Annotated in this window: 104 protein-coding genes, 1 tRNA gene and 1 pseudogene; 59 read left to right on the forward strand and 47 right to left on the reverse strand. The window is 67.9% G+C overall.

Annotation, left to right across the window (positions count from 1 at the left end; all coding sequences use genetic code 11):
- On the reverse strand, nucleotides 1-498 hold a 498-nt coding region (locus tag EVU97_RS12500; RefSeq protein ID WP_129666278.1), incomplete at its 3' end, for a LysE family translocator.
- A 305-nt stretch (nucleotides 499-803) separates the two neighbouring features.
- Complete coding sequence (locus tag EVU97_RS12505) at nucleotides 804-1931, reverse strand: hypothetical protein (protein ID WP_129666279.1); 1128 nt, start codon at nucleotides 1929-1931, stop codon at nucleotides 804-806.
- A gap of 219 nt (nucleotides 1932-2150) precedes the next feature.
- Between EVU97_RS12505 and EVU97_RS12510 the strand changes: the two genes are divergently transcribed.
- Complete coding sequence (locus EVU97_RS12510; RefSeq protein ID WP_118913920.1) at nucleotides 2151-2669, forward strand: peptidylprolyl isomerase; 519 nt, start codon at nucleotides 2151-2153, stop codon at nucleotides 2667-2669.
- 112 nt (nucleotides 2670-2781) lie between these two features.
- Entirely contained in the window at nucleotides 2782-3690 is a 909-nt protein-coding gene (locus EVU97_RS12515) for a rhomboid family intramembrane serine protease (protein WP_047310847.1), read from the forward strand.
- 65 nt (nucleotides 3691-3755) lie between these two features.
- Here the strand turns inward: EVU97_RS12515 and EVU97_RS12520 are convergent, their stop codons facing one another.
- Both EVU97_RS12520 and EVU97_RS12525 read right to left on the reverse strand, forming a co-directional pair.
- On the reverse strand, nucleotides 3756-4124 hold the full coding sequence (locus EVU97_RS12520; RefSeq protein ID WP_129666281.1) for a hypothetical protein: 369 nt from the start codon (nucleotides 4122-4124) through the stop codon (nucleotides 3756-3758).
- 534 nt (nucleotides 4125-4658) lie between these two features.
- Nucleotides 4659-4889: a cell division protein CrgA gene (locus tag EVU97_RS12525; protein ID WP_047310846.1), complete on the reverse strand. Its 231-nt coding sequence runs from the start codon at nucleotides 4887-4889 to the stop codon at nucleotides 4659-4661.
- 99 nt (nucleotides 4890-4988) lie between these two features.
- On the opposite strand from EVU97_RS12525, the gene EVU97_RS12530 reads away from it, so the two are divergent.
- Nucleotides 4989-5822: a DUF881 domain-containing protein gene (locus EVU97_RS12530; protein WP_240730230.1), complete on the forward strand. Its 834-nt coding sequence runs from the start codon at nucleotides 4989-4991 to the stop codon at nucleotides 5820-5822.
- Between the two features lie 46 nt (nucleotides 5823-5868).
- Complete coding sequence (locus tag EVU97_RS12535; protein ID WP_047310845.1) at nucleotides 5869-6504, forward strand: aminodeoxychorismate/anthranilate synthase component II; 636 nt, start codon at nucleotides 5869-5871, stop codon at nucleotides 6502-6504.
- Between the two features lie 81 nt (nucleotides 6505-6585).
- Here EVU97_RS12535 and pknB read toward each other — a convergent pair whose 3' ends face one another.
- From pknB to EVU97_RS15295, 6 genes are all read right to left on the reverse strand, one after another.
- On the reverse strand, nucleotides 6586-8457 hold the full coding sequence (pknB, locus tag EVU97_RS12540; RefSeq protein ID WP_129666283.1) for a Stk1 family PASTA domain-containing Ser/Thr kinase: 1872 nt from the start codon (nucleotides 8455-8457) through the stop codon (nucleotides 6586-6588).
- Between the two features lie 103 nt (nucleotides 8458-8560).
- On the reverse strand, nucleotides 8561-10015 hold the full coding sequence (locus tag EVU97_RS12545) for a penicillin-binding protein 2 (RefSeq protein ID WP_118913907.1): 1455 nt from the start codon (nucleotides 10013-10015) through the stop codon (nucleotides 8561-8563).
- A complete protein-coding gene (locus EVU97_RS12550) occupies nucleotides 10012-11397 on the reverse strand; it encodes an FtsW/RodA/SpoVE family cell cycle protein (protein WP_240730231.1) in 1386 nt (461 codons plus the stop codon). Before EVU97_RS12550 ends, EVU97_RS12545 begins: the two co-directional genes overlap by 4 nt.
- Entirely contained in the window at nucleotides 11385-12656 is a 1272-nt protein-coding gene (locus tag EVU97_RS12555; protein WP_129666285.1) for a PP2C family serine/threonine-protein phosphatase, read from the reverse strand. Before EVU97_RS12555 ends, EVU97_RS12550 begins: the two co-directional genes overlap by 13 nt.
- Nucleotides 12657-12660: 4 nt before the next feature.
- Complete coding sequence (locus EVU97_RS12560; protein ID WP_118913903.1) at nucleotides 12661-13131, reverse strand: FHA domain-containing protein; 471 nt, start codon at nucleotides 13129-13131, stop codon at nucleotides 12661-12663.
- The gene (locus EVU97_RS15295) at nucleotides 13128-14477 is read right to left on the reverse strand and encodes a DUF3662 and FHA domain-containing protein (RefSeq protein ID WP_240730232.1); all 1350 of its coding nucleotides are present in this window, start codon (nucleotides 14475-14477) and stop codon (nucleotides 13128-13130) included. The genes EVU97_RS12560 and EVU97_RS15295 overlap by 4 nt, the downstream gene beginning before the upstream one ends.
- A gap of 316 nt (nucleotides 14478-14793) precedes the next feature.
- Between EVU97_RS15295 and EVU97_RS12575 the strand changes: the two genes are divergently transcribed.
- Nucleotides 14794-14876 (forward strand) — tRNA-Leu (locus EVU97_RS12575).
- 185 nt (nucleotides 14877-15061) lie between these two features.
- On the opposite strand, the gene EVU97_RS12580 is transcribed toward EVU97_RS12575, so the two are convergent.
- The gene (locus tag EVU97_RS12580) at nucleotides 15062-16018 is read right to left on the reverse strand and encodes a helix-turn-helix domain-containing protein (RefSeq protein WP_129666287.1); all 957 of its coding nucleotides are present in this window, start codon (nucleotides 16016-16018) and stop codon (nucleotides 15062-15064) included.
- A gap of 118 nt (nucleotides 16019-16136) precedes the next feature.
- Between EVU97_RS12580 and EVU97_RS12585 the strand changes: the two genes are divergently transcribed.
- Complete coding sequence (locus EVU97_RS12585) at nucleotides 16137-17000, forward strand: DMT family transporter (RefSeq protein WP_165357964.1); 864 nt, start codon at nucleotides 16137-16139, stop codon at nucleotides 16998-17000.
- A 220-nt stretch (nucleotides 17001-17220) separates the two neighbouring features.
- Here the strand turns inward: EVU97_RS12585 and EVU97_RS12590 are convergent.
- A pseudogene (locus tag EVU97_RS12590) lies at nucleotides 17221-18201 on the reverse strand (IS481 family transposase); the annotation flags it as partial.
- A 57-nt stretch (nucleotides 18202-18258) separates the two neighbouring features.
- Between EVU97_RS12590 and EVU97_RS12595 the strand changes: the two are divergent.
- The 5 genes from EVU97_RS12595 (at nucleotide 18259) to EVU97_RS12615 (ending at nucleotide 23754) form a co-directional block, all read left to right on the forward strand.
- Complete coding sequence (locus EVU97_RS12595) at nucleotides 18259-18981, forward strand: alpha/beta fold hydrolase (protein WP_129666291.1); 723 nt, start codon at nucleotides 18259-18261, stop codon at nucleotides 18979-18981.
- A gap of 13 nt (nucleotides 18982-18994) precedes the next feature.
- Complete coding sequence (locus EVU97_RS12600; protein ID WP_129666293.1) at nucleotides 18995-19471, forward strand: MarR family winged helix-turn-helix transcriptional regulator; 477 nt, start codon at nucleotides 18995-18997, stop codon at nucleotides 19469-19471.
- A 237-nt stretch (nucleotides 19472-19708) separates the two neighbouring features.
- Nucleotides 19709-20092: a hypothetical protein gene (locus EVU97_RS12605; protein WP_165357965.1), complete on the forward strand. Its 384-nt coding sequence runs from the start codon at nucleotides 19709-19711 to the stop codon at nucleotides 20090-20092.
- A 1-nt stretch (nucleotide 20093) separates the two neighbouring features.
- Nucleotides 20094-20330, forward strand: coding sequence for a hypothetical protein (locus EVU97_RS12610; protein ID WP_205744912.1), 237 nt, complete (start codon nucleotides 20094-20096; stop codon nucleotides 20328-20330).
- Between the two features lie 1351 nt (nucleotides 20331-21681).
- On the forward strand, nucleotides 21682-23754 hold the full coding sequence (locus tag EVU97_RS12615) for a multicopper oxidase family protein (protein ID WP_129666297.1): 2073 nt from the start codon (nucleotides 21682-21684) through the stop codon (nucleotides 23752-23754).
- A 190-nt stretch (nucleotides 23755-23944) separates the two neighbouring features.
- On the opposite strand, the gene EVU97_RS12620 is transcribed toward EVU97_RS12615, so the two are convergent.
- On the reverse strand, nucleotides 23945-25300 hold the full coding sequence (locus EVU97_RS12620) for an FAD-dependent oxidoreductase (protein WP_129666299.1): 1356 nt from the start codon (nucleotides 25298-25300) through the stop codon (nucleotides 23945-23947).
- Nucleotides 25301-25484: 184 nt separating this feature from the next.
- Here EVU97_RS12620 and EVU97_RS12625 point away from each other — a divergent pair, with 184 nt between their 5' ends.
- The 3 genes from EVU97_RS12625 to EVU97_RS12635 are packed head-to-tail and all read left to right on the forward strand — an operon-like array spanning nucleotide 25485 to nucleotide 28581.
- Nucleotides 25485-26990, forward strand: coding sequence for an NAD(P)/FAD-dependent oxidoreductase (locus tag EVU97_RS12625; protein WP_129666301.1), 1506 nt, complete (start codon nucleotides 25485-25487; stop codon nucleotides 26988-26990).
- Complete coding sequence (locus tag EVU97_RS12630; RefSeq protein ID WP_205744914.1) at nucleotides 26987-27787, forward strand: SDR family oxidoreductase; 801 nt, start codon at nucleotides 26987-26989, stop codon at nucleotides 27785-27787. Before EVU97_RS12625 ends, EVU97_RS12630 begins: the two co-directional genes overlap by 4 nt.
- Before the next feature lie 47 nt (nucleotides 27788-27834).
- Nucleotides 27835-28581 (forward strand): DNA alkylation repair protein, encoded by a 747-nt coding sequence (locus EVU97_RS12635; RefSeq protein WP_129666303.1) that lies wholly within the window; start codon nucleotides 27835-27837, stop codon nucleotides 28579-28581.
- 9 nt (nucleotides 28582-28590) lie between these two features.
- Here the strand turns inward: EVU97_RS12635 and EVU97_RS12640 are convergent, their stop codons facing one another.
- Together EVU97_RS12640 and EVU97_RS12645 are read right to left on the reverse strand one after the other, a co-directional pair.
- Nucleotides 28591-29724: an N-acetyltransferase gene (locus tag EVU97_RS12640; protein WP_129666305.1), complete on the reverse strand. Its 1134-nt coding sequence runs from the start codon at nucleotides 29722-29724 to the stop codon at nucleotides 28591-28593.
- A gap of 8 nt (nucleotides 29725-29732) precedes the next feature.
- On the reverse strand, nucleotides 29733-31049 hold the full coding sequence (locus tag EVU97_RS12645; RefSeq protein WP_129666307.1) for a glutaminase: 1317 nt from the start codon (nucleotides 31047-31049) through the stop codon (nucleotides 29733-29735).
- Nucleotides 31050-31276: 227 nt separating this feature from the next.
- Here EVU97_RS12645 and EVU97_RS12650 point away from each other — a divergent pair, with 227 nt between their 5' ends.
- On the forward strand, nucleotides 31277-31948 hold the full coding sequence (locus EVU97_RS12650) for a bifunctional 2-polyprenyl-6-hydroxyphenol methylase/3-demethylubiquinol 3-O-methyltransferase UbiG (protein ID WP_129666309.1): 672 nt from the start codon (nucleotides 31277-31279) through the stop codon (nucleotides 31946-31948).
- 21 nt (nucleotides 31949-31969) lie between these two features.
- Here EVU97_RS12650 and EVU97_RS12655 read toward each other — a convergent pair whose 3' ends face one another.
- Nucleotides 31970-32674 (reverse strand): NUDIX domain-containing protein, encoded by a 705-nt coding sequence (locus EVU97_RS12655; protein WP_129666310.1) that lies wholly within the window; start codon nucleotides 32672-32674, stop codon nucleotides 31970-31972.
- Between the two features lie 65 nt (nucleotides 32675-32739).
- Nucleotides 32740-33411, reverse strand: coding sequence for an exonuclease domain-containing protein (locus EVU97_RS12660; RefSeq protein ID WP_129666312.1), 672 nt, complete (start codon nucleotides 33409-33411; stop codon nucleotides 32740-32742).
- Between the two features lie 189 nt (nucleotides 33412-33600).
- Between EVU97_RS12660 and EVU97_RS12665 the strand changes: the two genes are divergently transcribed.
- Entirely contained in the window at nucleotides 33601-33849 is a 249-nt protein-coding gene (locus EVU97_RS12665) for a hypothetical protein (RefSeq protein WP_129666314.1), read from the forward strand.
- Between the two features lie 100 nt (nucleotides 33850-33949).
- On the opposite strand, the gene EVU97_RS12670 is transcribed toward EVU97_RS12665, so the two are convergent.
- Both EVU97_RS12670 and EVU97_RS12675 read right to left on the reverse strand, forming a co-directional pair.
- Nucleotides 33950-34843 (reverse strand): glucose 1-dehydrogenase, encoded by an 894-nt coding sequence (locus EVU97_RS12670; RefSeq protein ID WP_047310826.1) that lies wholly within the window; start codon nucleotides 34841-34843, stop codon nucleotides 33950-33952.
- Nucleotides 34844-34975: 132 nt separating this feature from the next.
- Nucleotides 34976-35887, reverse strand: a complete 912-nt coding sequence (locus EVU97_RS12675; protein WP_129666316.1) for a DNA-formamidopyrimidine glycosylase family protein — start codon at nucleotides 35885-35887, stop codon at nucleotides 34976-34978.
- Nucleotides 35888-36006: 119 nt separating this feature from the next.
- Here EVU97_RS12675 and EVU97_RS12680 point away from each other — a divergent pair, with 119 nt between their 5' ends.
- Nucleotides 36007-36525 (forward strand): hypothetical protein, encoded by a 519-nt coding sequence (locus EVU97_RS12680; protein WP_047310824.1) that lies wholly within the window; start codon nucleotides 36007-36009, stop codon nucleotides 36523-36525.
- Nucleotides 36526-36528: 3 nt separating this feature from the next.
- Here EVU97_RS12680 and EVU97_RS12685 read toward each other — a convergent pair whose 3' ends face one another.
- From EVU97_RS12685 to EVU97_RS12710, 6 genes are all read right to left on the reverse strand, one after another.
- Nucleotides 36529-37227: a hypothetical protein gene (locus EVU97_RS12685; protein ID WP_129666318.1), complete on the reverse strand. Its 699-nt coding sequence runs from the start codon at nucleotides 37225-37227 to the stop codon at nucleotides 36529-36531.
- A 105-nt stretch (nucleotides 37228-37332) separates the two neighbouring features.
- Nucleotides 37333-37608 carry a Rho termination factor N-terminal domain-containing protein gene (locus EVU97_RS12690; RefSeq protein WP_047310821.1) on the reverse strand — a complete coding sequence of 92 codons (276 nt, stop codon included), beginning with the start codon at nucleotides 37606-37608 and terminating at the stop codon, nucleotides 37333-37335.
- Between the two features lie 50 nt (nucleotides 37609-37658).
- Nucleotides 37659-38324 (reverse strand): TrkA family potassium uptake protein, encoded by a 666-nt coding sequence (locus EVU97_RS12695; protein ID WP_047310820.1) that lies wholly within the window; start codon nucleotides 38322-38324, stop codon nucleotides 37659-37661.
- Nucleotides 38317-39666, reverse strand: coding sequence for a TrkH family potassium uptake protein (locus EVU97_RS12700; RefSeq protein WP_129666320.1), 1350 nt, complete (start codon nucleotides 39664-39666; stop codon nucleotides 38317-38319). Before EVU97_RS12700 ends, EVU97_RS12695 begins: the two co-directional genes overlap by 8 nt.
- 128 nt (nucleotides 39667-39794) lie before the next feature.
- On the reverse strand, nucleotides 39795-40484 hold the full coding sequence (locus EVU97_RS15145) for an LppP/LprE family lipoprotein (protein ID WP_205744915.1): 690 nt from the start codon (nucleotides 40482-40484) through the stop codon (nucleotides 39795-39797).
- Between the two features lie 175 nt (nucleotides 40485-40659).
- Nucleotides 40660-41268 (reverse strand): hypothetical protein, encoded by a 609-nt coding sequence (locus tag EVU97_RS12710; RefSeq protein ID WP_129666322.1) that lies wholly within the window; start codon nucleotides 41266-41268, stop codon nucleotides 40660-40662.
- 196 nt (nucleotides 41269-41464) lie between these two features.
- Between EVU97_RS12710 and EVU97_RS12715 the strand changes: the two genes are divergently transcribed.
- Both EVU97_RS12715 and EVU97_RS12720 read left to right on the forward strand, forming a co-directional pair.
- A complete protein-coding gene (locus EVU97_RS12715) occupies nucleotides 41465-44416 on the forward strand; it encodes a hypothetical protein (protein ID WP_129666324.1) in 2952 nt (983 codons plus the stop codon).
- A 3-nt stretch (nucleotides 44417-44419) separates the two neighbouring features.
- Nucleotides 44420-46063, forward strand: coding sequence for a hypothetical protein (locus EVU97_RS12720; RefSeq protein WP_129666326.1), 1644 nt, complete (start codon nucleotides 44420-44422; stop codon nucleotides 46061-46063).
- 5 nt (nucleotides 46064-46068) lie between these two features.
- Here EVU97_RS12720 and EVU97_RS12725 read toward each other — a convergent pair whose 3' ends face one another.
- Nucleotides 46069-46512 carry a hypothetical protein gene (locus tag EVU97_RS12725; RefSeq protein WP_129666328.1) on the reverse strand — a complete coding sequence of 148 codons (444 nt, stop codon included), beginning with the start codon at nucleotides 46510-46512 and terminating at the stop codon, nucleotides 46069-46071.
- Between the two features lie 233 nt (nucleotides 46513-46745).
- Between EVU97_RS12725 and EVU97_RS15150 the strand changes: the two genes are divergently transcribed.
- Together EVU97_RS15150 and EVU97_RS12735 are read left to right on the forward strand one after the other, a co-directional pair.
- On the forward strand, nucleotides 46746-47756 hold the full coding sequence (locus EVU97_RS15150; RefSeq protein ID WP_205744916.1) for a hypothetical protein: 1011 nt from the start codon (nucleotides 46746-46748) through the stop codon (nucleotides 47754-47756).
- Between the two features lie 117 nt (nucleotides 47757-47873).
- A complete protein-coding gene (locus tag EVU97_RS12735) occupies nucleotides 47874-48419 on the forward strand; it encodes a TM2 domain-containing protein (RefSeq protein ID WP_129666329.1) in 546 nt (181 codons plus the stop codon).
- A 4-nt stretch (nucleotides 48420-48423) separates the two neighbouring features.
- On the opposite strand, the gene EVU97_RS12740 is transcribed toward EVU97_RS12735, so the two are convergent.
- Nucleotides 48424-49107 (reverse strand): hypothetical protein, encoded by a 684-nt coding sequence (locus EVU97_RS12740; RefSeq protein ID WP_129666331.1) that lies wholly within the window; start codon nucleotides 49105-49107, stop codon nucleotides 48424-48426.
- A gap of 316 nt (nucleotides 49108-49423) precedes the next feature.
- Between EVU97_RS12740 and EVU97_RS15025 the strand changes: the two genes are divergently transcribed.
- From EVU97_RS15025 to EVU97_RS12780, 9 genes are all read left to right on the forward strand, one after another.
- Nucleotides 49424-49570: a hypothetical protein gene (locus tag EVU97_RS15025; RefSeq protein ID WP_156170157.1), complete on the forward strand. Its 147-nt coding sequence runs from the start codon at nucleotides 49424-49426 to the stop codon at nucleotides 49568-49570.
- A gap of 106 nt (nucleotides 49571-49676) precedes the next feature.
- Nucleotides 49677-50441, forward strand: coding sequence for an ABC transporter ATP-binding protein (locus EVU97_RS12745; RefSeq protein WP_052946839.1), 765 nt, complete (start codon nucleotides 49677-49679; stop codon nucleotides 50439-50441).
- Complete coding sequence (locus EVU97_RS12750; protein ID WP_082128670.1) at nucleotides 50438-51238, forward strand: ABC transporter permease; 801 nt, start codon at nucleotides 50438-50440, stop codon at nucleotides 51236-51238. Before EVU97_RS12745 ends, EVU97_RS12750 begins: the two co-directional genes overlap by 4 nt.
- 6 nt (nucleotides 51239-51244) lie before the next feature.
- Nucleotides 51245-51937, forward strand: coding sequence for a hypothetical protein (locus EVU97_RS12755; protein ID WP_129666333.1), 693 nt, complete (start codon nucleotides 51245-51247; stop codon nucleotides 51935-51937).
- 11 nt (nucleotides 51938-51948) lie between these two features.
- Nucleotides 51949-52128: a hypothetical protein gene (locus EVU97_RS12760; protein WP_129666335.1), complete on the forward strand. Its 180-nt coding sequence runs from the start codon at nucleotides 51949-51951 to the stop codon at nucleotides 52126-52128.
- The gene (locus EVU97_RS12765; protein ID WP_052946838.1) at nucleotides 52125-53084 is read left to right on the forward strand and encodes a TOMM precursor leader peptide-binding protein; all 960 of its coding nucleotides are present in this window, start codon (nucleotides 52125-52127) and stop codon (nucleotides 53082-53084) included. The genes EVU97_RS12760 and EVU97_RS12765 overlap by 4 nt, the downstream gene beginning before the upstream one ends.
- Nucleotides 53085-53287: 203 nt before the next feature.
- Complete coding sequence (locus EVU97_RS12770; RefSeq protein ID WP_225911181.1) at nucleotides 53288-54502, forward strand: YcaO-like family protein; 1215 nt, start codon at nucleotides 53288-53290, stop codon at nucleotides 54500-54502.
- A 10-nt stretch (nucleotides 54503-54512) separates the two neighbouring features.
- Nucleotides 54513-55346 (forward strand): SagB/ThcOx family dehydrogenase, encoded by an 834-nt coding sequence (locus EVU97_RS12775; RefSeq protein ID WP_129666339.1) that lies wholly within the window; start codon nucleotides 54513-54515, stop codon nucleotides 55344-55346.
- Nucleotides 55343-55864 (forward strand): hypothetical protein, encoded by a 522-nt coding sequence (locus tag EVU97_RS12780; RefSeq protein WP_129666341.1) that lies wholly within the window; start codon nucleotides 55343-55345, stop codon nucleotides 55862-55864. Before EVU97_RS12775 ends, EVU97_RS12780 begins: the two co-directional genes overlap by 4 nt.
- Here the strand turns inward: EVU97_RS12780 and EVU97_RS12785 are convergent.
- From EVU97_RS12785 to EVU97_RS12795, 3 genes are read right to left on the reverse strand one after another with little or no spacing between them, the layout of a single operon-like run.
- Nucleotides 55861-56496 carry a response regulator transcription factor gene (locus tag EVU97_RS12785; RefSeq protein WP_129666343.1) on the reverse strand — a complete coding sequence of 212 codons (636 nt, stop codon included), beginning with the start codon at nucleotides 56494-56496 and terminating at the stop codon, nucleotides 55861-55863. The genes EVU97_RS12780 and EVU97_RS12785 overlap by 4 nt on opposite strands.
- Complete coding sequence (locus EVU97_RS12790; protein WP_129666345.1) at nucleotides 56493-57665, reverse strand: sensor histidine kinase; 1173 nt, start codon at nucleotides 57663-57665, stop codon at nucleotides 56493-56495. The genes EVU97_RS12785 and EVU97_RS12790 overlap by 4 nt, the downstream gene beginning before the upstream one ends.
- The gene (locus EVU97_RS12795; protein WP_129666347.1) at nucleotides 57662-58435 is read right to left on the reverse strand and encodes a trans-aconitate 2-methyltransferase; all 774 of its coding nucleotides are present in this window, start codon (nucleotides 58433-58435) and stop codon (nucleotides 57662-57664) included. Before EVU97_RS12795 ends, EVU97_RS12790 begins: the two co-directional genes overlap by 4 nt.
- Before the next feature lie 334 nt (nucleotides 58436-58769).
- Here EVU97_RS12795 and EVU97_RS12800 point away from each other — a divergent pair, with 334 nt between their 5' ends.
- The 4 genes from EVU97_RS12800 (at nucleotide 58770) to EVU97_RS12815 (ending at nucleotide 63038) form a co-directional block, all read left to right on the forward strand.
- On the forward strand, nucleotides 58770-59114 hold the full coding sequence (locus EVU97_RS12800) for a DUF485 domain-containing protein (protein WP_129666410.1): 345 nt from the start codon (nucleotides 58770-58772) through the stop codon (nucleotides 59112-59114).
- Nucleotides 59114-60754: a cation acetate symporter gene (locus EVU97_RS12805; protein ID WP_129666350.1), complete on the forward strand. Its 1641-nt coding sequence runs from the start codon at nucleotides 59114-59116 to the stop codon at nucleotides 60752-60754. The genes EVU97_RS12800 and EVU97_RS12805 overlap by 1 nt, the downstream gene beginning before the upstream one ends.
- A gap of 296 nt (nucleotides 60755-61050) precedes the next feature.
- Nucleotides 61051-62493 (forward strand): hypothetical protein, encoded by a 1443-nt coding sequence (locus EVU97_RS12810; RefSeq protein WP_225911172.1) that lies wholly within the window; start codon nucleotides 61051-61053, stop codon nucleotides 62491-62493.
- Nucleotides 62494-62609: 116 nt separating this feature from the next.
- The gene (locus EVU97_RS12815) at nucleotides 62610-63038 is read left to right on the forward strand and encodes a hypothetical protein (RefSeq protein ID WP_129666352.1); all 429 of its coding nucleotides are present in this window, start codon (nucleotides 62610-62612) and stop codon (nucleotides 63036-63038) included.
- A 63-nt stretch (nucleotides 63039-63101) separates the two neighbouring features.
- Here the strand turns inward: EVU97_RS12815 and EVU97_RS15030 are convergent, their stop codons facing one another.
- From EVU97_RS15030 to EVU97_RS12820, 3 genes are all read right to left on the reverse strand, one after another.
- The gene (locus EVU97_RS15030) at nucleotides 63102-63269 is read right to left on the reverse strand and encodes a hypothetical protein (RefSeq protein ID WP_165357966.1); all 168 of its coding nucleotides are present in this window, start codon (nucleotides 63267-63269) and stop codon (nucleotides 63102-63104) included.
- Between the two features lie 290 nt (nucleotides 63270-63559).
- The gene (locus EVU97_RS15300) at nucleotides 63560-63727 is read right to left on the reverse strand and encodes a GNAT family N-acetyltransferase (RefSeq protein ID WP_225911316.1); all 168 of its coding nucleotides are present in this window, start codon (nucleotides 63725-63727) and stop codon (nucleotides 63560-63562) included.
- A gap of 11 nt (nucleotides 63728-63738) precedes the next feature.
- Nucleotides 63739-64098: a GNAT family N-acetyltransferase gene (locus EVU97_RS12820; RefSeq protein WP_225911315.1), complete on the reverse strand. Its 360-nt coding sequence runs from the start codon at nucleotides 64096-64098 to the stop codon at nucleotides 63739-63741.
- Between the two features lie 310 nt (nucleotides 64099-64408).
- Between EVU97_RS12820 and EVU97_RS12825 the strand changes: the two genes are divergently transcribed.
- Nucleotides 64409-65524: a DUF2332 domain-containing protein gene (locus tag EVU97_RS12825; protein ID WP_205744917.1), complete on the forward strand. Its 1116-nt coding sequence runs from the start codon at nucleotides 64409-64411 to the stop codon at nucleotides 65522-65524.
- Between the two features lie 80 nt (nucleotides 65525-65604).
- Here EVU97_RS12825 and EVU97_RS12830 read toward each other — a convergent pair whose 3' ends face one another.
- Nucleotides 65605-66747 (reverse strand): hypothetical protein, encoded by a 1143-nt coding sequence (locus tag EVU97_RS12830; RefSeq protein WP_205744918.1) that lies wholly within the window; start codon nucleotides 66745-66747, stop codon nucleotides 65605-65607.
- Between the two features lie 316 nt (nucleotides 66748-67063).
- The gene (locus EVU97_RS12835; protein ID WP_118914739.1) at nucleotides 67064-68254 is read right to left on the reverse strand and encodes an alpha/beta hydrolase; all 1191 of its coding nucleotides are present in this window, start codon (nucleotides 68252-68254) and stop codon (nucleotides 67064-67066) included.
- A 30-nt stretch (nucleotides 68255-68284) separates the two neighbouring features.
- On the opposite strand from EVU97_RS12835, the gene EVU97_RS12840 reads away from it, so the two are divergent.
- Nucleotides 68285-68707, forward strand: coding sequence for an NUDIX domain-containing protein (locus EVU97_RS12840; protein WP_129666356.1), 423 nt, complete (start codon nucleotides 68285-68287; stop codon nucleotides 68705-68707).
- Nucleotides 68708-68895: 188 nt separating this feature from the next.
- On the opposite strand, the gene EVU97_RS12845 is transcribed toward EVU97_RS12840, so the two are convergent.
- Entirely contained in the window at nucleotides 68896-69420 is a 525-nt protein-coding gene (locus EVU97_RS12845; protein ID WP_129666359.1) for a type 1 glutamine amidotransferase domain-containing protein, read from the reverse strand.
- Nucleotides 69421-69540: 120 nt separating this feature from the next.
- Between EVU97_RS12845 and EVU97_RS12850 the strand changes: the two genes are divergently transcribed.
- Nucleotides 69541-70038, forward strand: a complete 498-nt coding sequence (locus EVU97_RS12850; RefSeq protein WP_129666361.1) for a hypothetical protein — start codon at nucleotides 69541-69543, stop codon at nucleotides 70036-70038.
- Between the two features lie 6 nt (nucleotides 70039-70044).
- Here EVU97_RS12850 and recQ read toward each other — a convergent pair whose 3' ends face one another.
- Nucleotides 70045-71922, reverse strand: a complete 1878-nt coding sequence (gene recQ, locus EVU97_RS12855; protein WP_370448537.1) for a DNA helicase RecQ — start codon at nucleotides 71920-71922, stop codon at nucleotides 70045-70047.
- Between the two features lie 129 nt (nucleotides 71923-72051).
- On the opposite strand from recQ, the gene EVU97_RS12860 reads away from it, so the two are divergent.
- Complete coding sequence (locus EVU97_RS12860; RefSeq protein WP_129666363.1) at nucleotides 72052-73545, forward strand: CoA-acylating methylmalonate-semialdehyde dehydrogenase; 1494 nt, start codon at nucleotides 72052-72054, stop codon at nucleotides 73543-73545.
- A 67-nt stretch (nucleotides 73546-73612) separates the two neighbouring features.
- On the opposite strand, the gene EVU97_RS12865 is transcribed toward EVU97_RS12860, so the two are convergent.
- Nucleotides 73613-74215: a pentapeptide repeat-containing protein gene (locus EVU97_RS12865; RefSeq protein ID WP_165357967.1), complete on the reverse strand. Its 603-nt coding sequence runs from the start codon at nucleotides 74213-74215 to the stop codon at nucleotides 73613-73615.
- A 237-nt stretch (nucleotides 74216-74452) separates the two neighbouring features.
- Between EVU97_RS12865 and EVU97_RS12870 the strand changes: the two genes are divergently transcribed.
- From EVU97_RS12870 to EVU97_RS12880, 3 genes are all read left to right on the forward strand, one after another.
- A complete protein-coding gene (locus EVU97_RS12870) occupies nucleotides 74453-75346 on the forward strand; it encodes an ABC transporter ATP-binding protein (protein ID WP_047310794.1) in 894 nt (297 codons plus the stop codon).
- Complete coding sequence (locus EVU97_RS12875) at nucleotides 75343-76284, forward strand: ABC transporter permease (RefSeq protein ID WP_129666367.1); 942 nt, start codon at nucleotides 75343-75345, stop codon at nucleotides 76282-76284. The genes EVU97_RS12870 and EVU97_RS12875 overlap by 4 nt, the downstream gene beginning before the upstream one ends.
- Nucleotides 76285-76487: 203 nt before the next feature.
- Nucleotides 76488-77510 carry a metallophosphoesterase gene (locus EVU97_RS12880; protein WP_129666369.1) on the forward strand — a complete coding sequence of 341 codons (1023 nt, stop codon included), beginning with the start codon at nucleotides 76488-76490 and terminating at the stop codon, nucleotides 77508-77510.
- Nucleotides 77511-77623: 113 nt separating this feature from the next.
- Here EVU97_RS12880 and EVU97_RS12885 read toward each other — a convergent pair whose 3' ends face one another.
- The gene (locus EVU97_RS12885) at nucleotides 77624-77920 is read right to left on the reverse strand and encodes a hypothetical protein (protein ID WP_205744919.1); all 297 of its coding nucleotides are present in this window, start codon (nucleotides 77918-77920) and stop codon (nucleotides 77624-77626) included.
- A 77-nt stretch (nucleotides 77921-77997) separates the two neighbouring features.
- On the opposite strand from EVU97_RS12885, the gene EVU97_RS12890 reads away from it, so the two are divergent.
- Nucleotides 77998-78522, forward strand: a complete 525-nt coding sequence (locus EVU97_RS12890) for a LysR substrate-binding domain-containing protein (protein WP_165357968.1) — start codon at nucleotides 77998-78000, stop codon at nucleotides 78520-78522.
- A 130-nt stretch (nucleotides 78523-78652) separates the two neighbouring features.
- On the opposite strand, the gene EVU97_RS12895 is transcribed toward EVU97_RS12890, so the two are convergent.
- A complete protein-coding gene (locus tag EVU97_RS12895) occupies nucleotides 78653-79027 on the reverse strand; it encodes a VOC family protein (protein WP_129666373.1) in 375 nt (124 codons plus the stop codon).
- Between the two features lie 269 nt (nucleotides 79028-79296).
- On the opposite strand from EVU97_RS12895, the gene ahpC reads away from it, so the two are divergent.
- The 9 genes from ahpC (at nucleotide 79297) to EVU97_RS12935 (ending at nucleotide 89040) form a co-directional block, all read left to right on the forward strand.
- Nucleotides 79297-79860: an alkyl hydroperoxide reductase subunit C gene (gene ahpC, locus EVU97_RS12900; protein WP_047311193.1), complete on the forward strand. Its 564-nt coding sequence runs from the start codon at nucleotides 79297-79299 to the stop codon at nucleotides 79858-79860.
- A 267-nt stretch (nucleotides 79861-80127) separates the two neighbouring features.
- On the forward strand, nucleotides 80128-81678 hold the full coding sequence (ahpF, locus tag EVU97_RS12905) for an alkyl hydroperoxide reductase subunit F (RefSeq protein WP_129666375.1): 1551 nt from the start codon (nucleotides 80128-80130) through the stop codon (nucleotides 81676-81678).
- Between the two features lie 212 nt (nucleotides 81679-81890).
- Nucleotides 81891-82772, forward strand: a complete 882-nt coding sequence (locus EVU97_RS12910) for a hypothetical protein (protein ID WP_129666377.1) — start codon at nucleotides 81891-81893, stop codon at nucleotides 82770-82772.
- A 29-nt stretch (nucleotides 82773-82801) separates the two neighbouring features.
- The gene (locus EVU97_RS12915; protein WP_129666378.1) at nucleotides 82802-84262 is read left to right on the forward strand and encodes an NAD(P)/FAD-dependent oxidoreductase; all 1461 of its coding nucleotides are present in this window, start codon (nucleotides 82802-82804) and stop codon (nucleotides 84260-84262) included.
- A gap of 113 nt (nucleotides 84263-84375) precedes the next feature.
- Nucleotides 84376-85854 carry an amidase gene (locus EVU97_RS12920; protein WP_129666380.1) on the forward strand — a complete coding sequence of 493 codons (1479 nt, stop codon included), beginning with the start codon at nucleotides 84376-84378 and terminating at the stop codon, nucleotides 85852-85854.
- A gap of 46 nt (nucleotides 85855-85900) precedes the next feature.
- A complete protein-coding gene (locus tag EVU97_RS15035) occupies nucleotides 85901-86065 on the forward strand; it encodes a hypothetical protein (RefSeq protein ID WP_156170145.1) in 165 nt (54 codons plus the stop codon).
- 49 nt (nucleotides 86066-86114) lie between these two features.
- The gene (locus EVU97_RS12925; protein ID WP_370448538.1) at nucleotides 86115-86966 is read left to right on the forward strand and encodes a CPBP family intramembrane glutamic endopeptidase; all 852 of its coding nucleotides are present in this window, start codon (nucleotides 86115-86117) and stop codon (nucleotides 86964-86966) included.
- An 81-nt stretch (nucleotides 86967-87047) separates the two neighbouring features.
- Complete coding sequence (locus EVU97_RS12930; RefSeq protein WP_129666384.1) at nucleotides 87048-88526, forward strand: long-chain fatty acid--CoA ligase; 1479 nt, start codon at nucleotides 87048-87050, stop codon at nucleotides 88524-88526.
- Between the two features lie 76 nt (nucleotides 88527-88602).
- Nucleotides 88603-89040: a MarR family winged helix-turn-helix transcriptional regulator gene (locus EVU97_RS12935; protein WP_052946913.1), complete on the forward strand. Its 438-nt coding sequence runs from the start codon at nucleotides 88603-88605 to the stop codon at nucleotides 89038-89040.
- A gap of 85 nt (nucleotides 89041-89125) precedes the next feature.
- Here EVU97_RS12935 and ppk2 read toward each other — a convergent pair whose 3' ends face one another.
- Nucleotides 89126-90151, reverse strand: a complete 1026-nt coding sequence (gene ppk2, locus EVU97_RS12940) for a polyphosphate kinase 2 (protein WP_047310786.1) — start codon at nucleotides 90149-90151, stop codon at nucleotides 89126-89128.
- Nucleotides 90152-90296: 145 nt separating this feature from the next.
- Here ppk2 and EVU97_RS12945 point away from each other — a divergent pair, with 145 nt between their 5' ends.
- The 3 genes from EVU97_RS12945 (at nucleotide 90297) to EVU97_RS12955 (ending at nucleotide 93272) form a co-directional block, all read left to right on the forward strand.
- Entirely contained in the window at nucleotides 90297-91424 is a 1128-nt protein-coding gene (locus EVU97_RS12945) for an App1 family protein (protein WP_047310785.1), read from the forward strand.
- Nucleotides 91417-92277 (forward strand): Fpg/Nei family DNA glycosylase, encoded by an 861-nt coding sequence (locus tag EVU97_RS12950; RefSeq protein WP_047310784.1) that lies wholly within the window; start codon nucleotides 91417-91419, stop codon nucleotides 92275-92277. The genes EVU97_RS12945 and EVU97_RS12950 overlap by 8 nt, the downstream gene beginning before the upstream one ends.
- Nucleotides 92278-92375: 98 nt before the next feature.
- Nucleotides 92376-93272 (forward strand): M15 family metallopeptidase, encoded by an 897-nt coding sequence (locus EVU97_RS12955; RefSeq protein ID WP_129666386.1) that lies wholly within the window; start codon nucleotides 92376-92378, stop codon nucleotides 93270-93272.
- A gap of 130 nt (nucleotides 93273-93402) precedes the next feature.
- On the opposite strand, the gene lepB is transcribed toward EVU97_RS12955, so the two are convergent.
- Together lepB and EVU97_RS12965 are read right to left on the reverse strand one after the other, a co-directional pair.
- A complete protein-coding gene (gene lepB, locus EVU97_RS12960) occupies nucleotides 93403-94068 on the reverse strand; it encodes a signal peptidase I (RefSeq protein WP_129666388.1) in 666 nt (221 codons plus the stop codon).
- 123 nt (nucleotides 94069-94191) lie between these two features.
- Nucleotides 94192-94509: a rhodanese-like domain-containing protein gene (locus EVU97_RS12965; RefSeq protein WP_129666390.1), complete on the reverse strand. Its 318-nt coding sequence runs from the start codon at nucleotides 94507-94509 to the stop codon at nucleotides 94192-94194.
- 1014 nt (nucleotides 94510-95523) lie between these two features.
- On the opposite strand from EVU97_RS12965, the gene pdxY reads away from it, so the two are divergent.
- Nucleotides 95524-96372: a pyridoxal kinase PdxY gene (gene pdxY, locus EVU97_RS12970; RefSeq protein WP_129666392.1), complete on the forward strand. Its 849-nt coding sequence runs from the start codon at nucleotides 95524-95526 to the stop codon at nucleotides 96370-96372.
- A 50-nt stretch (nucleotides 96373-96422) separates the two neighbouring features.
- Here pdxY and EVU97_RS12975 read toward each other — a convergent pair whose 3' ends face one another.
- From EVU97_RS12975 to EVU97_RS12990, 4 genes are read right to left on the reverse strand one after another with little or no spacing between them, the layout of a single operon-like run.
- Nucleotides 96423-97061, reverse strand: a complete 639-nt coding sequence (locus tag EVU97_RS12975) for an LUD domain-containing protein (protein ID WP_047310780.1) — start codon at nucleotides 97059-97061, stop codon at nucleotides 96423-96425.
- On the reverse strand, nucleotides 97058-98560 hold the full coding sequence (locus EVU97_RS12980; RefSeq protein WP_129666394.1) for a LutB/LldF family L-lactate oxidation iron-sulfur protein: 1503 nt from the start codon (nucleotides 98558-98560) through the stop codon (nucleotides 97058-97060). Before EVU97_RS12980 ends, EVU97_RS12975 begins: the two co-directional genes overlap by 4 nt.
- The gene (locus EVU97_RS12985; protein WP_118913845.1) at nucleotides 98557-99360 is read right to left on the reverse strand and encodes a (Fe-S)-binding protein; all 804 of its coding nucleotides are present in this window, start codon (nucleotides 99358-99360) and stop codon (nucleotides 98557-98559) included. The genes EVU97_RS12980 and EVU97_RS12985 overlap by 4 nt, the downstream gene beginning before the upstream one ends.
- A gap of 20 nt (nucleotides 99361-99380) precedes the next feature.
- On the reverse strand, nucleotides 99381-101057 hold the full coding sequence (locus tag EVU97_RS12990) for an L-lactate permease (RefSeq protein WP_129666396.1): 1677 nt from the start codon (nucleotides 101055-101057) through the stop codon (nucleotides 99381-99383).
- Between the two features lie 221 nt (nucleotides 101058-101278).
- Here EVU97_RS12990 and EVU97_RS12995 point away from each other — a divergent pair, with 221 nt between their 5' ends.
- The 4 genes from EVU97_RS12995 (at nucleotide 101279) to EVU97_RS13010 (ending at nucleotide 104560) form a co-directional block, all read left to right on the forward strand.
- Nucleotides 101279-102001, forward strand: a complete 723-nt coding sequence (locus EVU97_RS12995; RefSeq protein ID WP_129666398.1) for a FadR/GntR family transcriptional regulator — start codon at nucleotides 101279-101281, stop codon at nucleotides 101999-102001.
- Between the two features lie 111 nt (nucleotides 102002-102112).
- Complete coding sequence (locus EVU97_RS13000) at nucleotides 102113-103354, forward strand: ATP-binding protein (RefSeq protein ID WP_129666400.1); 1242 nt, start codon at nucleotides 102113-102115, stop codon at nucleotides 103352-103354.
- A gap of 289 nt (nucleotides 103355-103643) precedes the next feature.
- Nucleotides 103644-103853, forward strand: coding sequence for a hypothetical protein (locus EVU97_RS13005; protein ID WP_129666402.1), 210 nt, complete (start codon nucleotides 103644-103646; stop codon nucleotides 103851-103853).
- A gap of 392 nt (nucleotides 103854-104245) precedes the next feature.
- Entirely contained in the window at nucleotides 104246-104560 is a 315-nt protein-coding gene (locus EVU97_RS13010; RefSeq protein WP_231579510.1) for a VOC family protein, read from the forward strand.
- Nucleotides 104561-104689: the final 129 nt, after the last annotated feature.

A 104689-nucleotide genomic window follows, 5' to 3' on the forward strand; every position in this document is an offset into this window, starting at 1 on the left:
GGCGAGCAGCACGATCGTGCCGACGATCGTCAGGGTGAGGGCGTAGGCGAGGAGCGTGAGCATCCCTGTGCCAGGGCCGGCGAACTGCGGCAGCACCGCGAGGTTGAACGCGAGCACCTTCGGGTTCGTGATGTTGCACAGGAATCCCTGACGGAACGAGCGGCGCGGGCTCCGCGGCGTCGCTTCCGGCGTCATGGCCCAGCCCTCGCCGCGCGCCTTGATGGCCGTACGCAGCGCCATGACGCCGAGATAAATGAGGTAGGCGACACCGAGCCAGCGGATCGTCTGGAACACAGGCTCCGAACGGGCGATGATCGCGCCCAGCCCCGCCGCGGCGAGGACGCCCTGGGTGGCACCGGCGACCCCGATGCCGAGCGTCGTCCACAGCCCTCGCGCGCGGCCACCGATGACGGTGTTGCGCAGCGTGAGGAACGTGTCCGGGCCCGGTGCCACCGCAATGGCCGTCGCGAACGCGACGAAGCTGAGGAAGTGCGCCATGAACGGACTGTACGGCCGGCGTCACCGAATCCGCGCGTGCCTGCCACGCTGTGGGCGCGAGGCGGCGTTCCGCTGACGACGACGTCGAACAGGGTTACCCCGATGGGACGCGCCGATTCCCTCGGCTAGCAGAATCTAGTTATTGGTCTATCAACCTAAAGAAGCAGCGATCGACCTTTGGTGCAACGCAGCGCCGAAGCCGGGCCCGGGCGTCGGGGAAGGCGCTCACACGACGCGTCAGGAGCAGGCACATGACGAGGGGCCGCCTCCAGCAGGAAGCGACCCCTCAAGCGGAGCGACTGATGTCAGATGTCGCCGCGGGCGGCGCGACGCGAGCTGCGCGTCTCACCTTCGAGTGCCTCGGTGGACATGTGGCCCGACTCCTCGGCCTCGGTCCACGTGGCAGCGGTGCCCGGGCCACCTGCCGGCTCGGCCGTGCCGTCGCCCGCAGGGCGCACCATCGTGGTGTCATCGGCCTTGTTGAAGTCGGTGACGGGGTTGTTGATCGTCATCTCGTCCGAACGGTCAGCCTTGCTGTCCGCGATGGCAGCCTCGGAGAGCTGGGCGTTCTTGGCCTTCTTCTTCTGCTGGTCGGCGTACACGAGGTAGCCGGCACCGGCGAGGGCGGCCGCACCGACAACGATGAGGAAGCCACCCTTCTTCTTCTTGGGTGCGAGAGCCGGGGCGTAGCGCGCGACCTGCTCCTGCGCACCGTCGGGAAGCTGACCCACGACGTTGTGCGAGGCGGCGGTGCCGGCGGCAGCGGCCGTCGCGAGGATCTCCTTGAGGTGCGGGAGCAGCTCGTCCTTGTAGAAGTCGCGAGCGTTGTCGGCCGTGAGGCCCTTGTCCTCGGCGACCTGCTGGGCCTGGCCCTTCAGGGCAGCAGCCTTGTAGGCGACGTCCTGGCGCGTGTCGACGCCGAACTTCTTCGTCGCCTTCTTTTCCGCGCGCGATGCCTTGGCACCGAGGAAGCCCGCCAGAGCGGCAGCCTTCTTGTCGGCCTTCTTCTTTGTCTTCTCGGCGCGCTTGTCGGCCTGCTTCGCGAACTTGGACGACTTCTTGTCTGCCTTCTTCGCAGTCTTGCGGCCCTTCTTCTCGGCCTCGTCACGCGCGTCGGCAGCGGACTCGGCGACGTCGGCGATCTTCGCGGCGGCGACGGCCTTGGCCACGCTCACCTTGTCGGCGGCAGCCTCACGCTGGTCGGCAGTGGCGTCGGCAACCTTCTCGAGGTGCGGCGCAGCGGCTTCGCGGGCTTCCTCTGCCTTCTCCATGATGAAGTCGCGGGCCTCCTCGGCCTTCTCTGCGAGGGTGGGGACGATGTCCTTCTCGGTCTTCGCCTTGGCCTCAGCGGCCTTCGTCGAAGCCAGGTCGACCGCGGTGAGCGCAGCCTCCTTGGCCTTCTCGGTCTTGGTGGGTTCGTATTTCCACAGCACGGCTGTTCCTCTCCTGCGGGTGGATACTCTTCTGCCTCTCATCCTGCCTTGTTCGCTGCCCGCTTACCAACCGGTTCGGCAGGTCGGACGGTGGGGATGTCGGCCGGGCCCACCTCAAGGGACGGAGACGCCTGCCTCGTGACGCCCGGGCTTCCGCCGAGTGTGAACACCCGCGAGGCCGCCGTGCCCGTGTGCGTTTCACGTGGAACACTGGGTGTCATGATCGCGACACTGCACACCAACCACGGTGACATCAACATCAACCTCTTCCCGACCCAGGCGCCGAAGACCGTCGAGAACTTCGTCGGCCTCGCCAAGGGCACGAAGGAGTACAAGGACGACGCCGGCCGCACCAACCCGCAGCCGTTCTACGACGGCCTCACGTTCCACCGCATCATCCCGGGCTTCATGATCCAGGGCGGCTGCCCGCAGGGCATCGGCATCGGTGGCCCCGGCTACACGTTCGACGACGAGATCTCGCCCGAGCTGAACTTCAACTCGCCCTACATGCTCGCCATGGCCAACGCCGGTAAGCGCATGGGCAAGGGCACGAACGGCTCGCAGTTCTTCATCACGGTTGCCGACACGAGCTGGCTGCAGGGCAAGCACACGATCTTCGGCGAGGTGGCCGACGACGAGTCCAAGAAGGTCGTCGACGAGATCGCCGCCGTCCGCACGGGCGGCCAGGACAAGCCGGTCGAGCCGGTCGTCATCGAGAGCGTCACCATCTCCGAGTGATCGCATCCGTGCCCTCGCTCCGAACGGTGTGAGGGTGCGGGAGACAATCGTGTGGCCCCGTCGTTGTCATGACGACGGGGCCACACGCATGAGAAGGGCAGAGACGAGAACGATGAGCGTTCCGCTGGACAACGGTTCGTACGACGAGCAAGGGATCCCGGTGTGTCCGAGGCACCCGGAGGTCGCGGCCTACACGCGCTGCCAGCGCTGCGGACGTCCGGCGTGCACGCAGTGCCAGGTGCCGGCCTCGGTCGGGTTCCAGTGCGTCGACTGCGTCGCTGCCGAGCGCAAGGCGAACCCGATGCCGACGCAGCGGTCGGAGCTAGGCATGCCCGCCGCGCCCGGACGCCCGCTCGTGACCTTCGGCATCATCGGCATCTGCGTGGCCGTCTGGGTGGGCGAGCTAATGAGCTGGAGCTTCTTCGGCAACGTAGCTTTCATCGCCCTGGCAGCCCAGGACGAGCCGTGGCGCTACATCACGAGCGGCTTCGCGCACGACCGCAGCAACGTCATCCATCTGCTCTTCAACATGATGGCGCTGTACTTCATGGGGCAGTACCTCGAGCCGATGTTGGGCCGTCTCCGCTTCGCGGCCCTCTACCTCGTGGCGGTGCTCGGTGGGTCGGTCGGCTATCAACTGCTGACTTCGGCGCCCGTTCGGGGTGGCGACCTCTACGCGTCGGGATGGGCGACTCCGCTCGTCGGTGCGTCCGGTGGTGTGTTTGGCCTGTTCGTCGCCGTCATCGTGCTCAACCGGCACCTGGGGCGCGAGATCGGCCCGATGCTCACCCTCATCGCCATCAACGTCGTGCTGGGCTTCACGATGAGCAACGTGGCGTGGCAGGCACACCTCGGTGGCGCGATCGTCGGAGGCATCGCGGCCGGCCTGTTGTACGCCGTTCGCCGCCGCTCGACGGCGATCCAGCTCGGTCTGCTCGGTGGTCTTGCCGCGCTACTGTTCGCAGCTGCCTACGTCAGTTTCGCGATGGCCGACCTCAGCTGGATCCAGATCGTGCGCTGACACCAGGACGTCACGCCAAGAGGGCTTCGTCGAGTGTTCGATGAAGCCCTCTTGTGCTGTCTAAGTCAGGTGCAAGATGTGGGCAGAGTGATGCATCGTGCCGAACTCGGACAAGAACAGACGGCGAGGGGTTTCGTGGCTCCTGGACGCTCGACGAAGGTCTCCTTGCGGCCCGAGCTGTCCCGGAACGTGGCACGGTTGCCGTCGATGACGACCCAGCCGCGCTGATAGGGGTCGTCCCACCCCTTCGGCGTCCCGGCCTCGCTCGCGAGGGGGCCGCCCTCGCGGACGTACCAGGTGCCGTTGCTGTTGAGTTCGCGCACACCGCAGTGCGTGTAGAGCTTGAACGGCCCGGGCGACTCGCCGGGCGTCGCGTAGGTCCAGCCCGTCACCACGGCAGCCAGGCCCAGCGTGGCCACCGACGTCCGCTTCACATACCTCTGACCTGAGTGTGCGCCGCGATGCCGCCGCCGTCCAGAGGGCAGTTCGTCATCAGGACGGTTCCATGGCGTGGTGAACGCTCGCAGTTCGCCGCAACGTCGATGAGAACCTATCCACATCTCTCGCCTCAGCTCTAGATGGGGCAAGACAAACCGAGCAAGCGTCGTCCCCAGCTGTGGAAGACCCCGTCAACGTCGTCCGAAACCAGGGTTTTCCACAGTTTCCACAGGCATGGGTGTGGAGAAACCCGCGGAATGAGCGGCGTGTCGTGGGGCCGAGCCCGGTGAGTCACATGAGTTGTCCCCAGCTGACCTGCCCTTTTCCACCGGTGGACCACCGGTTTTCCACTGATCTTGACGCTTGTCCCCGGGCCATCCACGCGTTGTCCCCATGTTTGTCCACAGCTGTGGAAAACGACAGCCGTGTAATTACACACAGGCTGTGGATAACTCTGGGGAAAACATCCCACAACGTCGGATGCCCTCGACCCAACAGGGCCGAGGGCATCCGACGAAGTCGAAGGAGCGCTACTTCCAGCGCGTCATCATGATGAATCCCACCATGATGAAGGCGAAGCCGACGACGATGTTGATCGCATCGACGTTGGGGATCGGGTACGCGCCCGAACTGATGTAGTACGTCATGACCCACACGAGGCCGAGGAGCATGAGGCCGAGAGCGGTCGGCACCCACCACCTGGGGTTGAGGCCGCCTCCGGAGGCGGCGCGCGCAGCGGCGTCGGAGTTCTTACGGGCCACGGGGTACCCCTTCCGTGTCAGGCGTTCTGGAGGTGAGTCAACTAGGGTGAGAGCCTAGTTGACTCACTCGCCGGTACGCAGCATGAAGGAGGCGTCAGCGTGGCCGATTCGCCCAGCACTCCCGCGACCGACGCGCCGAATGACGCACCGAACGAAGCGCCCGGGGTCGAGCAGAACGAGGGTGTCCGGATGCCCTCGCGCCGCCGCGTGAAGCCCTGGCAGGTCGCCGTCCCGATCGTGACGCTCGTGGCCGGCCTCATGTTCGCCGTCAGTTCGCGTGCGGCCCACGGCACCGATCTGCGCTCGGGCAACACACAGCTCAGCGACGTCGTCGCCGGAGCCGACCGACGCGTCAAGGAGAAGCAGCAGTCCGTCGCAAGCCTGCGCCGTCAGGTCGAACAGGCGCAGAGCGCCGCCGCGAAGAAGGACGGACCAGCCGCCCAGGCGTCCAAGATCAACGCTCAGGCGTCGAAGGAGGAGGACCCGGCCGGTCTCGCGCCGCTGACGGGGCAGGCGATCACCGTCACCCTCGACGACAGCAAGAAGAGCGTCGACCAGCTGCCCGAAGACGGCACACCCGACTGGCTCGTCGTCCACCAGCAGGACGTGCAGGCCGTCGTCAACGCCCTGTGGCGCGCGGGCGCTCGCGGCATGATGCTCATGGATCAGCGCGTCGTCTCGACCAGCGCGGTGCGCTGCGTCGGCAACACCCTCATCCTTCAGGGTCGTGTCTACAGCCCACCGTTCACGATCAAGGCCATCGGCGACCCGGTGAAGCTCAAGGCAGCCCTCGACGACGACGAAGCGGTGAAGATCTACAAGCAGTACGTCGACCTCGTCGGGCTGGGCTACGACGTCAAGACGGAGCAGAACGCGTCCTTCCCCGCGTTCACCGGCTCGCTCTCCCTGAAGTACGCCCGGGCCCAGCGCTGACGGCGGCGCTGGGCCGTGCGAGATGGGCGCACCTAGACTGGTGGGCATGACCGACTCGCCGCGCATTCTCGTCGTCGACAACTACGACAGCTTCGTCTTCACGATCGTCGGCTACCTCCAGCAGTTGGGCGCCGAGACGACCGTCGTGCGCAACGACGCGATCAGCGCGGCCGACGGCGCCGATTTCGACGGCGTGCTCGTCTCGCCCGGTCCCGGCACCCCGGAGGACGCCGGCGTCAGTATGAAGATGATCGAGGCGTGCGGCGAGCGCAACCAGCCGATGCTCGGGGTGTGCCTCGGCCACCAGGCCCTCGGCGTCGTCACGGGCGCGACGGTGGGGCGTGCGCCGGAGTTGCTGCACGGCAAGACGTCCGAGGTCTTCCACGACGGCACGGGCGTGCTCGAGGGTCTCTCCGACCCGTTCACCGCCACGCGCTACCACTCGCTGACGATCGACCCGGCCACCGTCACCGACGAACTCGTCGTCAACGGTCGCACTGACACCGGAATCATCATGGCGGCCCATCACCGGGACCTGCCGTTGCACGGCGTGCAGTTCCACCCCGAGAGCGTCATGACGGTCGGTGGTCACCGCATGCTCGCCAACTGGCTGCGGATGTGCGGCTCCACGACGGCCGTCGAGGCGAGTCACGACATGGTGCCGCTCGTGCGCGCGAGCTGACCCGCCGTCGCCCGGCAACGCGACACCGACGTCGAAGGACCACCCCGGCCGAATCGGGGTGGCCCTTCGAGGTCTTCGTGACTAGTCGTCCTCGTTCGGCGGGCTCGCCGTGTTCGACGGCGTGAGCTCGGTCGTGTCACTCGGCGAACTCGGCGAACTCGGCTTGGTGCTCGAGGAGGTGGAACTGCTCGAGGAGCTGGAGCTCGACGACGAGGAGGACGGTGTCGACGTCGGTGAGGGCGTCGCCGTAACGGTGGCCTCGGGCTTCTGGCCGACCACGACGACCACGGCCGTGCCGTTGTCCACCTTCTTGCCCTGATCGGGCACGGAGATGACCTTGCCCTGCTTGGTCTCGTCGCCCGTGCGCTCGTAGGTCACGCTGATCGACAGGTGCGCCTTGTAGAGCGCCTGCGTCGCCTCGTCCTGGGTCTTGCCGACGAGGTCGGGCACGGTGACCTTGCCGCTGCTCGGGTAGAGCGTGATCTCGTTGCTCGCACCGAGCGTCGAACCGGCCTTGGGGTTGGTCTCGGCAACCTTGCCCGAGTCGACGCCGCTGTCGTCCTTCTTCTCCGAGGAGACCTTGATGCGGTCGGCGTCGATACCTGCGGAGATGAGGGTCTGGCGCGCTGTCGCGACCGAGTCGCCCACGACGTCGGGCACCTTCACGGAGTCCGGGCCCGTCGAGACGGTGAGCGTGACGGTGGAATTGCGGTCGGCCTTGGTGCCGCCCGGCGGGTCCTGCCCGACGACGGTGCCTTCGCTCTGGTCGGAGGACGTCTCCTTGCGCTCGACCGTGAAGTCCTGCGACAGAGTCGAGAAGGCCTGGTCGTAGGTCATGCCTTCGACCTTCGTCACCGTGACCTGGTCGGTGGTGCCGCTCGGGTTCATGAAGAGGTAGCCGATGCCGAGGATGGCGGCGAGGGCCGCGATGACGGCGAGAGCCCACAGACCGCCGCGCGAACGCTTCGGCTCGTGACGCTCGTCGAGTTCCGCCGTGTGGTCGGCGGCCGCGAGAGCTGCGCCGCGGCGCGTGTAGTTGACGACCTCCGTGCTGTCGCCTGCGGCCTGGGTACTCGCGAGGGCGGCCGCGGAGATCTCCTGGCCGGAGCGAGCCGCGAGCACGTCCGAACGGAACTCGCCGGCGCTCTGGTAGCGAGCGTCCCGCTTCTTCTCGAGCGAGTGCAGGACGACGGCGTCGAGCTCGGGTGACACCGAGTGCTCGTACAGCGACGGCGGCTGCGGCTGCTCACCGATGTGCTGGTAGACGAGGCTGACCGGCTCACCGACGAAGGGCGCACGCCCGGTGAGCAGCTCGAAGAGCACGCAACCGGCGGAGTACAGGTCGGTGCGCGGGTCGACGCTCTCGCCTTGGGCCTGCTCGGGGGAGAGGTAGCGGGCGGTACCGACGACGGCCTGGGCCGACGTCATCGTCGCGCCGACGTCGGCGAGGGCTCGCGCGATACCGAAGTCCATGACCTTAACGTTGCCGCCGCGCGTCACCATGACGTTTCCGGGCTTGATGTCGCGGTGGACGATGCCCTTGGAGTGGCTGTACTCGAGGGCCGACAGGATGCCCATCGTCACACGGCAGGCCTCGTCCGAGCTGAGCTTCTTCTCGTCGTTGAGGATCTCGCGCAGCGTCTGGCCGTCGACGTACTCCATGACGATGTAGGGGATGTCGACGGTGCCGCCGCCGGCCTCGACGAAGGTGTCTTCACCCGAGTCGTACACGGCCACGATGTTGGCGTGGTTGAGCCCGGCCGACGACTGCGCCTCGCGGCGGAAGCGCTGGAGGAAGGAGGGGTCGCGCGCGAGGTCGGAGCGCAGGATCTTGATGGCGACGGAGCGTCCGAGACGGGTGTCGTGGCCGGCGTGAACCTCGGCCATGCCACCGCGACCGATGAGCTCACCGACCTCGTAGCGCCCGCCGAGAATGCGTGGTGCCGTGCTCATGCGGTCTCCTCCTGAGATCTCGTCGGGGTGGTCGGTCGTCGGGTCGTTCGTGCGTGGTTCGCCGGTGGGTGGTTCGTCGCGGCGCTCGCGGCTGCGGTCTCCGTCATCGCACGGCCGCCTCGAAGATCTGGCGTGCAGCGGGTGCGGCGACGGAGCCGGCCAGGGCTTCGACGCCCTGGTCTCCGCCGTTCTCGAGGACGATGGCGAGGGCGATCTTCGGGTCGTTGGCGGGCGCGAAACCGGTGAACCACAGGTCGGCGGCGTTCTTCGTGTCGCCCTGCGCGGTACCCGTCTTGCCGGCGACCTGGACGCCGGGGACGGCGGCCTGCTTACCGGTGCCGTTGTTGACGACGGCTTCCATCATCTCGGTGAGGGAGTCGGCGGTCTGCCCGGAGATCGGCTTGGCGCGCACCTTCGGGTCGGTCGACTTGATGACGTCGAGGTCGGAGTCGACGACGTTCTTCACGAGGTACGGCTGCATCTGGTTGCCCCCGTTGGCGATGGTGGCGGAGATCATCGCGATCTGCAGCGGCGTGACACGCACGTCGTACTGGCCGATGGCCGACATCGCCGTCTGGGGCTCGTTGAGCTGGGTCGGGAACGTGCTGGGCGTGACCCGCATCGGCACGCGCATGACGTCACCGAAACCGAACTTCTTGGCCTGGGAGGCGAGCTTGTCCTGGCCCAGGTCCATGCCGAGCTGGGCGTAGGCGGTGTTGCAGCTGACCTCGAGGGCGTGCAGGAGCGACGTCTCGTCGTTGGGGCCGCACGCGCGCCCGTCGTCGTTCGGCAGGGAGTGCGTCGTCTGGGGCAGACGCAGGGTGGCCGGGCCGGGCAACGTCGAGGAGTTCGAGTAGTTGCCGGATTCGAGCGCGGCGGCCGAGGTGACGAGCTTGAAGGTCGAACCCGGCGGGTAGAGAGTGCCGCCGATGGTGCGGTTGACCATGGGCTGGTTCGCGGCCGCGTTCATCTGCGTCCACGTCTTCGTCACGGCCTCGGTGTCATGCGAGGCGAGGTTGTTCGGGTCGTAGGAGGGCGAGGTCACCATGGCGAGCACGGCGCCCGTCTTCGGGTCGAGCGCCACGACGGCGCCGCGGCGGTTGCCGAGGGCCTGCGCGGCGGCCTGCTGGATCTTGGGGTTGATCGTCAGCTCGAGGTTGGCGCCCTGCTTGGGCTTCCCGGTGACGACGTCGACGAGGCGGCGGTAGAACAGCGAGTCGCTCGTGCCCGTGAGCACTTCGTTCTCGGCACCTTCGAGGCCGCCGCCGTTGCCGTAGACGAGCGAGCTGTAGCCGGTGACGGGGGCGTAGAGGCTGCCGTTTGTGTACTGACGCTCGTAGACGTACTTGTCGTTCGACTTGCGGCTCGTGGCGATGGCCTTGCCGTCGACGAGGATCGAGCCGCGCTCGATCTTGTACCCGGCGTTGATGATGCGCGTGTTGCCCGGGCGGTTGTTGAGCGACTTGGCCTGCAGCACCTGGATGTAGCTCGCGGCGAGCAGGACGGAGCAGAACAGGGCTGCGACGACGAAGCCGAGACGTCGGATGGGCGTGTTCATCGAACCTTCACCACCTGGGTGTCGTCGCTTCCACGGGTCGGGTCGGTCTCGGCGACGCTCGGGCGCCGGGCCTGGTCGGAGATGCGCAGCAGCAGGGCGATGATGGCCCAGTTCGCGAGGAGCGAGCTACCACCGGCGGAGAGGAACGGTGTCGTCAGACCGGTGAGGGGGATGACGCGGGTGATGCCGCCGAGAACGACGAAGCACTGGAGGCACACGGAGAACGCGAGGCCGGTGGCGAGCAGCTTGCCGAAGCCGTCGCGGCAGGCGATGCCGATGCGCAGGCCGCGCTCGACGATGATGGCGAACAGCACGATCATCGCCATGATGCCGGCGAGACCGATCTCCTCACCGAAGCTCGACATGATGAAGTCGGAGTTCGCTTCGGAGTAGTTGAAGGTCGGGTAACCGCGGCCCAGGCCGGTGCCGGTGATGCCGCCGAACGCGAGGCCCATGAGGGAGCGCGCGACCTGGTCCGACTGGCCGGGCGTGAAGGGGTCGAGCCACAGCGCGACGCGGTTCTGGAAGTTCGCGAAGAGCAGGTAGGCCACGTAGCAGCCGGTGAAGAACAGGATGAGGCCGATGGCCACCCAGCTGCGCCGCTCGGTGGCGACGTAGAGCATCGCGACGAAGAGGCCGAAGAACAGCAGCGAGGTGCCGAGGTCCTTCTCGAAGACGAGGACGGCCAGGGACATGAGCCAGGCGAACATGATGGGGCCCATGTCGCGGGCACGCGGCAGGGGGAAGCCGAGGAAGCGCTTGCCGACGAGGGAGAGCGCGTCACGCGTCTGCACGAGGTAGCTGGCGAAGAAGATCGTCAGGAGGATCTTGGCGACCTCGCTCGGCTGGAAGCTGAGCGGGCCGATGTGGATCCAGATGCGGTTGCCGTTGATGTTCATACCGATGAACGGGAGCATCGGCATCATGAGCAGCGCGAGACCGGCTGCGGCGAACGTGAACGTGTAGCGACGCAGCTTGCGGTGATCGCGGATGAGGAACAGCAGCGTGATGGCGGCGCCAACGGCGATCGTCGACCACATGAGCTGACGCAGCGCGGCGCCCTCCATGATGTCGCGGCCGCGGGCGACGTCGATGCGGTGGATCATGACGAGGCCGAGGCCGTTGAGCAGCGTCGCCGTCGGCAGGAGGACGGGGTCGGCGTAGCTCGCGACGATGCGCACGACGAGGTGGAACACGAGCGCGAGAACTCCGAGACCGATGCCGAGGGTCATGATGTCCGCCGGCAGCGTGCCGTCGATGGCGAGGCCGACGCTGGCGTAGGCGAACAGCACGACGACGACCGCGAAGCCGAGGAGGAAGAGCTCGGTGCCGCGTTTCGTGCCGGAGGTGGTGCGGGTGAGGCCGAGACTCACTGCTTGCACTCGCTTCCGTTCGGTGAGGCGGCGAGGCACTTCACCATCTCCGCCCGGAGACGTTCGACGGTGGCCGCGGCTTCCGAGTCGCTGGAGGCCTCGAGGCCGGCCTTGACCTTGGTGCGCCAGAACTCGGGCAGGTCGGCCGTCGGGATGTCCGTCTTCTCCTCCACATGGCTGAGCTCGAGCGGGCCGAAGCCACCGTCGACGCCCTGGTGGATGGTGACTCGTCCGCCGGAATCCTTGACGAAGTACTGGCTCTGCGACCACGTCCAGCCCCAGATCGCGGCGACGGCGAGGGCCGCGAGGACGACCAGTGCGGCGATGGCGGCGTAGAACCGGGCGCGACGGCGGGGGCCGTCCTCGGCGAGCTGGGCGCCGCTGTGCTCCTCGATCTCCTCGTCCTCGTCGTCGGAAACTTCGCGCGAGAGAGCGCGGGCCTTCTCGGCGGGCGTCTGGTCGCGCACCGGCACGGCCTCGGTGACGCCGTGTGCAACGGCGGCGCCGACGACGGCGGGCTTGCTCGAGAGGTCGAGCTCGTCGCTGTCGGCGACCTCGCCGACGACGACGGTGACGTTGTCGAGCGTCGAGGCCTTGAGGGCGATTTCGATGAGTTCGTCGGCGACGCGGTCGATCGGCTTGCCGGAGGTGAAGATCTCCTCGATCGTGCGACCGCCGACGTAGTCCGACAGGCCGTCGGAGCACAGGAGGAAACGGTCGCCGATGCGGGCCTCGCGCAGCGAAAGGTCAGGAACGTCGTTCTCGCGGCCGGTGAGGACGCGGGTGACGAGGCTGCGCTGCGGGTGGTGGACGGCCTCGTCGGGGGTGATGCGGCCGGAGTCGAGCAGGCTCTGGACGAAGGAGTGGTCCTTCGTGATCTGCGTGAACTTGCCGTCACGCAGTTGGTAGGCGCGGCTGTCGCCGATGTTGGCCATGGCGAGCTGACGGCCGGCCTTCATGAGGACGATGAGCGTCGTGCCCATGCCTTCGCGGGTCGGGTCGGCGTCCATCTCGCTGCGCAGCTTCTCGTTGGCGAGGTGGATGCGGTCCGCGAGCTGGTCGAGGACGTCGTCCGCGCCGACGTCGTCACCGTCGAGGGGCACGATCTGGCCGACGACGGTGGAGCTGGCGATGTCACCGGCGGCGTGGCCGCCCATGCCGTCGGCGAGCACGAGCATTGTGTTGCTCGCGTAGCCGGAGTCCTCGTTGCGCTTCTTCGAGCCGAGGCCGACGTCGGAACGAGCGGCGAATCTCAGGGCGATGGGCATGGGGTCACTTCCTCAGCTCGAGGACGGTGCGGCCGATACGGATGCGGGTTCCCGCGTCGACGTGGACGTGCTCGCCGATGCGTTCGGCGCCGATGTACGTGCCGTTGGTGGAACCGAGGTCGTCGAGGTACCAGCCGTCGGCCTCGGGGTAGATGCGTGCGTGACGCCCGGAGGCGAAATCGTCGGACAGGACGAGAGAGCACTCGGGGTTGCGCCCGAGCAGGACGCCGGATTCGGTGAGCGGCAGTGTCGTGCCGCGCATGGCGCCCTCGATGACGGCCACGTGCGTCGGGCCCTTTTTCACGGCGCGCGGCGTCTTGGCGCCGCGCTCACGCGAGGAGGCGCGCGAGGCGCGTCCGCCACCGGTCTTCGCTCCGTAGAGGTCTCCGCGCAGGACGCCGACGACCGCGAACACGAAGAACCACAGGAGGGCGAGGAGGCCGATGCGGATGGCCGTCAGCGTCAGTTCGTTCACGTGCGGTCTCCCAGGTGGATCGTCATCGACGTGCGGCCCAGGGTGAGCCGGTCGCCGTCGTGGACGTGGGTGGAGTCGATGCGTTCACCGTTGACGTAGGTGCCGTTGGTGGAGGCGAGGTCGCGCGCGCTCATCACGAGGTGGGGGCCGTCGTGGGTAATGCGGATTTCGCTGTGGCTTCGGCTGACGCCCGGGTCGTCGATGATGATGTCGGCCTCGTCGTCGCGGCCCAGGACGGTGATGGCGCCCAGCAGCGGGTAACGCTGGCCGTCGATCTTGAGCCAGGGGCGCTCACGCGGCGAGACCGGGCGCGGCGGGCGTGCGCCGCCGCCGGCGGGGACGTGACGTGCCGTGGAGTCCTGCGGCTCCTCGGCCGGGGAGAAACCGGTGGGGTCGCCGTAGTCGTCATCGTCGTCCCACGCGAGGCCGCGGCCGGTGGCGCGGTTGTCGGGGTGGGCGTCGTCGAAGCCGTGGTGGTTGTCGTACCCGTTGTCGTCGTAGCGGTCGCCCGCGAAGCCGGCGTACGCGTTTTCATCGGAGTCGTGAGGAGCGCGCCCCTGACGGTCGTGCGCGTCGGCCGAATCCCACGAGTAGGCGCCGCCCAGGCTCGAGGGTGCGCGGTTCGTGTCAGCGTCGAAGGCGTCAGCACGCTCGTCGTGCGTGTCATAGTCACGGTCGCCTCGGATGTCCTCGTGCGGATCGTGCGGCCGACGCTCGCCCGAAGCGGGCTGGGCAGCGTCGTCGGGGGCATAACCGGTGAGGTAGTCCTTGATGCGCGAGCCGAAGCTGCGGCCGGCCGGCGCGGCGGCACCGGTGCCGGCGGTCGCTCCCGCAGCGGACGAACGTCCGGCCTCGCGAGGGGCGCGGGGCTCATGGTCATCGTGCGCGGGGGCCGCGGCGTGGACGTCGTGCGCGTCGTCTCGATGAGGACGCGGGCGAGCGTGCGCGCGCTGGTGAGCGAGCGCTTCGGCGGCCTTGGCGGTGGCGGGGCGTAGGCGGAAGACGCCGGTCTCGAGGTTGTCGGATTCCTGCAGGACGATGGTGAAGGGGCCGCCGGGCGAGTAGCGCTGTTCGTCGGCGTGCTCCTGGGCGCTCGCGATGAGTTCGTCGTCGAGCTCGTGACCCCAGGCCGAGAGGCGGTCGTAGTCGGTGGGGGAGAGCTCGATCGTGAAGAGGTTGGGCACGATGGGGCGCTTGCCGCGGCCGACGGAGGCTGCGCGGTCGTCCATGGCGCGGCGGATGCCGGAGGCGATCTCGACCGGCTGCACCTCGCTCTTGAAGGCGCGGGCGAAGGCGCCGTTGACACCTTGTTCGAGTTTGCTCTCGAGCTTGTCGAACAACCCCATGGGTGCCTCCTCGTTGTGTCGTGGCCGGCGTGGATGCCGGTGGGCCTCACGGCCTTCGACTCCCCTCGCGGCGCGGTGGTTCCGTCAGTGGGCGGCCTGTGCGTCGGTGGTGTGCGGGCAGCACGCCGGTCTGGTCGGGTGAACCAGGGATTCGATCGTAGCCGTCGGCCATGGGGAACCGCTGAATTCCTGCACTCCGCGCGTGCCTGTGCGCCTGCTGAGGAGCCGGTCTGACGCCCGGCTCGGCGGCCGGGGCGACGCGCGCCCCGCCGATTTGGCGAACCGTGTGGCGGTAGGGAATGATAGGTGAGCACTCGCGCGAGTGGCGGAACGGCAGACGCGCTGGCTTCAGGTGCCAGTGTCCGAAAGGGCGTGGGGGTTCAAATCCCCCCTCGCGCACGCGATTGTCAAACGGCATGCAAGCCCCCGAACCAGTAGGTTCGGGGGCTTTGTCGTGACTTGAGGTGTTTCGTGAGTCGTCGGAGGGATCTGAGGCACGACAAGGCGCGTCACCTTGAGCCGATGGGCGTGCTCGGGGAAGCTGTGGCGCGCGGGCGCCGGGACGACGTCTACGTCGCCGCCGCTTACGCCTGCGTCGCGGAGTACAAGCTCCGGTAGGTAGCTGGACTCACCCCGACATCCCGTTGAAAATGCCGACGTAGGGTGCTCGCGTCGCCGAATCCGCTGTGCCGGGCGACGGCGTCCATGGGCAGATCCGTTGTTTCCAGGAGGTGACGTGACGCAAGGACGCGCTGGCCCGAGAGCCACGCGTGGGGCGTGGCTCCCACCTCGTCGACGAACCAGCGCGCCAAGGTCCTCTCGGAAACCCCTGCCTGACGTGCCATCGACGCCACCGTGTGAGGCTCCTCGAGGGTTCGCCCGACCGCGTCGAGCAGCGCTCCCAGGCCGCCGCCGACTCGCGCCGGTATCGCCTTGTCGATGAACTGTTTCTGGCCGCCGTCACGGTGAGGTGCGACGACCATGCGACGGGCGATCTTGGTCGCGACAGAGCTGCCGTGTTCGAGGCGGACGAGGTGGAGACAGGCGTCGATTCCTGCCGCGGTCCCAGCGCCGGTGATGACGTTCCCGGCTTGGGCGTAGAGCAGCGAATCATCCACGTGGACGCGCGGAAATCGGTGTTGAAGATGGGCGGCGTATCGCCAGTGGGTCGCCGCTCGGTGCCCGTCGAGCAACCCGGCCCACGCCAACGCGTACGTTCCCGAGCACATGGACAGGACGTAGGCCCCACGCTCCGAAGCGGAACGCAAGGCATCCAGGACGTCATCTCCGGGTGGCTCGTCCATCGGGGAACTGGGAACGGCCACAAGGTCAGCGGTCGCCGCCCCGTCCAACGTGGATGCTCCGGAGAGCGAGATTCCCGGGACGGTGGCAGCAACCGCAGCGCCCTGCGACGTGCAGATCGTGAAGTCGAACGCCGGGACACCTTCTTCAGTGCGGTCCACCCCGAAGACCTCGACGAGCACGCCCAGCTCGAAGGCCGCTACGGGAGATTGGGCGATGACAGCCACCGAGCGAAGCACGTGGCCAGTGTGGCAGGTTTTGCGCGGACTGTGTCATTTATGCCACTCGTACCGGTGCTGGCCAGAGCGCGACGGTTGAATCATGGCTACCGAACGGACTACTCCTCAGACTTCCGAAATGACCTCTGCCGAACGTCGCACGGGAACGATTCAGCTCGTCATCGCGATGGTGCTCTCCGGGACGATCGGCCTGTTTGTCCTCAAATCCGGTGCAGCACCGGTGACGGCCGCGTGGGCGCCTTGCGTCATCGGCGCGCTGGCGATGGGCCTCGTGTGCGCTCTGTGTGGCTACTTCCGCACCTCGGGGTACACCCCGCGCCTCGCCGGCATCGCGGTTCTCGGCGGACTCGCTCTCGTCGTGAACTGGGCGCTGTTGTTCGCGGCTTACTCGAACACATCGATCGGCATCGCGACCGTGACGTATCACCTGCAACCCTTCATGCTCATCCTCGCGGCGCCACTGGTTCTGAAGGAATCCATCACTCGTCGACAGGGTGCCTGGGTGACGCTCGGTTTCGTCGGTCTCGTCCTCATCGCGCAGCCGTGGCACAGCGCGCCGTCATCGAACTACTTCCTCGGTCTACTCCAGGCGCTCGCAGCGGCAGCGTTCTACGCCGCAGCCACGCTGATCGCGAAGAAGCTGCCCGGCGTGCGTCCACACGTCACCGTTTTCGTGCAGATGATCGTCGGTGTCGTGATCCTCGCGCCGCTCCTCGAGTGGAGCCGGCTGGGTGACGAACTCACCGGAGGCTGGTCGTGGCTGGTGGGCCTCGGGCTGATCCATACGTGCGTCATGTACGTCCTCATGTATTCGGCGTTCCCGCGTCTCGAGGCAGTGACGATCGCCGTCCTGGGTTTCGTCTACCCCGTCGTCGCGCTCGTGGTGGACGTGACGGTCTTCGGCACGCGTCTGGGCGTCGCTGAAATCGCCGGCGTCGCAGCAATCTTGGCCGCCGGTGTGGGTAATGCCCGCCGCGCGTGAGGCACTGCTCATCGAGCCGAGCGGCAGCACCCTGAAACCGTGGCTTCGGTTGAAGAGTTCGTGACGTCCAACCCATCATCGCTGCGTTCCTGGCTGTAGCTGTTCCACTTCATGAGGTTGTTTACAGGAGGTCGAACAGGGTGGGCTCGTGCCCGAGGCCCTCGATCTGAGGAACGTCGAGCATCTTCGGCTGAGGCTGGACCCGGTACGACGTGATCGGAACCCGGCTGGCCGGTGGCTTGTTGCCCAGGCTGCTGTGCGGACGGTCATGGTTGTAGGTGTTCAGGAATGCCGCCAGCGCGGCGGTGCGCTCACCGTCGCTGGCGTAGGCGCGTACGTAGAGCCACTCTTCCTTCATGGTGCGGTTGAAGCGCTCCACCTTCCCGTTCGTCCGGGGCGTGTGCGGGCGCGTGTACTTGTGAGCCGCTCCGGTTCCTGCGAGGGCGTCGTTGAAGACCTTGGAGCGGTACGCCGGGCCGTTGTCCGTGAGGCACCGACTGAATGTCGTGATGCCGTGCTCGCGGTAGAACAGCACCGCCCGAAGCCAGAACGCGGCAGCGGTACCCGCCCGCTCGTCAGGGTGGACTTCGGCGTAGGCCAGGCGGCTGTGGTCGTCCACCGCCGCGTGAATGTAGACGTAGCCGGGACGCCTGCTGGCGACGCGGCGGGAGGCTAGCGCTTCTTCGGTGCCACGCCCGTGGACGGCCCAACCGCCACCCTCCGGGATACGGCCGACCTTCTTCACGTCGACATGGATCATGTCGCCGGGAGCGGCGTGCTCATACCGGCGAGGCTCGCGTTTGGACTCGCCCGTCGGCATGTCCAGGTCCCGCAGGCGACTGATGCCGTTGCGATTGAGGATGCGCCACACCGTGGCGGGGCTGATGTTGATCGATCCATCGCCGACCGTGGAGAGGTGCCCGGCGATGCGTGCTGGCCCCCACTTCTCGACCGTCCGCAACTGGACCACCATCTCCTCGATGTCATTCGGTGTGCGGGTGGGCTGATGGTCGGGCCGAGAGGTCCGGTCGTACAGGCCGGGCTCCCCGTGCAGCAGCCAACGGCGGTACCACTTCGTCAGCGCGGCGCGACTGATGCCCCCTTCGTCAGCGACATGAGCGAGCGGACGACCAGCGTCGACGCGTTCGCACAGACGCTTCCGGCCCTCAGGTGTGAGCGGAGCATTCGCGTGGGTAGGCACTCGCACTCACCGACGGAGACACTAGATGTTTCAACATGTATGTCGTAACATCTAATCATGAGCAACTCTACATTGGTCTTCGTCCCGTGCTTCTCTGGTGCCCCTTGGGAGGTGGAGCAACTCACCGCCCTCGCCGATCACCCTCGCCGGACCATGCGGCTTCCCGAGAGTCTCGATGACATCGAGGCCTACGCTGATGCGCTCTCGTCCGAGGTCGCCGACCTGGGCGACTACGTGCTGGTCGGCGACTCCTTCGGCGCGAACATCGCCCTGGCGCTGGGAGCCCGTCAGCCGGAGGGGCTTTCGGGCCTGGTGCTCTCGGGTGGCTTCGCTGCAAACCCGATCACCTCACCCGCCTGGAAGGCAGCGATGCGCCTCATGGGCAGGCTGCGGGGTCCGGCATACCGCCAGATGGTGCTTCGCGCCCACGCCCACCGACTGGCCTCGCCGTACGACACCGAAGGGCAGGTGCCCTGGTCGGAGCCGCAGAGTCGCCAGTTGTTTCTCGATCACACGCCAGCGACGTCATTCGGCGCTCGCGTCACGGCCGTACTGAACGCCGACTACACCGACGAGCTGGACCGGATTCAGGTCCCGACGCTGATCTTGACGCCGTCCCACGACACGCTCATCGGGGACGATGCGGCCCGCGTGTTGCGTGATGGCATCCCGCATGCCCGAGAGCGCGTGCTGGAGCGGACCGGGCACATGTTCCGGTTCACCCACCCAGAAACCTACGGCCAGGCTGTCGCCGAGTTCCTCGCTGACGAGTCGCTGTAAGGAGAGAGCATCAATGCGCGCCGTCGAAGAACTCCGCTACCTCATCCTCGCGGCCCAGCGGGAAGGCAACCGCCTCCTTGCTCAGGGGCTGCGCGCACTTGGCTTGACCCCATCCCAGGCAGAGGTGCTCCGAATCCTGAGTGACCACCAGCCCCTCACGCTGAGCGCCCTCGGCGGGCTGCTGGTCTGCGACAGCGGGCAGAGCCCCAGTCGCCTCGTCGACCGACTGGTTGGCAAGGGCTACATCGAACGCACCCCGTCGAAGCAGGACCGCCGCAGCGTCGAACTCGCCCTGACAGCGGAGGGTTCCGCCGCCTCAGCGAAGGTCGCCGAGATCGAGGAGGACGTCTACGCCCTGATCGGCGAGGCACTCGGCGGAACCGATCCGCAGCCCCTGACGGAGTTCCTCTGGAAGGTCGTTGGCGGCACCGTCGCCGGCGAAGCGTTGGCCCAGCGGCGCGCGAGCCAGCAGGAGCAGACCAATGTCTGATGTTCGCCGGACGGTGTGGATCGTGGTCACCTACGCCGCGATCGGACTGCCGCTCTACCTGCCGATGTCGGCAAGGCTCAACAAGAAGGTCATGGGCTCGCCGCGGCCCATGTTCTGGGGAGCAAGCCCAATTGGTTGGCTCACGTCAGCGGGCCTCTGGCGGTACTTCCTCGGGTATGTGACCCGCCGAGACCTCGCTCGTCGGCGAGTTGAGGAGCGAGAGGAAAGGGCATGGGGATGAAGACTTCAGGAGTCGCGCCGCGCGACCACCCGCCGTTCGCCAACAGTGACGACGGCTACGCCTGGCAGTCCAGCTGGTGCGACCGGTGTATCCACGACCAGCCTGCCCGCGAAGGTCGCTACGAGGACGCCTGCGGCATCTGGTACATCGCCGAGTGCGGGCAGACGCCAGGCGAGTGGCTACGCCAGCCCGGCCAGCGGTACGGCGACCAGTACCACTGCATCGAGTTCCGTAGCGAAGACGACGGCCCGGAGCCGCCGACCGACCCGGAGCCCACTCCGCCCGGTCAGGGCGAACTCCTACCGATGGAGCCCTACCTCGGAGTGAAGATGTTCGCGGACGTGGCTGCCGAAGTAGCCACGGTGTCAACAACCTCATGAAGTGGAACATGTAGCTGTCCTCCACGAGCGACTTTCCGGCTGGCGCCTGGCCTGGGGTGTGGTGGGTGTCGTCGGTGTGGCCCTGGTCGTCCTCGGTCCCCGCGCAGCCATGGACTCCCTCGGCGTCGCCGCTGGGATCGGCGGCGCCCTGGCCATGGCCACGGGAGTCGTCCTGACGAAGAAGTGGAGCCTGCCCGCGGGCATCTCGGCGATCGCGTTGGCAGGTTGGGACTGTTGAACTGCCAGGTGACAGGTGTCAGACAGCCAAAGCTGCTGTTGCTGTCATGACGGTTTCGAACTCGATCCGGGCCAATTGCCCGAGCCGGTCACGTCTGCCGCGATGGTGTTAGGTACGTTCGGTACAGGGCGTTCTTCTGCACAAGCGCGAAGAAGATCCCATGGCCGGGTTGTCGTTTACGAGTCTCTGGCGGCTGATAACTCGACCACTTCAGACTGGACATCCTTCACTTTCGGTGGGGTGAAGCTCACGCCGCTGTAATGGTCGGAGATCCCGCCGCAATGTCGTTAATATACCCGCTGCATGCGGTGGTGGTTCCCGCTAGCTGAAGGTATCTCGCTATATACCCCAGATAGAAAGTTCCTGTCGACGACGGTCTGAAGGTTAGCTCCGCGGTTCCTGACGCGTTGGATCAAGCGGTACTTCTTACTGCGATATTGCTCGTTCCGGTTCCAGCATTTGCCCAAGGCGGGGAAAGGTCGACAGCCTGCCACTGTGGGAGGGCTGACATGAATCCCACGGTGAGTGAGATGTCTCCTCCATAGCTTCCTGTGGCAGCCCAAGGGACCGAAAGAGTGTAGGTACACCCCTTCGACAGCGTGAACCCCTGCCGCGTATAGGCACTGCGCCACGATCCAGCGGTGGTTGCGTCACCCTTAAAGAGAATCGAGTTTCCCGAAACCTGCGTCGATACCCCCCGCGTTGTAGTTGCACGAGGTTGAGTTGAGTGTCGTGTAACTGGTTCGCGGTTCAATCAGGTAACGAGTCACATCGCTGTCATCAGACTGGCGAAAATTTTTCCCTGGAGATCCATCCCAACTCCACGTGCTGCCGGTGATCGTGTGATCCCCGGTTGCGCTTTTGTTGGTGAATGCTGATCCCAGTGGTGCACTAACCGGAGCGCAGGACGGCTAAGCCGCGATCGCCGGGGCAGGAGCTCCAATGACGACACTCGGTGAAGCCCAGGCTACCCCCTAGGCGACCTGGCGCCGGCTTGGAAGATTTGCAGAAGCCGCGCGGCTCACGTTTTCCATGAGATTCATGGTAACCGCCCGTGATCGTAGAAAGGGTTGTGAGGGGGCGCGTCTGACCGTGCGGACAGGGTGAGTGTGGATGGATGGCCTCTGGGCGACGCTCGCACGCGTTGGTCCGAGGCATGCACGTCCGGTATCGGTGAGCTCCCAGCCAGTGACTTGGAGTTGGCGATGGCACCACTGCCCCAGACAGGGGTCCGAAAAACGCCAGGTCGATGAGGTTCGGTCGCGACCGGAAGTCGGGAACCCGCCACGCGTGTCGTGCGTCACAGAGTGGTCGAGCTGCGAACGTCGGCTCGCATCAGGGAGGGACGACCATGAGCACCACGGAGAACGACACGCCACCTGTCGGATCGCAACAGTACGAGAACCTTGCGCACACCGGCAGTGCGCCGCCGATCGATGTCATCGATGTCCCCGGGCGCGGTGAGGAGCGTCGGTCCAGCGAGCGAGACCGGGGCGAGCCGCACGGCGCCGCACTGCCCGGTGTCGATTCCGGCCTCGGGCTGCGAAAATTCGTCGACCGACTGACCCAGCCGCCGATCATCCGCGCCTGGCGGCGCTTCGGCGAGCAGCCGATCCGCATCCGCGCAGAGGAGGCCGTCGTCCGGTTGCACGCCGGACTGCCACGCACCCGCATGTGGACATACGAGGGCTGCATGCCCGCACCGACGATCGAGGTGCGCTCCGGACGCGAGGTTCGCATCGACTGGGAGAACGGCCTCGCCGACCGCCGCGGCCCGCTCCACCTGCCGTTCGACGTCGTCCGGGTGCCGCCGAACGCGGGAGTGACGGACTTCGTCCGGGCCCTGCAGCCGGGCGGCCGCTCGAACGCACGCGGTGGCGGTGACGACGCGTACCCGCCGTTGGCGAACACCCAGGACATTACGGCCGCGACCGTCGTGCACATGCACGGTGCGCTGACCGACGGCCACAACGACGGGTGGGCGCACAACGTCGCGCTGCCCGGAAACGTCACACGGTGCGCCTATCCGAACGCTCAATCCGCACGCACGCTCTGGTACCACGACCACGCGATGGCCGTCACCCGGTTCAACGTCCACGCCGGACTGGCGGGCTTCTACCTCATTCGCGACGAGGTCGAGGACGCGCTCGACCTGCCGCGCGGCGATGAGGAACTCGTTCTCGCCGTCGCCGACCGCAATCTCGAAACGGACGAGAAGGGCCGCTTCACCGGTCGCATCCTCTACAAGCAGGCCGGCACCGTACAGAACGGCATCGAGGGCGAAATCCCGGTGACCGGCCCCTTCACCATGGTCAACGGCACCATTTGGCCGACGAAGAACGTCGACGCGCGCTGGCACCGATTGAGGCTGCTCAACGCCTCGAACTCACGCGTCATGCGCTTTGCGCTTCACGACACGACGGACGGCCACGGCCAAGCTCCGCTGCCCTCGAACGACCCCGCGTTCACTGCCACCCGCATCGCTGACGCACTCGTCGTCATCGGGACCGACGGCGGGTTCCTCGGTAAGCCCTCCCCTCCGGCCGACGGCGTGCTGGAGATGGGCCCCGGTGAACGTGCCGACGTCCTCGTCGACTTCGGGGCGCTACGAGGGCGCACGGTTGAACTACGGAACGAGAACAACACCGTCCTCAACGCTCGGCCCGGCCAGAGCGAAGCGTCCGCGATGCAGTTCGTCGTCGACGGCCGCCAGGTACGTGACCCGTTCCGACTACCGCGTGTGCTTGATGCACGCTACGCACGCTGGACGCACCGATCGGACGGTGTGCTCGAGGTCGACGGGGGCCGCCTCGTCGACCACCACGAGCATGCCTGGATAGGAGTCGTTCCCCCGCGGGTGCGTGGAGCTGCTCACCCGGAGATGTGGGAGTTGAAGGAAGTCGAGGGCGACGTGCCCGCAGACACGCCCGACGTCATCCGCATTGCCACGCAGGACGGCGGTGTCACGACGCTACGCCCCGTGGCCAAGCTGTTCGACGACACGGTGACGCTACGTTTCGGCGAAGGTGACTGGGCGGTGTGGAACATCGTGCACCTGGGTGGCCCCGAACACCCCATGCACATCCACATGACCGACTTCCAGATGCTGACGCGTCGGCAGTGGCCCCTGACGAACGGCAACGTCCCCGGTTTCGACATGACGCTGGGCGCGACTCCGACACCCCTGCCCGTGCCGTCAGCCGGCCGTCCGATCGATGCCATCACGGCCGGCCGCAAGGACACGTGGGTCGTCAAGCCCGGAGAGTGGGTGAGCATTCTCGGCGAGTTGGCCGGTGCAACGGGCAGTTTCATGTATCACTGCCACATCCTCGATCACGAGGACCACACCATGATGCGGCCGTTCGTCGTGCTGCCGAAGCCGTTGCTGGCCTTCCACGCCGGCCACGGGGGCGGTCACCACTGACGTCTGCGACACAAGGGTGTGCGCCGACGTGATCGCGAGATTGCGCCCGGCGCACACCGTCGCGGCCCGGCCCGGTGGCGCACGCACACCTCGCCTGCCTGACCGCCGAGTCTTCAAGGGCGAGCACTGAACCCCCGTCGTGCGGCGCATCGCGGACGTGACGGCGCGGGCCGGCGCTTGCGAGAGGACGTCAGTCGAGCGGCTTCAGCTCGCCGAGCACCTCGTTGAAGCCCTCGGTGCTCGAGGGGTGCGTCCAGATGCCGTCGCGCAGGTCCGAAACCTTCGCGCCCAGGCGCATCGCGAGCGCCACGAAGTTGATGAGCTCCTGCGAGTCGATGCTGAACACCGTCGCACCGAGGATCTCCTCGGTCTCGGCGTCGACGAAGACCTTGAACAGGCCACGCGTGTCGCCGACGATCTTCGGGCGCGGCATCGCCGCGATCCTCTCCACCGGCTTCGACGCCACGAGTACCTTGCGGCCGCTCTCGCGCACCTGCTTCTCGTTCATGCCCACCATCGACAGCGGCGGCGTGATGAACGTCGAAGTCGGCACCGCGGCGCGGTCGCTGCGGCGACGCGTGCCGTCACCGACGATGGCGTCCCACACGATGCGGTTGTCGTCGAGCGAGATGTACGTGAACTGCGGGCCGCCGTTCACGTCACCCACCGCGTAGACACCCTCGACGGACGTCTGCAGCTGGTCGTCGACCTCGATGAAGCCGCGCTCGTTGGTGTTGATGCTGGCGGCGTCGAGGCCGAGTTCCTTCGTCGCAGGCGTGCGGCCCGCCGCGACGAGCACGGCGTCCGCCTCGAACTCACCGGCGCTGGAACGCGCGACGACGGCGTCCGCGGTTTCGGAAAACTCCTCCACCTTCACGCCCGACTCGACGCGGATGCCCTCGGCCTTGAGCGCGTCGAGGACGGCCTCGGCGACGTCACGGTCGACGGCGGGCAGGGACGTGTCGCCGCCGTCGAGCACCGTCACCTCCGAGCCGAAGTGGGCGAACATGTTCGCGAACTCCAGACCCACGAAGCCTCCGCCGATGACGACGAGACGCTTCGGGAAGGGCTCGACGTGCTGGATGGTCGTCGAGTCATAGATGCGGTCGCCGTCAGCCCCTGGGATGGGCAGGCGGGCCGGCGTGGCACCCGTGCCGACGATGATCTTCGACGCTGTTACGTTGACCTCGCCGTCGGCGGTGTCGATGCTCACCTCGTGCGGCCTGACGAAGCGCGCCGTGCCGTCGATGAGCGTCACGTTCGGCTTCTCGACCATCTTGTGATTGGCCGCGTTGAGCTTGCTGATCAGCGCGTCACGCCCCGCGACGGACTGCGCGAAGTACTCGGCCGGGTCGTCGCTCTCGCGGCGCTGCTCGGCCGAGACGACGAGGTCCTTCGTCGGAACACACGCGATGTTGATGCAGGTGCCGCCGTACATCTTGGGGGAGCGCTCCACGAGCGCCACCGAGTGCCCGGCCGCCGCGTACCGCCCTGCGAGCGTCTTGCCCGCCTTGCCCCAACCGATGACCAGAAGGTCGACGTCCACTGAGTGCTCCTTCACCTGGCGCGCTGATGTTCTGCCGTCATTGGCCGGAACGAGCCATCGACGTCGGATATTTCGCGTCGTGCACCGGTTCAGGACGAACGTCCGTGAGTTCGCTCAAACTCCACCGACGAGTCCGAACCGGTCGGTAGCGTGGCGTGGGTCACGTCGGACGGAAGGAAACGCCATGACCAACGAAACCACCCCCGAGGTGCTCGACGTCGTCGTCATCGGCGCCGGCCTCTCCGGAATCGGCGCGGGTTACCGCCTCACCGAGCGCATGCCCGACCTCAAGTACGCGATCCTCGAACGCCGCCCCTCGCTCGGCGGCACCTGGGATCTGTTCCGCTACCCCGGCATCCGTTCCGACTCCGACATGTACACGCTCGCCTACCCCTTCGAGCCGTGGCGGCACGAGCGCGCCATCGCTGCGGGCAGCGACATCCTCGACTACATCAAGCACACCGCGACGAAGTACGGCATCGACGAGCACATCCGCTACGAGCACGAGGTCGTGCGCGCCGACTGGTCGAGCGAGGACGCCCTGTGGACGCTCACCGTCCGCACCGCCGACGGCGAGCAGGAGGTGCGTACCCGCTTCGTCTACGCCTGCAGCGGCTACTACTCCTACGACGAGCCGTACAAGGCCGACATCCCGGGTATCGACGACTTCGGTGGCACGGTCATCCACCCCCAGTTCTGGCCGGCCGATCTCGACGTCACGGGCAAGCGCATCACCGTCATCGGCTCGGGTGCCACCGCCATCACCCTTGTGCCGGCGCTCGCGGACGCCGGCGCCGACGTGACGATGCTGCAACGCACCCCGAGCTTCGTGCTCGGCCAGCCCGGCCGCGACCCTCTCAACCGCCTCCTGCGCGGACGAGTGAGCGACGAGCGTCGTCACGCGATCCTGCGCAACAAGAACGTCTTCCTCCAGTGGGGCTCCTACCAGTTCGCCCGTCGCGCCCCGAAACTCGCCACCAGAGCACTGCGTGCCGGTGTGCGTATGAGCGCCGGCACGAGTCACGTGGACAACTTCACCGCGCCGTACAACCCGTGGGATCAGCGCCTGTGCCTCGTGCCCGACGCCGACCTGTTCAAGGTGATCAAGAAGGACGGCGCCCACGTCGTCACCGACACGATCGAACGTGTCGAAGCCGGTGGCATCCGCACCACGTCGGGCACGTTCATCGACGCCGACATCATCGTGACGGCCACCGGCCTCTCCCTCGAGATGCTCGGCGGCGCCGAGGTGTTCGTCGACGGCGACAAGGTCGACCTCTCCGAGCGCCTCGCCTACCGCGGCTGCATGCTCGAAGGTGTGCCGAACGTCGGCATGTGCGTGGGCTACATCAACGCGTCGTGGGGGCTGCGCAGCGATCTGTCCAACCGGTTCATCGCGCGCGTCGTCGAGCACATGCGCACCACCGGATCAGACATCGCGACGCCTGTTGCGCCCCCCGGTCTCGAACGGGCGCCCCTGCTCGAGATGGAATCCGGCTACCTTCAGCGCGGCGCGGCGCTCATGCCGCGCAAGGCGAAGACTCCGCCGTGGACGATGCGCCAGGACTACCTCGCCGAAGCCCGCGAGATGAAGAACCCGCCCGTCACGACGGATATGCGGTACTCGCGCCGTGGTGAGCCGGTGGCAGCGACGCCGACCTCCGACGGCGTCGAGGCCAGTGCGCGATGAAGCTGGGACGCTCGTCGTCTGGGCCGAAGACGATGCTCGTCACCGGTGCGGGCGCCGGCATCGGCCGGTCGATCACCCGCCGGTTCGCCACGGCCGGATGGCGAGTGGCCGCCTGTGACATCGACCTCGCCGCCGTCGAGGCGCTCGCGAGCGAACTCGGTGCGAACGTCGTCGTCTACGAACTCGACGTCGTCGACCCCGCAGGCTGGCAGCGCGTGCTCGGTGAGTTCTGCGGCGACGGCGGGCTCGACCTGCTCGTCAACAACGCCGGCATCGTATCGCCGGGTTACTTCGTCGATGTGCCGCTCGGTGCGCACATGGCTGCGGTCGACGTCAACCTAAAGGGCGTGATGACGGGCTGCCACACGGCGTATCCGTATCTGCGCCGCGGCAATTCGCCCCAGGTCGTCAACCTCGCGTCGGCGTCGGCGCTCTACGGTCAGGCCGAGCTCGCCGGGTACTCCGCGACGAAGTTCGGTGTGCGCGGGTTGAGTGAAGCGCTCGACCTCGAGTGGTCACGTGACGGCATCCGCGTCCAGGCCATCTGGCCGCTGTTCGTCGCGACCGCGATGACCGAGAACATGGACATCGGCACCGTGAACCGCATGGGCGTGCGGCTCGGACCGGACGACGTCGCGGCGGCTGTGTGGAAGGCCGTCAATCGCCCGCGGATGTTCGACGCCGTCCGCTCGATCCACCGGCCGGTCGGTGCGAACACGACGGTGTCGATGCTCGCGACGGCCGTCAGCCCGTCGTGGATCCAGCGTCACATCAACGGGTACCTGGCGCGGCGCTGACGTCTTGGTGCGCGAGGGCGCGGGGTGTACCTGAGTAGCCTGCGTCCATGAGCGCCCCCATGACCGCTCTGGCGGACGAACTCGTCGAGCGGCTTCGCAGTCTCGGCGATGCCGATGACGCGGTGGCAAAAGCTCGCTATTTGCTGGCGTTTCCGGGCGGGTACGCCGAGGGTGACGAGTTCGTCGGTGTGCGGGTGCCGCAGGTCCGGGCGCTCGCCAGGGACGTGCGACGCAGCGTCGAATTGGACGACCTCGACGCGCTGCTCCAGCACTCGATCCACGAGGCTCGACTGCTCGGCGCTGTCCTTGTCGTGGAGCTCTACAAACCGGCCAAGACTCCGCCAGAAAAACGTGACAAGGTCATTGAGCTGGTGCTCGCGCGGATCGAGAACCTCGACAACTGGGACCTTGTCGACACCGTCGCCCCGCACACGCTCGGGCGGTGGCTGCTCGACAAGGCGGAGGCCGAGCAGGATCGGGTGCTCGACGATCTCGCCGCGTCACCGTCGCTGTGGCGCAGGCGATTCGCGATGGTGACGACGCTCGGCATGATCCGTGCGGGGGAGTTGCGCCAGACCTTCAGGCTCGCCGAGCTTCTCGTCGACGACGAGCACGACCTCATGCACAAGGCGGTGGGGTGGATGCTGCGCGAGGCGGGCTTGCGCGACCGGGAGATGCTCGACGCGTTCCTCGAGCGTCACTCCACGGCGATGCCCCGCACGGCCCTGCGCTCCGCGCTCGAGAAGCACGACGCCGCGTCACGCCAAGACTTCATGGCGCGACGCAGCACGTGACGCTGGCGGTCAGAGGGCCGACGAGGGTTCATCGCGCGGCAGCAGGCTCTGGGGGTCGTAGCCGAGACGCTCGAGGTAGCGCTGGGCGCCCCGTGAGCTGAGCATGCTCCACGTTCCTGCGACAACGGCGAACACCGCCAAGGCCGCGAGCACGAACACCGTGGCGTTGCTTCCGTCCGCGAAGTGCACGGCCGCAAGGATGAGCAGGACGACGAGGGAGACGCCGAGCGCCCACACGCTCGTCTTGTACTGCAGGGCAAGGCGTCGCGCCTCGGTAAGTTCGACGTACTGGAGCACTGGGTCGACGCTCGGGTTGGCGGTGCGCACGGCCCGGCGGACGGTGCGACGGCGACGGAAGTCGAGCCCGAGCACGAGCGGGACGAGGCCGTCACGATGCCCACCGAGGATCGGTCGACGTTGGCTCATCGCCATGAAGAAATTGAGGGCACCGATGAGGCAGGCGACGACGAAGAACGTCAGGTCGAAGGTCTGCGTGAGCACAAGGACGGCGGCGAAACCGGGCAGCACCGCGGCATTGAGCACCTGACGAAGCCAATAGCGACGTCGGGCGGCAGGACGCAGGTCGTCGATCTGCGCGGCGATCGACCCCTCGGGCGCGATGTGTTCCACGTGAAACCTTCCCTTGATCGCGTCCACAGCAGTGGCGGTGGCCACGGTGCGCCAACCGCGCCGCGCGTACATCGCGGAAGCAGCGGCGTGAACGGGGAGGACATCGAGCACCGGGACGAGGCCACGATCGACGATGTCGGCCTCCGCGTGGGCCAGCAACGCACGTCCGACACCGAGGCTACGGGCCTCAATGCTGGTGAACAAGGTTGTGACAGAGCGCAATCGATCTACCTCGATCCCCAGCCCGTCCCGGAAGATCTCACCGAAGTCGTCCTCGCTCACGATGCCGACCGCGACGTGGCCGAGGAGGCGCGGGCCCTCGTGAGCGACCCACGCGTTCTCATCGCTGCTGCGTGCGACGAAGTCGACATCTGGCATGGGAAGCGGCCACCGGAACGGGTACCGGCTCGACGCTTGTTGCCTGGCGAGGGTGTCGGCCAGCACCGGAAGGTCCGACGCTTCGCGGGCCCGCAGACCGAAGGTCAGCTCGCGGTCGCCGAGGTATTCGCCCATGCGCCGGTCTACCGAGCGCGAATCTGAGCGGCGACGTCGTCGAGGTCGTCCGCCATGCCGACGTGGACACCGCGTCCGACGTCGTAGCCGTCGGTGTCGAGGCGCCCGCGCGTCAGCTCGGCGTCGTCGAAACCGGCGAACCACACGTCGTGGCCCTCGGAATCCAGACGACGCACCGACTCCCAGAGCATACGGATCGCCGGGTCGTCGAGCGCGTGAACGTCGACGAGGTCGAACACGACGATCTCCGGCTCCGGCGGCTCGTCGACGACGAGCCGGACGACGCGCTCGGCACCCGCGAAGCGGATGTCGCCCTGCAGGTCGTAGACGTGGGCTTCGACGCCGTCGAGGAGTTCGACGACCTCCGAGCGGCGCACGACCGAGCGTGCCGGCGGCGGGACGTCCATGAGGTGCATGTCCATGTCCTCGCTCAGGTGCTCGAACACGTCGACGCCGCGCGCCGAGGTGCCGTGCGGGTCGAGCGGCGGCGAGAACGTCGCGAGCCCGACCTGCCCCGGCAGCGCGCCGAGGATGCCGCCGCCGACACCGCTCTTCGCCGGGATGCCGACGGCGGTGAGCCAGTCGCCTGCGGCGTCGTACATGCCGCACGAGAGCATCACCGACATGACGTGGCGGGCTGTGCGCTGGCTGACGACCTGCTCGCCCGTCACCGGGTGAAGGCCGCCGCCTGCGAGCGTCGTCGCCATGATGGCCAGGTCGCGCGTCGTCACGACGACGGCGCACTGCTCGACGTAACCGCGCACGATGATGTCCGGGTCCTCGGGCAGGATGTCGTAGCTGCGCAGCATGTGGCCGATGGCCATGTTGCGGTGTGCGGCGCTCCACTCGGATTCCGCCACCTCGGTGTCGATGCGCAGGTCGTGCCCGGCAAACGCCGAAAGTCCCTCCAGGACGCGCGCGACCCGGGTTTCCTTCGAGTCGTCTGGCTCGCAGATGAGGGAGTGCGCCGTGATGGCGCCTGCGTTGATCATCGGGTTCAACGGGCGCTTGCTGCCGGCCTCGAGCGAGAGCTCGTTGAACGCTTCACCGGAGGGCTCCACGCCGATGCGTTCCATGACCTCGTCGAGGCCGCGCTGCTCGATCGCCATGGCGTAGATGAACGGCTTGCTGATGGACTGGATCGTGAACTCGAACCTGTCGTCGCCGACGGCGTAGATCTTGCCGTCGATCGTCGCGAACGCGATGGCGAAGGTGTCCGGGCTGACGCGCGCGAGCTCCGGGATGTAGTCGGCATTCTTGGCCGACGCATCCGGGGCGCAGGTGTCGAGCAGCTCGTTGAGGTAGTCGAGAATCGGCGATTTCATTGGTTTCAGCCTATGGGGTGGGCTGTTGCCTGCCGAATCGTTCAGGCCGCCCGGACTGTTGACGGTTGGCGCAGTTCGGCGTGGCTGACGCAGTTTGAGTCAGCTCGAACTGCGCCAGGCGCAGCGAACTGCGTCAGCTGTGCTCGGTCACACGCTCGCCTCCGCTAGGGGTTTCTAGGGGTGACTGCAGATGTGGTCAGAGACGGCGATTGAGTGAGGATGGAGCTATGAACACCACGCACACTCACGGCGCCGACGACCAGAACTGGGACGAGATCTACGGCGAGGAGCAGGTCTGGAGCGGCAACGCGAACGTTGCGCTCGTCGCCGCGATGGAGGGCAAGCTTGCCGATCTTCCCGTCGGGCGCGCGCTCGACGTGGGCTGCGGCGAGGGCGGCGACGCCGTGTGGCTCGCCGAGCGCGGCTGGCGCGTGACGGCGCTCGACGTCGCCGAGGGCGCTCTCGCTCGTGGGCGTCACGCGGCGGAAGCCAGGGGAGAGAAGGTCGCCGGCAACATCGAGTGGGTTCACTCCGGCTTGCTCGAAGCGGGCCTCGCACCGGGTCTCTTCAACCTTGTGAGCGCTTTCTACCCCGCTCTTCGTAAGACCGAAGAAAAGGCGATCGAGCTCTCGCTTCCCGCGCTCGTGGCACCCGGAGGCGTGCTCCTCGTCGTCGCGCATGACGGGATCGACCGCGCGGCCGCTCTCGAACGCGGCTTCGATCCGGACGACTATGTCGCGCCCGACGACATCGTCGCTGCATTGCCGCACGGCTGGGAGGTCGAGCGCTACACCGCTGAGCGCCATGTGACGGAGGGCCGCGGCGCGCATCACCACGCGGACGTCGTCGTCATCGCGCGCCGCAGTGCGGAGTCCGGCGGGGTCGACGCGCAGGAGTGACGCCGATTCTGACGGCTGCGCTCAGCGATCCCCACGCACCGACGCGCGGGTGAGCGGCGGGTAGATGGTGCGGGCGCTGCCGGCGCGGTAGAGCTTCGCCGGACGTCCGCGCCCACTGCGGCTCTCGCCGGTGGCCTCGACGAAACCGTCGACGCTCAACACCTTGCGGTGGAAGTTGGCGGGCTCGAGGGTGCCGCCCCAGACGGCCTCGTAGACGCCGCGCAGCTCCGACATCGAGAACTCGCCGTCGAGGAATGCCGTTGCGAGGCGGGTGTATTCGAGCTTGGAGCGAGCGCGTTCGATGCCGTCGGCGAGGATCTCGGCGTGGTCGAAGCCAAGCGGCATCTCGAGCGCTTCCTCGACCGGAACCCACTGCGCCTCGAGGGCGTCGGTGGCGGCGTGCACCTCGGGCAGATGGGCGCCGAGCACCACCCACGCGACGCTGATGACGCGGTGCGGGCGGGGGTCGCGGCTCGGGAGCGAGTACGTCTTGAGCTGCTCGAGGACGACCTCGCTGCGCTTGATGCCGACCTCTTCGCGGAGCTCCCGGTAGGCCGTTTCTTCGGCCGATTCGCCGCGCTTCATGAAGCCACCGGGCAGAGCCCACTTGCCGTGCTCGGTCGTGGCGGCCCGCCGGACGAGCACGACGTGCAGCACACCCTGACGAAGGGTGAGGACGACCATGTCCGCGGCGACGTACGCGACTTCACGCGAGGAATCCGGCATGCCCCAATTCTAGTCAGAGCGATAAATGCACACCCGCCCGGGAGGCTGCAGATTTCACGCGGTGTTCAGCGGCGGCGCAAGGCGCGTGTGGTGGCGCGTCTCGCGCCTCGAGCGCGGCGTTTCCACCGGTGGGCGACACCCGCGAGGCGCCACCAGCGAGCGGCCGGCAGGCACCGTTCGAGCGGCAGTGGTGAGCGCTGGCGACCGGCCTCGTCGAGGCACTGGCGCAGCACGTCGACGAGGACGTGGACGTCCTCGGCTGCACGGTGGGCCTGCGTCACGGGAATGCCCCAGTGCTCGGCGAGCGTGCCGAGGCGCAGGTTGCGGCTCGGGATGCCGAGCTGACGGGCGAGTGTCACGGTGCACAGGCGCTCCTCGACCGGCAGTGACGTGTGGGCGCGGGCGGCCTCGTGGGCGAGAAACGTCCAGTCGAACACCGCGTTGTGCGCGACGAGGATGCGCCCCTCGAGCAGGCCGCGCAGCGTGCCGGCGACCTCGGCGAAGGTGGGCGCGTCACGCAGGTCGTGATCGGTGAGGCCGTGGATGTGCACCGGCCCGGTGCCGCCCCGCGCCCTGACGAGCGTGCTCCACTCGCTCTCGACGACGCCTGCCGGGCTCAGCTGCGTGACGGCCACCTCGATGACGCGGTGCTTCGTCGGGTCGAGGCCGCTCGTCTCGACGTCCACGACGGCGAAACCGCGCCGCAGGGACGGCGTGGGGGCGCTCGGCGCGGACATGAGGGGCTCTTCTCACTGCTGGGAACAGGCCGCACGGCCTGCGACGCCGTCGTCGTGCGGCGTTGAAACCAGACTAGGAGAGGGAGCCGACAACCCCGGAATCCCGTGGATCCGACGGTCGAATTCGCCGTCTGCGCTCTCCGAGAGTGCGAGGGTTTGATGACAGAGAAGCTGTCGAGAGGGGCTATCGTGACGAAGCGCGTGCTGCACGGCGTCCTCGCCGTCCTTCTTCTCGTGCCACCCCTCGTGTGGTTCGGTGCCCGGAATAGCCTCCTTCCCGAGGCGCTGACCACCGGCGTCGGCGGCATGATCTGCTGGGGTCTCGCCTGGGTGTGCCTCCTCTTGTCCGCGTGGCTGCTCGCGACCGCGTTCACGAAGGACGACGAACCGGAGGAATCCGCGGACGGCGCCTCCGACACGCCTGTTTCCCGCTCCTGAGCGTGCAGCGAAAGCTCCCGATACAACGATTCCCCGTGGGCGCTACCAACAGCGCCCACGGGGAATCATCTCGGCGAACGTTTCTCGCCGGCCACGCGGATCAGGGGCTGACCATGCCCCCGTTGATGTTGAGCGTCTCGCCCGTCACGTAGCCCGATTCGGCCGACGCCAGGTAGACGTAGGCGCCCGCCACCTCGGCCGGCTGCCCCGAACGTCCCATCGGCGTGCTCTGCCCGAACTCCGGCAGGGCCTCCTTCGGCTGGCCGCCCGAGACCTGCAGCGGCGTCCAGAACGGGCCGGGCGCCACGACGTTGACACGGATGCCCTTCGGCGCGAGCTGCTGTGCGAGGCCCTTGCTGAACGTGTTGATCGCGGCCTTCGTCGTCGCGTAGTCGAGCAGGTGATCGCTCGGCTTGTAGGCCTGGATCGAGCTCGTGTTGATGATCGTCGAACCGGCCGGCATGTGCGGCAGGGCCTCCTGCGTGATCCAGAACATCGCGTACACGTTCGTCTTGAACGTGGCGTCGAAGTCGGCGCTCGTGAGGTCGGCGATGTCGTCGCAGTACTGCTGACGCGACCCGTTGTTGACGAGGATGTCGAGGCCGCCGAGCTTCTCGACGGCGTCGTTCACCATGCGGCGCGTGGCGTCCTCGTCCATGAGGTCGCACGGCAGCAGGACGGCCTTGCGGCCGGCGTCCTCGATGAGCTTGCGGACGCTCTCGGCGTCCTTCTGCTCCTCGGGGTGGTAGTTGATCGCCACGTCGACGCCCTCGCGCGCGTACGCAATGGCAACGGCGCGGCCGATACCGGAGTCGCCGCCCGTGATGAGCGCCTTGCGGCCCTCCAGGCGGCCGCTACCGCGATAGGTGTCCTCACCGTGGTCGGCCTTCGGCGTCATCTTCGTGTCGAGACCGGGCCAGCCCTGCTGACGGTCGCTGAAGTTCTCGTTCGTATACTGCGTAACGGGGTTGGTGAAGGTGTACTGATCGGCCATCGTTCACTCCTCGAGAGATGCGGTGCGAGGCGCGTCGATGCCTGCGGGGTTGCCCGCGAACCGACGCGCGCCAGTTCACCCTCGACGTTACGCACCGCGGATGAACAGCAGGCAGACCCGAGAGGGTGGTACTCACACCCTCCGGCGACCACCGGCGGGACGCTCGACGAGGGGGCGTTGCGGACGGCGATCGTCGTTCGGCGCGTAGCCGCCCTGACACGTCGGGCAGCTGAACAGTGTTCGTTCACGGCCGGCTTCACCGATCATCGCGACGCGCACCGTGTCCGTGCAGCGCACGCACGGCAGCCCGGAGCGGGCGTGGACGCGTTTCGTTTCGCCATCACCGGCGCGACCCGTCGAACTCTGGACACCCGTGGTGGCGCTCGCGAGCATGAGTCGGCGGGCGTCGTCGAGCACCGCGCGCAGCGTCTCCTCGGGCACCTCGGCGACTGTGAGCCAGGGCAGCACGCCGTGGACGAAGAGCATCTCGCTGATCCAGAAGGTACCCAGCCCGGCAAGGTTGCGCTGGTCGAGCAACGCCTCACCGAGGAGGCGCTGGGGCTGGCCTCTCAGGTTGTCGAGGGCGGCATCCAGCCCGGTCTCCGGCCAGCTCTCGGCCAGGATGTCGGGCCCGAGACGGCCGATGATCGCCTGCTCCTCGCTCGTCGGGATGACGTCGAGCAGGCCGAGTTTCGAGGCCACCGCGAGTGCGTCGGAGACGTAGAGCAACGCCCGCGTCGTGTGGCCGCGCTCGGCCCGCCGCACCTGGGTCTCGAGACGCTTCGCCTCGCGCGGAGGAGCGGCATGGGGTGCGACGAGCGTCGACCACCGGCCCTCCATCTTGAGATGCGAATGGATCGTCACGCCGCCGGACAAGCGATGAAACAGGTGCTTGCCGTACGTCGCAACGGGAAGCGACTCCCGCCCCGCCAGATCCGTTGTCGCGAGGCTCGGCACACGAAAGTCGGTGCGTGTGAGGACCTTTCCACTCAGGGAAGCGTCGAGGCGTCGAGCGGTCCAGACGATGGTGTCGCCCTCCGGCATGCTGCCTCCTCGCTCGTCGGATCCTTCTCGTGGTCATCCGACACGAGAGTTTCACGTGAAACGCCCGTGCGCCCCTGCGTGACACGATGAGATGCCACCACCGACCGTCAGGAGACCAGATGTCGTGGGCACGTACCGTGCCGATGCTCCTCACCGGAGTCGTCATGCTCGCAGGATGCTCGGGGGGAGACGAGTCGTCGCAGTCCGAGACGAGCAGTTCAACCTCGTCAGCCGTGAGTGCAACGTCGTCGCCCAAGCCGTCGGAATCGTCGCAGAAGTCGTCGCCCGGCGGCGACGAGCCCATCGGTGACGGCGGCATCGACCTCAAGAGCAAGGCGCCGTCGACGTCGTATCCGGCCGAGCAGCTGTCCGGCCCCCGCGCCGGCGACTGCTACGCCGGGGGAAGCCGCATCTACGACCGTCGCGGCATCACGTGCGCCGACGCGAAGAAGGCCTTGGCCACCTACGAAGCGACAGCCGAGGGGGCCAAGGGCGCATCCTCGAAGGTCGGCAGCTACACGTGCTCGCACAATCCCGATGAGATGGTCGGCCAGGGCGCTGCGCCGGGTTCGTGCCTCGACGACGACGAGGCAGTCGTCTTCAACTGGCGTTACCCGGGAGCCGTGCAGCCGCGCTGATCGTCACTCGACGATCTGCTCGACCACCCGGTTGCCCTTCACCGAGAAGGTGCGCGTGAACGGCTTGTTCGGCAGCTCTGCGCACACCTGGTTCTCGCTGCGCTCGGCGCCTTCGACGACGATCGTTCCTCCGGCGACGACCTTGATGCTCTTGATGTAGGTGCCGCATCGCTGAGCGCTCGGCAGGGCGGATGTCGTGAGCTGACGCGGTCCGCTCGGCCCACCCAGCCAGACGATGGGGGTGTCGCTGTAGCCGTTGCCCTCCGCCTCCTCGAGCACGACGATCGCGTCTTCGTAGCCGTCGTCGTCGAGGTCGTAGAACAGCGGAGTGTGCGTCCAGAGCTGGTAGTGCGGTGACACGCTGTAGGTGCGCGTCGAGCCGTCGCTTCCTGCCGTGCGTGCCCGGCCGTTCTTCATCGTGACGCGCGAACCGTCCGCCGTCGTCCACGTGGCGTTCTTGAAGTCGAAGGACGTGATCGCCTCACGACCCGAAGCGTTCGCAGCCGTTGCGCCGGACGTCGGCGTCTTGCTCCAAGCACGCGTCGTGGGTGGAGGGTTCGACGCGGAGGACGGGCCCTCCGTGGTGTTGCTCGCGCTGGACGACGCCGTGCTCGACGGTGACGCAGAGGTGACCTCGTCCTGGCATGCCCCGAGGGCGAGCGCGGCGGTGAGCGTCAGAGCGGCGACTGCGGTGGTGCGCATGGTGTTCCCTCCCAGGTGCAGCAGGGCGCGAGTGCCCCTTCACAGCTGAGACGTGGTTCACAGGCCGTCGGTTCCCTGCGAGTTGATCAGGGCCGATCAGCCCGGTCAGTGCGAGCGCAGAGCTTCGATGAGTTCGTCCTTCGTCATCGAGCTGCGGCCCTCGATGTCGAGTTCGGCGGCCCGCTTGTGCAACTCGTCAACGCTCCAGTCGTCGTAGCTGCCCGCTTCGCCGCCCTTCTCGCCGACCTCGCTGCGCGAGGAGTTGGCGGCCGCGTTGGCGATGCGTGCCGACTTCTCCTTGCTGTTGCCCTCTCGACGCAGGGCCTCGTACATCTCGTCGTCCTTGACCGACGGGCCCGGGTCTTCCTTCTTCTCAGCCATCGACACTCCTTGAGATCGCGTGGGATTCAGTGCAATTCCACTGTGCCACGTCAGGTTTCGTCGCTGAAGTTCTCCACGGCGTCACGTTCGCCCGAGACGATGACGATGTCGCCCTCCTCGAGAACGGTCTCCGGCGTTGCATAGGTGAAGCTCTGGCCCGCACGCTTCACGCCGACGACGGTGACGTTGTAGTACGAACGCACGCGCGTCTCGGCGAGGGGCTTGCCGAGAACCGCAGCGGGCGGCTGCGTCTTGATGAGCGCGTAGCCGTCGTCGAACTCGATGTAGTCGAGCATCCGGCCGCGCACGAGGTGGGCGACGCGCTGGCCCATGTCGTGTTCCGGGCGCACGACGTGGTGGACGCCGAGCTGCGTCAGGATGCGCGCGTGCGACTGGCTGACGGCCTTGGCCCACACGTTCGAGATGCCCATTTCAAGCAGGATCGAAGCGGTGAGGACGCTCGATTCGAGGTCGGTGCCGATCGCGATGACGGCGCGGCTGAACTCGTGAACCGAGAGCTGACGCAGTGCCTTGTCGTCGGTGGAGTCGGCTTGCACGACGTGCGTGAGGCGGTTGGCGAGCTGCTGTACGAGCTTGTCGGAGGCGTCGATGCCGAGCACCTCGATGCCCTCTCGCTCGAGTTCGAGGGCGAGCGACTTGCCGAAACGGCCGAGGCCGATGACGACGACGCCGTCGGAGAGGTTCTTCCTAGCCAATGATGGGCCTGCCTTCCGGAAGCTTGTAGCGGCGGGAACTCTCGCGGATGGCGAGGGCGGAGACGAGGGTGATCGGCCCGAGTCGGCCGAAGAACATGAGGCACGAGACGAGGATCTGAGCCGACGGTGGCAGTTCCGGCGTCACCCCGGTGGACAGGCCCACGGTGGCGTACGCCGACGTCGTTTCGAACATTGCATCACGCAGCGGCAGGTGTGTCATCTGCGTCAGCGCGATCGTGCCGGAGATGATCGCGGCGATACCGATGAGCGCGACGGTGAGGGCCTGACGCATGGCGCGCGAGTCGATGCGGCGGTCGAACGCCGTCGCGTCCTCCTCACCGCGCACCTCGGCGATGATCGCGATGAGCAGGAGGAAGAAGGTCGTCACCTTGATGCCACCGGCGGTGCCGGCCGAGCCGCCACCGATGAACATGAGCGCGATCGTGGCGATGAGGGTGCCGTCCTCGATGGCGCCGTTGTCCCACGTGTTGAAGCCGCTGCTGCGCGGCGCGACGGAGTGGAAGAGGCCGACGAGCAGCTTGTCGAAGCCGTGGTGGGTGCCGAGCGTCTGAGGGTTGTTCCACTCGAGCGCCGTGAGCAGGATGGCACCGCCGACGAACAGAACGCTCGTCATGAGCAGCGTGATCTTGGTGTGGAGGCTCCAGCGGTGGGGCTTGTGCTGGCGCAGCAGCTCCATGATGACGGGGAAGCCGATGCCGCCGAGCGTCACGGCGATGGAGATGGGACCGACGATGAGCGGGTCGGTGGCGTACGACATGAGGCTGTCGCTGAAGAGCGCAAAACCGGCGTTGTTGAACGCCGAAACGGCATGGAAGACACCGAGGTACGCGGCGCGCCCGAAACTTTCGCCGTAGCCGAGCCACCATCGAAGAACGAGCGCGATCGCCGTCACCGACTCGATGACGACGGTGACGCGCAGGACACCGAGCAGGAGGCTGCGCAGGTCACCGATCGCCTGACTCTTCGTCTCCTGCGCCGTCGTGACGCGCGTGCGCAGCCCCACCTTGCGCGCGAGAACGAGGCCGAGCAGCGACGCCAGCGTCATGACGCCGAAGCCGCCGATCTGGACGAGGACGAGGATGACGACCTGGCCGAACGGGGTCCAGTAGTTCGGGGTGTCCACCGTCGACAGGCCGGTGACGCAGATGGCGCTCGTCGCGGTGAACAGCGACGTGACGAAGGGGGCGCGCCCCGGGTCGTGCGTCGCGATGGGTAGCGAGAGCAGCACCGCCCCGACGAGGATGGCGGCGGCGAACGCGAGGGCCACGACCTGGCTGGGGTGGCGCAGAAATTTGCGACGTCCTCGCGTGGCTGCGGCCATGCCCGCCAGTGTCCCACAGGGGCGTCCTGCGCCTGCCGCAGTGACGGGTTCGTTCGTTGGGCAGAGTTCGCTGCGGTTGGGCCGTGTCGGCGACTACCCAACCGCAGCGAAGTCTGCCCGGTGCTCGATCAGTTCTCGGGCGGGGTGCTGCCGGTCATACGGACGGTGTGGTCGACGTCGTCCCACGCGAAGTAGGCGACGGTGGTGCCGCTCGCGTTCGCGGTGCCCTCGCCCTCCTTGGGCCAGTGGTAGACGACCTTGATCTTGTCGTCGCTGACGCGGGTGATCGTCGGCCAGAAGCCATAGCCCTTGGCGGTCGCGGTGCCGAGGTACTCGCCGTGGCGGAACAGGGCGATCTGCCACGGGGAGCTGCCGGTGCCGCGCTCGATGGGCAGAGCGACCCAGGAAAGGCCGGCGCAGCGGTCCCACCCGTTGATGGAGGAGTCGGCCGTGTACTTCCAGCGGGTGCCATCGCCGAACCCCGGGTCGTACGGGGGCACTCGCTTGGCAGCGTCGCGTGCGGCCTGGGAGGCGGTGGAGGTGGAGCACTGCGCCTCGGAGTCGGGGGTGCTCGTGGTGCTCGGCGTCGTTGCTGCGGGCGTCGACCGCGTGGCCGACGCGCTCGACGTTGCGGTTCGGGTGGGCGTGCCCGAGGACGTGGTGCTCGAGCCGCCGCCCGAGGCTGACGAGGACGAAGCGCTCGACGACGCCGCGACGCTGGGCGAACCTCCGGCGGTCTGCTCCTGCTGGCAGGCGCCGAGGGTGAGGGTGAGGGCCGTGGCCGCGAGGGCGGTGACGGCGGAGCGGGTGACCTTCATGGCTGAACTCCTTGGCTGGTGCCTGCTTGATGCGTCTGTGACGCGGGGCACGACGGAGAGGTTCCATGGAGAAACGATCCTTCACAAAGGATCGTTGGGCAGACTTTCCTGCTGTTGGGCCGAGTCGGAGACTGCCCAACCGCAGGAAACCCTGCCCAACGGCCGGCTCACAGCGTCAGTCGCACTGCCAGCAGATGCCGTTCGCGGGTAGCTGAGTGAAGCACGTGGGGCACACGGGCTTCGGGGCGTCCGCGCGCTCGGCGATGCGTGCCTTCTGGGCGCGACGCTCGGTGCGCTCGCGGCGGGCGACAAGGTGCTCCGGCAGGGTGGCGGTACCGCCGTCGGCGGGCAGGTCCGTGGCGTGCTTGCGGTAGCACAGGAGGCGGTGCTCGGCGGCGTGCGCCTCGACGTCGGAATCGGCGGTCACGGCGGGCAGCTCGACGTCTTCCGCCGTCGGGATGCGCCAGTACGCGGCTCCGACGGTTCCGTCGGCCTTGAGACACAGCGACGTCAGCGGCGGCTCACCCTGCTGCGCAGCCTGGACGGCGCACAGCTCGAGGATCTTGCCTGCGAGGGTGGCGCTCGGCGTCGTCGTGCGGAGGCCTGAATCGTCCTGCACCCGCGTCGTGAGTTCCTTGTACGTCGTCACCGCGTTGTAGCGGGTGGCGGTGTCGAGGAGGAGGGCGTAACCGATGCGCGTCCAGACCTTGAGGGCGTCGGCGAAGGCGACTGGGCTGCCGTCGTCCTCGCGGAAGGTGCCACGGGCGGAGGGGGACGTCGACATCAGGCCTCATCTTTCGTCGGGGTGCGAAGCGCGACGGCGATTATTGCGAACGCCCCCACGTGGTCTGGGTAACACCCCCTCCGCGTTGATTCTGTCGACGTTCCGCGTCGTATGTGATGCCGAACGTCTACAGAATCCCGGCGGCTGTCGGTGACATCGGCCACAATGGCGAGCGACTGCGCGTGAAGGGGAGCGAATGGGATCACTGAGCACGGGCGGGGGCTCGTCGGCCGTCGCCGCTTCGGCACACGCGGGGTGCGAGCGCTTCCGCCACACCGACCCGATGGTGACCGGCCTCGCGCGTCGTGAACTGGCCGAACGCCTGGGCCACGCGGACGCTGACGGCGGCATCCCCGAGGCGCGCTGGATGCGCGCCATGACCTTCGAACGCCTCGTCAAGGACGAACGCTTCGTCTCTCCGCTGCTCACCACCGCTGTCGGCGACCTGCGCCTGCGCCGCCCCGACGCCGTCACGCGCCTCGACGCGCGCGTCTCCGTCGGTGCCACGGCGCAGGCCCTCGCGCAGGCGCACGAGGCCGCGGTCGAGCACGGCCACTGCACCCTCATCACGTCGCTCGCCGTGCCCTTCGTGGGCCTCGAGGGCGAAACCGGCGCTACGCCCGTCAAGCCCGACTTCGCCATCGTCACACCGCGATTCGCCGACGACCCACTCGGTCCGGGGGCCGCAGGCCCCGACGAACTCGACGAAGCCCTCCAGGCAGCTGACGCGAACGACGAGACGATGACCGCCGTCGCCGACGAAGCCATCGGCAGCTGGCTCGTCATGGGTGATGCGAAGGACTACGAGCGCGTGCGCAGCCGCATCGACGACGGCCGCATGCTCAAGGGCTTCCTCCAGGTCGCCCTCGGCGCCGAGTCCGCGGAAGCCTGGAGCAAGCGGCCCGCCGACATGCGCGTGCACACCTACGGTGCGCTCGCCGTGCCCCGCAACAGCTTCCTCCAGCCCACCGCCGTCATGGAACGCCTCGACGACCACCGCGCCGAGGTGCGCGCCCGCGCCGCCGAGCGCGAAGCGCTGCGCCAGGAGGTGCACGCCGAAACGGGCGGCGACCACGTGCCCGAGAGCGAACTGCAGGCGTGGGTCGACCACCGCGAGAAGGAGTTCGACCCCACCTCTTGCCAGACCTGCTCGATGTTCCGCTACTGCCGTCACCAGTTGCGCACGTCGAGCGACGCCACCGACGTCCTCGTCGAGATCGGGGCGCCCACCGACGACCGTCCGGCGCTCGCAGCCCTCGTCACCGACGGCGTCGCGCCCGAACGCGCGTCGACAACCCTGACGGCCGCCGTCCGCGCGACCCTCGAGGGAGCGCCGCAGTTCACGCCGCACGGCCGTATCGACCCCGTGGGCGAGGCGGGCACGATCGAGGTCGTCGTCGCGAAGGCCGACAGCAGCGCCCTCGGCGTCTACGGCATGGCCGTTCGCCGGGTGCTCACCGACGGCACCTTGAGCGAAATCGCGTCCTTCGCCACCGCCGAACCGCAGGCACCCGACACCCGACTCGCCGTGATGTCGCTCCTCGGCGAGCAGCTCGCCGCGGCGATGAAGGAGCTCCTCGCGACCGCGCCGCTCGACAAGGACGGTGAGCCCGACCCGAGCCCTGTTCACCTCGTCGTGCCCGATTGCGCCACTGCCGACCTCCTCGTCTCGATCGCCGACTCCCTCGCCGGTATCGAGACGAGCCGCTTGCGCTGGGCGCGCGACCTCGAGGCCGGACGCGAGCCCCTCACCTTCGACGGCAACCCCGCCACCGTGCCGGCTCCGCTCACCGACGAGCAGCGCCTCGCCGTCAGCTTCCTCCTCGAGGACGACCGCTCTCGCGCTCTCGTCGGGCGCAGCACCACTGTCGTCCTGCGTGACGTCGTGGCGCGGCACGTCATTCCCGGCGGCCCGCTGGGTGACGCCGGCCGTCTCGACTATCTGCTCGCGTGGGCCACGCGCGAGACCCCGATCGATCACCGGGCGCTGTCTGATGAGATCGCCGACCGCCACGAGACCCCCGGCGCGCGCCTGAGCCGCGATCGCTCCGACGAACTGTTCTCGCACGTCTCGATGCGGCGCAAGCGCCATGAGCAGGAAGCCGTCGAGGGTTCGTTTCACGTGAAACCCCCCGAGGGGCCGCCTTTCCCCGACCTGGTCCGTGACGAGCTCGACTACAAACTCAGCCTGTTCGACGACGCCCGCAGCGTTCTGGCCGATCTGCCCGACGCTCCGACGCGTGTGGCTCACCGGGCGCACGAGGGCGCAGCGCAGGAGGTCTGGCGCCGTCGACTCCACCTGCACGCAAGCGACCTCGTCCGCTTCGGCCGCACCTCGCGGTGGTGGCGCAACAGCCAGGTCGAGATCCTGTCCGGCGACGCCGAGTTCGTCCACGGGCTCGCCATGCTCGGCGACCCGCAGGAAGCGCGCGACGCCGCACTCAACGCCGGCGTCAGGCACGTGGCGCTCGCCCGCGTCGTCGGCGACAACCCGCTCGTGCTTGCCGTCGGTTCGCGGCGCTTCACGGCCGGGCAGAACGTCGTCGCCCTGCACATTAACGACGAGCCGACGATCGCCGAGGGCATCCCCAACGCGAAGAGCCCGACGAAGTGGGGACGCATCCCGATCGGCGCCCTTCTCGACCTCGACGACGTCGAACGGGCTGCGCTTCCCGACGAGGCCGCGCCCGTGGGTTATCGGCTCTTCGGCTTCGAACCGGCGAAGCCAACCAAGGGCAAGGAACCGCGCGAACTCACGGTCGGTGACGACATCGTTCTCGGCGATTACGAGAAGTTCGGCAACTTCTCCTACCGCCGCGAGGTCGCCGTGCCGATGCCCAATCTCGACACCTCGAGCGCACCCCGCCCGGCAAGTCGCAACGCCGAGGCGTGCGGGCCGGACTCGTACGCGAACGACCCGGAGAACCACGCCTGGTGCTGCAAACCGCACGAGGCGGCCGAGGCCGAGTTCAGCGACTACCTCGCCGAGCGCCGCGAGGCCGGCGAACTCAACCCGCAGGTGTGGCCGCCGCTCGTCGACACGGATGCCTTCGACATCGCGGAGGGCACGCTGCCGCAGGCCGACGACGAAGACGTCGACGCGACGCAGCCGCCCTCCGACCTCACCCGCGACGATCTGGGGGAGTGACCCATGGCTCTCACCTTCACCACGCCCACCCCCGTTGAGAACGCGCAGCACCACGCGAGTGCCGCGGCCTCGAACGCTGCCGTGGCCGCTGACGCCGTGGCCGAACTGCACGCGGCGCTCGCGGCGGTCGACGACGCCCTCCGCTCCTACGACCCCGAGGGTGACGACGCGGCTCCGGCCGCGCGACGCATCCTGCTCAAAGCCGCTGCGGGCGCGGGCAAGTCGTTCGTTCTCAAGCGCATGGTGGCTGAGGCGAGCGGCCTCGGCGAAGGGCGCACACCGACCGGCCGCAGCGTGGGCATCACGGCGTTCACGAACAAGCAGCTGTGGTCGCTCGGGGAGTCGCTGGGTCAGGATGTCGGCGCCGAGAACGTCGCGCTCGTCATGAGTAACTCGATCGACCGCGACACCCTGCCGCCCCACCTCGCGGAGCGGTGCACCATCGTCAGTTCGGGTGAGCTCGATCTCGAGACACCGGTCATCCTCGCCACCGCCGCGATGATGGGCATGCGCGGTTATGCGTGGAAGACGAGCCGCGGCCTCGCGCGTCACGAACCTCTGTTCGACGTCCTTTTCGTCGACGAGGCGTGGCAACTCGCGGAGCATCTCTTCGACCGCGTCTCGTGGTTGTCGAAACTTCACGTCGGCGTCGGCGACGTCGGGCAGCTGCCGCCCCTCGACTCCTCGGCCAACCCCTGGCGCGGCGACTCGGGTTACAACCCGTACCGCGCATGGCCGGAGTCGTACGTCGGCATCACGGCGCGACGACTCGACGCCGAGCGTGACGGGGTCACGTGGGTGCGTGAGCTGCCCGCCGTCTGGCGTCCCACGGGTGAGCAGCTGGGGCTCTGGCAGGCGTTCTACCCCGACTGGGCCGAACTGAACTGCGTTGCAGCGCCTGGTGATCGGTCGATCGTCGCGGGCGTATGCGCAACGGAAGGCGCCGATGAGCCGACCTTCGGCGAGGAGATCGGCGGCCCCGAACTCGTCGATGCGCTGATGCCGGTGCGCGCTGCGTCCGACGACGTGTGGCGCCAACTCGGCACCGGCCGTCCGACGCTCCTCGAGATCGACGGCCTTCCCGAGGCTGAGGCCGCCGACATCGACGTTCCGCTCGTGGCGGCGATCGAGGCCCTCCTCGACGAGTTGGTGGCCGACGGCTTCGAACTGCGCAGCGCCACCTACGGCCCTGACGGGTCACCGACGGGAGAGCGCACCGACGGCATCGACGACTTCGGGGGCGACCCGCTCATCGCGCTACTCGCAACTCGCAACCAGGCCGTCGACGACATGAGTGACGTCGTCGAACGCCTCACGCGTCGCTACGACCTGCCCGAGGGCGCAGTCATCGCCTCGACGGTCGACTCCTGGCAGGGGCAGACGAACGGCATCACGGTCGCCATCCACCCGCTCTCGGGCGCGAGCAAGCTCGACGAGTTCAACTCGGCGTTCGGCCGCCTCGCCGTCACATGCACCCGCGCGACGCACGGGCTGCTCATGGTGGCGCGTGCCGGACTCGACGACCTGCTCGCCACCGCGCCCGCGCGTCCCGGAACGCCGATCGGCGAACCGGGATCACGAGCCCTGCCCCGCCAGACGCACGAGCGCATCCTGGGTGCCTTCGCCCGCGGCACCCTGACGATCTGAGTGCCTTACGTCGTCGGGGTGTCCGTCGACGTCGGTGAGCCAGGCGTGGACGGCGGGTCTTCGCACATCCTCAGCGTGGTCGTCCCGCCCTTGTCGAACTCGGCAGACGTCCCATAGGTGAGTGCCACGTAGCGGTCGCGGCCCGCGCAGGGCGCGGCGACCAGACGCAACGTGACGCGACGGCCATCGATCGTGCCGCGCGCCGTGATGTTCTCCGCCCCCCACTCGTCCCACACGATGTCGGTGATCCGGGTCTCGCCCTCGACGAGAGTTGACGGTCTGACCGTCCCCTGCCCGGGCTCCTGCGGCGACGCCACGCCCACGGGCATGAGCGAGTCGCTGATCGGGGCGACGCTGCACGCACACGGCTCCGGTTGCGAACAGGCCGCGAGGAGGGCGAGCAACCCGGCTGCTCCGGCTCCTAACGTCAGTGCCTGCGTGCGTCTCATGCTCCTTTGACTCCGTCAGCGGCCTTGTGGTTCCGAAGCGACGCGAGTGGAAGGTTCAGAGGGGCGGGGTTTCCAGCCGATGCGGGGCGGTCGACGTATCGGCGACGAGGGCGACGACGAACCGGCGTGACCCGAACGTTACGGCGCGGAACGCATTAGCGTCGTCCTGAGGTGGGAGTCGGGGCTAGTTTTGTACCGATCGATACACCACAGGTGTCGGGAGGGGACGAGAGATGTCGAACAACAACGGCAACTGGGACGAGCAGCCCACCCAGGCGGCGCACCAGGGCCAGAACCAGCAGGGTCCGGCGCAGACCTGGCAGAACCAGCAGAACGGCGGTCAGCCGGGCCAGTACGGCCAGGGGCAGCAGGGGTACAACGGCCAGCAGCCTCAGGGTGGCCCCGGGCAGTACCCGCCGGTGCCGGGCCAGGCCCCCCAGCAGCAGTACCCGTCGCAGGGTGGCTACCCGAGCGGTCAGCCGATCCAGCAGGGTCAGCCGGGCCAGTTCGGCCAGAACCAGCCGGGCCAGGGCTACGGCTCGCAGCCGCAGGGCAACTACCCCAGCGGTGGTTACGCGTCGCAGGGCGCGCAGCATTCGTCCGGCGCACCGGGCAGCAACCAGCAGTGGAACAGCCAGCCCGCCGCCGGTCACGGTTTCGCCGGCCAGAACAACCAGCAGCAGTACGGTCAGTTCGGACAGAACGGATCGTTCGCGACGACCGACACTAAGGCGAAGCCGAAGGCCGGCATCGGACGCACCATGGGTTGGGGCGTCGTCGCGGCGGCCCTCCTCGCCGTCATCGGCTGCTTCGGCACCTGGGTGTTCGTCAAGGTGGGTCACCCCATGACCGGCGACTTCACCGCCTCGACGAACGGCCTGGGCATGGAGTCGTCGAACGCTCCTGAGGGGCGCTCCACGGGCGCCGATCAGGAGAAGGTCACCGACGGCTGGATCATCCTCATTCCGGCCCTCATCGCGCTCGCGCTCGGTGTGCTGCGCGCCATCGGGCGAGTGCGCAAGCCGGTCATGTGGGGCGCTGTCGCGATGGGTCTCGTCGCATCGGCCGTCGCCATCTACGACTGGTTCGACGTGCGCTCCGACCTGGCCGATCTCAAGGACCAGATGTCGTCCTTGGGTGATCAGGCCTCGTTCAGCGCCGGCAGCGGTTGGGGCCTGACGCTCTGTCTCATCGCCGGAATCGCGCTCGTCATCACGAGTGTGATCAGCGCGCTCCGCGACTGACCTTTCGGCGCGAAAGCGTCTACGACGAGCGGCGATCCGGTGTTTCGGGTCGCCGCTCGTCTCATCCCCTGTGGACAACTTCGGACCCATTGTCACCGGCGTGTGCCAGCATGAAGCATGAGCAACCAGGGGTGGGAGACGAGCGGCTGTGACGACGACCGGTCCGTGTACGACGAGCCCACGCGCATGTCGTCGGGCCCGGTGCCGTCGCAGCCTCAGACGCCGTACGGGTATTCGAGCGGATCCACTCCGTACGCGGACGGTTACCCCGCGCATCAGCCGTATCCGTACCCGCCGCAGGCGACGCCCAATGTGTTCCGGGCCCAGCCGACCCTGGGCTTCGTGCCGGGCGCGGCCGGTTTCGCCGGCCCCTGGCAGGGGCGTGTCGATCCGTACACGGGTGAGCCGCTGTCGGACAAGTCGAAGGTTGCCGCAGGTCTTCTGCAGTTCTTTCTCGGGTGGCTCGGCGTCGGGCGGTTCTACATCGGTGACACGACGGTCGGCGCGATTCAGCTCGGCATGTGGCTCTTCGGCATGGTGACGCTCATCTTCGGCATCGGCTTCCTCATCCTCATGGGCCTGTCGCTGTGGGCGTTCGTCGACGCCATCCTCATGTGGACGGGCTCCGTGCGCGACGGCAACGGCCGCAAGCTCGGCCCCTGACGCGTTATGACGCGGGAGCGCCCTCCGGCGCGGCCGGAGGCGGGGTCGACGGCGCGGGCGGAGGCGTCGGCTCCGGCTGAGTGGTGAAGGTGTTCGTCGGAGACGGAGGCTTCGGGGTCGTCGGTTTGGGAGTGGTGGGCTTCGGCGAGGTCGGCTTGGGCGTGGTCGAACTCGTGCTGGAACTCGACTTCGACGAACTCGAGCTCTTGGACGCGCTGGAAGACTTGGAGCTCTTCGACGCACTCGCCTTGGCCTTCGCGGAGGCCGACGCCCGCGCCTCGGCTGCAGCGCGGGCTGCCGCTGCCTTGCGGGCGCGTTCAGCGGCTGCTGCACGCTCTGCGGCAGCCTTGGCCGCCGCCGAGTCGTAGCTGGTTGCCGAAGAGGTCGACGAGGAACTCGTACTGCGCGAAGAACTCGGCGAACTGCTCGAAGAACTCGGCGAACTCGTCGACGAGGAAGAGCTCGACGGCTCAGACGTCGAGGAAGCCACAGAGCCGGGCAGTTCGTCGCCGTCGCGGCCATCCTCGAACTGCTTCGCGAAGAGGGTGGCCCCCACGAGCGCCACGGAGCCGACGACGGCCGCCGTCACGACCCCGACGAAGGCGCGCTGACGGGAACGATCAGCCTCTTCGTTCTCGGACTCATCGTCGTATTCGTCGTCGTACCAGTACGGCTCGTCCTCACCCATATACCACCGAGTCTACGAACGCTGGATGTTCGTGCAAACCAGGCTCGGCGTGTCGCGTTCGGGTGAGGGGCCGCTCCGAACGTCATGAGCGGGACCAGGGGCAAGAGGGGAACCACGGGCGCTGACCGGCGAGTACGCCGACGGGTGGACGCGGCGTGTCCACCAAGTGGGGGACATGTCTGTCCCCCGATGGTCGCCTGTCGCTCCCCAGCTCTTCATTCGGCGGATTTCGCGAGTAACGCTGTCAGTGCCGAGGCATTCAGGCCATTGGCTGTGGGGATGACGCCTCACATGTGCACACACAGAAGGAGAAGTCATGCAGTTCACCGCTACCGCCATCGAGTCCGCTGTCTCTGACGCTCAGGTCGAAGCCTTCGGGTCGTCCGCCGTCTTCTTCGAGCCGACGGCGGCTCGCTGTTCGTCGTCGTCCTCGACGTGCTGCGTCGGTTGCGTCCAGATGTGACGTTCGGCATCAGAGTGACGGTGGGGGGCCCGTGCCTCCGGGCACCCCACCGTCACCCGCCAGCTCATCGCCCTCGTGGCGAGAACACGGTCGAAGGAGAGAGCCCATGACCACCCCCAACCGTCCTGTCATCGAAGTCCGGGATGTCGTCGTGCAGTACGAGCGGACGGTCGCGTTGGACCACGTGACGCTCACCGTCCCGCGCGGTCGGATCACCGCCCTGCTCGGTCCGAACGGAGCGGGTAAGACCACGCTGGTCGATCTGCTGGAAGGTTTTGCTCGACCGGACGCCGGCACGGTCGAGGTGCTCGGTCGTGACCCGTGGCGTGCTCCCGCCGAGTGGCGGGACCGAATCGGAGTGGTGCTGCAGGACACCAGGTTGGACGCCGATCTGAGCGTGGCCGAGTTCATCGACATGTCGCGTTCCTGGTACAGCACTCCGAGGTCTCGTGAGTCGGCACTGGAATCAGTGGGCCTGACCCATGTGGCCGATCGCAGGGTGCACAAGCTCTCCGGTGGTGAGCGCCGTCGCCTCGACCTCGCGGCCGCCATGCTCGGTCGGCCCGAGGTGCTCTTTCTGGACGAACCGACGACCGGCCTCGACCCGGACGCTCGACGCGAGATCTGGAGCATGTTGCTCGACCTTCGCGAGTGCGGTCAGAGCATCCTGCTCACGAGTCACGACATGACTGAGGTGGAACGACTCGCTGACCACGTGGCCGTTCTTCGCGCTGGACGAATCGTCGCCGAAGGGACCGTCCGATCCCTGACCGCAGACTTCGGTGAGGGTGTCACGGGCTTCCGGGGGGCCGAGCCCACATTCGAAGACGTCTACCTTCACCTCTCACGCCGAACGGAGGCATTGCGATGAGTGCATACGGAGCCGAACGTACCCGGGACAGGCGCGCGGAACGCCACGTCCCGACGGGGCTCGGGGGCATGGTCTCGCAGTTGCGCTGGGACATCTTGCAGCAGTTGCGCAACCCTGCCGCAGTCTTCTTCACGCTGGCTCTACCGCTGCTTTTCCTCGTCGCCTTCGCCGCCACGAGCGATGACGCGGCGAAAGCGGCTGACTACTACGTGCCGGCCACAATGGCGCTTGCGGTTGCCTCGGGGACACTGACGAATCTCGCGGTGACTCTCACCTACCTTCGCGAGTACGGGCAACTGAAACGTGTACTCGTCACACCACTTCCTCGAAGTTCGTACCTCGGTTCACGCATCGTGGCGGCTGGGCTCGTGGCGCTGACGACCTGCGTGGTGCTGGGGATCGTCGGTCTGATCGTGTACGACGCGGCCGTTCAGCAGGTGGGCATGCTCGTCGTGGCCGTGCTCCTGACATTGGCTGTAGGTAGCGCTCTCGGAGTGCTGTGCACCGTGATGATTCGCAGTGAGACGGCCGCCGCACCGATCGCCAACGCCATCGGCTTGCCCCTGATGCTCGCTTCCGGAGTGTTCTTCCCTCTCGACTCGACGCCGCAGTGGTTCGAGAACGTAGCTCGCTACCTACCCTTCACGCGAAGTGTCGAACTGGGCGTCGACGCCTACGCCGGTACGGCGACGTCCACCGACCTGCTGGCGGCTGTGGCGGTGGGAGGCATCTGGGCACTCGTGGCGGGTGCTCTGGCCGTGCGTCTCTTCACCTGGGCGCCGATGAAGCGGAGGTGAGACTCGATGCTACGAACGCAGCGCGCGAGTTTGCGTGAAGTGAACTCAGGCGTGGACATCGGTCAGGTGCTCGACCTGTGGAGCATCGGTGAGGAGTGGCGCACCGGCGTGCACGAGGCCGCCGCCAGCGGAGAACGTGTGGTTCTTCTCTCGAGCATCGGTCTCTGCGGCCGACGTGACCTCAGCGACTACGAACGAGATCTCGCCGCCCGCGAGGACGAGGCGCGTTCGCTCCTGCGCCGAGCGATCACCCTACGTCTCGCTCCGGTCTTCGATGACCTGAGCGTTTACGACGAGCCACTGCGCGCCCATCAGCCGGTCCATCACGCCTACGGCGACGAACCGATCGCCTGGTTGCGCGCCCAGGACGTGCTGGAGGTCGTGCGCGCGAGCGCATCCGCACCCGATGGGTCGGTGTTCGACCTCGCGGGCGCAACGGCGGGAACGGCTGACGAAGCGCTCGTGCAGCGAGCGGCTCGTATGGGCGTTCGCGCACCACAGATTGTCCCGGTCGAGGCGAATGTCCTTGTCGATCGATTGTCGGCCGTCTTCGGCCGCTCGGCGGCTTCGGTCTTCGTCGGTCATCAACGCTGGGCCGGACGGACGGCGTCGAACAGCGAACTCGGCGCCCGAACCCTCACCCAGGCTCTGAAGCGGGAGCCGACCGGTTGGCACGCTCCCCACACCACCTCGAAGTGAAGGAGAACACCGTGAAAACGTTCATCGGACCGATCACTATTGCCCTCGTGCTCAGCCTTCTCGGGGCGGGAGCCGTCTGGATGACGACAGAAAACGTCGGAAAGGCACTCACGGCGGGCGGCATCGGACTCGCGCTCGGCCTGGCAATCTTCGTCTTCACGGCCCTCGGCGCCCGGAAGGACGCGCGATGAGTGCCCCCACGCTCGCGCCCGGTACGTCCGTACTGCGCCATGGTGAGAAGCTCGTCGTTCGGTCGGGAGACCAGGCTTGGACCATCTCGGGCGACGACATGGTCCACCTCGTTGAATCCCTGCTCGCGGGCAGTGACGACGGTGTCCTGCCGACCATGCCGACGGACTCGCCGGCATGGTCCTCCCTCGTCGAACTGCTGCGTGAATCCGGCCTCGTCAGCGTGGAGGAGGGGATGACGCAGGCATCACCCAGCGCTCGTTTGTTGTGGCAGCGTTCGGGCCAGGTGCATCCTCTGCGTGATGTCGATGCGGCGCTTCGAGAATCTGTCGTCCCCGTCCTCGGAAAGCACCCGCTCGCGGCTCGTGTCCGCTCAATTCTCGAGGACAGCGGGGTGGGGGTCACGGACGACGGACGTGAGGCTCGCGCCTGCGCACAGATCGAAGGCTCCGTGGCTCCGGCCGTCGTGGTCGCCGGTTCCGTGGACGATGTCCTTCTGACGGAGCACAACACGTGGGCCCTCGAGACGGGCCTGCCGTGGCTTCCGGTCGTCCTCGACGATGCGGGCCACTCTGTCGTCGGGCCGTACATTCGCCCTCACTCGTCTGCCTGCCTGCGGTGCTACCGGCTCAGGCGCGCGGCCAATTTCCCGGATCGACGCGTCATCGAAGACCTGGCGGGGGCGGAGCCCGTTGCGATGAGCCCCATGCCGACCGACATGGTGGGATTGAGTTGGTTCGTTGCCGCGCTCGCCGTCGAGAAGGTCACCGAACGCATTGCTCTGGGCGATCATTCGACGATGTCGTGCCCCGGCGGGCTGGCCGCGCTGGAGAGGAGCCACCCCGGCGTCAAGGTCACGGAGCACAAGGTCCTGCGCGTGCCGCGCTGCCCCGACTGTTCCCCCACGGCCCAGCGCGGACTTCCGCAGGTGTGGCACCACGGGGGTGTCTCGCAATGACGGACATTCTCCAGCGTGTGGACACCGACCCCTCGCCGGAAGTCGACGCCGCTGACGCCCGGCGGGAGCCGCGACGGCCCGACCCGACCAGCAGGTGGACCGACCGAGAAGCCGGTTGGGCCAGGCTCGATCATCTGGCCTCACCCTTGGTGGGGCTGACGTCCAGGCTGTTCGCTCAGCTCCACGACGTCGACGACATTCGGATGTCGGGCGTCGGAGCGCAGGCCTGTGATTCGAGGTGGCTCCTGGGAGCAGCATGCAACGAACTGAACGGGGGCGGGGCGGCAGACCCTCGGCAGGCGCGTGCCGCAGCGATCGGGGAGACGGTTGAACGTTACAGCGGGGCGTACATCGACACGACGACGCTGCGGCGGGCGACCAGTGCGCAGCTCGACGCCGAAGGTGTGGACCACGTTCGCCCCGAGGAGTTCACCCCTTTCGCGCCTGAACAGTTCACGGTCGAGGGCTTCGCCTACTCGCCCTTCACTGCGTCGACCTCCCTCGCGTGGTTGCGTGGTGTCGACCTCGCGGTCGGCAGCCCCCTCGAGGTGCCTGCTCAACTGATGTTCCTGGCCAACACCGCGCTCGACGACAACCGCATCGGCTACTCGACGAGTAACGGCATGGCGTGTGGATGTACCTGGGAGGAAGCCGTGTTGTCGGGCTTGCTCGAGGTCGTGGAACGCGACGCTTTCATGGCGACCTGGTACGGGCGTCACAGCCTGCCCCTCATCGACCCCGATTCGTCTGCGAGCCTTCGTGAGTTCATGGCGCGTCACGTCGAGCCCACAGGACTCGCTGTCTCCCTCGTCGATCTGAGCCGCCTCGTCGACGTGCCTGTGGTTCTCGCGCTCGTGCGCAATCCGCACAATGACGTTGCTCCGCTGGCCCTCGGAGCCGCCTGCTCGACCTCCGCGTTGACGGCAGCTAGTAAGGCCATGATCGAGGCCTTCCAGACGCGGACGTGGTCCAAGGCAGAACAGCGTGAGGGTGCAGTGATCGATCCTGGCGCCGGCTTCGAACAGGTCGCGGATTTCGACGACCACGTGCGCCTGTCCTTGCACCCGAAGAGCATTGCCGCAGCGGCCTTTCTCGATGCTTCGTCCGAGCGTGTCGGACTCGAAGATCTCCCCGCCGTTCCGGACGCTTCACCGGGCGGCGCGATCGACGAGATCGCCCGGCGCCTGCGTGATCAGGGTGTGCGGTGCGCGGCCTGTGACCTCACCAGCCCGGACGTTCGAGAGGCGGGCCTGGTCGTCGCGAAGGTGATCGCACCCGCGCTGAGCGCTCTTGACTCGGGGTACGCGGGGCGCATGCTCGGTGGCCGACGGCTCTATGAGCGCGCCTTCGAGGTCGGGTTGTCGCCCAGAAAGCTGACGTTCGACGATCTCAACCCCTGGCCGCACCCGTTCCCCTGAGGAGGAAGCCATGATCACCGATTCCGTTCACGGAGCAAATCTCGTTGACGTCGTCTACGGCGAAGTGCCGGCGCCTGGTGACCCGGCAGAGGACTTCGTCGAGGCCACGAAGATCCGGCGTGACGCGATGAGTTGGGACGCGCCGGGTGTCCGGATGTTGCAGACGACCCCGGAGATGCACCCGATCATCGCTCGTGCCGGACAGCGCCACGTCTCTCGCGCCAGGACCGAACTGCCTGCTCCGATGAAGGTCGAGACGAGCGTTGCCGACGCCCTGGATCGCCGTTCCAGCGCGGACGGGTTCGCGGACGAAGAACTCACTCTCACGGAGTTGGCCACCCTATTGCGGTTGGCGTGGGAGCCGCGCCCCGGCACCGGACCGGCATCGGGCACACAGCCGCGACGGGCCACGCCGTCGGCGGGGGCGCTGTTTCCGCTCGAACTGTGGGTGGTGGTTCGCCGAGTTGAGGCACTGGAACCGGGCCTGTTCCACGTCGAGATGGCCGACGCCGGGAATGCGAGCCTCACCAGAATCAGCGAGGTGGATCACGCAGCCCTGGCGCGTGCTGCCCTGCAGGAGGACATGATCGACAACGCAGCCGTGACGATCGTGGTGTCGATGATGCCGTGGCGCTCCCGCTTCAAGTACGGCCACCGCGCTGTGCGATTTGCTCTGATGGAGGCTGGCCATCTGTGCCAGACCTTGCTCCTCACGGCTTCGGCCATGGACTTGGCGGCCCGTCCTCTGGGCGGATTCTGCGACGACGAGGTCAACGGCACACTGGGATTCTGCGGTGTCGACGAGGTTCCGCTGTACCTCGTGCCGGTCGGTCGGGGCCAGTGACCCCGCCGTGGGGTGCCGCCACGGCAGCGCACTTCGCTCTGCCGTGGCTACTGAGGCGAGCAGCGGCCGGCGAACGGGGTCGGCGCCTGCGTGATCCGCACGTCAGTGGCCGCGTCTACGACACTGCCACCGTCGTCCTGGCCTGGATGGCATCGCGGGAGGGAGCCAAGGGGGGATGGTGGCTCGGCATGGGCACCATGGCTCAGCTGGGGGCGCGGCCCGGACGAGAATCAGTGGTCGTCACGACGGCCCAGGTCGCCGTCGCCGAGGAGATGCTGTGGCGCAGACACCGTCTGTGGGCAGTGGTGCCATTCGCGCTGCTGCACGCCCCCCGGGACCCGCGTCGGTGGCCTTACCACCTGCTGACGGGGACGGTGTTCCACTTCGCTGCTCGGTTGGGCCTTCCGGCGGCGATCGCCGTTCATGCTGGCCACAACATCGTGCTCGAGCGGTGTCGTGGTACCGGGCACGAGGCCCAGGGCCTGGCCTCGGAACCGTCGTCTGCCTGGCCGGCCTAGTCGTCGAGGAGGTTCTTCTCGAGCGCGACGCGCACAGCCGACGCCCGATCGTTCACCTCGAGTTTGGTGTAGCAGCGCGAGAGATAGGTCTTGACCGTCGCCTCGGAAATGCTGAGCGTGCGGCAGACCTGACGGTTGGTCAGGCCCTTGGAGACGAGGGTGAGGATCTCGCGTTCCCGGCTGCTGAGCTCGACGGGTGGGCCGGGCGCTTGGTGAACGAACTGGGTGGCAAGTGCAGACGTGACCTCCGGCGAATAGGTCGACGTGCCGTTTGCGGCGTCCACCAGAACCTTGGCGATCTGCGCCAGGGGTGCGTCCTTGAACACGTAGTTGACCGCACCCGCGCGAAATGCCGCCGCGATCGCCTCGCACGAGGTGAGGGCGGAAAGAACGACCGCCGGCGGGGCGTGCGGATGTTCCCGGAGGCTCGCGATGAGTTCGTCACCGCTCATCCGGGGCATCGCCATGTCCGTGACCAGGACATCGGGGCGATGTGCGGTGAGGGCCTCGGGCACGTCACGGGGGTCGTCGAGGGTGGCCACCACCTCGACCGCGTCGCCGCTGTTCAACAGCAGTGCCAAGCCGGACGAGACGAAGCCGTGATCGTCGACGATGACGACTCGCACACTCATGAGCTCTCCGATTCTGACGTGCCGACGAGGGGGAACTCGGCTTCGACCAGGGCACCGCCGTCGGTGGATTCCCCGATGCTGAGGCGGCCTCCCAGGCCTTCGATCCGCTCCCTGCTGCTGCGTAGCCCGAAACCGTGTCCCGGCCCCGGCCGCGCCACGGTGGTGGGTGGCATGCCGACACCGTCGTCCTCCACGCGCACCACGATGTGATCAGCGGTGCTGAGCACAGTAATGCGTGCTCGGTCGGCTCCGGAGTGTTCGACGGTGTTCGTGAGTGCTGTTCGGATGAAGGCCGTGGCCGTGCTGCGCAGACGAAGGGGGAGTTCCTCACCGTGACGGAACTGTGCGAAGTCGGTTTTGACGCTCAGGCCGGAGGCTGCAGCGACGCTGGCCGCCGCCGCTCGGACACCTCGCGCGAACTCCGCGTCGTTGTCCGGAGCCTCGTCGGTGTCCGTTCGGGCGAGAAGCGACCGAAGTTCCTTGAGACTTTCCCCCGACTCGACGTACGCCAGATGCGTCCGCTGCCGGGCGTCGTCAGCCGCCGTTCGGGCATCGGACGCGGAGTCGAGCAGCATTCGGATGAGCGCCAGACGCTGCGTCACACCGTCGTGCACCTCCTGAGCAATGCGGGCACGTTCGGCTTCGATGCCCGCGATCCGACTCAGCTCGGCCAGTTCCTTCTGCGAGCGTCGCAACTCCTCGAGCGCTTCGGTCCGTTGCTTCGTCACCTCCAGGATCTGGGAGATCCACACCGCAGCGGCGATGCTGAGCAGGTAACCGAGAGCAAGCGGGGCGAGGGCCCAGGCGTGAGGTGACGCGGCGTGAGTGAAGATGGACACCAACGCGACCCCGAACACCACCGTGACCGTGACGACGGCTTGTCGCAGGGGCAACGCCCAGAAGGTCTCCGCGACGGCGACGGGCAGGAACAGCGCGACGACGGGGGAGCCGAGCCCGATCAGCGCCAAGGCCGCGATCGTCACCGGAATCCGGGGAACCCCTTCCCTGCCGAGGAGCGCGAACAGTGCCGCGCCGCAGACGGGCGCGATCGCCATCGGCCAGCCCGCCTCCCACACCGCCAAAGCGGTGAGAAGGACGAGGAGGACCGAACGCAGTTTGATCCATCGTTCGAGATCCTGCGTCGAGAGGAAGTGGGGTGTGGCGGTCATCGGACGTTGACCACCGCGCTCACCACCGCGTTGGCCGTGGAGTCACCGGAGGAGAAGGCTTGTAGGGCTTCTCGAACGGCCGAAGCGGCGAAGAGTTCGCCCGCGCGCGCGTCGTCGTAGGCGAAGCCTGCGAGGCCACCCCGGCCGACGTGGACATCAACCTTTCGCCGGGCCTCGTCGGCTGCAGCGTGCAGGAGATCCTCGAGTTGACGGGGCTCGAAACCAGCCGCGAGCTGGTCGCTCAGGTACTCCCGTTCGTCGTCGGTGCGAGCAAGAGCGAGGAATGCCTCCGTGTCGGCCGACGTCCGGGCCTCGGCGACATCGACGACGAAGAGCACGCCTCCCGGCGCGAGGTGGCTCATGACTCGGGTCAGGCCACGCAGTGGGTCACTCCACAAGCCCAGGTTGAGGTGGCTGACGGCCAAGTCGACCGGATGCTCCAGATCCTCGAGGTCTTCGGCGGCGGCGACGGCAAAGGTGGCGCGGGCGTCAGCCCCGAAACGTCGGCGAGCCTCGGCGACGGCGCTCTCGACCGGGTCGATGCCGACGAGGTGGAGGGTCGCGTCGAGTCTGCGGATCGAACCGAGCATCTCCCCACCCCCGCACCCGACGTCCAGGACGCGCCGCGCCTCGGGTGCGAGCGCCAGGGCGATGGCTGCGTTGAGAACCCTCGACGGCTCGGTCTCGCGATCGTCGAAGGTTGTGCTGATCTTTCGTCGTTCCTCGTCGGCGAACCACCGTTGGGCTCGTCGTGCCCGCCCCGTCCTCATGTGCCCAGCCTACTGGCGCAGCAGGCGCAGATGCCCGCCAGGATTGGGGAGGAATTCGCCGCAGTGCAGGGCTTGCCGCAGCGTCGTGTTGCCGCCGCCGCGCATGACCGGGCCGCCCCGGAAAGGGCGGGCTCCGAACATCACAATCCGATTGACACTGGCAAGTAGGTCGCGATGCGACCCTCACGTGAGTCCGTCCTCCGTATGGTTTGTCCGACACGCCAAGGTGTGATTCACAACACATCGTTCCCGCGCCCGAGGCGGCCGGGGGAAAGGGGCTCACGTGAGTACGCCACATGAGCCGGACGAGCAGCTGGATCGTTCGTCCGAACCCGTGGTCGACAAGCCCGTCGACCACGACGCCGCGGCGCGGCGATACCTCGCCGTGCAGCAGAGCGCGGAGTTTCAGGATCTGCGTACGACGTTCCGCAAGTTCGTCTTCCCCGTGACGGCGTTCTTCCTCGTCTGGTACTTCGTGTACGTCCTGCTGTCGATCTTCGCGCCCAGCTTCATGGGTACCAAGGTGTTCGGCAACATCAACATCGGCCTCCTCATGGGGCTCGGGCAGTTCGTCACGACCTTCGCGATCACGCTCGCGTACTCACGATGGGCCGGGCGTGAGCTCGACCCGCGCGCCGACGCCGTCGGAGCACGACTCGACGGGGAGGCGAGCCACTGATGTTCACCGCACTCATGCCTGCGGCCGACAACACGGTCGGCAACCCGGCGCTCAACATCGGCATCTTCGTGCTGTTCGTCGTCGCGACGCTCGGCATCGTCATCAAGGTCTCCGCCGGCAAGAAGACCGCCGGAGAGATGTACACCGGTGGCGCCGCGTTCTCGGGCAAGCAGAACGGCATCGCCATCGCCGGTGACTACCTCTCGGCAGCCAGCTTCCTCGGCATCGCCGGCGCCATCGCCCTGCAGGGATACGACGGCTTCCTCTACTCCATCGGCTTCCTCGTGGCCTGGCTGGTTGCGCTCCTGCTCGTCGCCGAGCTCATGCGCAACACCGGCCGCTTCACGATGGCCGACGTCCTGAGTTACCGCCTCAAGCAGCGCCCGGTCCGTATGGCCGCTGCGTCGTCGGCGCTCGCCGTGTCGTTCTTCTACCTGCTCGCGCAGATGGCCGGTGCCGGTGGTCTCGTCAGCCTGCTCCTCGGTATCTCGGGCAGCGCAGCGCAGAACATCGTCATCGCCGTCGTCGGCGTCGTCATGGTCATGTACGTCATGATCGGCGGAATGAAGGGCACCACCTGGGTGCAGATGATCAAGGCCGTGCTGCTCATCGCCGCCGCCGCGATCATGACCTTCTGGGTGCTCGGCAAGTACGGCTTCAGCCTCTCCGGCCTCTTCGACGCCGCCGTCAAGGAGAACCCGAAGGCCGGCGAGAAGCTCCTTGAGCCGGGCCTCAAGTACGGCAAGAGCACCACGACGAAGATCGACTTCATCTCGCTGTCGCTCGCGCTCGTGCTCGGTACGGCCGGTCTGCCCCACGTCCTTCAGCGCTTCTACACGGTGCCGACGTCACGCCAGGCCCGTAAGAGCGTCGAGTGGGCCATCTGGCTCATCGGTGGCTTCTACCTGCTGACACTCGTCATCGGTTTCGGCGCCGGCGCACTCGTCGGCCCGGAGAAGATCCACGCCGCACCCGGTAAGGCCAACGCCGCCGCACCGCTGCTCGCGTATGAACTCGGTGGGTCGCCGCTGCTCGGCATCGTCTCCGGCATCGCGTTCGCCACGATCCTCGCCGTCGTCGCCGGTCTGACGATCACGACGTCCGCCACGTTCGCCCACGACCTGTACAACCAGGTGTGGAAGCGCGGCCAGGCGTCGCAGGAGGACGAGGTCAAGGTCGCCCGCATCGCAGCCCTCGTCGGTGGCGCCATCGCCGTCGGTGGCGGCATGCTCGCCAAGGATCAGAACGTCGCGTTCCTCGTCGCCCTCGCCTTCGCCGTCGCGGCGTCCGCGAACCTGCCGACGATCCTCTACTCGCTGTTCTGGAAGCGGTTCAACACGCGCGGCGCGCTGTGGTCGATCTACGGCGGCCTCGGCACCGCTCTCGGCCTCATCATCTTCTCGCCCGTCGTCTCCGGAAAGGTCGACCCGGTCACCGGCAAGAACCTCGCGATGCTTCCCAAGAGCATCGACTTCCAGTGGTTCCCGCTCGACAACCCCGGTCTCATCTCCATCCCCGTCGGTTTCGCGCTCGGCATCATCGGCACGTTGACATCGAAGGAGTACGACGAGGCCAAGCACGCCGAGATGGAGGTTCGCTCCCTCACCGGACACGGCGTCGCGGAGGCCATCGACCACTGACCTGGGGCGCGATCATCTCGCACCCGAGGGCACTCGATGCCTCTACGGCCGACTTCCCACGACGGACCCGGACGCTTGCACGCGTCCGGGTCCGTCGTTCGTCGTCGGGTCGCTGGGGAACTCCCGAGATGGTGACTTCTACGTCGACCGCATCACCGGTTCGGTGCAAAACTCCCAAGATGGTGCGTTCTGCGGTGACGGCATCGCTGGGTCGGTGCAGAACTCCCAACGGTGGGCGTTGATCGGTGCAAGCGGGCGCGCTTGGGCCTCGACGGACGCCGGGGAACAATGTGCGGATGAACGAATCACAGGACGGGCGTCGAACGCCTCGCGGCGCCACGCGTCTCGGCGACCACGTGGGGGGTCACGACGACGCGACACAGGCCCTCCCCGTTCACGATTCGCGCGAGCACTCCGACGGTGGTGGGGACGCACCACGCGGGGCGAGCCTGGGCGATCGTTTCTTCACGGAGAGCGCTGGCGAGATTCCTCGCGTTGACCAGCCACAGGACGCCACTGTTGCCGTACCGCAGAACGCTGCGGCTGACGGACCGGCTCCGCATCGTGTCGACGGCGATCGGGCCGTCGTTCCCGGCCACGAGGTCCCGGGGTCAGCAGTGGACGCGACGGCCTCAGTACCCCAGCAATCCACCAACGCTGTCTCGGCCGGCCAGCACGCCACCGCGCAGAACGGGAACCGACCACGCCTCGACGTCGGCGTCGTGGTCTCCCCGGGCGTGAAGTCGCTGGCCCACGAGACCGTGGGTGACGACATCAGGGCCGAACTGTCGCAGCGATACGGGCAGATCGACTGGAACCTCGTCGTCGTCGATGACCGACTCGAGGAACCGCCCGTCACACCGCTGGACCTCATGGAGACCGCGCGCGATCGGATGCTCGACGAGAACTGGGATCTCGTGCTCGTCCTCACCGACCTGCCGCTCAAGGACGGGCGCCGCGTCGTCCAGACGAAGCTCTCCCCGGTGCACGGTGTCGGCCTCGTCGTCGTGCCGGCCCTGGGCGTGGTGCAGGTTGCCGGGAAGGTCCGCAAGGCGTGTCTGCGCCTCGTCGAGGAGATCCTCGACTTCGACGGCGACGACTCCGTCGATGACATCGTGCGCCGTGCGTGGCAGCGTGCCGAGGACACCGAGGCCCACGAGGGTGAGAACCCCGCGCAGTTCGCGGCGCGCGTCCTCGGCGGCAACGTCGGCGTCCTGCTGGGATTGGTGCGCGCCAACCGTCCGCTGACGCTGGCGCTCCGGCTCACCCAGCTCATCGCCGTGACGGCGGCCGCCGGCGCGCTCATGCTCATCACGCCCGACATCTGGGTGCTGGCGAGCAACTACGGCCCGTTCCGGCTCGGTTTGCTGTCGCTCATCGCGATCGCGGCCGTGACGGCCTCGCTCATCGTCGGCGCACGCCTGTGGGAGAAGCCGCGCCGCCGCGGTGAGCGCGAACAGGTGACCCTGTTCAACGTCGCCACCGTGCTGACGATGACGATCGGCGTGAGCGTGTTCTACTTCGCGGTGTTCGTGCTGGCGCTCGCAGCTGCGTTCCTCCTGCTCGACGCTGCGTCGTTCAAACAGCTCTCGGACCAGGAGTGGGGCGTCTCCCGCATCGTCGACATCGCGTGGATGACGGCGTCGCTCGCGACGCTCGGTGGTGCCGTCGGCGCCGGTCTCGAGGAGGACGACATCACTCGTGCCGCTGCCTATACCCGGGACTCGGACGAAGATTGAGTAACAGAGAGAGGACCAACCAAGACTCTTGTTGACACTTACAAGAGGCTTAATATAGTCTCGTGTCATGAGCGCCCACCAGGACGCCCACACCTAACGCTCAAGGAGTGCGTGTCATGACCACCTACATCACCGTTCCGGTTCCCGAGGAACTCGTTCCCGCTGTCTACCGGCTCATCGCGGAGCACCAGGCGAGCCCGGCAAAGGCCGAGAAGCCTGCGGTGGATGAGCGTGACGACGAAGCCGGCCGCGACTGGTCATTCGACGATCTGCAGCTCATCGCCGACTCGGATGCCCCGTCCGTCCGGAGCTTCGCGGACGTGCTCACACTGCTCGCCGATGCCTCACCGACCTCGATGACGATCGGGGAGATCGGCGAACAGCTCGGCGAGAAGGGCCTCACCCTCCAGAACCGCTTCGGGGCCGTGACGCGCTGGATGCGCGGCCGGGTCGGCGACGACGTGCGTTGGCCCATCCGCACGGCCGGCGGCGTCTGGGCAATGAACGAGCACAACGCCGAGCTGTGGAAGCAGATCCGTTCCTGATCGACAGCAGGGCCGGTCACACCTGAGGTGTGACCGGCCCTGCTGTGTCTCGCGGGATGCTGCTCAGGCGGCGGTGGGCTCGCGGAACGTGAGGTTGAACGCGGCCGGGCGGGTGGCGTCCGCGCAGAGAGTGTCGTACGGCGTGACGGGGGTGATCGCGGCTTCGCGACCAGCGTCCGCCGTCTCGGCGGTCGTGACGACGGTGGGGCTGAACGGGTTGGCACCAGTCATTCGAAAATCCTTCGAGTGGGCTGGGCAGTCGCGGCGTCGCGGGTTCGCGGTACGAGTGGTCCCAGCGGTGATGTGACGTGATCCGAGATCGCGCGGTGCGCGGAAGGGGGATCGTGAGCGGGGCGCTGAGTGCGTCATCGGCTGCTCGCTCTACGAGGAATCAATCACACCAAGCGTCGGCAGCACGATTCGAGGGGGCGCGACGGGGGTGGCGCGTTTGGCCGAAGATGCGTCGAACGTTTGCAGCATCTTCGGCCGAACAAGCCATCCAGCGTCCCGGAAAGGCTCGCTCAGCGTGTGATCGCGTAGGCGAACATGTCCTTCGGTTCGTCGCCCACACGCTGCCAGTTGCGCAGGAGTCCCTCGCGCACGAACCCGCACGTCTCAGCGGCGCGCCAAGAGCCCTCGTTCCACGGCTCGACGAAAAGGTCGAGTCGGGCGATCTCCTCATGTGCCATAGCCCAATCCTTCAGTACCCCAAGGGCTTCCGTGAGCAGACCGCTGCCACGGTGTGAGAGGGAGCCATCCAGTAGCCGGTCGTCGCACGGCCCTCGTTGAGATGCTGGGTCCACAGTCCGATGTGCCCCACTGCCTCGTCGGTTTCGCGCAGCGCGATGGCAAAGGCGTAACCGACGCCCTTGTCGAGACGGCCCTGCTGACGGCGAACGAAAGCCTCGGCATCCGCGAGCGTTCCCGATGCCGGCACACTCGTGATGAGGGGGATGAGTGGATCGTCGGCGACGGACTGGACGACCCCGACGTCGTCCAGTCGCCACGGACGCAGGCGCACCCGCCCAGACTCCGCCGTAGTGACCTTCCGAGGCAGCATGCGACCAGTGTGGCTCGCACGGGTCGTCGGGGCATCCCCTTTGCGGGACGCCGCGGTGGGCTCTCCGTGTCGCAGCTGGAGACTCGTCGCCGTATGGGTCGCTGGGGGTGACGGCGCCCGCACCTTCAAGGCAGGGTGCCCACGCCGGCCGCGCGCCGCCGTTATCAGCCCCTCTGCCAGAAGTCACCCTGTCTGAGGCGCCGCCCACACGGCGTTGCTCCGGCGGCAAGAAGCGCCCTTCTTGCGCGATGGCGGATCTGGATCGTCCAGGTCTGCGGGTGCACGATCAGGGAAACGGAGGAGGTTCACCATGGACGGTCAGCGGCCCGAGGCCACGGGAGTGCACGTGAGTGAGGCGGACGCGCAGCGGCAGGGCATCACGCAGATGACAGGCCTGGAAGCCGAGACGCGCCTTGCCTACGCCCGCTTCGGTGAACGAGAAGCTCGCGGCAATTCTCCTCTCTACGAGGAAGTTTCGGGTGCGATCGCTCGCGACGACACCTTGCTCGCACGCATCGAAACGCTCCCTGCCGCCAAGCGTCAGCCCAACCTCGTGCTCGGTGCGGCGCGCTACCTGAATGCGCCCGAAACCGGCGCGGATGCCTTCGTCACGTGGATGGTCGAACATTGGGACGCCGTCGAGCGCGTCGTCCGTGGGCGCGCCACGCAGACCAACGAAGCCGGACGCTGCGCCACCCTCCTGCCCTTCGTCGTCGGGGCGGCTCAGGGTCGTCCGATCGCTCTCGTCGAGGTGGGTTGCTCGGCGGGGCTGGCGCTCTTCCCCGACCTCTATGCCTACCGCTTCGATGCGGCCGACGGGGTTGCCGATCGCGTCGGTGCGGGTTCGCCTGAACTCGCGACCGCAGTGTCCGGGGCGCAGTTCGACCTCCCGATGGGCCTACCCCTCGTCGCCTGGCGCGGCGGCCTCGACCTCAACCCCCTCGACGTCCTCAGCGATTCCGCGAAGGCGCGCGACAACGCTCGCTGGCTCGAGGCGCTCGTCTGGCCCGGGCAGACGACGCGGGCCGAGCGACTGCGCGGGTGCATCGCCACGGTGCGCGGCCACCTCGGCACGCACCCCGGCGAGCGGCCGGTTGTCGTAAGGGGTGACGTCGTCGACGACCTCGACGAGCTGCTGCGCCAGGTGCCAGACGAGCTTCCTCTCGTGCTGTTCCACTCCGCCGTGCTCGCGTACACCGACGAGGCCACCCGAGCCGAGTTCGCCGACCGGATGCGTGAAATCGCCTCGCGGCCGGGTGGTTTCACGTGGATCAGCAACGAGGGCCCGGGCGTCATGCCAGGCATTGCGGAGACGGTGCCGGAGGGCGTTGAGGTGCCGGCGGGGCGCTTCATTCTTGCGGTCGACGGGGTCGCCCGCGCCCTCGTCGGGCCGCACGGTCAGGCCATCGAGTTCCTCGCTGGGTGAGTGCCAGGTGACCGGCGCCGGCTCGGGACGACCCCAGTTCGTCCCGAGCCAGCGGACGGATCACCGGCCGGCGCCGCCCGTCAGTGCGCGTGGCCCTCGTGTGCTTCCTTGTGGGCCGGCGCCTCGGCGACACCGTCGACTACAGCTATCTCGACCGGAGTGTTCGCGAGCGAGATGCGCTTGGCGACCTTGCCGCTCTCGAGGTCGATGACGACGAGTTCCTTGTTCTCCGCGTCCGTGACGTAGGCCTTGTCGCCGGCGACCTTGATGGCCGGGCCGGGCTCCTGCCAGTCCGCCTTCTCCTTCCAGGGCTTGATCGCGTCGATGCGCTTGGTCACCTTGCCGGTCTCGACGTCGATGACGTTGACCTTGCCGTCGTACGTCAGCACGAGCCCCTCACCCTCCGGGCCGCGCGCAAGGGAGCGGAACCAGTACGACGAGCCCAGCTCGACCGTGGTGAGTGAATCGTTGCGCGAGTCGATGAGCGCCACCTTCGTCGGGTGCTCGGCCTCGGCGTTCTCGTCGTCGATCTTCTTCGTCTTGTGGTCGCCGAGCACGATGGGCGACTCGTGCGAGCCGGCCAGGTTGCCGTTGCGCACGTACCCGCTCACCTTCACCTTGTGGAAGTCGCCGTCGCGGTAGACGACGGGGCCGCTCTCGCAGCCGAACACGGCGACGTCGTCGCCCTCGGAGTGCGGTGCCGCCTCGCCGTGGACGCCCTCGCAGTCGTCGGTGCGGGCGATCTCCTTGCCGTTCTTCGTCGCGACGATGCTCTTGCGCGCGTCCTTCGTGCCTTCGGTGTGCACCATCGTGCCGTCGGGCAGCGCGATGGCGACACCGTGGTGCGGGGCCTTCGTCTTCGCCGTGTGCGGTTCGACGGTCTTCGAGCCGACCTGGTCGGCGTCGAGCGTCTGGATCGTGCCCGCGCCGTCGGAGAACAGCGACACCTTGCCGGCGTGTGGCACGACGTGGCCGGCCTTCGGCGCGGCAAACGTCCGCTCGGCGAGGCCGGGCTCGTACGTGTAGTTGTGCTTGTGGTCGCCGTGCGGATGGCTGCTGATTCCCATGTCGAAGACGCGGAAGACGTCGGCGTCGCTCACCATGATGTGCCGACCGTCCCCGGCGTTCGACAGGCGCAGGAAGCCGGGCTTCTTCGTTTCCTTGAGCGTCTTGCCGGTCTCGGCGTCGAGCAGCGTGAGGCCCTGGTCGTGCGAGAGGAGCACGCGCGGGTTGACGGTGGCGGCCTCCTTCTCGTTGCTGCCGACGGGCGCCGTCGCGGTGGTCGATGACCCGGCGGACGAGGTCGAGTTGCCGCAGGCGGAGAGGGCGACGGCTGCGGTGGCCGTCAGGGCGAGTGCGCGCAGATGCGTTGTGGTGTTCGTGGATGGAACACTAACTCATAATGAAAACCGTTCTCACTCCGGCGGTGATGCCACCTGGCCGCGGAGCGTCCGAAAACGGGTTGGGCAGACTTTCCTGCGGCTGGGCAGTGTCTGTGACGACCCAACGGCAGGAAAGTCTGCCCAGTGAGGAGGTGGCTCAGGCGGGGTCGACGCCGAGCGCCGTCCGCATCGCGCCAACGGCTTCGGCCATGCAGCGGCGTCCGAGATCCGTGGCGAGGATGTTGATGAACGGGTGCACGGCGTCGGTGTGGACCCGCAGGGTGGTGGCGACGCCGGCGCGCTCGAGCATCCGCGCGTAGGCGATGCCCTCGTCACGCAGCGGGTCGAACCCGGCCACCGCGACGTAGGCCGGGGGAAGGCCCGCGGCGACGAGCGCGTCGAGGTCGGTGGCGCGCAGCGGGGAGACGCGGGGGTCGGCGCGCAGAGCGTCGATATCGACGTCGCTGCTCCCACCGAGCGTCGGGCTGCCGGTGAGGTAGGTGGCCTCGTACCAGTCCATGTTGGCGCGGGTGAGGAAGTAGCCGCTGGAGAAGCGCTCGTAGCTGTCGGAGCGCGGCAGCGTGAGGTCGGTGACGGGCACGAAGAGCATCTGCAGGGCGGGCTTGGGGCCACCGTGGCGCGTCGTTTCCTGGGCGACGACGGCGGAGAGGTTGCCGCCCGCGGAGTCGCCCGCCACGGCGATGCGCTCCGGGTCGATGCCGAGGCGTTCGGCGTTGGCGTGGGCCCACCGGAAGGCGGCGACGGCGTCGTCGACCGCGGCGGGGAAGACGTGTTCGGGGGCGCGGCGGTAGTCGACGTTGAGGACGATGACCTCGCCGTCGGCGCACAGGGCGCGGGCCACGGCGTCGTGGGTCTGCGCTGATCCGAGCACCCAGCCGCCGCCGTGGAAGTAGACGACGCAGGGACGGGCTGTGCCGGGAGTGCGGGCGGCGTCGGCGTGCTTGCCCACGACGGTGACGGGGCTGGGGTTCGGGCGGTAGAGGAAAGCCGGGATGTCGCCGTCGGCGCCGTGCGCTGCGCCGTCGATCGTCACCTGTTCGACCGACGCCACGTCGGCGGGTTCGCCTGCGAACATCCAGGATTCGGCGGCAAGGGCGGTGCGGGCGTCGTCGACGGTGCGCTCGTCGAGTTCCTTGCCGCCGACGCGGCCGAGCACCTTGAGGCCGGTCGCGATGTCGGGGTCGAGGGCGCCGCCGTCGACGACGTGTGGGCGCCCTGCGGCGCGTTTGCGCGCCGACTTCGGGAGCGCGAGGAGCGCTTCGAAGGCGCGACGCTCGGCGCGTTCGGCTGCGGAGGGACGGTACGGGGTGGAAGGACGCTCGGCCATGGGTTTCACTGTGCCGGATAGCCTCGGTGCATGTCCTCGAATTCGCTGTTGATCCGGGTTGCCGCCGTCGTCTTTCGGGACGCCGAGGGGCGCGTCTTGACCGTCCGCAAGCGCGGCACGGAGCGGTTCATGCTGCCCGGCGGGAAGCCGGAGGCGGGCGAGGAGTTCATCGACACGGCGGCGCGCGAGGTGGACGAGGAGCTGGGGCTCGACGTCACACCGGACGACCTCGACGCCCTCGGCCGCTTCTCGTCGGACGCCGCCAATGAGCCGGGCCACGCACTGGAGTCGCACGTCTTCACCTACCGCGGCGTCCTGACGCAGGTGCCTGCCGTCGCGGCGGAGATCGACGAGCTGCGCTGGTTCACCGAGGCCGAACTGCGCACCCCGCCGCCCGGCGTCCTGCTGGCGCCAATGCTTCAGTTCAACGCCGTCCCGGCGATTTTCGACTGACCATCCAGAAGCCTCGGGAGATCGCGCAAGGTGCTGATGCGTGGCGACTCGAGATGGGTGTCATGGCGGTCGAGATGAAGCACCTGCAGGCCCACCTCTCGCGGAGCGCGCATGACGACGCCGGCGCGCACACCGCGACAGTAGCGGGTGGCACCGACGTCGTCAGGGTTCTCAGCGCGGAGTCAGGCCTAGGCCTTGACCGCGTCGAGGATGGCCTTGTTGAACGCGGGCAGGTCGTCGGGGTTGCGGCTCGTGATGAGGTTGCCGTCGACGACGACCGTCTCGTCGACCCACTCGCCGCCGGCGTTGCGGATGTCGGTCTGCAGGCTCGGGAACGACGCGAGGCGCTTGCCGCGCACGACGTCGGCCTCGACGAGCACCCACGGTGCGTGACAGATCGCGGCGACCGGCTTGCCCGACGCCACGAAGTTCTTGACGAAGGTGACGGCGTCCTCGTCGAGGCGCAGCGCGTCAGGGTTGGCGACGCCGCCGGGCAGCACGAGCGCGGCGTAGTCGTCGACGTTCGCCTTCGACACCTCGATGTCGACCTTCTGCGTGTCAGCCTTGTCGAGGTGGTTGAACAGCTGGACCTCGCCGCTCTCGGGGGAGAGCAGTTCGGCGGTGAAACCGGCGTCGGTGACGGCCTTCCAGGGCTCGGTCAGCTCGACCTTTTCGATGCCTTCGGATGCGGTGAGAAAAGCGATCTTTGCCATGTCTCCAACGTAATTGGACAGTGCGGGGCACGCCAACGCCCGCACGGGTGGAGTTGCGGGCGGCCGCGGTCGTGCGGGGCGAGCGCTCTGCATCGCGGGCGGGCGGCGCACAATGGCACGGTGAATGCAGACGGTGACGAGACCCCGGAGGCGGCCTACCGCCTCCTTCACGAGCGCGCCGTCGGGCAGCCGCCGACGCCGGGGGAGCGTTCGCTGTCGGCCGCGCAGTACGACTCGGCCCGGGCCGACTACCTTGCAGAGAAGCGCATCGTCGCGAAACCGGGCGTTGCGATCTGGCCGCCGACATCGCAGACCCTCATGAAGCGCCTGGGCAACGGCTCGTGGAGTACGGCCATGACGAGCCTCGGCCTCACGACGAACTCGGGCCGAACCCGTGGAACCGGCTCGTTCAGCGACGACGACTACCGTTCCGCTGTCGCCGAATTCCTTGACGCTGCAGCGGATGGCGACAACCGATCCGTGACGTCGGATTCGTTCGCGCAGTACATCGTGTGGGCGAAGGCGCGCTCGTCCGAAGGTGCGAAACGCCCGAGCGGCGCGGCCGTCCGTCAGCATTTCGGTGGCTGGGAGACAGCGAAAACAGCAGCGCGGGCCTGAGCCGCGTCAGCTGGTGGCCGCCGCCACCGTCTCGAGCACTCCCGGACCGTAGCGGTCGAGCTTTGCGGCGCCCACGCCGCTTATCTTTCCGAGCGCGACGATCGTCGTCGGAGCCGCTGTCGCGATGGCCCGCAGCGTGGCGTCGTGAAACACGACGTACGCGGGCACGCCCTGCTCCTTCGCCGTGGCGGCGCGCCACGCGCGCAGTTGCTCGAACAGTTCCGCCTCGGCGCCCGTCAGATCGGCAGTCGCCTTCGCACTCTTGCCACCACCGGAGCTCGATCGGGTCTTGCGTCGCTCCGGCTCCGTGCGCATCGCGAGCTGACGCTCCCCGCGCAACACCGTGCCCGACGCCTCCGTCAGCCCGAGCATCCCGTAGTCGCCCTCGACGTCGAGCAGGCCCGCCGCCAGCAGTTGCCGAACGACGCCGCGCCACCCACGCTCCTCGAGTTCGGTGCCGATAGCGAATGTCGTGAGGTCGGTGTGGCCGAGTTTCACCACACGCTCTGTCTCGCGCCCGAGCAGGATGTCGATGAGATGGCCTGAGCCGTAACGCTGCCCGCGTCGGTCGAGCCTGACGACCGTCGACAGCAGCTTCTGTGCCGGAATAGTGCCGTCCCACGTCTTCGGCGGTTCGAGGCAGGTGTCGCAGTTGCCGCACGGGCCGGTGCCCGGCTGCCCGAAGTAGGCGAGCAACTGCTCGCGTCGGCAGGTGACGGTCTCGCAGAGCGCCAGCATTGCGTCGAGGTGGCGCCCCAGGTTGCGCTGGTGCGCGGCGTCGCCGTCACTCGTCGCGATCATTTTGCGCTGCTGCACGACGTCGGCGAGCCCGTACGTGAGCCACGCCGTCGACGGCTGGCCATCACGTCCCGCGCGCCCCGTCTCCTGGTAGTAGCCCTCCACCGACTTCGGCAGGTCGAGGTGGGCGACGAACCGCACGTCGGGCTTGTCGATCCCCATGCCGAAGGCGATCGTCGCCACCATGACGAGGCCGTCCTCGCGCAGGAAGCGCGACTGATTGGCCGCGCGCACCTGGCGATCGAGGCCCGCGTGGTACGGCAGGGCCGGGATGCCCTTGCTCTCGAGGAACGCCGCCGTTTTCTCCACCGACGCCCGCGAAAGGCAGTAGACGATGCCGGAGTCTCCCGCGTGCTCCGCCTGCAGGAACGCGAGGAGCTGCTGCTGCGGCGAATCCTTCGCGACGATGCGGTACGTGATGTTCGGCCGGTCGAAGTCGGCAACGAAGTGCCGCGCGTCCTCGAGCTCGAGGCGGGTCGCGATCTCGCGGCGCGTGGCGTCGGTGGCCGTGGCGGTGAGGGCGACGCGCGGCACGCCGGGCCAGCGCTCGTGCAGCATCGACAGCCGCAGGTAATCGGGCCGGAAGTCGTGGCCCCACTGCGACACGCAGTGCGCCTCGTCGATGGCGAACAGGGCGATGCGCGCGTTGTCGAGCAGCCGCTGCGTCTCGGGCACGAGGAGTCGCTCGGGCGCGAGATAGAGCAGGTCGAGCTCGCCCGCGAGGAGGGCCTGCTCGGTGGCCGCCCGCTCGTTGGGCAGCTGCGTCGAGTTGAGAAAGCCGGCGCGCACGCCGAGGGCCGAGAGGGCGTCCACCTGGTCGGCCATGAGCGCGATGAGCGGCGAGATGACGACGCCCGTCCCCTCCCGCACGAGCGAAGGCACCTGGTAGCACAGCGATTTGCCGCCACCGGTCGGCATGAGAACGAGAGCGTCGCGCCCGGCGATGAGCTCGTCGACGACGGCCGCCTGATCACCGCGGAAGTCGTCGTACCCCCACACGCGTTGCAGCACCTCGCGGGCAGCGCTTGGTGCAGCAGGAGGGGTGTTCGCGGCAGGCATGGCGTCGGGCTCGCTCTGGTGGGACATCGCGGCCAGCCTACGGGGGAGCCCCTCGGCGCGCTGGCGCCCGGACGACGCGGATTTCGGTCGCTGCGCTCGCCCCGCGCCCGCACTGCCCCGTCATAGGGTCGAAACGACGAGGAAGGGAGCGCTCACATGGCAGACGTCACGCAGATCGGGCACTGGATCAACGGAGCACGGGTCGCAGGGGAATCGGGTCGCGAGGGCGACGTGTTCAACCCCGCCACCGGCCAGGTCACCGGACGGGTGGCGCTCGCGTCGCCCGGCGAACTCGACACGGCCGTCGCGACCGCCCGCGCCGCGCTGCCCGGCTGGCGCGACACGGGTCTGACGAAGCGCACCGCCGTCATGTTCAACCTCCGCGAGATCATCACGGCGCGCAGCGACGAACTCGCCCGCATCATCACGAGTGAGCACGGCAAGGTCGTCTCCGACGCCGCCGGCGAGGTGACGCGCGGCCTCGAGAACGTCGAGTTCTGCGCCGGCCTCATGCACCACCTCAAGGGCGACTACTCCGAGCAGATCTCGACAGGCGTCGACGTTCACTCCGTGCGCCAGCCCGTCGGCGTCGTCGCGTGCATCACGCCCTTCAATTTCCCCGCCATGGTGCCGCTGTGGATGGTGACGACGGCGATAGCCGCCGGCAACACCGTCATCCTCAAGCCGAGCGAGCGCGACCCCTCAGCGGCCCTCTGGCTAGCCGAGGCGTTCAGCGAAGCCGGTCTTCCCGACGGCGTGCTCAACGTCGTCAACGGTGACAAGGAAGCCGTCGACGGCATCCTCGATCACGACGACGTCGCGGCCGTCTCCTTCGTCGGCTCCACCCCCATCGCCCAGTACATCTACGAGCGAGCAGCGGGCAAGGGCAAGCGGGTTCAGGCACTCGGCGGCGCGAAGAACCACATGGTCGTCATGCCCGACGCCGAACTCGACGGCGCCGCTGACGCCGCCGTCTCCGCCGCGTACGGCTCCGCGGGCGAGCGCTGCATGGCGGTCTCCGTCCTCGTCGCCGTCGGCGAGGTGGCCGACCCGCTCGTCGAGAAGATCGCCGAGCGCATGAAGAAGCTCACCATCGGCGACGGCACCGACGAAGCCTCGGAAATGGGCCCCCTCATCACCGCCGAGGCGCGTGACCGCGTCGCCTCCTACGTCGAGGGCGCCGCCGGTGAGGGGGCCACGGTCGTCGTCGACGGCCGCGAGAAGACCTTCGACGGCGACGGCTTCTTCATCGGCACGAGCCTCGTCGACAACGTGCGGCCCGGCATGAAGGTCTACGACGAGGAGATCTTCGGGCCCGTGCTGTCGGTCGTGCGCGTCGACACCTTCGAGGAGGCCGTGAAGCTCGTCAACGACAACCAGTTCGCCAACGGCGTCGCCATCTTCACGCGTGACGGCAAGAGCGCGCGCGAGTTCGAGTACGCCATCGAGGTGGGCATGGTGGGCGTCAACGTGCCCATCCCCGTGCCGGTCGGCTCGTTCAGCTTCGGCGGCTGGAAGAAGTCGCTCTTCGGCGACACACACATGTACGGCCCCGAGGCGTTCAACTTCTACACGCGCCGCAAGGTCGTCACGTCGCGCTGGCCGGAGCCGACCGAGAGCCAGGTCGACCTGGGCTTCCCGACGCACTGAGTGAGCACTGTCGTCGCACGGGTGGAACGTCCGCTCGTGCGACGACACGTGTCCAGGGCGTCGTCTCTCAACCGATGACGATGCCCTGCGCCACTGCGACGACCAGCGCCCCGTCGACGTCCATCCGTGTGTTGCCGAAGCGGGCCCCGGCGAGGTTGACGCTGTCGACCCTCGCGCCGCGCAGGTCCGCCTCGCGCAGGTCGCAGCCGCGCAGCGTCGCGCCCGTGAGGTCGGCGTCGTCGAAGACGACGCGCTTGAGTGACGACTCGCTGAGATCGGCCTCGGCCAAGCGCACGTCCGACAGGTCGAGCCCGTCGAGCTTCGCCTGGCGCATCGTCACCATCGGCCACTGCCCACCGCGGACGACGGCGTGGGTCCACGAGCAGTCGGCGAACGTCGAACCCGAGAGCTTGCACCCGGCGAGCGTCGCCATGAAGAACCCGCAGTCGCTCAACGTGCACCCGGTGAACGCGACCTGCTCGAGCTGCGCGTCGTTGAACCGACAGTTGAAGAACGCGCACCCTTCGAACACCGTGGCGGCCATCGTCTTCTCCGTGAAGTCGCAGCCGTTGAAGCGGCAGGAGATGAAGCGTCGGCCGTCGAGATCGGTGTCGTAGAAGTCCACTTCGACGAAGCGTTCGTTCTTGGTGAGTGCGGTGTCGTCGGCCATGCCACGCATTGTGTCTCGTCGCTCCGACAACCCCGGCAGAGGCCTCGCCGAAACTCAGCCCCGGACGGAAGGCGCCGCCGTCATCCCGGCTGCGACCCTCGAACGACCCGCCGGCCCCACGGATGTCCACCCTGAGGATGACGCCGTGTCCACCCTGAGGATGAATTTTCGGCGAAGGGTCGAAATGGGGGATGTCCCTCAGGGCTCACGCAGCGTCAGGTGCCTAGGGTTTGAAGCATGATCACAGTAGAGGCGTTGACCAAGAGCTACGGGGGAACCGTGGCCGTCGACAACGTCACCTTCAAGGCCGAGCCGGGCCGAGTCACCGGCTTCCTCGGCCCGAACGGTGCCGGTAAGTCGACGTGCATGCGCATGATGACGGGGCTGACGCCGCCCACGAGCGGCCACGCCACCATCCTGGGAAAGAAGTACGACGAACTGACGAACCCGGGACGCCACGTCGGTGTCCTGCTCGACGCGAGTGCTCAGCACGCCGGACGCACCGGCCGTGAGGTGCTCACGCTCGGCGCCAAGACGATGGGCCTCGGCACCGACCGCGTCGACGAAATTCTCGACGTCGTCGGCCTCACGCCGCCGGAGGCGAAGCGTCGCGTGGGCGACTACTCGCTCGGTATGCGTCAGCGCCTCGGCATCGGGCACGCGCTGCTCGGTGACCCCGAGGTGCTCATCCTCGACGAGCCGGCCAACGGCCTCGACCCGGCCGGTATCCGCTGGATGCGTGGCCTCCTGCGCTCCTACGCCGAGCGTGGCGGCACCGTGCTCCTGTCGAGCCACCTGCTCCACGAGGTCGAGCAGATCGCCGACGACCTCGTCATGATCGGCCGCGGCCGCATCGTGCGTCAGGGCACGAAGCAGGAGCTGCTGCGCGGTGCGGGCACCAACGCCCACAGCACCGACGACGCTGCCCTCGCCTCCGCGCTGCAGGCCGCGAACATTCCCGTGCAGCGCACGCAGACCGGCATCCACACGCCGGCCGAACCCATCGAGGTGGGCAAGGTCGCTGCCGCGAACGGCATCGTCCTCGTCCAGCTCGGCCAGGCCGGCGGCTCCGGCCTCGAAGAGATGTTCCTCAACCTGACCGCCGCCGACTCCCGAGAGGTTGCGCGATGAGCACCCCCATGAACCCGAACCAGCCGCAGGGCGGAGGGCACTACCCGCCGCAGCAGCAGCCCGCTATGGCGGGCGGCCCGGGCGCGCAGGTGCCCCAGAAGGCTCCTCAGGGCGCGCAGTTCACCCCCCAGCAGGGCAGCGGCGCTCCGACCCAATCACGCCTGCCAAGCCGACTCGGTGACGAGGGACGCACGTCCCCGGTCTCCTTCGGGCGCCTCTTCGCCGTCGAGATGCGCAAGATGATCGACACGCGCGCCGGCAAGTGGCTCCTCATCGCCATGGGCGTCCTCATCATCATCGCGTCCGTCGCCGTGATGGTGAACGGGCGTCGGACGTCGCCGGAGTTCGGCAACTTCGTTGCCGCCGCAGGCATCCCGATGGGCTTCCTCCTGCCGATCCTGGGCATCCTCACCGTCACGAGTGAGTGGTCGCAGCGCACGGCGCTCGTCACGTTCACGCTCGAGCCGCGACGCTCCCGTGTCGTCCTCGCGAAGTGGGCCGTGGGGTTGCTGTTCGGTGCGCTCTCAATCGCGTTCGCCTTCGCCATCGGCGCGTTGACGACCTTCATCGCGCAGGCCGTGTTCGGTCACGACGCCAACTGGTCGATGTCGTGGGGCTCGGTGGGCGGCAACGTGCTCGCGCAGCTCATCGCCGTCTCGATCGGTATCGCGTTCGGTCTGGCGTTCCAGAACACCCCGGCCGCGATCTGCTCGTACCTGTTCATCCCGATCCTCGTGAGCATCGTGACGTCGTTCGGTGAGACGATGCGCAAGGTCGGCGAGTGGATCGACCTCAACCTCACGACGCAGCCGCTCTACAACGGCACGATGTCGAACGAAGGGTGGGCGAAGTTCGCCGTCGCGCACGTGCTGTGGCTCGTGGTTCCGATGGTCATCGGATTCATCCGCCTCAACAAGCGCGAGGTGAAGTCGTCCTGACCCAGGTCGACTGACCGTCCGGCGGGCCTCGGTCGCCGACGGGAGCAAAACACCCTCGGTGGGAGCGTCACGGCGCTCCCACCGAGGGTGTTTCGCTCCCATCGCCCGAGTCGTTCATGTTCCGTTCGGGCCGGCGACTCGCCGTCGTCAGGTCGGAGGCGTGGGATGCAGGGGCTGCCCGCACCTTGACTTGGAGGATTCACGTGAAACATCGCACCCCGGCCGCCCTTGCTGCTCTCGCCTGCCTCGCAGGCATGGCTCCCACTCAGGCGGTTGCGGCCTCTGACGGCGCGAAGCATCATGCGGGCTACACCTTCGCCGTCATCGGTGACGTCCCCTACGGCCAGGCGCAGATCGAGGCGTTCCCGAAGTGGGTCGACGAGATCAACGCCGACCCCGACGTGCGACTCGTTCAGCACGTCGGCGACATCAAGAACGGCTCGACGCGCTGCGACGACAGCTACTTCGCCTCGATCAAGAAGCAGTTCGACCGTTTCCGCGACCCGCTCGTCTACACCCCCGGCGACAACGAGTGGACCGACTGCCACCGCCCGAACAACGGCTCGTACAACCCCTTGGAGCGCCTCTCTGCCGTCCGTTCCACGTTTTTCGCGAAGAACAACACGACGAACGGGCGCCCCCAGCACATCGACGGCGTCAACCGCGCCTTCCCGGAGATCGTGACGTGGCGCAAGGCGAAGGTGAGCTTCGCCGCGCTGCACGTCGTCGGGTCGAACGACGACCTCGCGCCGTGGACCGGTATCGGCGAGAAGGCGGCGACGCCGGCGCAGGTTGCCGAGCAGAAGGCGCGGATGAACACCAACCTGGCGGCGCTGCGCTCGACGTTCGCCGACGCGAAGAAGCACAAGTCCCGCGCCGTCGCGGTCTCTCTCCAGGCGGACATGTTTGACCCGACGTACGACGTGCCGCACGAGAACAACACGGCGTTCACGCCACTTGTCGCCGAACTCGTCAAGCAGTCGAACGCGTTCCATGGCCCCGTCTACCTCATCAACGGGGACTCGCACGTCTACACCAGCGACCGGCCGCTGGCGAGCGGCTCGCGGTGGCTCTCGTTCTACGGCGTCAAGGTCAGCGCGAACAACCTCACCCGCATCACGGTGGACGGTTCGGACAACAACAAGGGCTGGCTCAAGGTGAGTGTGACCGATTCACCCGCAGTCCTCGAGTGGAGCCGCGTCCCCTACCGGACGCAGGCCGGCTGACCGACGGGAGCATCTGCGCCGACGGGAGCAGGACACCCTCGGTGGGAGCGTCGCAACGCTCCCACCGAGGGTGTTTCGCTCCCATGGCCTGGGGCGCTCCGTCGAGGGACGCGTCACCGGCTCGCGGGCCGCTTCCACTCGTCAGTGCTGACATTGCCACCCGTGACGACGACGGCGACCGAACCGCCCTGCGCTTCCCCGTCCCGCTTCTGACGAGCACGCAGCCCTGCGAGTGACGCAGCTGCGGCGCCCTCGGCGAGCAGGTGGGCGTGGGTGGCGAGCAGGTGCGCGGCGTCGTCGATGGCGTCGTCCGGCACGAGTTCGAACGCGGCGAGTCCGACATTGCCTGCCGTGCCGCGCGAGCCGCGCAGGACGCTCTGCGGCGTGGCGAAGGCGCATCCCGTGGCCAACCCGCTGACGCGGGTGTTGGCCTCTTGGGAGACTTCCGCCTCACATCGTCGAGGTCGAACCGCCGGAAGCCGCCGCGTTGCTGCGCTCGGGGCAGGTCGACGTCGCCATCACGTTCGCCTATTCCGGGCAGCACTTCGATGACGACGTCACCGTTGAGCACCTCGGGTGGGACGCGTTGCACCTCGTCGAACCATCTCGTTCGGTTGGCGGCACGATCGCGGAGGGGCGCGCCTCCGGCGAGCGGGAAGCGACGGGCCTGCGGCCGGAAGAACTGCGAAGGTTCTCCGACGACCGGTGGATCGCGGGCTGCGAGCGCTGGCGCACAGGGCTGCTCGACCTGTGCGCCTCCGTCGGAATCGAGCCCGACATCGGCTTCGCCAGTGACGACGTCGTCGCCGTACAAGCTCTCGTGGCAGCGGGTTTCGGGGTGACGTTGCTGTCTGCACTCGCGCTCGCGGGCCACCGCAACCCAGGCGTCGTCACGCACTCCGTTGTCGGTGCGGGCCGAGAACTGCACGGCGCGACGTACGGCGCACCGCCGCGCCCGGCCGCCGTCGAGGAGGTCGTGCAGACGCTGCTCGGCCTGTCGTGGATCGCGTGACGAAAGGTTGAGCCGTGTCTCGACGGCGCGTCGATCGTGAGGGCCTGCAGTGAACGGTTGTGCGGCGCTCATTGCCCGAGAACGCGTCGTGCCTGACGCGTTTCCGGACGATGTTCGGACGCGCTGGGCGTCAGGGCGGGCCGTCCAGGCCGAAGACTCCGCCGAACGGATCGACGAGCTGGCAGATGCTGCGCCCGCCGCCGATCGTGAGCGGCCCCCGATGATGCTCGGCTCCCGCATCGAGAAGCGCCTCGCGATGGGTGCTGACTCCGTCCGTCGCGAAGTAGGCAACGACGCTGGTACCGAACGGGTTGCGCTCGACGTCGGCGGGGTGGAAGCCGATCTCGGCACCATCGACCTCGACGAACCAGAACCCCGAATCAACCTGCACGGCAGTCGATTCCACGCGCAAGACGCGCTCGGCGTACCACCGGCATGACGTCTCCGGGTCTCGCGCAAAGATCATGACGCCGCGAAGTGGGTGGGTGTGCTCGTGGGTCGTCATGGCCCCAGGTTGCCACGGTCGGACGGTGAGATGGTCGCGACTCGACCACGCCGTCGCGAACGAATGTGACCGTGAATCGCAGATGTGCACACAGCCGTCGGCCTGAGAACTCGGGGCGCGCCGCGAGGGGGGCGGGTCGTTCACGCGATGTTCACGCGGCCCGCTGTTGGACAGGGCGACCAGATAGGCTAAAGTGGAGTCATTCCAGTTAAGGAATGCTTGCGGCGGCGCCACGCTCGCCGCCGATCCCCAACGCGAAGGAGCATGACGTGTCGCTCATCAACACGACCATCAAGCCGTTCAAGGCCACCGCTTTCAAGCAGGGCGAATTCGTCGAGGTTTCCGAGGCCGACGTCGCCGACAAGTGGAGCATCTTCTTCTTCTACCCGGCCGACTTCACGTTCGTCTGCCCGACCGAGCTCGGCGACCTCGCCGACTACTACGACGAGCTGCAGAAGCTCGGCGTCGAGGTCTTCTCCGTCTCCACCGACACCCACTTCACGCACAAGGCGTGGCACGGCTCGTCCGAGACGATCGGCAAGATCAACTACGCCATGATCGGTGACCCGACGCTCCAGATCTCGCGCAACTTCGAGATCCTGCGCGAAGACGAGGGCCTCGCCAACCGCGGCACCTTCCTCGTCGACCCCGACGGCGTCATCCAGTTCACCGAGGTCACCTCCGAGGGCATCGGCCGTAACGCCGCCGAGCTCGTCCGCAAGGTCAAGGCCGCCCAGTACATCCGCAACCACCCGGGCGAGGTCTGCCCCGCCAAGTGGGAAGAGGGCGAAGACACGCTGGCCCCCTCGCTCGACCTCGTGGGCAAGATCTGACCGTTGCGATTCGCGGAGCCGCGGGGCTGAATCCTCGCAAGTTCGGGCTCTCAGCCTCGCGGCTCGCTCATCGCGCACCCCAAGCCGGTGACGACGGGCGCGTTCACCCCTTCCGCGCCCGCCGCCACCCCCGTCCCCCGGGCCGCGGGTGGAAGCCGGCGAGAAGGCCCCCCAGGTTCTCGCCGACTCCCACTCCCGACCCGACTCCCCGCTCGCCTCACGTCGTGACGTGCGAGCGACGCCCGTCCAACTCCCAGGAGGCACCCCATGGCCGTCCTCGACCAGAACATGACCGCCCAGCTCAAGCAGCTGCTCGGCAACCTTCGCGAGCCCGTCGAACTGCGCGCCAGCCTCGACGACTCCGACAAGTCCAAGCAGACCGAAGAGCTCCTCAAGGAGATCGAGGCACTCCACGACCTCGTCTCCTACTCGCGCACCGACGAGAACGAGCGCCGCCCCTCCTTCGAAATCGCGCGCCGCGACACCGATGTCGGCGTCCACTTCGCGGGCCTGCCGCTCGGCCACGAGTTCACCTCGCTCGTGCTCGCACTCCTCCAGGTCGGCGGCCACCCCGTCAAGATCAGCGACGAGCAGGCCCAGCAGATCCGCGACATCGAAGGCGAGTTCCGCTTCGAGACGTACATGTCGCTCTCCTGCCAGAACTGCCCCGACGTCGTGCAGGCGCTCAACGCCATGAGCGTCATCAACCCGAACATCCACCACATCGCCATCGAGGGCGGCGCCTTCCAGCACGAGATCGAAGAGCGCGACATCAAGGCCGTGCCGACGGTCTACCTCAACGGCGACGTGTTCGGTCAGGGCCGCATGACGATCCAGGACTTCATCTCGAAGCTCGACACCGGCGCAGACGCCAAGGCCGCCGAGAAGCTCAGCGCCAAGGACGCCTTCGACGTCCTCGTCGTCGGCGGTGGCCCCGCCGGTGTGGCGGCCTCGGTCTACACCGCACGCAAGGGCATCTCCACCGGCCTCGTCGCCGACCGCATCGGCGGCCAGGTGCTCGACACCATGGCCATCGAGAACTTCATCTCGATGCCGTACACCGAGGGCCCCAAGCTTGCCGCGGCGCTCGACCAGCACCTGCACGAGTACGAGATCGACGTCATGAAGGGCCAGAGCGTCGCCAGCATCGAGGACGACGGCGACCTCAAGAAGGTGACGACCGAGACCGGCGCCACCCTGCGTGCCAAGCAGCTCATCCTCGCCACCGGCGCCCGCTGGCGCCGCATGAACGTGCCCGGAGAAGAGGAGTACCGCAACAAGGGCGTCACGTTCTGCCCGCACTGCGACGGCCCCCTGTTCAAGGGCAAGAAGGTCGCCGTCATCGGCGGCGGTAACTCCGGCGTCGAGGCCGCCATCGACCTCGCCGGCGTCGTCGGCCACGTCACCGTGCTCGAGTTCCTCGACACCATGCGCGCCGACGAGGTGCTGCAGCGCAAGCTGAAGTCGCTGCCGAACGTCGACATCGTCATGTCCGCTGCGACGACCGAGGTTCTCGGCGACGGCAAGGCCGTCACCGGCCTTGAGTACACCGACCGCGAGAGCGGGGAGACGAAGAAGCTCGACGTCGAAGGCGTCTTCGTCCAGATCGGTCTCCTGCCGAACACCGAGTTCCTCGACGGCGTCGTCGAGCTCAACGAGCGCAAGGAGATCGTCGTCGACGCCCGCGGCGGCACCTCCGACCCGGCGATCTTCGCCGCCGGCGACGCGACGACCGAGCCCTACAAGCAGATCGTCGTCGCAGAGGGTTCCGGCGCCACGGCCGCGCTCGGCGCGTTCGACGCGAGCATCCGCGTCTGACGCAGCCCGCACCACAAGGGTCGAAACGTTCCCCTCGTGTGCCCAAGCACACCGCTTGCGCACAAGAAGGGAAGGCTTCGGCCCTTCGTGCGTGATTGATGACGCCCACCCCGCGCGCCGCATAACGGGAAGGTCACGCGTCGTTGCTACCGTGGCCTGTCTCCCGGGAACCGGGTGAACATCCCGACACGCACGGCCAGGAGGCGTAACGCATGCTCGAACAGTTCCGCCTCATCCTCAAGGCCCTGCCGTGGACGGGCCCGGCCATCGTCGTCGGAGCATTCCTCGCGCTGGTGTCCTTCTTCCTCTTCGCCCGACGCCGCTCGCACGCCGACCGAGTCGGTTTCGCGCTCGTCGTGTGGTGCCTCGTCGTCGCGGCCGTCGTCACGCTGAGCCCGGTCAAGAACGACTACTTCGGGATCCCGGCGGCGGGGTGCGATTGGTCGATCTGGCGCCCGCTCGCCCGTGACTACTGGTTCAGCTCCGGCTCCCGGCCGCCGAATGTCTGGCTGCTTTTCCCCGCCGGTGTCGGCGTCATGCTCCTCGACGGATTCTGGCGCAAGTTCCTCGGCATCGCGTTCCTCCTCGCGCTCCCACCGGGGATCGAGACGATCCAGGATCTTTACCCCGAGCTCAAGCGCAGCTGTTCGAGCCAGGACGTCGTCGACAACTGGACGGGTCTCGCCATCGGGCTGCTCATCGGTGCGGCGCTCGCGCTCCTCGTCGGCATCTACCGCTTCTTCCGTGGCAAGGCGCGCGCCCGTCGCGAGCGCAAGGACGCCGCGCTGTACGGCGAACCCGCAGCAGCGACGCCCGCCGCCCAGGCCGACCTCCCGCTCGGTGGCGGTGAGCCCGACGCCGTGCGCTACGACGAGTTCTCCGACTTCGACGACCGCCCCAACTCGACCCGCTGGTACGAGGACGACGGCTACACCGCGACGCAACCACGGCCGTCACGCGGAGGTCTGCGCGACGACGACGGACGCACCCGCGCGATGCCGACCGGCCGCCATCTCGACCCGGAGAGCCCGTACTCCCCGGAGTCGAGCGACCCCGACGACCCGGACGCCACCCAGATCATCCGCCGTCGGTGAACACCCTCGCGACCTGACATCCTGACGCCATGAGCATCAGCCGGGTCGCCGTCGTCGGGTCGGGGCCCAACGGCCTCGCCACTGCCGTGACGCTCGCGCGCGCCGGCCTCGCCGTCGACGTCCTGGAACGTAACGCCTGGCTCGGTGGGGGAGCCGCCACCCGCGAAATCACCCTCCCCGGGTTTCGGCACGACCTCGCGAGCGCGGTGCACCCGATGGCGCTCGCAAGCCCCTTCTTCCAATCCTTCGGGCTCGCCGACCGCATCGACATCGCCGTCCCGGAGATGTCGTTCGCCCACCCGCTGCCCGACGGCCGTAGCGGCTTCGGGTACCGCGATCTCGACCGGGCCGCCGACGCGATCGGCCGTGACGGCGGCGCGTACCGAGCCTTCCTCGGGCCGGTCGTCGACCACCTCGCCGGAACGGTCGATCTCATGCTCAACTCGTTGCTTCGCGTGCCGCGCGACCCGGTGGCCGCCACGATCTTTGCCGCCCGCGTCGCCGAGGCCGGCACCCCCGCCTGGAACGCCCGGTTCGCGGAGGGGATCGCGCCCGCTATGCTCACCGGTTGCGCGGCTCACGCCATCGGCCGACACCCCAGCCCGGCGCTCGCCGGCGGCGGGCTCCTCCTTGCTGCCACGGCCCACGCGGCCGGGTGGCCCGTTCCCGTTGGCGGCTCACAGGCCATCGTCGACGCTCTCGCGGCCGATCTCGAGGCGCACGGTGGACGCATCGTGCTCGATCGCGGGGTGACAGACCTCGACGAACTCGACGAGTACGACGCCTGCGTCCTCGACGTCGGTGTACCCGCCTTCCTCGATCTCACCGGAGAACGCCTGCCCGCGAAGTACGCGCGGGCCCTGCGCCGCTACCGGCACGGGCGCGGTGTGAGCAAGGTCGACTTCGCGCTCGCCGGGCCGGTGCCGTGGGCTGATGCCCGTCTCGGCGAGGCGCCCACAGTCCACCTCGGCGGAACGCGCGCCGAGATCGCTCTAGCCGAACGGCAGGTCGCTCGCGGCTGGGTGCCCGAGCGTCCGTACGTCCTTGCGGTGCAGCCGAGCGTCGTCGATCCCACCCGAGCACCGGAGGGAAAGGCGACGTTCTGGGCCTACCTCCACGTGCCTCACGACAGCAATCTCGACGCCACCGACCTCGTCACACGCGCCGTCGAGGAGTACGCGCCGGGCTTCTCCGACCTCGTCCTCGCGAGCGTCGCGACGCGGGCCACCGACTTCGCCGAGGCGGTGAGCCCCAACTTCGCCGGGGGCGATTTCGCGGGCGGCGCGGTGAGCGTCGCGCAGATGGTGAAGCGACCCGTGGTGTCGACCGCGCCCTGGCGTACCCCGCTCGACGGCGTCTATCTCGGCTCCGGCGCGACGGCGCCCGGCCCGGCCGTTCACGGCATGAGCGGCTGGCATGCCGCGCGCACACTGCTCGCCGACCACGGCGTCGAGGCGCCGTCCCTCGCGCCGTCAGTTACGCGAAAGTAGCTTTCCTTGCCCGAAGCGCCCACCCGAGGCGCCTCGACGCGCGAGACTGGGGTTCTTGGGCGGCCCACTCGGGCTACCGCGACCACCAGCCGACTCTGTGCAAGGGGACGACGATGACGACGCAGGCAGACACGAGCAAGACGACGGCGAAGCGCGTGCACGCGTTCGGTGACGACGCGCTCGGGACGCACGACGCCACGGGGCTGGCCGCCGCCATCGCGGCCGGCGAGGTGAGCGCGAGCGAAGCTGTCGAAGCCGCGTTGGCACGTGTCGAAAAGGTCGACGGCGTCCTCAACGCCCTCGAGTTCCTCGACGCGAAGCGGGCCCGTCAGCGCGCCGGCCGCATCGACTCCGGCCTGAGCGGCGGCGTTCACGACAAGCACGGCGCAGGTCTGCGCGGCGTGCCGAGCGCGTTCAAGGACAACATCGTCGTCGCGGGCGTGCCCATGACGCAGGGCTCACAGGCCATGCCGCGCGTGAGCAACCGCCGCAGCGGCAAGATCGCCACGCAGATGCTCGCCACCGGACTCGTGCCGATCGGCACGACGACGATGCCCCCCTTCGGCTGGACGGCGACGACGGAGCGTCCGGGCGACGACGTCACCCGCAACCCGTGGGACACGAGCCGCTCCTCGGGCGGTTCGTCCGGTGGCGCCGCGGCCCTCGTCGCGTCGGGTGCCCTGCCGATCGCGCACGGCAACGACGGTGGTGGCTCCATCCGCATTCCTGCCGCGGCCTGTGGCCTCGTCGGTCTCAAGCCGACGCGACGACGCCTCGTGCTCGGCGAAAGCGCGGCGTCCATGCCGGTCAAGATCGTCGCCGACTCGGTTCTCACCCGCACAGTGCGCGACACGGTGACCTTCTTCGAGGAGGCCGAGCGGGTGCGCCGCAACCGCAAGCTGCCTGCCATCGACGTCAGCGCGAACCCCGAGCTGGAGGCTCCGCTGCGCGTGGGCGTGATGGTCGACAGCCCCTTCGCGCCGCCGTCGGACGCCGACACGCGCGCTGCCGTCGAGGGCGCCGCGAAGCTGCTCGGCGAGCTCGGTCACCACGTCGAGGAGTGGGAGCCGAACATCCCGGCGAGCTTCCAGGAGGACTTCCTCGACTACTGGGCCTTCCTCGCGTACAACACGGCAGCGGGCGGAAAGCGCCTGTTCCACAAGGATTTCGACGCGAGCAAGCTCGACCCGTTCACGCTCGGGCTTGCACGCCGCGGCAAGCGTCGCCTCGCGCACGCACCCGTCTTCCTCTCGCGCCTGCAGGCGAGCAGCAAGGTTTACGACCGACAGATGGCCAAGGGTCCGGACGTCGTCCTGTCGCCGGTGCTCGGGCACATCACGCCGGAGATCGGACACCTGGCGGGTGACCTCGACTTCGAGACGCACATGGAGCGCGTACTCAAGTACTGCTGCTTCACCCCGCTGCACAACGCGACGGGCGCCCCCGCCATCAGCCTCCCGCTCGGCGCGACGGCCGACGGGCTCCCGGTGGGCGTCATGGTGTCCGGGCGAGGCGGCGGTGAGAACACCCTGCTGCGTCTCGCGCTGCAGGTCGAGAAGGCGCAGCCGTTCCGCCGCCTCGACACCGTCTGACGACTCACCGGCCCGCCCTGTCGGGGGCGCCTGCAAGGATGACGCCATGAGCGACGACTTCGACAACGACCCGTACGACGAAGCGCCCGTCCACCAGCTCGACGAGGACGGCGACGTCGACTTCGACGAGGGCGTCGGCCCCGACGTCGACGGTGACGAGCTTCCCGACGACACGAGCCGCACCGCGAGCGATGAGTCCGACGGACGCTGACCCCGCGCGCCCCGACGGCACTCTCGAAAGCGATCTCGAGAGTGCTGCTGTGACGACCCCCGACTCGCTCGCACAGACGAAGGGCCGGGGCGTTCGTTGGCCCGGGTCCGTGCTGGCCGTTCCACCGCTGCGTCCCCGTGCGGCGCTCACTCGACGTCAGGTGCTCACCGAGACCTGGCTCGTTCTCCTCGTGAGCCTCGGTGCAAGCGCCATCTGGTCGACCATCTCGCTGCTGCGCAAGGCGCTCGAGGCCCGCGCCGCCGGCACGTCGCTCAGCACGAAAACCTCCACGCTCAACGCGTCCCGCTCGTCGCTCGAGTGGCTCGACGCCCTCAGCCAGTTCATCGGCATTGCGCTCGCCCTCGTACCGGCGGCGCTCGCCGCCCACCTCCTCGGGCGTTCGATGCGCAACCCGCTGGGGTTCATCGGCCTCGACGGCACGCGCAAAGGCCCCGACGCGGTGCTCGGCGCGCTGCTCGCCGCCGTAATCGGTTTGCCCGGCCTCGCGCTGTACCTCGGCGCCCGTGCTGCGGGCCTCAACACGACCGTCGTCGCGTCGGGCCTCTCCGATCACTGGTGGGTCGTGCCCGTCCTCGTCCTCGCGGCTGTGCAGAACGCGCTGCTCGAAGAGGTCGTCATGGTGGGCTACCTCTTCACGCGGTGGTCGCAGGCGGGGTGGGGGCGCACGAAGGTCATCGTGGTCAGTGCGCTCATCCGCGGTGGGTACCACCTCTACCAAGGCATCGGCGGGTTCGTCGGCAACGTCGTCATGGGCCTGATCTTCGGGTGGCTCTACACCCGCACGCGCCGTGTCATGCCGCTCGTCGTGGCCCACACGATCCTCGACATCGTCTCGTTCGTCGGGTATGCGCTGCTCAAGCCACACGTCTCCTGGCTCTGACCCGTTTCACTCCGCGAACAGACGGTACGAACCTCTATTGATCATTGCTCAATACGGCGCGAAGTGACTAAGCTCACGTTCATGACCAACCTCGCTGACAACCTCGTGCGCACGGCGCAGAAGCTGCCCGACGGGGCCGCCATCAGGCTCGACGACTTCACCCTCACCTGGCAGCAGCTCGACGACGCCACGCAGCGCGTCGTCACCTTCCTGCGCGACCACGGCATCGAGCCCGGTGACCGCGTCGCGCTGAGCCTGGCGAACGTCCCCGCCTTCCCCGTCATCGCCTACGGCGTGTGGCGTTCCGGTGCCGTCCTCGTGCCGATGAACCCGCTGTTCATGGCGCGCGAGGTCGAGTACTACCTCGAGGACGCGGGCGTGAAGCTCGTCTTCGGCATGGGCGGCGAATCGGCCAAGGGCGCGGCCAACAAGAACGTCGAGTACGTCGAGGTCGGTGCCGATCAGCTCCAGGGCGTCCTCGGTGCGCTCGAGCCGACGCCGGACGTCGTGGACCGCGCCGACGACGACACCGCCGTCATCCTCTACACCTCCGGCACGACCGGCCGCCCGAAGGGCGCCGAGCTCACGCACCGCTCGCTCGACATCAACCAGGAGGTCTCGGCTCGCACGCTCATGGCGATCACCTCCGACGACGTCATCATGGGCTGCCTGCCGCTGTTCCACGTCTTCGGCCTCACGTGCGGCCTCAACACCTCCGTCGCCACGGGCGCCACGCTCACGCTCATCCCGCGCTTCGACCCGAACAAGGCGCTCGACGTCGTCGGCCGCGACAAGGTGACTATCTTCCAGGGCGTGCCCACGATGTATCAGGCGATGCTCGCCGCGGCCGCGAACCGTGACGACTACGACATGTCGTCGCTGCGCACCTGCGCTTCGGGCGGTTCGGCGATGCCCGTCGAGGTGCTCAAGAAGTTCGAGCAGCGCTTCGAGGCGACGGTCCTCGAGGGCTACGGCCTGAGCGAGACCTCGCCCGTCGCGTCGTTCAACCACCCGAACGCAGAGCGCAAGCCCGGTTCGATCGGTACGCCGATCGAAGGCGTCGAGATGATCGTCGCGGACAGCGACGGCAAGCCCGTTGCCCAGGGTGAGGTCGGCGAGATCGCCATTCGCGGCCACCTGCTCATGAAGGGCTACTGGAATCGCCCCGACGCCACGGCCGAGGCCATCCGCGACGGCTGGTTCTTCAGCGGTGACCTCGCCCACCAGGACGAGGACGGCTACTTCTTCATCGTCGACCGCGCCAAGGACATGATCATCCGCGGCGGGTACAACGTGTACCCGCGCGAGGTCGAGGAAGCGCTCTACGAGAACGAGGAGATCGCCGAGGTTGCCGTCGTCGGTGTGCCCGACGAGCACTACGGCGAGGAGATCGCAGCCTTCGTCGTGCGCACGCCGGGCTCGTCGCTCTCCGAGGACGACGTCAAGGAATTCGCGAAGGCCCGCGTCGCCGCCTACAAGTACCCGCGCACCGTCACGTTCATCGACGCGCTGCCGAAGGGCGCCACCGGCAAGATCCTCAAGCGCGAACTGCGCAGCTGACCCTCCACGCGAACGCCACCGTCGGACTCTCGAAGAGCCCTGCGGTGGCGTTCGCGTGCGAACTATCATGGACGGCATGACCAGTTCGCGTGGCGACCATCTCCTCCTCATCGTGGCCCGACTCAACCGGTGGGCCACTCGCCGCGCCCAACTGCCTGCGCCGGCGGCCCAGCTGCGTCTGCTCTCCCTGATGAACGATCTCGGCCCGTCCCGCATCGGTGATTTGGCCGTTGCGGACAACTCCTCACAGCCGACGATGACGACGCAGGTGCAGCGCCTCGAGGCACTCGGCCTCGTCTCGCGCACCGCCGACACGCGTGACGCGCGCGCCACGCTCGTGTCGATGACGGAGGCGGGCCGCGAGGTGCTCATGGAAGCGCGCGCAGCGCGTGCGGAGGTCGTCGTCCCGCTGCTCGAGGGGTTCACCGAGGACGAGCTGGAAACCCTCGACGCGGCCCTCGACATCCTCGACCGTGGCCTCACAGCACAGCGCAACAGCAACGGACGGCGCTGACACCGTCACGCATCACAGCACCACGACGCGGATCGGCCGCGGGCACGTAGCCCGCGGCCGATCCGCGTTTCTGTGGCAGCGAGCGTCAGCTCTTGTCGCCCTGGGACGACGCCTCGTCGTCCGCAGCCTTGTCGGCAGCCGCCGTCGCCTTGGCCGCCTTCTCGGCGCTCACGGCAGCCTCGCGGACAGCCTTCTCCGCCTTCTCACGCGCGGCCTTGGCCGACTTCGACTTCGGCGCCATACCGGGCTTCGGCTTCTTGCCGCCGTTCGACCGGTCGGGGTAGCCGTGCTGGAAGCCGCCCTCACCCTCGTCGAGGATCTGCTTGGCCGAACCGACGATGAGCGGGTCGGGCTCGTGGATGAAGTCCGTGTTCTTGCCCGGGTAGTCGAGCGAGTCGAGCACGTAGCGCATCACCTCGACACGGGCGCGCTTCTTGTCGTTGCTCTTGATGACGGTCCACGGAGCCCACTCGGTGTCGGTGTGCTCGAACATGGCCTCCTTCGCCTCGGTGTAGGCGTCCCACTTGTCGAGGGAGGCGAGGTCGGTGGGCGACAGCTTCCACTGGCGCACCGGGTCGGTGCGGCGCTTCTCGAAGCGCGTGAGCTGCTCGGCCTTGCCGACGGAGAACCACAGCTTGCGCAGGTGGATGCCGGAGCCGACGAGCATGCGCTCGAACTCGGGCGCGGTGCGCATGAACTCGTCGTACTGTTCGTCGGTGCAGTAGCCCATGACGCGCTCGACGCCGGCGCGGTTGTACCAGGAGCGGTCGAAGAAGACGATCTCGCCCTTGGTGGGCAGGTGGGAGACGTAGCGCTGGAAGTACCACTGACCGAGTTCTTCCTCGGTGGGCTTGTTGAGCGCGACGGTGCGTGCACCACGGGGGTTGAGGTGCTCGTTGAACCGCTTGATCGACCCACCCTTTCCGGCGGCGTCACGCCCCTCGAAGATGAGGACGACCTTCTCGCCCGATTCCTTGACCCAGGCCTGCATCTTGAGCAGCTCGATCTGCATCTGGCGCTTGAGGTACTCGTACTCCGTGCGTGTCATCTTCACGTCGTACGGGTAGTTGTGCTGCCAGGTCTCGTCCTGCGTCTTGAACTTCTTTCCCATGTGACTATTGTCCGCCTTCGAGGCGCTTCCCGGAAGGGGTCGGGGGCATCGTTGGGACGTAGGTCCCCTTCCGTTCGCCTGCGCGTCGCGTTGGGCCCATCGTGTCGTGGAGGGGGTCGTTGGACCGGCGTTCTACAGTGGGCCCATGGCGCGCCCCCACTTCGCCTCACGGGTCGAGGACAAGCTCAACAGCTCCGCCGCGTCCGTTCTCTCGCGGCGTGACTGGTCGACGCGCGTCTTTCCCTACGTCGGGTACGGCTCGGTCGATCCCGCGCTCGAAGGTCGCGACCCGTTGGAGCGCACCCCGAAGCCGTCGACGTCGCGCTGGCGCGCCTCGTCCGGCCCGAAGCGACGCATCCCCGAGGACGGCATCGCGCGCGTCCTCGGTCGGGTCGTGCTCGGCAAGGACGGGCAGCCGTCGGTGCCGACGGCGAGCGACGACTCCCTCGTCCGGCGCGGCTTCAAGGCGTTCTTCTCCGTGCCGGAGACCGAACGCGAGGTCACGGTGACGCTCGGGGACGCCACGGCGACGGGCCTCACCGATCGCGGCGGCTACTTCGAGGTCGAGGTCACCGGGCACGGCCTGCGTCACGGATGGCACGACGCGCACGTCGAGTGCGACGGCGTCACCGCGGTGGCTCCGGTGCAGATCATCGGCGGGCACGTGCGCTTCGGCATCGTGAGCGACATCGACGACACGGCCCTCATCACGGCGCTTCCGCGCCCGCTCATCGCCGCGTGGAACACGTTCGTCGTCCGCGAGACCGTGCGCCGTGAGGTGCCGGGCATGGCAGCGTTCTACCGCTCGGTCCTCGCGCAGCATGAGGACGCGCCCGTCTTCTACCTCTCCACCGGCGCCTGGAACACGCAGCCGGTGCTCACCCGCTTCCTGCGCCGGCACGGATTCCCGCGCGGCACACTGCTGCTCACCGACTGGGGCCCGACGGAGACGTCCTGGTTCCGCTCGGGGCAGGCGCACAAGCGGCGCTGGCTGCGGCGCCTGGCTGCCGAGTTCCCGCACATCGAATGGCTGCTCGTCGGGGACGACGGCCAGCACGACCCGTCGATCTACGAGCAGTTCGCGCTGAGCTACCCCGATCACGTCGCGGGCGTCGCGATCCGGCAGCTGACGGTGGCGCAGCAGGTGCTCAGCCACGGTCACCCGCTCCAGATGGACGACGTCGTCGGCCGCGTGCCGGGGGTGCCGTGGTTCGAAGGTCCCAACGGATTCGTCCTGCACGGACACGTCTCGAAGGTGCTCGGTCATGCCTGAACTGCCCGAGGTGAGCGGCCTCGTCGGATTCCTCACCGAACGACTCGTCGGACGCGCCGTCGTCGGCGTCGAACTGGCGTCGTTCGCGGTGCTCAAGACGTTCGACCCTCCGCCGCAGGCGTTCGAGGGGCTCGTCGTCGACGCCGTGCACCGCCACGGCAAGTTCGTCGACATCGAGGCCTCGGGGCTGCACTTCGTCTTCCACCTCTCGCGAGCGGGGTGGCTGCGCTGGTCGGACAACCTCCCGACGACGACGCTGCGCCCCGGGAAGTCGCCCATCGCCGTGCGCGTGCGCCTCGACGACGGGGCCGGCTTCGACCTCACCGAAGCGGGTACGCAGAAGCGCCTCGCCGTCTACCTCGTGCGCGATGTCCAGGAGGTGCCCGGCGTCGCGAAGCTCGGCATCGACCCGCTGTCCGAGGAGTTCACCGAGGAGGCGTTCGCGGCCCTCGTGGCCGAACGACGCATGCAGATCAAGGGGCTGTTGCGCGACCAGTCGGAGATCGCCGGCGTCGGCAACGCCTACTCCGACGAGGTGCTCCACGTCGCCAAGCTGTCGCCGTTCGCCATGACGACGGCGCTCACGCCCGAGCAGGTCCACACCCTCTACGAGGCGCTGCGCACAACGCTCACCGACGCCGTCGCGGCGGCCTCGGGCAAGCCTGCGAAGGAACTCAAGGACGCCAAGCGCGCCGGCATGCGGGTGCACGGCCGGACAGGGGAGGCGTGCCCGGTGTGCGGCGACGTCGTCCGCGAGGTGTCGTTCGCCGACCGCTCGCTGCAGTACTGCGCGACGTGCCAGACGGGCGGCAAACCGCTCGCCGACCGGCGCATGAGCAAGCTGTTGAAATAACCCGAATCACACGATTTCACAGCACGACAAGGTGACACCGGCCTTCGGGGCTCGATACCGTTGAGGCCGCGAAGGGGCCGACAACGAAAGAAGCCACCATGAGTGACCTGACTCGCCGCGAGGCGATCGCAGGATCCGGTGCTGCCCTGACTCTGGCGATGCTGGGTGCCGGAACGGCACAGGCCGCACGAAGCGACGAGAACGAACCGCACGTCGTCGTCCTGCCCGTGACGCCCGACCGCGTCGCCGTCGTGGCGCGGGTTGGCTCGGGTGAGGTCCTGAAGGCTTCGCAGGGAGCCGAGAGCCGCAGTCAGACGGCCGTGAAGGACATCGCCGTGCTCGGCCTCGCGGTGGCGAAGAACGCACGGTCGCGCGTCGTCGTCGAGGTGGCCGACACGCGCCGCGCGATCGACGTCGACACTCGGGTCGAGGCGCTGCGCGCGTCCGAGCTGCGCGTCGTCAACAAGCGTGTGGCTCTCACGAACAAGGACAAGCCGAAGAAGCTCGCGACCGCAGGTGCGGTTGTCGTCGATGCGCGCCTGCAGCACCCCATCAAGCGCATGATCAAGGCGGCGAAGAAGGACAAGGTCGACCTCGAGGCCGTCAGTGGCTACCGCTCGTTCGAGTATCAGGAGAGCCTCTACGCCCGCTACGAACGTCGTGACGGTCGCAAGGCCGCCGACACGTACTCGGCGCGCGCGGGCCACAGCGAGCACCAGCTCGGCCTGACGATCGACGTGCGCGGCGCCGACGCCCTGCACGAGCTCGAGGAGTCGTTCAAGGACACCCCGACGGGCAAGTGGGTGGCTGCCCACGCGCACGAGTTCGGCTTCGTCGTGCGATACCAGGAGGGCCAGGAGAAAACGACGGGTTACCGCGCCGAGCCGTGGCACCTGCGCTACGTCGGTGACGACGTCGCTCGCTTCCTCCACGAGCGCCGCGACATCAAGACGCTCGAGGAGCTCTTCGACCTGCCGGCCGCGCCCGGCTACTGACAGACCTTCGACAACGCCGCCGCTCGATTCCGAGCGGCGGCATCGTCGTGTGCGGGTGGAGCCGGAGTTTCGGGGCCGCAGGGTTGACGATGCCCCCCGCGCCTTCGGCACAGGGGGCATCGCTCGGGGCTCACTTGGCGGCAGGCACCTTGGCGAAGGCCTCTTCCGCGTTGTGGCCACCGGAGACGTTGCCGATCGGCCAGACGACCGCGAGTCCCTTTCCAGTGATGTCGGAGAGCGGCACGCTGCCGAGCTTGCCGGTGCCGTCGTCGTGGAACCGGCTGTCGGCGGAGTCGCTGCGGTTGTCGCCCATGACCCAGACCTTGTTGTCGGGCACCGTGATGGAGAACTTCTCGGCGCACGGCTGCACGCCGGACTTCAGGTAGGGCTCGTCGACCTCGACACCGTTGACCTTGAGCTTGTTGCCCAGGCCCTCGCACGAGACCTTGTCCCCACCGACGCCGACGACACGCTTGACGAGGTGCGAGCCGCTCGCCGACAGGTGCGTCACCTCGGCGACCTTGCGGATCGCGCCGAACACGGCGTTTCCGCTCGGCACGGGCTGCGTCCAGTCGCCCGGGTCCTTGAAGACGACGACGTCTCCCCGCTTGACCTCGCCGAAACGCGGCGTGATCTTGTTGACGACAATGCGGTCGCCGATCTGCAGGGTGTTCTCCATCGACGCCGACGGGATGCGGAAGGGCTGCACGAGGAACGTCGTGATCAGTGCCCAGACGGCCCACACGACCGCGACGAGAATGACGCGATCGCGCCAGAGCTTTGCTTTGCCTTCCATACGGGCAAGTATGACGGGTCGGCCTGTGCGTTCCGTGGACGTCGGGCGATCTGCCCAACCGTCCGAGAGACGCGAAGGGGCGGCAACCTTCGTCAGGTTGCCGCCGCTCGGGGTGGTACGGGCTCAGATGATGGCTGCGTCGCCCGAGTCGGAGACGATCGTCTTGCCCTCGGCGTTCCACTGCTTCATGCCGCCCTCGACATTGGCGACGGCGCGGCCCTGGCCGGTGAGCCACTCGACGGCGCGGCCGCTGCGCGCGCCACTGCGGCACACGACCGGGAGGTCGCCGTCCACCTCGGGCAGCTCGTTCAGGCGGTTCGGCAGGTCACCGAGGGGGATGTGGATGGCGCGCGGCGCGTGACCGGCGTCGTACTCGTCCTGCTCGCGCACGTCGAGAACGACGGCGTCGTCAGCGATGTCCTTGGGGTTAACCGTGTTCATGCCTCCACCCTGCCATGTTCGCGCCGTCATCGGCAGGGGCGACCGCTGCGCAGAATTCACGCCCTGGGAGCGATGGTGGAGGTCTTCTTCGTGTGAGGCAAACTTCTTGCCAACTAAGTGGACTTCTACAGATACCTTGGTTGCGTTGAGGAAGTGGGCTCAGAAAACGTGAAGGGATGGCGAGTCGTGGGAGTCTTGGGTGCGTTCATAGTCATGGTGGCGACTGCTATGCAGAGTCAATTGGATGTGGCTGAGATCTGGGCATGGCAGAGGGTGTCGAAAAAGATTGCGCCAGAGATGGTTGATCAAGCAATTCCCAAAGGCACAATGTTTTTCCCTAGGGGGTGTACAAAAACCCAGATAGGCTCGCATGGATACCTGAAGATGTGAAAGTCAAGTTCGAGGATCGTTCTAAGCGATCGGCTGCTTGGATGGTGCTACTGCTGGGGGCCACCTTGGTCTTCGCTTCCGAGGTCGAAAGTGCGCTCCCGCAGTGGGGAGTGTTTGTTGGACTGGTATGTCTGGTGGCAGCGCTCTGGGTGGGCGACCTATTTACCAAGTCAATTTCTCGGCCCGCAGAAGAGCGGTGCACTGAGGCGATCAAGGTAAAAATTCCAATCTACTGTGCGCAGCGTCAAGAAGAGATGGAAAGTAAGAAGTTTGTTGCGCGAATCAAGAGGGTCGCGGTTGGGATTCTTCGGCCTGTGACCTCTGCGTTCAGTTTGTTTCGTCGGTTCGTGAGAGAGGGCTCTGCGAAGTAGTGCGCGCAAAAGTTCGCGGCCACGTGTAGTTCCGGTTCTCACGCGCGACCCGCCTCTGGGTGGCCACTGCCGCTTTGCGCTCGTCCGGACGATTGCCAGCTGTTGATGACCAAGGTGGCCCGGGGCGCGGCCCTCCACTCGTCTCATAGTTTGTGGTGCTGGTTTGAAGGTGGCACCATCCGGTCGTGGCTGATTACTGCCTGAGCACCCTGGCGCGTCGTCGACGAACGGCTTCCGATTTAGGGTGGCGGACGTGAACATCCTGTCGATTCAGTCGTCGGTGGCCTACGGCCATGCCGGAAACTCGTCCGCAGTCTTCCCGCTGCAGCGACTCGGGCACGAGGTGTGGCCGGTGTACACGGTGCACTTCTCCAACCACACGGGGTACGGCGAGTGGCGCGGCCCGGTGTTCGAACCGGAGACGGTGCGCGACGTCATCACCGGCATCGAGGAGCGCGGCGTCCTCGACCGCTGCGACGCGGTGCTCTCGGGCTACCAGGGTGGCGAGAAGGTCGGCGAGGTCATCCTCGACGCCGTTGCCCGCGTCAAGGCCGCCAACCCGAAGGCCCTCTACTGCGCCGACCCCGTCATGGGTGACGTCGGCCGGGGCTTCTACGTGCGCGAGGGCATCCCGGAGTTCATGCGCGACGTCGTCGTGCCGGCCGCAGACATCCTGACGCCCAATCAGTTCGAGCTCGAGTTCCTCGTCGGTCAGAGCGTCTCGAGCGTCGCCGACCTGCTCGCCGCCGCCGACGCGTTGCGTGCCAAGGGGCCGCAGGTCGTCCTCGTGACGTCGGTGCAGACCGACGAGACGCCGGCCGACTCCGTCCAGATGGCCGTCGTCGACGCCGAGGGTGCCTGGATCGTCACGACGCCGCTGCTGCCCATGTACGTCTCGGGCTCCGGCGACGCGACGGCCGCCATCTTCCTCGCGCGCGACATGACGTCCACGCCGGCCGAGGCACTCGTGGCCACGGCGTCGTCGATCTACGACGTCATGGAGCGCACGCACGCCGCAGGCTCGGGCGAGATCCTCCTCATCGAGGCGCAGGAGGCCATCGCGCACCCCGCGAGCGAGTTCGAAGTCACCCGGTTGCGCTGATTCTGTAGACGTTGCGCGCGCTATGTGACGCGCAACGTCTACAGAATCAGCTACTCCGTGACGATGACGTGCAGTGTCCTCGGGCCGTGCACGCCTTCGACACGGGAGAGCTCGATGTCGCTCGTCGCGCTCGGGCCGGAGATGAACGTCATCGGGCGACGTGACGTCGCTGCGTCTCCCAGGCGCGTGATCGCCTCGGGCACGTCGGAGACCACCTGATCCGCGGCAACGACGCAGACGTGGATGTCCGGCACCAGGGACAGCGCACGCCGGCCCTGGTCGTCGGCGTGGTCGAGCACGATGGTGCCCGTCTCCGCGACGCCCACCGCGCACGCGGTGACCACAGCGTCGATCTCGTTGAGTTGCAGCGGTGTGAGAGCAGAATCCTCGATCACCTCGACGCCGTCGAGTTGCGTCAGCCACGCGTCGTCGAGCCCGGGCGGGCGGACGAGCGACGTCGCGCCGTAGTGGGCGAGCGCCGCAGCAACGCGCGCCGGAACCTCGTCGGCCCCGCAGCGCTCGACGACGGCGCGGTAGTCCTCGACGCGCTCGACGAAACGGTCGAGCACCGGCTCGTCCATCGCCGTCGGGGCTCCGTAGGTCCACTCGACCGGAGCCTCGTCGGCCGCGCCCGAGACGTCGGAGAGCGCCTCGCGCACCCGAGCCAACACGACGTCACGGCTGCTCATCGCTTGCCCCCTCGTTCGCGGGCCCACCAGTCGCGGAACGACTCGGTCGGCATCATCTTCACGTCACGCGCGTTCGTCCACCGCGACAGCGGCGGAGGCAGGGGCCCGAACGACTCCATACGCCGCCCGAGCAGCCGCCCCGCGAGCCCGGACGACTTCGTCGCCATCGACCATCGACGGTGGTCGGCCATCATCCACGACGCACTCGCCATCATGGCGGCCTCGGCGTGCGGCATCGTGTCCTTCTTCTTCGCCTCGACGACGCGGTTGCGCTGGTGCACGAGCAGTTCCGCGAGCGGGATCTTGACGGGGCACACGTCGTTGCACGCGCCGCACAGGCTCGAGGCGAACGGTAGCGACCGGTCGATCGGGGACGAGGTGCCACGCAGCGCCGGCGTCAGGACAGCACCGATGGGGCCGGGGTAGACCGAGCCGTACGCGTTGCCGCCGACCTTCTCGTACACGGGGCAGACGTTGAGGCACGCCGAGCAGCGGATGCAGCGCAGCGCGTCGCGCCCGACCTCGTCGGCGAGGACGTCGGTGCGCCCGTTGTCGAGGAGGACGACGTGCATCTCCTGCGGGCCGTCGCCCTCGGCGGGGCCGCTCCACAGCGACGTGTACGGGTTCATCCGCTCCGCCGTCGAACTGCGCGGCAGGAGCTGGAGAAACACCTCGAGGTCGGCGAACGTCGGCAGGATCTTCTCGATGCCGACGATCGAGACGAGGGTGTCGGCGAGCGTCAGGCACATGCGCCCGTTGCCCTCCGACTCGACGACGGCGAGCGTGCCCGTCTCCGCGACGGCGAAGTTCGCGCCGCTGACGGCGACCTTGGCGCGCAGGAACTTCTCGCGCAGGTGCTCGCGCGCGGCGCCGGCGAGGTGAGCCGGTTCGGTGTCGAGATCGTCGGGAGCGGGCTTGCCGTAGCGGCCCATCTCCTCGAGGAAGATCTCGCGCACCTCGGCGCGGTTGCGGTGGATGGCCGGCACGAGGAAGTGCGTCGGGCGATCGTGACCCAGTTGCACGATGAGCTCGGCGAGGTCCGTCTCCCACGCCGCGATGCCTGCGTCCTCGAGGGCCTCGTTGAGTTCGATCTCCTGCGTGGCCATCGACTTGACCTTGACGACCTCACGGGGCGCGGCGACGGCGTCCTCGCGGGCGAGGCGCTCGTCGACGATCTCGCGGACGATGCGGTTCGCGTCGTCCGCGTCCGTCGCCCAGTGGACGTGGACACCGTTGCGCTGCAACGACTCCTCGAGTTGTAGGAGGTAGGTGTCGAGGTGACGCAGGGTGCGGTCCTTGATCTGCGCCCCGGCGACGCGCATCGCCTCCCAGTCGGCCTTCTCCGCGACGACGTTCGCGCGCTTGGTGCGGATCGTCGTCATGGCGTGATGGAGGTTCTTGCGCTGCACCGGATTTGCGAGCTGCACCGGCGCGGCCTTGGGGAACGGGGGTGAGTCGATGAGTTCGCCGGCGGGCGGCGCGGGCGTCAGACGGGTCATGACAGGGCTCCTTCCACGTCGGGTTCGGCGGCGGCGAAGTCTTCCTCGCTGTGCGCGAGCAGTTCGGCGAGGTGGATTCCTCGCACCTGCGATCGCTGGCGGGACAGCATTCCCTGCACGTTCATGAGGCACGAGTTGTCGCCCATGACGACGTACTCGGCATCGGTGTCGGCGACGTGGCGGGCCTTGTCGGCCGTCATCGCCGTCGACACATCCGGGTTCTTCACGCTGAACGTTCCACCGAACCCGCAGCAGCGGTCGGCGTCGGGCAGCGTGACGAGTTCGATGCCCTTCACGTTGCGCAGCAACTCGTACGGGCGATCCCCCACCTTCGTGATGCGCAGCGAGTGGCACGTGGGGTGGTAGGTGACGCGGTGGGGGAAGTAGGCGCCCACGTCGGTGACACCGAGGACGTCGACGATGAGTTCCGTGAGGTCGTAGGTCTTCGCGGACGTCCGTGCGACGCGCGCCGCCAACTCGTCGTCACCCGAGCGTTCGGCGAGCATCGGGTGCTGGTCGCGGATGCTTCCCACGCACGAACCCGACGGGGCGACGATGTAGTCGTAGGGCTCGAAGGCGTCGAGGTACGTGCGGATGCTCGGCAGCGCCTCGTCGAAGTAGCCGGTGTTGGTGAACATCTGCCCACAGCACGTCTGCGCCGGAGGGAAGTCCACCTCGCATCCGAGCCGTTCGAGCAGCCGGACGACGGCCTTCGGCGTCTCGGGGAACATCACGTCGTTGACGCAGGTGGCGAAGAGGGCGACGCGTTTGCCCGCGCCGGGTAGGTCGTTCGTGGTCATCACGTCTCCTTGGTGGGAGGTCACGGGAGCATCCAGGAAAGCACCGGGGTCGATTGTAGGCCGACGATGAGACACAGCGCCGCGAGCATGCCGAGGCTCCACCAGATCACCTTACGGAGGATGGCCGACTCATGGCCGACGAGGCCCACCGCAGTGGCCGCGATCGTGAGGTTCTGCGGGGAGACGAGCTTGCCGACGACGCCACCGGTCGTGTTCGCTGCGACGAGGAGCGTCGGGTCGATGCCCGCCTTCTGGGCAGCGGTCTGCTGCAGTGTGGCGAAGAGGGCGTTGGCGCTCGTGTCGGAGCCGGTGACGGCGGTGCCGAGCCATCCGAGAATCGGCGAGAGGAAGGCGAACGCCGCGCCGGTGCCGGCGGCCCATGAGCCGATGGTGATGGTCTGGCCCGACTGGTTCATGACGTAGGCCAGGGCGAGCACGGCGGCGATCGTCAGGGCCGAGAAGCGCAGTTGGTGCAGCGTCTTGCCCATCTCCTTGACCACCTTGCCCGGTCCGACGCGGTAGACGATCGCGACGACGATCATCGTCAGGATGAGCAGTGTGCCCGGGCTCGAGAGCCACTGGAACTTGTAGATGGTGGTGCCGGAGACCTTGCCTGCCGCGGTGAGGATGTGGCCGTCGAGGCCGGGCCAGTGGATCTTGAGGTCGGTGCTCGCGAGGAAGTCGCTGAGCGGCTTCACGAGCTTCGCCGCGGAGAAGACCGCGATGACGAGCAGGTAGGGGAAGAGCGCCATGAAGAGTCGGCCGGCGGTCATGCGCCCGACCGGCTCCGCGTTGGGAGCCTCGACGGTCTGCGCGTCGGCGGGGAGCTTCGCGCGCTCCTCCTCGCGCTCGGCGGTGAGGCGAGCCGTGGCCTCCGCGGTGCCCTTGGGCTTCCACACGCGAAGGAACGCGACGGCGGCGGCGAGGCCCACGAGCGAGGCGGCGATGTCGGTGAGTTCGACCGAGACGTACGACGCGCAGATCCACTGGGCAACCGCGAACGCGATGCCCGTGACGAGAGCGATGGGCCACGCGTCCCTGACGCCGCGGCGGCCGTCGGCGAGGATGAGGAGGAACAGCGGCACGAAGACGGCGATGACCGGCGTCTGGTGCCCGACGTAGGCGCCGATCTCCTGGTAAGGGATCTTCGTCAGGTCACCCGCGGTGATGATCGGGATGGCGATGGCGCCGAACGCGACGGGCGCCGTGTTGGCGACGAGGACGACCGTCGCGGCGCGCAGCGCGGAGAAGCCTGCGGCCACGAGCATGACGCCGGTGATGGCGACCGGAGCGCCGAACCCGGCGAGGGCCTCGAGCAGGCCGCCGAAGCAGAAGGCGATGAGCATGGCTTGGATGCGCGGGTCATCGCTGAGGATGGCGAAGACGGCCGCCAGATCCTTGAACCGGCCGCTGATGACGGTGACCTGGTAGAGCATGATCGCCGCGAAGACGATCCACACGATGGGGAAGAGGCCGTAGACGGCGCCCTGGCTCGCGGAGAGGAAGGCGAGCTTCGCGGGCATCCCGTACGCGGCGATGGCGACGACGAGCGCGACGGCCAGGCCGGCGAGGCCCGCCTGGTAGGCCTTCCAGCGCAGCACGCCGAGCGTGAGGAAGACGGTGAGCAGGGGCAACGTCGCGACGAGCGCGGAGCCCCACAGCGACCCGAGGGGCGCGAGGTCAGGGGTGTAGCTCATGGGAGTTCAGCCGTTTCAGGAGGCGCCACGCAGGCGAGAGGGGCCTGCACTTATTAGTCAGACCTTTTGACGAATGTAGAGGCGAATGTGATCTACGTCAATGGTTTGACCATTTCGAGTGAGTCGATGGGCGGCCTGTGCTCGCGGTCGCGGAGTGCCTCGACGACGGAGGTGCTCGGTGAGTCGCCCTAGGATGTGGCGAACATCGAGAAGGGTGGCCCATGCCGAACAAGCCGAAGGCGTTCGACATCGTTCGGGCGCACATCGAGGAGCGCATCCTCGACGGGTCGCTCGACATCGGCGACACCCTCGCCGCCGAGCGTGAGCTCGCCACGGAGTTCGGTGTCTCGCGAGGTGCGGTCCGTGAGGCCATCCGGGCGCTCGAGGCGCAGGGCGTCGTCGAGTCGTCCGTGGGAGCCGGGGCTGCCGGCGGAACGCGCATCATCCGGGCGCGAACGCGCGCCCTGACGCGGTTGTTGCGCCTGCACGTGGCGCTCGCGGGAGGGCGGCTGCGCGAGGTCGTCGAGTTGCGTGTGGCGTTGGAGCGTTCGAGCGCGACGCTGGCCGCGGCGTCCGTGACGCCAGAGGCGCTGGAGACGATGAGGACGTTGCTCGCAAAAATGCGCGGGGAGGGCGTCGACATCGAAACATTCAACCGACTGGACACCGACTTCCACGTCGCCATCGCGCGGGCGGCCGACAACACCCTCGTCACGGACCTGACGATCGCCGTGCGCGAGTCGCTGCGCGCCCCGATCCTCGTCGCCGAACAAGGTTTGAGCAGTGGGGAGTACGCCGATTTCCGCGGCATGCTCTGCGAGCAGCACGAGGGCATCTTCGCCGCACTCGAAGCAGGTGACGGCGAGGACGCCGCGCAGCGCATCGAGACGCACATCCGTGCCGCCTACAGCGCGCTGCCGGCGATGAAGACCGCGCCTGAGTAGTCGCTTCGGCAATGGTCGACAGCCGGAGGATCGGAGCCGAGCAGACGAGTGGTTGCCGCCACGCCGCGCAAATCTCAATCTTCGCCTAGAGCGCGCAATACGGTGGTGAGCATGGATCCGATTCGTAACCCGTACGCGCCCGGCGCCGGTCAGCGTCCGCCCGAGCTGGCGGGGCGTGAGGAGCAGATCAGCACGTTCGACGTCGTCGTCGCGCGCATCGCGAAGGGCCGCCCGGAGCGCTCGATCGTGCTCATCGGGCTGCGCGGCGTGGGCAAGACGGTACTGCTCAACACGCTGCGATCGGGTGCGGTGCGGGCGCACTGGGGCACCGGCAAGTTCGAGGCGCGCCCCGACCAGCGGCTGCGGCGGCCGCTCGCGAGTGCGCTGCACACCGCCGTGCGCGAACTCGGCCACCCGCAGGACGACGACGTCGACCACGTACTCGGCGTCATCAAGAGCTTCGCCCAGCGTGACGTCGACCCGAAGGCGAAGCTGCGCGACCGGTGGAACCCGGGCATCGACGCGCCCGCCGTCACCGGCCGGGCCGATTCGGGCGACATCGAGATCGACCTCGTCGAGTTGTTGACGGATGTCGGCGGCCTCGCGGCCGACGTGGGCAAGGGCGTCGCCATCTTCATCGACGAGATGCAGGATCTCGACCCCGAGGACGTGTCGGCGCTGTGCGCGGCGTGCCACGAGATGAGCCAGAGCTCGCTGCCGGTCATCGTCGTGGGGGCGGGGCTGCCGCACCTGCCGGCGGTGTTGTCGGCGTCGAAGTCGTACAGCGAACGTTTGTTCCGGTACGCGCGCATCGACCGGTTGCCGAAGGATGCGGCGTTCCGCGCGCTGCAGGGCCCGGCGCAGGAAGAGGACGCCGAGTTCACCGACGACGCACTCGAGGCCATGTACGCCGCGACGGGCGGCTACCCGTACTTCATCCAGGCATACGGCGCGGGGGTGTGGGACCTGGCGCCCGCGTCGCCGATCACGGTGGACGACGTCAAGGTGGCTATGCCGGAGGCCGAGGCGGAGCTGGCCGTCGGGTTCTTCGGCTCGCGCTACGAGCGTGCGACGCCGGGCGAGCGTGAGTACCTGCGCGCCATGGCCGACGCGGCGACGGCGATCGCGGAGGCCGCTGCAGCCGACGAGACGGGGGAGACGCCCGGGCTCGACGACATCGAGTCGGTGCCGACGTCGAAGGTGGCCGAGGTGCTCGGGCGCAAGCCGCAGTCGCTCTCCCCGGCGCGCGACTCGCTCATGAAGAAGGGCCTCGTGTACTCGGGCGAGCGTGGCCGCATCGCCTTCACCGTGCCCCACTTCGGGCGCTACCTGCGCAGCGTCGGCGGGGAGTAAGGGCGCAGCCTGGCTTTTCGCTGATCGTCCTTCATCGGGATGGCCGCGTCATGAGACATGACGTGTGCTGCGATCGGCCTCGGCGTGCCGCGCCCCTGAGAGCCTGAGAGCATCTGTCTTCGCGGGTGAACCTCACCGCTAGTTGACGTTGCCTTGGCAACGGATTATCTCGGGTGACCGCGGGTGTATCGCATAAAGGACAGTGGGCGACACCTCCACGGCAACCCGAGCCAGGGAGAAATCGGGCTATGTTCAAGTTCCTGGCTTTTCCACGCACGGAGGTTGCACGATGGCCGAACAGTCAGCACCGATCACCGAGGTGCATGTTGTCTGGCATTCCGAGTCGGCCCACGACAACATCCTGGGCGTCTTCGCAGATGCGAGTGAGGCCAAGGCCTACATGGGAAGCATCCGCAACGACTACGCGGGCGGCGTGTTCAGCACGCTCTTCCCCATCGGCATGAAGGGCACCGATCCGGAGCGTCGATACCTCGACTGACGGATACCGCAGCCGCGCAGGCGGGCGCGTCACGTACCGCAGCGACGACTGGGTCGAGACGCAGTCCTCCACCGGAACGCTGTTTCCCACGCAGTTGCCGACACGAGTTCGCCGCGTCGTCACCGACCCCGCGATCATCGACTCGGTCTCCTCGATCAGGCCCATCTGACACGCGAGTTTCGCCAGACGTTGGGGCAGAGCCGAGTTCGTACCGCGACGCGACGGCCTGACGCGGAAGCTGCCTGGCGCGCTGCATCGCCCACCGCGGGCTCAAGGGCCCGGCCGAACCACCGAACGAGGGCCGACCGGTTCCGGTTGAAGCCTTGCTCACCGTCGGGTGAGGGTGTTGGCTGACGCGGGTGAGAGTCGAACGTGTTGTTCCCAATCTGGTCGTGACCGACCTCGACGCCGGGGTGGCCCACCACCGCGCCGTTCTCGGCCTCGACGTGCTCATGGATCACGGGTGGATCGTCACCCTCGGCGACGCCGACGGCCACCAACTCAGTGTCATGACGCAGGACGCATCGGCCGCGATGAATCCGGGCGTCTCCGTCTTCGTCGACGATGTGCACGAGGCGTATCGGCGCGCGCAGGAGGCCGGGTTCGACATCGTTCATCCGCTCACCGACGAGCCATGGGGCGTCACCCGGTTCTTCTACCGCGACGAGAGCGGAAACGTCGTCAACGTCGGGATGCACACGCCCTGAGCGAGGCGATGGGTCGCGAGTTCGAGCAGATCAAGGCCGAGGCCGCAGCCCCGCCCGAATGAGCCCACAGAGCTGCAGACGTGGGCCCATGATGGGCTCATGACTTCACCGAGCATCGTTCTGCATTCT

The organism is Dermacoccus sp. 147Ba (assembly GCF_004151355.1).
In the GTDB taxonomy this organism is placed as follows: Bacteria; Actinomycetota; Actinomycetes; order Actinomycetales; family Dermatophilaceae; genus Dermacoccus; species Dermacoccus abyssi.

Excerpts from the sequence above, each read along its gene's own strand:
- EVU97_RS12975 (WP_047310780.1), bottom strand. The coding sequence starts at position 97,061 with ATGAGCAGCCGTGACGTCGTGTTGGCTCGGGTGCGCGAGGCGCTCTCC.
- EVU97_RS15035 (WP_156170145.1), top strand. The coding sequence starts at position 85,901 with ATGAGCGACGACTTCGACAACGACCCGTACGACGAAGCGCCCGTCCAC.
- EVU97_RS12745 (WP_052946839.1), top strand. The coding sequence starts at position 49,677 with ATGACCACCCCCAACCGTCCTGTCATCGAAGTCCGGGATGTCGTCGTG.
- EVU97_RS12955 (WP_129666386.1), top strand. The coding sequence starts at position 92,376 with ATGAGTGACCTGACTCGCCGCGAGGCGATCGCAGGATCCGGTGCTGCC.
- EVU97_RS12735 (WP_129666329.1), top strand. The coding sequence starts at position 47,874 with ATGAGCAACCAGGGGTGGGAGACGAGCGGCTGTGACGACGACCGGTCC.
- EVU97_RS12660 (WP_129666312.1), bottom strand. The coding sequence starts at position 33,411 with ATGTCCGCGCCGAGCGCCCCCACGCCGTCCCTGCGGCGCGGTTTCGCC.
- EVU97_RS13005 (WP_129666402.1), top strand. The coding sequence starts at position 103,644 with ATGGCCGAACAGTCAGCACCGATCACCGAGGTGCATGTTGTCTGGCAT.
- EVU97_RS12915 (WP_129666378.1), top strand. The coding sequence starts at position 82,802 with ATGAGCATCAGCCGGGTCGCCGTCGTCGGGTCGGGGCCCAACGGCCTC.
- recQ (WP_370448537.1), bottom strand. The coding sequence starts at position 71,922 with ATGTCCCACCAGAGCGAGCCCGACGCCATGCCTGCCGCGAACACCCCT.
- EVU97_RS12690 (WP_047310821.1), bottom strand. The coding sequence starts at position 37,608 with ATGGCTGAGAAGAAGGAAGACCCGGGCCCGTCGGTCAAGGACGACGAG.
- EVU97_RS15150 (WP_205744916.1), top strand. The coding sequence starts at position 46,746 with ATGTCGAACAACAACGGCAACTGGGACGAGCAGCCCACCCAGGCGGCG.
- EVU97_RS12775 (WP_129666339.1), top strand. The coding sequence starts at position 54,513 with ATGATCACCGATTCCGTTCACGGAGCAAATCTCGTTGACGTCGTCTAC.
- EVU97_RS12635 (WP_129666303.1), top strand. The coding sequence starts at position 27,835 with ATGAGCGCCCCCATGACCGCTCTGGCGGACGAACTCGTCGAGCGGCTT.
- EVU97_RS12750 (WP_082128670.1), top strand. The coding sequence starts at position 50,438 with ATGAGTGCATACGGAGCCGAACGTACCCGGGACAGGCGCGCGGAACGC.
- EVU97_RS12895 (WP_129666373.1), bottom strand. The coding sequence starts at position 79,027 with ATGACGACCCACGAGCACACCCACCCACTTCGCGGCGTCATGATCTTT.
- EVU97_RS12755 (WP_129666333.1), top strand. The coding sequence starts at position 51,245 with ATGCTACGAACGCAGCGCGCGAGTTTGCGTGAAGTGAACTCAGGCGTG.
- EVU97_RS12980 (WP_129666394.1), bottom strand. The coding sequence starts at position 98,560 with ATGACCCGTCTGACGCCCGCGCCGCCCGCCGGCGAACTCATCGACTCA.
- EVU97_RS12625 (WP_129666301.1), top strand. The coding sequence starts at position 25,485 with ATGACCAACGAAACCACCCCCGAGGTGCTCGACGTCGTCGTCATCGGC.
- EVU97_RS15295 (WP_240730232.1), bottom strand. The coding sequence starts at position 14,477 with ATGGGGTTGTTCGACAAGCTCGAGAGCAAACTCGAACAAGGTGTCAAC.
- ppk2 (WP_047310786.1), bottom strand. The coding sequence starts at position 90,151 with ATGGGAAAGAAGTTCAAGACGCAGGACGAGACCTGGCAGCACAACTAC.
- EVU97_RS12860 (WP_129666363.1), top strand. The coding sequence starts at position 72,052 with ATGGCAGACGTCACGCAGATCGGGCACTGGATCAACGGAGCACGGGTC.
- EVU97_RS12785 (WP_129666343.1), bottom strand. The coding sequence starts at position 56,496 with ATGAGTGTGCGAGTCGTCATCGTCGACGATCACGGCTTCGTCTCGTCC.
- EVU97_RS12825 (WP_205744917.1), top strand. The coding sequence starts at position 64,409 with ATGGACGGTCAGCGGCCCGAGGCCACGGGAGTGCACGTGAGTGAGGCG.
- EVU97_RS12605 (WP_165357965.1), top strand. The coding sequence starts at position 19,709 with ATGAAGACTTCAGGAGTCGCGCCGCGCGACCACCCGCCGTTCGCCAAC.
- EVU97_RS15300 (WP_225911316.1), bottom strand. The coding sequence starts at position 63,727 with ATGGCACATGAGGAGATCGCCCGACTCGACCTTTTCGTCGAGCCGTGG.
- EVU97_RS12670 (WP_047310826.1), bottom strand. The coding sequence starts at position 34,843 with ATGGCCGATCAGTACACCTTCACCAACCCCGTTACGCAGTATACGAAC.
- EVU97_RS12935 (WP_052946913.1), top strand. The coding sequence starts at position 88,603 with ATGACCAGTTCGCGTGGCGACCATCTCCTCCTCATCGTGGCCCGACTC.
- EVU97_RS12790 (WP_129666345.1), bottom strand. The coding sequence starts at position 57,665 with ATGACCGCCACACCCCACTTCCTCTCGACGCAGGATCTCGAACGATGG.
- EVU97_RS12920 (WP_129666380.1), top strand. The coding sequence starts at position 84,376 with ATGACGACGCAGGCAGACACGAGCAAGACGACGGCGAAGCGCGTGCAC.
- EVU97_RS15145 (WP_205744915.1), bottom strand. The coding sequence starts at position 40,484 with ATGAAGGTCACCCGCTCCGCCGTCACCGCCCTCGCGGCCACGGCCCTC.
- EVU97_RS12600 (WP_129666293.1), top strand. The coding sequence starts at position 18,995 with ATGCGCGCCGTCGAAGAACTCCGCTACCTCATCCTCGCGGCCCAGCGG.
- EVU97_RS12765 (WP_052946838.1), top strand. The coding sequence starts at position 52,125 with ATGAGTGCCCCCACGCTCGCGCCCGGTACGTCCGTACTGCGCCATGGT.
- EVU97_RS12985 (WP_118913845.1), bottom strand. The coding sequence starts at position 99,360 with ATGACCACGAACGACCTACCCGGCGCGGGCAAACGCGTCGCCCTCTTC.
- EVU97_RS15025 (WP_156170157.1), top strand. The coding sequence starts at position 49,424 with ATGCAGTTCACCGCTACCGCCATCGAGTCCGCTGTCTCTGACGCTCAG.
- EVU97_RS12740 (WP_129666331.1), bottom strand. The coding sequence starts at position 49,107 with ATGGGTGAGGACGAGCCGTACTGGTACGACGACGAATACGACGATGAG.
- EVU97_RS12510 (WP_118913920.1), top strand. The coding sequence starts at position 2,151 with ATGATCGCGACACTGCACACCAACCACGGTGACATCAACATCAACCTC.
- EVU97_RS12840 (WP_129666356.1), top strand. The coding sequence starts at position 68,285 with ATGTCCTCGAATTCGCTGTTGATCCGGGTTGCCGCCGTCGTCTTTCGG.
- EVU97_RS12630 (WP_205744914.1), top strand. The coding sequence starts at position 26,987 with ATGAAGCTGGGACGCTCGTCGTCTGGGCCGAAGACGATGCTCGTCACC.
- EVU97_RS12720 (WP_129666326.1), top strand. The coding sequence starts at position 44,420 with ATGGCTCTCACCTTCACCACGCCCACCCCCGTTGAGAACGCGCAGCAC.
- EVU97_RS12680 (WP_047310824.1), top strand. The coding sequence starts at position 36,007 with ATGTCGTGGGCACGTACCGTGCCGATGCTCCTCACCGGAGTCGTCATG.
- EVU97_RS13000 (WP_129666400.1), top strand. The coding sequence starts at position 102,113 with ATGGATCCGATTCGTAACCCGTACGCGCCCGGCGCCGGTCAGCGTCCG.
- EVU97_RS12640 (WP_129666305.1), bottom strand. The coding sequence starts at position 29,724 with ATGGGCGAATACCTCGGCGACCGCGAGCTGACCTTCGGTCTGCGGGCC.
- EVU97_RS12870 (WP_047310794.1), top strand. The coding sequence starts at position 74,453 with ATGATCACAGTAGAGGCGTTGACCAAGAGCTACGGGGGAACCGTGGCC.
- ahpF (WP_129666375.1), top strand. The coding sequence starts at position 80,128 with ATGGCCGTCCTCGACCAGAACATGACCGCCCAGCTCAAGCAGCTGCTC.
- EVU97_RS12835 (WP_118914739.1), bottom strand. The coding sequence starts at position 68,254 with ATGGCCGAGCGTCCTTCCACCCCGTACCGTCCCTCCGCAGCCGAACGC.
- EVU97_RS12990 (WP_129666396.1), bottom strand. The coding sequence starts at position 101,057 with ATGAGCTACACCCCTGACCTCGCGCCCCTCGGGTCGCTGTGGGGCTCC.
- EVU97_RS12585 (WP_165357964.1), top strand. The coding sequence starts at position 16,137 with ATGACCTCTGCCGAACGTCGCACGGGAACGATTCAGCTCGTCATCGCG.
- EVU97_RS12795 (WP_129666347.1), bottom strand. The coding sequence starts at position 58,435 with ATGAGGACGGGGCGGGCACGACGAGCCCAACGGTGGTTCGCCGACGAG.
- lepB (WP_129666388.1), bottom strand. The coding sequence starts at position 94,068 with ATGGAAGGCAAAGCAAAGCTCTGGCGCGATCGCGTCATTCTCGTCGCG.
- EVU97_RS12770 (WP_225911181.1), top strand. The coding sequence starts at position 53,288 with ATGTCGGGCGTCGGAGCGCAGGCCTGTGATTCGAGGTGGCTCCTGGGA.
- EVU97_RS12805 (WP_129666350.1), top strand. The coding sequence starts at position 59,114 with ATGTTCACCGCACTCATGCCTGCGGCCGACAACACGGTCGGCAACCCG.
- EVU97_RS12715 (WP_129666324.1), top strand. The coding sequence starts at position 41,465 with ATGGGATCACTGAGCACGGGCGGGGGCTCGTCGGCCGTCGCCGCTTCG.
- EVU97_RS12815 (WP_129666352.1), top strand. The coding sequence starts at position 62,610 with ATGACCACCTACATCACCGTTCCGGTTCCCGAGGAACTCGTTCCCGCT.
- EVU97_RS12950 (WP_047310784.1), top strand. The coding sequence starts at position 91,417 with ATGCCTGAACTGCCCGAGGTGAGCGGCCTCGTCGGATTCCTCACCGAA.
- EVU97_RS12965 (WP_129666390.1), bottom strand. The coding sequence starts at position 94,509 with ATGAACACGGTTAACCCCAAGGACATCGCTGACGACGCCGTCGTTCTC.
- EVU97_RS12655 (WP_129666310.1), bottom strand. The coding sequence starts at position 32,674 with ATGCCGGATTCCTCGCGTGAAGTCGCGTACGTCGCCGCGGACATGGTC.
- EVU97_RS12710 (WP_129666322.1), bottom strand. The coding sequence starts at position 41,268 with ATGTCGACGTCCCCCTCCGCCCGTGGCACCTTCCGCGAGGACGACGGC.
- EVU97_RS12810 (WP_225911172.1), top strand. The coding sequence starts at position 61,051 with ATGAACGAATCACAGGACGGGCGTCGAACGCCTCGCGGCGCCACGCGT.
- EVU97_RS12865 (WP_165357967.1), bottom strand. The coding sequence starts at position 74,215 with ATGGCCGACGACACCGCACTCACCAAGAACGAACGCTTCGTCGAAGTG.
- EVU97_RS12650 (WP_129666309.1), top strand. The coding sequence starts at position 31,277 with ATGAACACCACGCACACTCACGGCGCCGACGACCAGAACTGGGACGAG.
- EVU97_RS12555 (WP_129666285.1), bottom strand. The coding sequence starts at position 12,656 with ATGCCCATCGCCCTGAGATTCGCCGCTCGTTCCGACGTCGGCCTCGGC.
- EVU97_RS12845 (WP_129666359.1), bottom strand. The coding sequence starts at position 69,420 with ATGGCAAAGATCGCTTTTCTCACCGCATCCGAAGGCATCGAAAAGGTC.
- pknB (WP_129666283.1), bottom strand. The coding sequence starts at position 8,457 with ATGAGCACGGCACCACGCATTCTCGGCGGGCGCTACGAGGTCGGTGAG.
- EVU97_RS12645 (WP_129666307.1), bottom strand. The coding sequence starts at position 31,049 with ATGAAATCGCCGATTCTCGACTACCTCAACGAGCTGCTCGACACCTGC.
- EVU97_RS12675 (WP_129666316.1), bottom strand. The coding sequence starts at position 35,887 with ATGCCGGAGGGCGACACCATCGTCTGGACCGCTCGACGCCTCGACGCT.
- EVU97_RS12930 (WP_129666384.1), top strand. The coding sequence starts at position 87,048 with ATGACCAACCTCGCTGACAACCTCGTGCGCACGGCGCAGAAGCTGCCC.
- EVU97_RS12535 (WP_047310845.1), top strand. The coding sequence starts at position 5,869 with ATGACCGACTCGCCGCGCATTCTCGTCGTCGACAACTACGACAGCTTC.
- EVU97_RS12595 (WP_129666291.1), top strand. The coding sequence starts at position 18,259 with ATGAGCAACTCTACATTGGTCTTCGTCCCGTGCTTCTCTGGTGCCCCT.
- EVU97_RS12875 (WP_129666367.1), top strand. The coding sequence starts at position 75,343 with ATGAGCACCCCCATGAACCCGAACCAGCCGCAGGGCGGAGGGCACTAC.
- EVU97_RS12995 (WP_129666398.1), top strand. The coding sequence starts at position 101,279 with ATGCCGAACAAGCCGAAGGCGTTCGACATCGTTCGGGCGCACATCGAG.
- EVU97_RS12685 (WP_129666318.1), bottom strand. The coding sequence starts at position 37,227 with ATGCGCACCACCGCAGTCGCCGCTCTGACGCTCACCGCCGCGCTCGCC.
- EVU97_RS12945 (WP_047310785.1), top strand. The coding sequence starts at position 90,297 with ATGGCGCGCCCCCACTTCGCCTCACGGGTCGAGGACAAGCTCAACAGC.
- EVU97_RS12910 (WP_129666377.1), top strand. The coding sequence starts at position 81,891 with ATGCTCGAACAGTTCCGCCTCATCCTCAAGGCCCTGCCGTGGACGGGC.
- EVU97_RS12700 (WP_129666320.1), bottom strand. The coding sequence starts at position 39,666 with ATGGCCGCAGCCACGCGAGGACGTCGCAAATTTCTGCGCCACCCCAGC.
- EVU97_RS12545 (WP_118913907.1), bottom strand. The coding sequence starts at position 10,015 with ATGAACACGCCCATCCGACGTCTCGGCTTCGTCGTCGCAGCCCTGTTC.
- EVU97_RS12515 (WP_047310847.1), top strand. The coding sequence starts at position 2,782 with ATGAGCGTTCCGCTGGACAACGGTTCGTACGACGAGCAAGGGATCCCG.
- EVU97_RS12725 (WP_129666328.1), bottom strand. The coding sequence starts at position 46,512 with ATGAGACGCACGCAGGCACTGACGTTAGGAGCCGGAGCAGCCGGGTTG.
- EVU97_RS15030 (WP_165357966.1), bottom strand. The coding sequence starts at position 63,269 with ATGACTGGTGCCAACCCGTTCAGCCCCACCGTCGTCACGACCGCCGAG.
- EVU97_RS12820 (WP_225911315.1), bottom strand. The coding sequence starts at position 64,098 with ATGCTGCCTCGGAAGGTCACTACGGCGGAGTCTGGGCGGGTGCGCCTG.
- EVU97_RS12615 (WP_129666297.1), top strand. The coding sequence starts at position 21,682 with ATGAGCACCACGGAGAACGACACGCCACCTGTCGGATCGCAACAGTAC.